Raw genomic sequence first — 112965 nt, forward strand, 5'->3', positions numbered from 1 at the left:
CCCGTCAATCGGCCGGCACACCCACGCCTGGCGCCGCTGCCAAGCGGCATGCCTCACAGGTTAGTGAGCCGGGCCGGCGGTGTCGAATACCGCCGTTGCCTGCCGGGAGCGCCCCATCCCACGCAAGTTGCACTGGACGCCTACCGTCCCACGCGCCACGCTATCGGGGCGACGGTTCCGAAAGCACGAACCGGAGGCGACCCTCGGGCTCGCCAAATGCCGCCAATGGCGTTAGCATTCGCACAGTCAGAAAACCTTTTTCTTATAGGAAAAACATCATGAGCTCGATCCCTGCCAACCTGCGCTACAACGACAGCCACGAGTGGGTGCTGGACAATGGCGACGGCACCGTCACCATCGGCATCACCGACCACGCCCAGGAAGCCCTGGGAGACGTCGTGTTCGTCGAACTTCCCGAAGTGGGACGTACCCTGCAGAAAGGTGAGGAGTTCGGCGTGATCGAATCGGTCAAGGCCGCCTCCGACCTCTACGCCCCGCTGGCCGGCGAGATCGTCGAGGTCAACGAAGCCCTCGAGGAAGCGCCCGAGACCGTCAACGAAGCGCCTTACGAAGGTGGCTGGATCATGAAGGTTCGCGTCGAGGATGCGGCCGCGGTGGAAGCGCTGCTGGATGCCGAGGCGTACCAGGCCGTGGTCGACAGCGACGCCTGAGGTCGCACCCGACCGCGACACAGCGATGCCCCCGGCCCGGCGACCGGGCACCTCCAATCGCCGGGCATTCACCACTATGTACAGGGTTCTCCATGGCTTACTACAACCGCCGCCTGGCCGAACTGGCCGATCATGACGCCTTCATCCGCCGCCACAACGGCCCCGGAGCCGAAGATGTAGCCGCCATGCTGGCGGCGCTGGACATGGACAGCCTCGAGACGCTGGTCGAGCGCACGGTACCGGCGGACATCCGCCTGGGCCGCGAACTCGATCTCGACCCGCCGCGCAGCGAAGCCGAGGCGCTCGACTACCTCAGGCGCCTGGCGCGCCAGAACAAGGTCTTCAAGACCTACATCGGCCAGGGCTACTACAACACGCATGTACCCGCCGTGATCCAGCGCAACGTGCTGGAGAACCCGGGCTGGTACACCGCCTACACCCCCTACCAGCCGGAAATCGCCCAGGGCCGCCTCGAGGGGCTGCTCAACTTCCAGCAGATGGTGATGGACCTCACCGGCATGGAGCTGGCCAACGCCTCGCTGCTCGACGAGGCCACCGCCGCCGCCGAGGCCATGGCGCTGTGCCAGCGCGCCAACAAGAAGTCGAAGAGCAACGCCTTCTTCGTCGCCGACGACGTGCTGCCGCAGACGCTGGACGTGGTGCGCACCCGCGCCCACTACTTCGGTTTCGAGCTGATCGTCGGCCCCGCCGAGAGCCTGGCCGAGCACGACGTGTTCGGCGCCCTGCTGCAGTATCCCGGCGAGAGCGGCCGCGTCCACGACCTCGCCCCGCTGCTCGCCGCCGCGCGCGAAAAGAACGTGATGACCTGCGTGGCCGCCGACATCATGAGCCTGGTGCTGCTCAAGGAGCCGGGCGCGCTCGGCGCCGACATCGTGGTCGGCAACTCCCAGCGCTTCGGCGTACCGATGGGCTACGGCGGCCCCCACGCCGCCTACTTCGCCACCACCGACAAGCTCAAGCGCTCGATCCCGGGCCGCATCATCGGCGTGTCCAAGGACAGCCGCGGCAACACCGCCCTGCGCATGGCCATGCAGACCCGCGAGCAGCATATCCGCCGCGAGAAGGCCACCTCCAACATCTGCACCGCCCAGGCGCTGCTGGCCAACATCGCCGGCTTCTATGCCGTCTACCACGGCGCCGAAGGCCTCACCACCATCGCCACGCGCATCCACCGCCTCACCACCATCCTGGCCGAAGGCCTGAAGGCCAAGGGCGTGGCGCTGGTGCACGACAGCTGGTTCGACACCCTGCGCCTGACCGGCGTCGATGCCGGCAAGATCCACGGCCGCGCGCTGACCCACGAGATCAACCTGCGCTATTTCGACAACGGCGACATCGGCGTCAGCCTGGACGAGACCACCACCGCCCACGATCTCGACGCGCTGTTCGACGTGTTGCTCGACGAGGAGCACGGCCTCTCCGTCACTGCCCTGGACGAACAGGTGGCCAGCCGGGGCATCAGCGGCATTCCCGCCGCCAGCCGTCGCCAGAGCGAGTTCCTGACGCACCCGACCTTCCAGCGCTACCGCAGCGAGACCGAGATGCTGCGCTATCTCAAGCGCCTGGAGAACAAGGATCTCTCGCTCACCCATGCGATGATCCCGCTGGGCTCGTGCACCATGAAGCTCAACGCCACCAGCGAGATGATTCCCATCACCTGGCCCGAGTTCGGCCAGCTGCACCCCTTCGTACCGCAGGATCAGGCGGTCGGCTACAAGCAGATGATCGACGAGCTGGCGGCCTTCCTGGTCGAGATCACCGGCTACGACCACATCTCGATGCAGCCCAACTCCGGCGCCCAGGGCGAGTACGCCGGCCTGGTGGCCATCCGCCGCTACCAGGCCGCCCAGGGCCAGGGGCACCGCGACGTGTGCCTGATCCCGAGCTCGGCCCACGGCACCAACCCCGCCTCCGCCGCCATGGCGCAGATGAAGGTGGTGGTAGTGGAGTGCGACGAGATCGGCAACATCGACCTCGACGACCTGCGCGCCAAGGCCGAGCAGCACAGCGACGCGCTCTCCGCGATCATGCTCACCTACCCCTCGACCCACGGCGTGTTCGAGGAGGGCGTTCGCGAGGCGTGCGCCCTCGTCCATCGCCACGGCGGCCAGGTCTACATCGATGGCGCCAACATGAACGCCCAGGTGGGCCTGTCCCGCCCCGGCGACTTCGGCGGCGACGTCAGCCACCTCAACCTGCACAAGACGTTCTGCATCCCTCACGGCGGCGGCGGTCCGGGCATGGGCCCCATCGGCGTCAAGGCGCACCTGGCGCCCTACGTCTCCAACCACGTGGTCACGCCGATCCCCGGCGTGAAGGAGCACTGCGGCGCGGTCTCGGCGGCGGCCTACGGCAGCGCCTCGATCCTGCCGATCTCCTGGGCCTACATCAAGATGATGGGCGCGCGCGGCCTGCGCCAGGCGACCGAACTGGCCATCCTCAACGCCAACTACGTCGCCAGGCGCCTCGAGCAGCACTACCCGGTGCTCTATCGCGGCGTCAACGGCACCGTGGCCCACGAGTGCATCATCGACATCCGCCCGCTCAAGGCGGCCTCGGGCATCAGCGAGGAAGACATCGCCAAGCGCCTCATGGACTACGGCTTCCACGCCCCCACCATGTCCTTCCCGGTGCCCGGCACGCTGATGGTGGAGCCCACCGAATCGGAGTCGCGCTACGAGATCGACCGCTTCTGCGACGCCATGATCGCCATCCGCGAGGAGATCGCCCGGGTCGAGCGCGGCGAGTGGCCGGTCGACGACAACCCGCTGGTGAACGCCCCGCATACCATGGCCGACCTGATGGACCCGGCCTGGGAACGCCCCTACTCGCGCGAGGTTGGCGCCTTCCCCGCGGAAGCGGTCAAGGCAGCCAAGTACTGGCCGGCGGTCAATCGCGTCGACAACGTCTTCGGCGACCGCCAGCTGATCTGCTCATGCCCGAGCATCGACGAGTACCGCGACTGACGCGCCGCTGACGGTAGCAGCAAAGCGAAACGGCCCGCCGAGCGATCGGCGGGCCGTTTGCCATGCGGATCGAAGCCGGTCAAGCCGCTACAGCGGCGAGGCGACTTCGCCGTAGCCGAAGCGCTCGCGCATGCGCTGTTCGCGAAAGCCCTCCAGCAGCCGCGCATAGCGGCGCGGCATCTTGGTGCCGGTGCGCGTGACCAGGTGCAGCGTCTCGTACTCCGTGACCGGCAGGTCGAGCTCCTTGACCTGGCGCTGCCAGGGCGAGGTCTCCAGCACCAGTCGCGACACCACGGTGAAGCCGAGGCCGCGGGCCACCGCGTCCATCACCATGCTCACCTCGTTGGTGAAGCCCTGGCGCCGGAACTGGCTCATGGAGCGAAACTCCTCGGCAAAGTTGCTGCGCAGCAGCGCCCCGGCGTGGTTGATGCCGTCGGAGTAGTTGAGAAAGCCGATGCCCATCAGCTCGGCCAGCGAGGTGCCGGCGAAGTCGGCCGGCACCACCAGGCACAGCGGCTCCTGATGCCACAGTTTGCAGTCCAGCTCCGGGTGGCGAATCGGTTCGGTGACGATCCCCAGGTCGTGGCGGCCGGCCAGCACGTCCGAGACGATCTCATGGCTGAAGGCGAAGCTGTAGTTGACCGTCAGCCCCGGTGACATCTGCTGCTGGCCGAGGATGTAGGGGTAGAACATCAGGCCGACGCTGCCGGGCGACGCGATCCGGCACTCGCCGGTATCGAGCGCATCGTCATCCAGCGAATGGCGGAACTGCTCGTGCTCGGCGAACAGGCGCAGGCCGTAGTCGTAGGCGCGGCGCCCGGCTTCGGTAAGGGTGAAGCGCCGCCCCTGACGCTCGAGCAGCGGCTTGTCGAGGTACTGCTCGAGCTTGCGCACATGCTGGCTGACGCCCGGCTGGGTCATGTCGAGATGGCGCGCGGTTCGCGTGAAGCTGCCGGTTTCGACCAGGGTGATGAAGGTACGGAAATACTGGGCGTTGAACATGGCGCATCGCATCGCTTGCATGGGCGGTCAGGGGCCGAGACCGGATGCCGTCATCCTACCATCGCGAGCCCCGCGGCGCAGCGCTGCGCCATTCCCGCCGGCGTGATAGCATCGGATCACGACTCGATGAACACGACTCGATGACCATTGCATGAACCCTGTCCACCCCGCACGCGACAGGGCGCAAGCCCACCACAAGGATCGTTTCATGCCCGATACCATCTCCGCCACCATCTCGCCGTTGCGAAGCCTGGAAGTGCTCTCGCAGCACGAGGTCAATCGCCTGCGCGACACCTCCAAGGCCGGCCTGCACGACCTGCTGCGGCGCTGTTCGCTCGCCGTGCTCAGCTCCGGCAGCATGACCGACGACAGCCTGGTGCTGATGGAGACCTACCACGATTTCGACATCGAGGTGATCCAGCAGGACCGCGGCATCCGGCTCAAGGTGACCAACGCGCCGGCCGAGGCCTTCGTCGACGGCAAGATGATCCGCGGGATCCGCGAGCACCTCTCCTCGGTGCTGCGCGACATCATCTACGTCTACAACGAGATCCAGCACCACCAGCGGTTCGACCTGACCACGGGCGAAGGCACCACCAACGCGGTGTTTCACATCCTGCGCAAGGCCGGCACGATGAAGCCCGGCCGCGACCCCGGCATCGTGGTGTGCTGGGGCGGCCATTCGATCACTCGCGAGGAGTACGAGTACACCAAGGACGTCGGCTACCACCTCGGCCTGCGCGAGCTGGACATCTGCACCGGCTGCGGCCCCGGCGCCATGAAGGGACCGATGAAGGGGGCCAACCTGGCGCACGCCAAGCAGCGCATCGGCGACGGCCGCTACCTGGGCATTTCCGAGCCCGGCATCATCGCCGCCGAAGCGCCCAACCCGCTGGTCAACGAGCTGGTGGTCATGCCCGACATCGAAAAGCGCCTCGAGGCCTTCGTGCGCCTGGGCCACGGCATCGTGGTCTTCCCCGGCGGCGTCGGCACGGCCGAGGAGATCCTCTACCTGCTGGGTATCCTGCTCCACCCCGACAACCACGACATGGAGCTGCCGGTCATCTTCACCGGCCCGGCCAATTCCGCCGACTACTTCCAGCGCATCGACGAGTTCCTGGTCTATACCCTCGGCGAAGCGGTGCGCAGCAAGTACCGGATCATCGTCGACGACCCTGTCGAAGTCGCCCGCACCATGCGCCAGGGCATCGACAGCGTCACCGAGTTCCGCCGCGCCCACCAGGACGCCTTCCACTTCAACTGGCGGTTGACCGTCGCGCGCAACTTCCAGGAAACCTTCGAACCGACCCATGGCGCAATGGCCGGCCTCGCACTGCACCGCAACCAGCCGGTGCACGAGCTGGCGGCCAACCTGCGGCGCGCGTTCTCGGGCATCGTGGCCGGCAACGTGAAGGAGCACGGCTTGCGCGCGATCGAAGCGCACGGCCCCTTCCAACTGCACGCCGAGTCAGAGCTGATGCGGCGCCTGGACGAGCTGCTCGGCTCCTTCGTCGCCCAGGGCCGCATGAAGCTGCCCGGACAGGAGTACGAACCCTGCTACCGGCTGGTGTAAGCGAAAAGCAAGGCCCAGGCGCCGGCCGCGCCCGGCGCCTGGGCCTCAGCCCTGGGCGCCGAGAGGGCGCCACCAGAGCCACAAGGCATGCAACAGCAACCCGAGGGTGGCGCCATGGGCAATCAGCAGCTGCCAGCTCACCCAGTCGGTGAACAGCGCATGCCAGAGCCCCATCGCGGCCAGACCGGCGACCAGCGACAGAGCCAGTCGCTTGCCCAGCAGCGGCAGCCGGGCGCGCTCGCCGGCGCCCAGCATGCGCCAGTTCCCCACCGCCACCACCGCCACCACGGCAATGACGATCGCGATCAGGGCAAGGCGGTTGTCGTGGCCGCCGGCGAGGTAGCGTGGCACGGTGGCCAACATCAGGATCAGCAGGCCCGCCAGCAGGCTCAGCCGTTCCGCGGTGGGAGCGGTCATCTCAGGCCACCGTGAGCTGCTGGGTTTCGATCCACTCCTCGGCCCAGGGCAGCGCGGCATCGTCGGCCATGAACGTTTCCATGGCGTCGACCTCCAGCCGCTCCCCCAGGCGAGTGGCACCCAGCCCCTCCAGCATCTCGTCGAGGCGACGACCGGCGCCGCAGAAGGTATCGCCATAGGAGCTGTCGCCCAGGGCGATCACGCCGTAGCGCAGCCCCACCAGCGACGGGCTCTGCTCATCCAACCCGCGGGCGAAGGGCACGAAGTTGCCGGGAAAGTCGCCGCTGCCGGTGGTGGACACGCAGAAAAGCGCCAGATCGGGCGGCGCCTCGGTCAGGTCGGCAAGGGCAGGCTGCTCGAGGATGGCGGTGTCATAGCCGGCCGCCTCGAACAGCGGAGCGACCTGTTCGGCGACATCGAGGGCACCGCCATACATGGTTCCTACGAAGATCTTCAGCATTGGCATGTCGGGGATAAACCTGAATCATTCAACGACATGATACCACGACGCAGGCGGATGCCGCAGTTCGGCCGACGCCTCGCCCCCGGGCGACGAGGTGCCGCATGCAGGCCGCGCCATGCCCGAGTATAATGGTCGGCCTTTCGTGCGAGGAGGCGACATGCTGCAGACGCAGACGTTCGAAGCCTGGATCACCCCCCTGCTCATCGGTGGGCTGATCCTGTTCATGTGCTTCATCATCTGGGACCTGGCCAAGAAATCCCAGGCCGGCCGCTTTGGCACCCTCATGCTCTTCGTGGTGCTCGGCGCGGGCATGATGGGCTACATCCTCAAGGTGGTGGTCACCTGGGTGATGGAGAACGGCGGGGGCGTGTAGCGAGCGGGATGCCACCCGGCAGGTGGCATCCCGCTGCATCGTCAGCTTGGCGGCGAGCCTTCGTAGCGCTCCACCTGGCTCTTGAGCTTCTGCCCCGGGCGGAATGTCACCACGCGACGCGCCGAGATGGGGATCTCCTCGCCGGTCTTCGGGTTGCGCCCGGGACGCTCACGCTTGTCGCGCAGGTCGAAGTTGCCGAACCCCGACAGCTTCACCTGTTCGTTCTCGCGCAGGCACGCCCGGATCTCCTCGAAGAAAGCCTCTACCATGGCCTTGGCTTCGCGCTTGGTCAGCCCCAGCTCGGCGTGAAGGTGTTCGGCCAGCTCCGCCTTGGTCAACGCTCCCATGTCACCTCCTCAGAATGGCGGTCCAGCCCGCCGCCTTGACGACACCCATCGATCCCCTACGCTCATCCGCGCAGCTCGGCCCCCAGATGCTGATGCGACTCGGCGACGATGGCATCGACCAACTGATTGATTTCATCGTCATTCAGCGTGCGCGAAGGATGCTGCCAGGTCAAGCCCAGGGCAACACTCTTGCTGCCTTCGGGTACGCCCTTGCCCTGGTAGACGTCGAACAGGCGCAGCTCCTGCAGCCACTCCCCCGCCTGATCGCGAACGCAGTCCAGCAGCGCCTGCACCGGCCGCTCCTCGCCCAGCAGGAAGGCCAGGTCGCGGCGCACTTCCGGATAGCGCGACAGCGGCTCGAACCTGGGCAGGACCCCATGGGTCAGCGCGTCCTGGCGCACCTCGAACAGGAACGCCTCGGTCTTGAGCCCCAACTCGGCCTTGACCCCCGGGTGCAGCGCCCCGATCCAGCCGACCGCCTCGCCGCGGTAGACGATCCGCGCGCTCTGCCCCGGATGCAGCGCCGGATGCTCGCCGGGCTCGAAGCGCCAGGCGCCCTCCTCGCCGCCCAACGCGATCAGGCTCTCCAGGTCGCCCTTGAGGTCGAAGAAGTCGACCTTGTCGCGGCCGCCGCTCCAGCCTTCGGGGAAGCGCTCGCCGCAGACCAGCGCCCCGACCATCGGGGTCTGATCGAGCTGATCCAGGTCGCCGCGGAACACCAGGCCGGTCTCGAACAGGCGCACCCGAGTCTGCTGGCGGTTGAGGTTGTACTCCAGCGCTCGCACCAGCCCCGGAAACAGGCTCGCCCGCATCACCGCGAGATCGCTGGAGATGGGGTTGGCCAGTCGCGGCGACACCGCATCGGGCAGCAGCAGCTGCTGCAGCTCGGGGGCGACGAAGCTATAGGTGACGGCCTCCTGGTAGCCACGCGCCACCATCTGGCGGCGCAGGCGCGCCAGGGGCGTACGCGCCTCGTGATCGGGGCGCAGCGCCAGCCGCGCCGCCGGGCGACGCACCGGCAGGCGGTTGTAGCCGTGGATGCGCGCCACCTCCTCGATCAGGTCCTCCTCGATGGCGATGTCGAAACGCCAGCTCGGCACCCGCGCCTGCCAGCCCGCCTCGGTGGCGCTCACCTGCAAGCCCAGCCGCTCGAGGATCTCCTGCACCTCTGCGGACGGCAGCGCCTTGCACAGCGCCTGCTCCAATCGCGCGGCACGCAGCGTCACCTCGCGCTCGGCGGGCAGGTGCGCTGCGCTGGCCACCTCCACCAGCGGCCCCGGCTCGCCGCCGGTGATGGCGAGCAGCAGCGCCGTGGCGCGCTCGACCGCTTCACGCGTGAGCTGCGGGTCGACGCCGCGTTCGAAGCGATGCGACGCATCGGTGTGCAGCCCGTAGGAGCGCGCCTGCCCCGCCACCGCCAGCGGCGAGAAGAAGGCCGATTCGAGGAAGATGTCGCGCGTCGCCGGTCCGACACCGGAATGCTCGCCGCCCATCACTCCAGCGATCGCCAGCGGGCCACGCTCGTCGGCAATCACCAGCGTCGACGCCTCCAGGGTGATCTCCTGGCCATCGAGCAGGATCAGCCGTTCGCCCTGCCGCGCCAGCCGCACCACCACCGCACCGTGCAGGTTGTCGCGATCGAAGGCATGCAGCGGCTGGCCGAGCTCGAGCATCACGTAGTTGGTCACGTCGACCACCGGGTCGATCGAGCGGATGCCGCTGCGCCGCAGGCGCTCGACCATCCACAGCGGCGTGGCCGCAGTGACGTCGACCCCCTTGATCAGCCGGCCGATGTAGCGCGGGCAGCGTTCGGGGTCCTCGACACGAACCGGGAAGGTCTCGTCATGGCCGGCGGCCACCGGCTCGATGGCGGGCGGCGTGACCGGCAGCCGGTTGAGCACGCCGACCTCCCGCGCCAGCCCCTTGAGGCTCAGGCAGTCGCCACGGTTCGGGGTCAGGTCGACCTCGACGGTATGGTCGTCGAGCCCCATCCAGGCGCGGAAATCCTCACCGGCCGGCGCATCGGCGGGCAGCACCAGGATGCCCCCGGAGGTTTCCTCGGCCAGCCCCAGCTCGGAAGCCGAGCAGATCATTCCACGCGACTCGACGCCGCGCAGCTTGGCCTGCTTGATCTTGAAGTCGCCGGGCAGCACCGCTCCCACCCGGGCAAAGGGCACCTTCTGCCCTATTGCCACGTTGGTCGCACCGCATACCACCTGCACCGGCTCGCCATCGCCATCGACCACCTGGCAGACATTGAGCTTGTCGGCATCGGGATGCGGCTGCTTGTCGACCACCTCGGCGACGACGACGCCGCTGAAGGCCGAGGCCACGGGCTCGACGGCATCCACCTCCAGGCCGGCCATGGTGATCTGGTCGGCCAGCCCCTGTACGCCCAGCTGCGGGGACACCCACTCACGCAGCCACTGTTCGGAAAATTTCATGGCAAATCCTGTGTTCTGCAGCGGTCGGTCAAGCGAACTGGCGCAGGAAGCGCAGGTCGTTGTCGAAGAACATGCGCAGGTCGTTGACGCCGTAGCGCAGCATGGCCAGGCGCTCGGCGCCCATGCCGAAGGCGAAGCCCTTGTAGCGCTCCGCATCGATGCCGGAGTGACGGAACACCTCCGGATGCACCATGCCGCAGCCCATCACCTCGAGCCAGCCGCTGTGCGAGCAGACCCGGCAGCCCTCGCCCGAGCACATCACGCACTGGATGTCGACCTCGGCGGAGGGCTCGGTGAAGGGGAAATAGGAGGGCCGGAAGCGCACCGACAGGTCGTCACGCTCGAAGAAGGCGTGGAGGAAATCCTCGATGGTGCCCTTGAGGTCGGCGAAGCTCACGTCCTCGTCCACCAGCAGGCCCTCGACCTGGTGGAACATCGGCGTGTGGGTCAGGTCGGAGTCGCTGCGGTAGACCCGCCCCGGGCAGACGATGCGGATCGGCGGCGCCTGCTCCTTCATCGTGCGTACCTGTACCGGCGAGGTGTGGGTACGCAGCAGGCGCGTGGCGTCGAAGTAGAAGGTATCGGCCATGCCCCGCGCCGGATGGTGCGCCGGGATGTTGAGGGCCTCGAAGTTGTGGTAGTCGTCCTCCACTTCCGGCCCCACGGCGACGTCGTAGCCGATGCGGCTGAACAGCCCCTCGATACGCTCCAGGGTCAGGGTGACCGGATGCAGCCCGCCGCTGGCCTGGCCGCGCCCCGGCAGGGTCACGTCGATGCGCTCCGCGGCCAGCTGCGCCTCGAGCGCTGCCTTCGACAGCGCCTTGCGCCGGGCGTCGAGCTCCTCGGCCAGGGCCTGCTTGGCCTGGTTGATGCGCTCGCCCGCCGCCGGGCGCTCGTCCGCCGGCAGCTTGCCCAGCCCCTTGAGCTGGGCGGTGATCTCGCCTTTCTTGCCGAGGTAGCGCACGCGCAGCTCATCGAGCGCCGCGATGCTCTCGGCGGCCTGGATGGCCTGACGGGCCTCGGTGACCAATGTCGGTAGATGGTCCATCCGCTGAGCTCCGAAATCGTTGATTCTACTGTTCACGCGTCAATGTTGCGTGGCGAAGGATGCCATGGGCGATCCTCGACGCCGCGCCAGCGACGGTCCGTAGCGTGACCCATGAGGGGGGCCACAAAAAACAGGGGAAGAGCGGCTGCTCTTCCCCTGCGACGGTCTGGCATCGTGGCGGACCGGCCTGGGCCGGCCCGACGCCATCGGCCGATGTCACTTACTGGGCAGCCTTGGCCTTCTCGACGATGGCGGCAAAGGCAGCCTTCTCGTGAACGGCCAGGTCGGCCAGCACCTTGCGGTCGATCTCGATACCGGCCTTCTTCAGCCCACCGACGAAGCGGCTGTAGGACAGGCCGTGCTGACGGGCGCCGGCGTTGATACGCTGGATCCACAGGGCACGGAACTGGCGCTTGCGCTGACGGCGGTCGCGGTAGGCATACTGACCGGCCTTGATGACAGCCTGCTTGGCCACGCGGAAGACGCGCGAACGGGCACCGTAGTAGCCCTTGGCCAGCTTGAGAACTTTCTTGTGACGACGACGAGCGACGACACCACGCTTGACACGAGTCATGGCTTTCTCCTGACGTTAAAGTGGGGCAACCAGAGGCTTACAGATTCGGCAGCATGCGCTGAATCAGGGCCTTGTCGGCGTCGTGGATCTGCTTCATACCGCGCAGCTGACGCTTCCGCTTGGTCGACTTCTTGGTCAGGATGTGGCTACGGAACGACTGCTTGTGCTTGAAGCCGTTGGCCGTCTTCTTGAAGCGCTTGGCAGCGCCGCTGTTGCTCTTGATTTTCGGCATGAGACTAACTCCGCTCGAGATTTTTCAGAAAATCCGGGGCCGCCGGCCGGCATAAGCCGACCCGCCGTTTGACTGGCCTTCGGATCACTTCTTCTTGGGGGCAATGATCATGGTCATCTGGCGCCCTTCCATCTTGGGGAAGGACTCCACGGTCCCGATCTCCTCGAGATCCGCGGCGATCCGCTCCATCAGCTTGCGGCCGATGTCCTGGTGCGCCATTTCACGGCCGCGAAAACGCAGCGTGACCTTGCCCTTGTCGCCACCTTCGAGGAAGCGAATCAGGTTACGAAGCTTGACCTGATAGTCGCCCTCGTCGGTGCCAGGCCGGAATTTGACTTCCTTGACCTGAATCTGCTTCGTCTTCTTCTTCTGGGCAGCCTTCTGCTTCTTCTGCTCGAAGACGAATTTACCGTAATCCATGATCTTGCAGACGATCGGATCGGCGTTGGAAATCTGGACGAGGTCTAGACCGGCCGCTTCGGCGCGCTCGAGCGCTTCGCTGGTCGGCACAATGCCCAGCTGCTCGCCGTCGCTATCGATCAGGCGTACCTGATCCTCGGTTATCCGCTCGTTCATTGGGGGGCGCTTGTCCTGAGGACGTCCGCGCTGGCTGCTTCGCTTGATCGTTCCGTCTCCGTTCCGGTAATTGACGATGTCGTTACCAACCTGTCTTTACCAACCTGTGCTCACCAACCTTCTTCCCGCGCCCGCCCGATGAAGGCGTCGACGGTCATGGTGCCCAGGTCTTCGCCGGTGCGGGTACGCACGGCAACCGAGTCGGCTTCGACTTCCTTATCTCCTACCACCAGGAGATAGGGAACCTTCTGCAACGTATGTTCGCGGATTTTAAAGCCGATCTTCTCGTTCCTCAAGTCCGCCTTGACTCGCAGGCCAATTTTCTGCAAGCGCCGCTCCAGCGCGACGGCATAATCGCGCTGGGCGTCGGTGATGTTCATCACCACCGCCTGCTCCGGCGCCAGCCACAGCGGCATGGCCCCGGCGTAGTGCTCGATCAGGATGCCGATGAAACGCTCCATCGAGCCCACAATGGCGCGATGCAGCATCACCGGGGGCTTGCGATCCCCCTCTTCGGTCACGTACTGGGCGCCAAGGCGGGTCGGCATCATGAAGTCGACCTGCATGGTACCGACCTGCCACTCGCGGCCGAGACAATCCTTCATGTGGTACTCGATCTTGGGGCCGTAGAAGGCCCCCTCGCCGGGCAGCTCCTCCCACTCCACCTCGCAGGCCGAGAGCGCCCCGCGCAGCGCGGCTTCGGCGCGGTCCCAGACGTCGTCGCCGCCCAGCCGCTTGTCGGGCCGCAGGGCGATCTTGACCGCGATGTCCTCGAAGCCGAAGTCACGATACACCTTCAGCGCCTGGCGATGAAACGCCGTCACCTCGGGCTCGATCTGCGCCTCGGTGCAGAACACGTGCCCGTCGTCCTGGGTGAAGGCGCGCACGCGCATGATGCCGTGCAGCGCCCCCGACGGCTCGTTGCGATGGCAACCGCCGAACTCGCCGTAGCGCACTGGCAGCTCGCGGTAGCTGCGCAGGCCCGAATTGAAGACCTGGACGTGCCCCGGGCAGTTCATCGGCTTGAGCGCATACTCACGCTTCTCGGACTCGGTGAAGAACATGTTCTCGGCGTAGTTGTCCCAGTGGCCGGACTTCTTCCACAGCGAGACGTCCATGATCTGCGGGCAACGAATCTCCTGGTAGCCCCCCTCGCGGTAGACGTTGCGCATGTACTGCTCGACGATCTGCCACAGCGTCCACCCCTTGGGGTGCCAGAACACCATGCCCGGCGCCTCTTCCTGCATGTGGAAGTAGTCGAGCTTGCGCGCCAGCTTGCGGTGGTCGCGCTTCTCGGCCTCCTCGAGACGCTGCAGGTAGGCCTTGAGCTGCTTTTTGTCGCCCCAGGCGGTGCCGTAGATGCGGGTCAGCATAGGCTTGCTGGCATCGCCGCGCCAGTAGGCACCGGCCAGCTTGGTCAGCTTGAACGCCTTCAGGTGCCGGGTGTTGGGCACGTGGGGGCCCCGGCACATGTCGGTGTATTCCTTGTGGTAATAGAGGCGGATGGTCTCGCCTTCGGGGATCTCGCGGATGATCTCCTGCTTGTAGGGCTCGTCACGGTGCAGGAAGGTCACCATCGCCTTGTCGCGATCGACGTATTCACGCACCACGTCGTACTCGCTGTCGATCAGCGCCTTCATGCGCTCCTCGATGGCGGCCAGATCGTCCGGCGTCACCGAGCGGCCGAAGTCGATGTCGTAGTAGAAACCGTCCTCGATCACCGGGCCGATGGCCATCTTGGCCTCGGGATAGAGCTGCTTGACGGCGTGCCCGATCAGGTGGGCGCAAGAATGGCGGATGACCTCCAGCCCCTCGGGGTCACGAGCGGTGATGATCGCCACCTCGGCGTCGTGCTCGATGAGGTCGGCGGCATCGACCAGCACGCCGTCGATCTTGCCGGCCACGCAGGCCTTGGCCAGACCGGGGCCGATGGACTCGGCAAGCTGCATCACGCTAATGGGTTCGTCGAAGGTTCTCTGGCTGCCGTCCGGCAGGGTCACGATGGGCATGAAGCGTCCTTTGCGCAGTGGTGATCCATACCAGGGATCACATGTCGCGGTTGATAGCAGTACGAAAATTGATGGCGAAGCAAAAACGTCGTCGGCCGACGAAGCGTGCAGCCCACCCACTACCCTGGGCGATACGGGTGCCGTACCAGCCGGCCCCGCCACACGTCGCGGCAGCCGACAAGACTAACAGAATCGGGCCCGACTGCGCCATGGCACATGTCGACCCGCCGGCGCAAACGCAACAGGGGCACCCGGAGGTGCCCCTGTTGCTGCGCCGTTCACCGGGCGCTGGGCCCGGTGGAAGCCGCGATCAATCCCAGTTCAGGATCTCGACGCGACGGTTCTGAGCGCGACCTTCGTCGGTCTCGTTGGTCGCGATCGGCTGCTCTTCGCCAAAGCCGCGAGTCGTCATGCGATTCTCGGCGATGCCGCGAGACACCAGGAAGTCGCGAACGGAATCGGCGCGACGCTGGGACAGGTCCTGGTTGTACTGGGCCGAACCAATGTGGTCGGTATGGCCTTCGATGCGTACGCGCAGGTTGGGGTTGTCACGCAGAGTGCGAGCCACCTGATCCAGGGTCTGATGCGCACCGGGGCGGATCTCGGCGGAGTCGAAGGCGAAGGTGACTTCGCTATCCAGCGTCACGGGCTCGAACTCGGTTACCGGCGCGGGCTCGGGTTCGGGCTCGGGCATCGGCTCAGCCACCGGCTCGGGCTCGGGTGAGCGGTCGGCACACAGCAGGCCGCCAATCGCGGCACCGGCCACCGCACCGGTCGCAGCGCCTTGTTCCTCGTCGGATTCACCGCTGGTCGCATAGCCGATGCTGCCGCCGACCAAGCCACCCGCGATACCGCAGACCACGGGCTGCTGGTACCAGGCGTTTCCGCTCGAGGCAGTGGACGTGCCACCCGCCCGGTCACCACCGCGCTGGAAATCGGTGGCACAGCCGGAGAGGCCGATCACCAGTGCAGAACCCAACAGCAAGCCAGTCGTTGATTTTTTCATTGCAAGACTCCTTCTTGATTTCATCTCGGGGCTATGCAGAAGCGAACTCCCCGAAGGTCAGGACACTCATTGACCCAACGGCTTCAAGTGTAGGCCTTTATTGGCCTTGCTCAAAGCGCCGCCACACTCCATTCGTTGACCATTGTGGCGAATTTTGCCAGAAAAAACCCGTCCAATGGCCAATAAGTAGCTTGGTGAAGTGCGCCGGACGCCGCCAACATACCTTGGTGTAAAGTGTTTGTATAGCTTCAATGCAGGCCGTCCGGCCAGGCACGGCGAAACCTCAGGATCTCTTCCGCCGCCGCCAGTACCGGCTGACGCCACTCCGCCTCGACCTCGAGGCGCTCGCGGTCCTCACGCATCCGCTCGCGCGGCGCAAGCTGTTTGCGCGCGGAGTGAGTATGCAGGTGCCGGGTGCGGGCGTAAACCTCACCGAAGGCCTGGAAACCGGGCCTCTCGATCAGGCTGGGGTCGAGGATGTCGAGCAGCAGCTTGCAGCGCCAGGCCCCCTCGGTGACGTCCACCTGCTCCTGTAGCAGTGACGAGGCGACGATCTCGAGGTTGGCCAGGCAGTTCTCGTGGGCGCGGCGAAGCTCCTCCTCGTGAAAGACCTGCCGTCGCCTCACCTCCTGCCACAGGGTGAAGGCATAGGCGGCCAGGCCGGCCACGATGGCCAAGCCCAGGCCGAGCAGGATCCATGCCGTTGTCGTCGTCATCGAATCTCCCGGCTGACGAAATGATCCGCGCAATTGTAACGCAAGCGGAACGCGGACACAGGCCCCGACCACGCTTCCGATGGTAAGGAATTGTCGCGCTGGCTTGAGTCAGGCCGACAGTCCCCCCCTGAACGCGAAGAGGGCCCGACGGGGCCCTCCTCATGCTTCGGCAAGCGACCGCTACATGACCCAGAAGCCGGTGTAGTGATCCAGCAACAGCACGCCGAACACGCCCAGGATATAGCGGATCGAGAACCAGAAGGCCGCCAGCGGGGCTTGGGGGTCCGCGCCGCGCCAGACCTTCCAGTTCCAGTACATGAAGCGCAGGTTCAGCGCCATGACGCCGACCAGGTAGACGGCACCGCTCATGCCGATGGCGAACGGCAGCAGCGTCACGGCCACGGTCAGCCAGCCGTAGAGCCATACCTGCAGCCGCGTGAACGCCTCGCCGTGGGTCACCGGCAGCATCGGCACCCCGGCCCGGGCGTACTCGTCGCGCTTGTGGATCGCCAGCGCCCAGAAGTGCGGCGGCGTCCAGGCGAACACGATCAGCACCAGCAACAGCGGCTCCGGCCCCAGGTGCCCGGTGACTGCCGTCCAGCCGAGCATGGGGGGCGCCGCACCGGCCACGCCGCCGATCACGATGTTCTGCGGCGTCGCGCGCTTGAGGAACGCCGTATAGATGAGCGCGTAGCCGATCAACGAGCCCAGCGTCAGCCAGGCCGTCAGCGCATTGACCTGCCACAGCAGCAGGCTGATGCCGGCCACCGAGAGCAGCGACGCCCAGGCCAGCGCCAGGGCCGTCGGCATGCGCCGGCTCGCCAGGGGGCGCTGCGAGGTGCGCAGCATCATCGCATCGAGCCGGCGATCGACCACGTGATTGAACGCCGCGGCCCCGCCGGCGGCCATGCCGATTCCGGCCAGCCCATACACGACCGTGGCCAGTGCCGGCAACGTCGGTGTCGCCAGCGCCATGCCCACCAGCGCGCACACCAGCATCACCACCACCACCCTGGGCTTGCATAGTGTGAGCAGGTCCTGCCAGCTCCAGTCGGACGCCTCCCACTGGGCCAGCAATACGCGCTTCACACCCGCCCGCTTCATCAGCGCGTTAGCCATTCACCCACTCCTTGTCTCGTCGTGTCGAACCCACGGCCTCGATGGCCGTCTCCCGCCAGCGCCATACCGTGATCGTCAGCAGCATGACCAGTGCCACGGCCCCGGCCGTGTGCAGCAGCGCCAACCACAGCGGCAACCACAGCAGAACGTTGGCAATGCCCAACCCCAGTTGCACAACATAGGCGACGACCAGGCCCGCCAGCCAGGGTCGCATGCGCGCGTTCGCCCAATGGCGTAGCGCCAGCGTCAGCAGCGCCAGCCCCAGCAGCAGCGCGCCGATGCGGTGCCCCTGGTGGATGGCGGTGCGGGCATCGGCGTGGAGCTGGCCATACAGGTAGTTCGGCCCTACCGTCTGGGTCAGGTGGAAGCCTTCGCTCCAGTCCATCGCCGGCCACCACTGGCCGTTGCAGGTCGGGAACCCCTGGCAGGCGATGCCGGCATAGTTGCTGGAGACCCAGCCCCCCAGCGCCAGCTGCAGCACCAGCAGCACAATGGCTACCCCCCACAGCGGCGTGAGGCGACGCCTCGGCGCTCCTGGCGCATGCCCCTTGGCAAACCGGCGCAGGCCCAGGTGCAGCCACAGGAACAGCAGCAACACCGTGAGTCCACCCAGCAGGTGCAGCGTCACCACCTGCGGCCACAGCTTGAGCGTCACGGTGAAGGCGCCGAAGGCACCCTGCAGCAGGATCACCGCGAGCAGCGCCAGATGGATGACCCACGGGTAGCCGGCGCGGCGCCGCAGGCCGGCCCCCAGGGCCAGCAGCGCGATCACCAGCAGGCCGAGCGTCGAGGCCAGGTAGCGATGGATCATCTCGACCCAGGCCTTGAACGCCTCCAGCGGTGCATCCGGCGAATGGGCCATGGCGCGCTCGGCGTCCGGTACCACCAGGCCGCCGTAGCATCCCGGCCAGTCGGGACAGCCGAGCCCCGCATCGACCAGCCGCGTCCAGGCGCCGATCAGCACGACGACCGTGGTGAAGACGACGCCGAGCAGGCTGAGATTCAGCAGCCAGCGCAGGCGGCGCGAATGCGAGGCCTCGAGCATCATTGGGATGGGGGCATCCTGCATGTCCGACGTCCTGGTTCCTGTCATGTACCGGTACCTTGTCATAGGGACTTTCTGGCCGCCAGGCGGGAGGGCCGCTCAGTGTCGCTCGCCGTCCAGTTGGGTCACCGCACGCCGGTCCGGATTGCGTTTCAACAGGTGGCCGAGATCGTCGAACACGTCGCGCTGCGACACCCCCTTCGCGTAACTCAGGACCGCCCGCCCTTCGGGGTCGAGCAGCCAGATGTCGCCCGGCTCCTGCCACTCGGGACGCTCCCGCCACTGGGTCACCGTTTCACCCGGCAGGGCCTCCGGCGTCCCGCCGATCCGCAGCCGGCTGACGCGCGGCGCTTCCCGCCCCAGCGCACGGTGCATGCGCCACCAGCGGTCCGCTTCGGCGCTGCAGTCGCGGCTACAGTCGAACGCCAGGATCCAGTCGCCGCCGTCCAGCGTCGCATGGCGCTCCTCCAGCGGCCACTCCGCCAGCACCGGCACGGCGGGCGCCAGCTCGCCGTGCGCCGTGCGCTGCTCGGGAATGCCGATGCGCCACTGCACCATGACCCAGGCCGTCACCATCGGCAGGGCGAAGACCGCGATCAGGGCGAACAGCTTGAGGCGCTGGCGTTGTACGTTCATTGCGTGCTGCACGAAGATCTCCCGCTAGTTGTCGCTGCCCGGGGCATCGCGACCGGCCCGCCGTTCGCTGGCCAGTCGGCGCCCCCCGATGAGCATCACCGCCAGCGCTGCCAGCGCCAGCCCCCACCACTGCACCGCATAGCCGACGTGCCGCCCGGGCGGCACCACGCTGGGCTGCCACCAGGGCGCCAGCCGCCCCGGCCCCTCCTCGAGATGCAGCCAACCCGGGTGAGCGAAGCCCCCCGGCAGGTCCCACTCTGCGAGGTCGATGCGCTGCAGGCGCTGGCCTTCACGGTTCGGTCCGAACAGCGGCGGCCCGTCCCCGGCGGCCTGCCAACGCCCGTGCACGCGCACCTCGCCCGCGGGAGTCGCGGCGGTCGGCGTCTCGCGGCTCGGGCCCGTGGGCAGGAAGCCGCGCTGCACCAGCCACAGGCGCCCCGCCTCGTCGCGCAGCGGCGTGAGCACGGCCACGCCGAGCTGCCCTTCGTGGGTGCGGTTGTCGAGAAACAGGGTCTCCTGGGCCAGGTATTCGCCGCGCAGGGTCAGGCGGGCGCCCTCCGGCGGCATCTCGCTGGGTGACTCCAGCGTTGGCGCCGCGTCGAGCCGGGCCAGGTAGCGGCGCTTGTCGTCGGCCCGTTCCCACTGCCATAGTCCGAGGCACAGCCCCACAGTCACCAACAACGACCAGAGCAGGTACCACAGGCCCAGCCGCCCCCCGAGCAGACGCGGCGTCGGCCTCCCGCCTGCCTTGGCTCCCTGACCTTCGATGGAGTGCCCCATGTTTCTCAAGACCCTGATCGCCGTTCTGTTCCTGGCCATGCTGGCCAGCCTGGCAGCCGGCGTCGGTTTCCTGCTGCGCGACGACAGCCAGTCCCGCCGCCTGCTGATCTCGCTGAAGGTTCGCGTCACCCTCGCGGCGCTGCTGATCGCCCTGCTCTTCTACGGCTTCTTCTTCGGCGGCCTGGGCGAGGCATGAACCCGGGCCGCCGCCATCAGAAGACGTAGACGAAGATGAACAGCCCCACCCAGACCACGTCGACGAAGTGCCAGTACCAGCTCGACGCCTCGAAGCCGAAGTGCTCCTCCGGGGTGAAGTGGCGCCGCATGATCCGCACCAGCATGACCATCAGTATGATCGTGCCGATGATGACGTGCAGCCCGTGGAAACCGGTGAGGATGAAGAAGGTCGCGCCGTAGATGCCGGCCTGCAGGGTGATGCCGTAGTGGGCATAGGCTTCGTAGTACTCGACGGCCTGGATGGTGATGAAGCACAGCCCCAGCAGCACGGTTCCGGCCAGCCAGTTGCGGCACACCTTGCGGTGGCCCTCCTTCAACGCCTCATGAGCCACGGTCAGGGTGATGCTCGACGACACCAGGATCAGGGTATTGACCAGCGGCAGCTGCCACGGGCTGAAGACCTGGGCGGGCCCGGCCACCGAGGAGTCGGGCGGGCTGAGCAGCGGCCAGTGCGCGGTGAATTCCGGCCACAGTAGCGCCGTGGCGCCCTTGGTGCCCTCGCCGCCCAGCCACGGCAGGGCAAAGGTCCGCACGTAGAAGAGCGCGCCGAAGAAGGCGGCGAAGAACATCACTTCGGAGAAGATGAACCAGCCCATCCCCCAGCGGAAGGAGCGATCCATCTGGGCATCGTAGAGGCCGCTGCGAGATTCGTTCACCACATCGCGGAACCACAGCGCCATGACCGCCAGCACGCCGACCAGGCCGATCGCCACGACCACCGTGCCACGCCCATGGACCAGCAGCATGCCGATGCCGACCATCATCACGCCGAGAGCCAGGGAACCCAGCGCCGGCCACTTGCTCGTTGCGGGTACGTAGTAACTGCCACTCATGCCTCTTCTCCTTGTTTGGTCTGCACGGCCACCTGCAGCGGCTCCTGCTTGCCCTCGACGGGATAGAGGGTATAGACCAGGGTGACGGTATGAACTTCGGGGGGAAGATCGCGCGCCAGCTGGAACACCAGCGGCAGCTCGATTCGTTCGCCCGCCTGCAGTTGCTGCTCCTCGAAGCAGAAGCAGCTCGTCTTGCGTACGTGACGCGTGGCGCTGGATGGCGAGACGCTGGGTACCGCGCGCCCCCAGCTCTCGGCATCGCTCTGGTTGCGGAAGATGAAGTTGACCTCGGAGGTCTGCCCCGGGTGGAGCCGCACCTGGCGCGTTTCCGCCTCCATGCGCCAGGGCAGCCCGGTGCCGTTGCGGGTGATGAACTGCACGGTCACCATGCGCGATTCATCGACCTCCTCGTTGACGATGGCCCGGGCAGTGGTGTCCACCTTGCCGTTGATGCCCGTCAGCCGGCAGAAGGCGTCGTACATCGGCACCAGCGCAAAGGCGAAGGCAAACATGCCGACCAGCGCCGCCACGGTGCGCCACACCGTACGCCGCACCCCTGCCTGGCGCGCTTCAGTCTCGTTGCGGCTCATGCGTCACTCCTCCTCGCCCGGCGCCGACCGGCCGGCCTCAGTGGGCCGGGCGCTCGAAGGTCGGCGGCGTCTCGAACGTGTGCAGCGGTGCCGGGCTGGGCACGCTCCACTCGAGGTCGGTCGCGTACTCGCCCCAGGCCTGGGCCGGCGCCTTCCTGCCACCGCGCACGCAGAGCACGATCACGGCGACGAACAGCAGCTGGGAGAAGCCGAAGATGAAGGCCCCGAGCGACGACGCCAGGTTGAAGTCGGCGAACTGCAGCGCGTAGTCGGGAATACGCCGCGGCATCCCGGCCAGCCCCGAGAAGTGCATGGGGAAGAAGGTCAGGTTGACGCCGATCACCGAGAGCCAGAAGTGCCACTGCGACAGACGTTCATTGGGGTAGTGCCCGGTCCACTTCGGCAGCCAGTAGTAGGCCCCGGCCAGGATCGCGAAGATCGCGCCCGGCACCAGCACGTAGTGGAAGTGCGCCACCACGAAGTAGGTGTCGTGGTACTGGAAATCGGCCGGTGCAATGGCCAGCATCAGCCCCGAGAAGCCGCCGATGGTGAACTGCACGACGAACGCCAGGGCGAACAGCATCGGCGGCTCGAAGCTGATCGAACCGCGGAACATGGTCGCCACCCAGTTGAACACCTTCACCCCGGTGGGCACCGCGATCAGCATGGTCGCGTACATGAAGAACAGCTGGCCGACCAGCGGCATCCCCACGGCGAACATGTGGTGGCCCCACACCACGAACGAGAGGATGGCGATCGCCGCGACGGCGTACACCATTGAGGCATAGCCGAACAGGCGCTTGCGCGAGAAGGTCGGGATGATCGCCGAGACGATGCCGAACGCCGGCAGGATCATGATGTAGACCTCGGGATGGCCGAAGAACCAGAACAGGTGCTGGAACAGCACCGGGTCGCCACCGCCCGCGGCATTGAAGAAGCTGGTGCCGAAGTTGATGTCCATCAGCATCATGGTGATCACACCGGCCAGCACCGGCATCACCGCGATCAGCAGGAACGCCGTGATCAGCCAGGTCCAGACGAACAGCGGCATGTCCATCAGGCGCATGCCGGGGGCGCGCATGTTGAGGATGGTGGCGATGATGTTGATCGCGCCCAGGATCGAGCTGATGCCCGCGATGTGCAGGGAGAGAATGAAGAAGGTCGTCGACGGCGGTGCGTAGGTGGTCGACAGCGGCGCGTAGAAGGTCCAGCCGAAGTTCGGCCCGCCGCCCGGCATCAGCAGCGTCGAAAGCAGCAGGCAGAAGGCCACCGGCAGCAGCCAGAAGCTGAAGTTGTTGAGTCGCGGCAGGGCCATGTCGGGCGCACCGATCTGCAGCGGGATCATCCAGTTGGCCAACCCGGTGAAGGCCGGCATGACCGCCGCGAAGACCATGATCAGGCCGTGCATGGTGGTCATCTGGTTGAAGAACTCGGGCCTGACGAACTGCAGGCCGGGTTGGAACAGCTCGAGTCGCACCACCAGCGCGAAGATGCCGCCGATGAAGAACATCGTCAGCGAGAAGATCAGGTAGAGCGTACCGATCTCCTTGTGGTTGGTGGTCAGCAACCAGCGCAGGATGCCCTTCGGCGGGGCATGGTGGGCATGTCCATGCCCGGCTTCCGCGGCGGTGCTGCTCTGCTCTAGCGTCGGTTGAGGAGGTACCTTCGGGGCCATCGGACTACTCCATGAACATTGTCTTGTTATAGCGCGGCAAGTCGGGGTGGCACGGCGCCAACGCCGTGCCTGCCGTCACTCCTCCAGCCGTTCGGCGATCTCCGCGGGCTGAACCACTTCACCGGTATCGTTGCCCCAGGCGTTGCGCGTGAAGGTGAGCACCGAGGCCAGTTCGACAGGGTTGAGCGTGTTGCGGAACGCCGGCATGGCGGAGCCGGACACGCCGTTCATCACGGTGGTGATGTGCCAGTCCTTGTCCGAGATGAGCTGCTCGTTGCCGGCCAGGGCCGGGAAGGCGGGCGGTGACCCCTGACCCTCGGGCTGGTGGCAGGAGGCGCAGATGCTGCCGTAGATGCCCTCGCCGCGCTCCATCAATTCGTCCATCTCCCACTCGCGGTCGATGCCCATGGCTTCCTCGGCCGCGGCCTCCTTGCGCTCGGCCAGCCAGGTGTCGAACTCCTCCTCCTCGACCGCCTGGACGACGACCGGCATGAAGCCGTGGTCGACGCCACACAGCTCGGCACACTGCCCGCGGTAGATACCGGGCTCCTGGATCTCCACCCAGTTCTCGTTGACGAAGCCGGGGATGGCATCCTGCTTGACGGCGAGTTCGGGCACCCACCAGGCATGCATGACGTCGTCGGAGGTAAAGAGGAAACGGACCTTGCGGTTGATCGGCAGCACGAGCGGCTCGTCGACTTCGAGCAGGTAGTGCTCGCCGCGCTGCTCCTCGCCGCGAATCTGCGCCCTGGGGGTGGCCAGGTTGGAATTGAAGGAGACGTCCTCGCCGAGATACTCGTAGCGCCAGCGCCACTGCTGGCCGGTGACCATCACGTCCAGCTCGGCTTCGGAGGGGTCGTAGATCTTCTGCAGCGTCGCCGTGGCGGGCACCGCCATGCCGATCAGGATCAACAGCGGCACGATGGTCCAGATGACCTCGACGGTGGTGTTCTCGTGGAAGTTGGCGGCCTTGGCCCCCCTGGAGTGGCGAAACTTGAACAGGGAATAGAACATCACCCCGAACACGACCACGCCAATGACCACGCAGATCCAGAAGATGGTCATGTGCAGGCCGTAGATTTCGCCGCTGAGGCTCGAGACCCCAACGGGCATGTTCCAGCCGTTAGCCAGAGCCACCTGGCTCGAGCCGACAAGGGCCAAGCCCCCTGCCAACCAGACGAGCAGAGTGCGCATCGACGCCTCCCGAAGTTGTAGTTGTGTCGGAACGGCAACCCCGAAGGTCAGGGAACGGGGGTTCTCCTCCTGAGAACATTAGCCGCTTCTTCATCGAGTATAGAGATCTCATCTCGAAAGTCACTGCCTTGGCCTAAGCCTTCTGGCTAACGCGCCAATCAACGCAACGCCGGCGTCGTCAGCCTGCGGCAAGCGTGGCCACCAGGGCAATCAACCCCACCAGCACGGCCCCCAGCACGATGCCGGTGACGATGAAGGCGATCGGGTTGCCCTTTTCGAAGTCCTTCAGCCGCTGCTGCTCACGCTGTACGCCAAGAAAGGCGGCCAGGACGGATTTGACGACTTCCCACATGACCAAGCTCCCTCTGCCGCTCGCCTTGTTGCAGCATGCCATGAATGGAGGGCAAACAGACAAGCCCTCGAAAGATGAAAATTTCATGACGCAGCGCAGCAAAAAACCTGTAGACCGTGCCGGCCGTGGACTACACTCAAAACCACTATCGCACACCCCCGGTTACCCTTCGATTGGAGCTTTCACCCCATGGCCAGCACGACCCCTTCCCACCCTCACAGTCATACCCCTGCGTTCGGCGCTTCACAACCCATGATCGAATGGTGGTCGCAACAGTGCATGCAGGGCTTTGCCCCGGTGACACGCTTCCAGCTTGCCTGGATGGAGTGCACTTGCGAGATGCTGCAGCAGGAGGCGCGCTTTTTTGCCGCCCTTTCGGCTGCCGGCGAGCAACTCAACCATTGCTACGAGACCCACGGCGCCGATCCGGAAAAGATGCAGGAGTGCTATAAGGAAATCGCCCGCGAGGTTGCCGACCATCATATGGAGCGGCTCAAGCAGGTAGCGATTCTTCCCCAGGAATTCCGGCGTCGTATCTGGGAAGAGATCTGAGCGGGCCAGCCCGTATGGCACATGACAACAGGCTGGCCGAAACGAAAAACCGCCACCCGGAATGATCCGTCAGTGGCGGTTTTTCTCGAATCGAGTGGTCGGAGCGACAGGATTCGAACCTGCGACCTCTGCAACCCCATTGCAGCGCGCTACCAAGCTGCGCCACGCTCCGACATTTGCTGACCGAATCGCCGCCAGGCGGCCTGGCGATATTCGATCATTCCCGCGCTGACCGGCCCTGCCGGCGCCCCGAGAACGAGGCGTATACTAGCGCGTTCAGGGACAAATGGAAAGTCCCTTTTGTACTTTCCTTTCAGTTGGTTGGCTGGACACCGGGCCGGCCGGCGGCGCTCGCCGCCGCCGCCGGGGAGGGAGCCGGCCGTCGACGGCCTCGCCCCTCGGGCGGGATCGGCGCTATCTTCTCCCCTGCACCCATCACTACGCAGAGGGAGGAGCCGCATGACACGCTTTTCACTGGAAGGACGGGTCGCCATGGTCACCGGCTGCAACAAGGGCCTCGGCCAGGGCATTGCCGTGGCCCTGGCCGAGGCCGGCGCCGACATCGTCGGCGTCAATCGCCGCGCCGCCGAGGAGACCCGCGAGCGCATCGCATCCCTCGGGCGCCGCTACGTCAATCTCGAGGCCCGGCTGGGCCACGACCCGGCGGAGGAGATCGTCGACCGGGCCATCGCCGACCTGGGCCGCGTCGACATTCTCGTCAACAATGCGGGCACGATCCGGCGCGCCCCGGCCCTGGCGTTCACCGAAGCGGACTGGGACGAGGTGATGAACGTCAACCTCAAGGCCGCCTTCTTCCTCAGCCAGCAGGTCGCCCGCCGCCTGGTCGAGCGCAAGGCGCCGGGGCGTATCGTCAACGTCGCCTCGGTGCTCTCCTTCCAGGGCGGCATCCGCGTGCCCTCCTACACCGCCAGCAAGAGCGGCCTACTCGGGCTGACCCGCCTGCTGGCCAACGAGTGGGCCGCCCACGGCATCACCGTCAACGCCATCGCCCCGGGCTACATGGCCACCGACAACACCCAGGCGCTGCGTGAGGACGAGGAACGCAGCGCCGAGATCCTCGGCCGCATTCCCGCCGGCCGCTGGGGCACCCCGGACGATCTCGCCGGGGCCGTGATCTTCCTCTGCTCCGATGCCGCCGGCTACGTCAACGGGCATGCCCTTGCGGTCGATGGCGGCTGGCTCGCCCGCTGATCGCTGCGCCTCGGCGCCAAGTTGCATTTCGCCGGGGCTGGGCCATAATCGGGATGAACGTCAGGCTAGTATCCTGTCATACCACATGCCTCGATGCTGGCCCCATGCCGTCAACGCAACGACAGCGAGACGGCGGTCAACGACCACGAGGAACCGCTATGCGACTGCGCGGCAAGACGGCGCTGATCACCGCTGCCGGGCAAGGGATCGGGCGGGCGACGGCCGAGCGCTTCGCCGCCGAGGGGGCCCGCGTCATCGCCACCGACATCGATGCCGGCAAGCTCACCGACCTGGCGGGCATCGACGGTATCGAACCCCGCCGCCTGGACGTGCTGGATGCGTCCGCCATCGACTCCCTTGCCGGTGAACTGCCTCCAGTGGACGTGCTGTTCAACTGCGCCGGCTTCGTCGCCAACGGCTCGCTGCTCGACGGCAGCGACAGCGACTGGGAGCTGTCTCTGGCGCTCAACGTCACCGCCATGATGCGCCTGACCCGCGCCCTGCTGCCGGCCATGATCGGCAACGGCGGCGGCAGCATCATCAACATGGCCTCGGTGGCCTCGAGCCTCAAGGGCGTGCCCAACCGCTGCGCCTATGGCACCACCAAGGCCGCGGTGATCGGCTTGACGAAATCGATCGCCGCCGATTACATCGACCAGGGTATCCGCTGCAACGCCATCTGCCCCGGCACCGTGGACTCCCCTTCGCTGCGCCAGCGTATCCGCGACCAGGCCAGCCGGCAGGGTCGACCCGAGGCCGACGTACAGGCGGAATTCCTCGCCCGCCAGCCGCTCGGGCGGCTCGGCACGGCGCAGGAGATCGCCGCCCTGGCCACCTATCTCGCCGCGGACGAGTCTGCCTATACCACCGGCACCGCCCAGATCATCGACGGCGGCTGGCTGATCTGAATCCGAGCCGAACTCGGGCTGAACTTCATAGAGAGGAGACGACATGAAACTGCTGCGCTTCGGCCCCAGGGGCCACGAAAAACCCGGCCTGCTCGACGCCGATGGCGTGATCCGCGACCTCTCGGCCCATATCGACGACCTCCACGGCCACCGCCTCGGGCGCAGCAGCCTGGCGGAGCTGGCCGCGATCGATCCCGCGCGCCTGCCGGAAGTTGCCGCCGACACCCGGCTCGGCCCCTGCGTGGGTCGCGTGGGCAAGTTCATCTGCATCGGCCTCAACTACTCCGACCACGCCGCCGAGACCGGCGCCGAGGTTCCCCCCGAGCCGGTGGTCTTCGCCAAGTGGACCAGCGCCATCTGCGGCCCCAACGACGATGTCATCATCCCCCGCGGTTCGCAGAAGACGGACTGGGAGGTCGAGCTCGGCGTGGTCATCGGCAAGCAGGCGCGCTACGTCGACGAGGCCGATGCCATGGAGCACGTGGCCGGCTACTGCGTGGTCAACGACGTCTCCGAGCGCGAGTTCCAGCTCGAGCGCAGCGGCACCTGGGACAAGGGCAAGGGCTGCGACACCTTCGGCCCGCTCGGCCCGTGGTTGGTCACCCCGGACGAAGTGGCCGACCCCCACGAGCTGGCGATGTGGCTGGAGGTGGACGGCCGGCGCTACCAGGACGGCTCCACCCGCACCATGGTCTATCGCATTCCGTACCTGATCAGCTACCTGAGCCGCTTCATGAGCCTGCAGCCGGGCGACGTCATCTCCACCGGCACCCCGCCGGGCGTGGGCATGGGCCAGAAGCCGCCGGTCTACCTGCAGCCCGGTCAGCAGATGCGCCTCGGCGTCGAGGGGCTCGGCACCCAGACCCAACGAGTGATCGCCGAGTCGGACATCACCCCGGCATGAGCCCTGCCCCCGGAGCCCAGAGATGAGCGACACCATTGCCAGCAGCAACGGCTCACTGGACAGCCTGCGCGTTCATGCCGCCGACAACGTGCGCGTGGCGCTCAAGGACCTGGCACCCGGCACCCTGGTCGACGATGAGGGTCGGCAGCTGCGGTTGGCGGAGCCGGTGCGCCACAAGCACAAGTTCAGCCTCACCGACCTCGACGCCGGCGATGCCGTGATCATGTACGGCGTCACGGTGGGGCGGGCCACGCGCCCCATCCCGGCCGGCACCGCCATCAGCGTCGACAATACCGAGCACAGCACCGCCACCAGCGTGCCGCAGGCCAGGCGCGGCGAATGGCATGCCCCCGACGTGTCGGCCTTCGCCGGCATCACCTTCGAGGGCTACCACCGCCCCGACGGCAAGGTCGGCACGGCCAACGTCTGGCTGGTGGTGCCGCTGGTGTTCTGCGAGAACCGCAACATCGAGGTGCTGCGCCAGTGCGTCGCCGATGCGCTGGGCGAAGACCCCTATCGCGACTACAAGCGCATGGCCCGCGCACTGCTGCACGGCGAGCGCGCCGGCGAGCAGGCCGCGCCCGCCCGCGAGCGGCCGTTTCCCAACGTCGACGGGGTCCGCTTCCTTACCCACACCCTCGGCTGCGGCGGCACCGACGACGACGCCCAGGCGCTGTGCCAGCTGCTGGCGGGCTACATCTGCCACCCCAACGTGGCCGGTGCCACGGTGCTCAGCCTGGGCTGCCAGAAGGCGCAGATCGAGATGCTCAGGGCCGCCGTCGCCGAGCGCGACCCGCGCGGGCTGCGCCCCGTCCACTACCTGGAACAGCAGGCGAGTGCGAGCGAGGAAGCCCTGATCCGCGACGCCCTGACCACCATCTTCGACGGTCTGGCCATGGCCAACGGCGTAACGCGTGCGCCCGCCCCGCTCTCGGCGCTCACGCTGGGGGTGGAGTGCGGTGGCTCCGACGGCTTCTCGGGACTCTCGGCCAACCCGCTGGTGGGCGCGGTGGTCGACCGCCTGGTAGCGCTGGGCGGCAGCGGCATTCTCAGCGAATTTCCCGAGCTGTGCGGCGTCGAGCACGAGCTGATGGCGCGCTGCCGCGACGACGGCGTGGCCGAACGCTTCCAGGCACTGATGGAAGCCTACCAGCGCCACGCCGCCCGGGTCGGCGCCGATTTCTCGATGAACCCCTCTCCCGGCAACATCCGCGACGGCCTGATCACCGACGCCATGAAATCCGCCGGCGCGGCCAAGAAAGGCGGGGACAGCCCGGTGGTGGACGTGCTCGACTACACCGAACCGCAGACGCGAGCCGGTCTCAACCTGCTCTGCACCCCGGGCAACGACGTCGAATCGACCACCGCGCTGGCCGGTTCCGGGGCCAACCTGATCCTGTTCACCACGGGGCTCGGCACGCCCACCGGCAACCCGGTCGCCCCGGTGCTGAAGATCGCCAGCAACAGCGAGCTGGCGGCCCGCATGGCCGACGTCATCGACTTCGATGCCGGGTCGATCATCCGCGGCGAAGCGAGCATCGGGGAGTTGGCCGACGCCCTCCTGCGGCTCTGCATCGACACCGCCTCGGGGCGCTACATGCCCAAGGCAGTGGGCTTGGCGCAGTATGATTTTATTCCCTGGAAGCGCGGCGTCTCTTTATAACCCCCAGCCGACGCGCAGCAGATCATCACTCGGATAGACGTTTCTTGAGCTTCATATAGGTCCCATAATGCCGGTCGAGGTGTCGGCGCATCGCCGTCTCGGCGGCGTCGGGATCGCCCGACTCGATGGCCGCGACGATCTCCTCGTGGGCCGCCAGCGCCGCCTTGTCCTCGTCCTTCTGCTGCAGCACCTGGGCGCGGCGATCGTCGAGCCACTCGGAGAGCGCCACGTGAATGGCATCGAAGATGGGGTTCTTGCCGATGCTCGCCAGTACGCCGTGGAAGTCGTTGTCGGAGCGCTTGAAGCGCGCCTCGTCGCCGATGGCGGCGCGGTTGTCGGCCAGGGCGTCGCGCAGGCGCTGGAGATCCTCCGCGCCGGCATGGCGGGCGGCGTAGCGCGCCAGCGAGATCTCGAACATCGCCCGCGCCTCCTGGAAGTACTGCTGGCCATCGGGCTTGGAGAGCAACTGGCGGGTGACCCCCGAAAGCCGCGCCATGACCGCCTCGGCGGTGGGCCGGATCACCCGCGCGCGGGTACCGCTGTTGATCGCGATCAGCCCCAGCTGCTGCAGATGGAAGAGCGCCTCGCGTACCGCGGGCCGGCCGACGCCGAACTGCTCCATCAGCTCGCGCTCCGAGGGTAGCTGGTCGTTCTCCTTCAGCCGGCCTTCGAGGATCTCCGCCTCGAGCTGCTCGGCCACCTGCTCGGACAGCGTCTTGCGCTCCACCTTGTATCGACTCATGCAATGCAACTCCTGGCCAGCCAATCCGGGCCCAGTGCGGGCCTGGCCGTTATGTTACTGCATCCTCGGCAACCGCCGGAGACCTAAATCAACGGCGCGATCGAGAGCCGCTCGGCCAGCTCGGCATAGGCCGCCACGTTGGCCGAATCGAGCGGAATGCCCTCGGCATCGCGATTTGCCTGGCAGCGCCACTCGCGGTCACCGGGCGCCAGCACCTCTTCGCCCGCCAGGGCGGCCTGCGCGCGCAGGTCCGCCAGGTAAGCCAGCATGCCGCGATCGAAGACCTCGCGCTCGACGAAGGCATCGGGGCGCATGACCAGGAAGAAGTGGCCCACGCCGCGCGGCGTACTCATGTCCTCGCCGCCCATCGGCAGCATGCGGAAGCCATGCACCATGCCCGTCAGGGTCGCGCTGAGCACTTCCACCATGCCGGCGAGCCCCGCCCCCTTGAAGCCGAAGTCGGCGCCGCCCAGCGGCAGCAGCGAAGCGGCAAGGGCGGCATCGGTGGTGAGCCGCCCCGCCGCATCGACCACCACGTTGGGCGGCAGTTCGCGTCCGATGGCGGCATACTGCTGGACCCGGTTCCAGGGAATCGAGCTGGTCGCCATGTCGAGCAGATAGGGCGATTGTCCGGGCACCGGCGCGGAGAAGGCGATGGGGTTGGTGCCGTGGAACGGGCCCTGGCCGTGGTGCAGGCTGACCAGGGCATCGGCGTTGCACACCGCGAGCCCCACGTAGCCGCGCTCGGCCGCCTCCAGGGCGTAGCAGCCCGCCGCGCCGAAGTGCGAGGAGCGGCCCACCGCCACCGCCCCGATGCCGACTTCGTCGGCCATGGCGATGGCGTGATCGATGGCGGTATAGCCGGCCAGGTGGCCGAAGCCGTCCTCGGCATCGAGGTAGCCGGTTCCTGCCAGGCGCCGGGTGAAGCGCATGGCCGGGCGTGGGTGGATGCGCCCCCCCTGCACGGCGCGCACGTAGTGCGGCAGCAGGCGCAGGCCATGGCTGTCGGTGCCCATGCGCGATGCGGTCACCAGGGCCCGGGCTACCGCCAGGCACGACGCCTCGTCGACCTCGCAGCGGGCCAGTGCGCTCTGCATGAAGGTCTCCAGGGCCGCAGCGGCAACCCGTGCGGCGGGCTCGAAAGTGCGGGACATCGACACTCCTCAACAACCGGATCAGCGATACACGAGCGTGGGCAGCCACATCGAGATGGCCGGGATGAAGGTCACCAGCAGCAGCGCGATCACCAGCGGCACCAGGAACGGCAGCGTGCCGCGCATGCACTTCTCGAAGGAGATGTTCGAGACCCGCGAGAGCACGTAGAGCACCATGCCCACCGGCGGGGTCAGCAGGCCAATCATCAGGTTGAGCACCATGATCACGCCGAAGTGCACCGGGTCGACGCCGGCGTTCACGGCCAGCGGCAGCAGCACCGGCACCAGGATGGTGATGGCGGCGATGGTCTCCATGAAGCAGCCGACCACGATCAGCACCAGGTTGATCAGCAGCAGGATGGCGATGGGGTTGTCGGAAAACGGCCCCAGCAGCTCCATCACATGGCGGGTGACCTGGTTGCTGGTCAGGATCCAGGCGAAGATCGAGGCTGCGGCGACGATCAGCAGGATCACGGCGGTAGTCTCGATGGTCTCCATGCTGACCTTGAGCAGCCGCCGCCAGGTCAGGATGCGGTAGACCACGGTGCCGAGGATCAGCGCATAGACCACCGCGGCGATGGCCGATTCGGTCGGCGTGAAGGCCCCCGAGATGATGCCGCCGACGATGATCACCGGCGTCAGCAGCGACAGGAAGGCACGCTTGAAGGTCTGCCACACCAGCCTCGGGGAGAACGAGGCATCGCGGGGGTAGCCGCGCCGCCGGGCGAGGATGGCGATCATGATCATCAGGCTCGCGCCCATCAGCAGCCCCGGGATGAGGCCGGCGGCGAACAGCTGCCCCACCGAGGCACCGGCCATCACACCGTAGATCACCATCGGCAGGCTGGGCGGGATAATCGGGCCGATGGTCGACGAGGCCGCGGTGATGCCGACCGCGAACTCCTGGTCGTAGCCGGCGTCGCGCATGGCCTTGATCTCGATGGTGCCGAGCCCACCGGCATCGGCCACCGCCGCTCCCGACATGCCCGAGAACACGATGCTGGCACCGACGTTGACGTGCCCCAGCCCACCGCGCATCCAGCCCATCAGCGCACGGGCGAAGTCGAAGATCCGGGTGGTGATGCCACCATGGTTCATCAGGTTGCCGGCCAGGATGAAGAACGGGATCGCCAGCAGCGGGAAACTGTCGATACCGTTGATCATGCGATGCGCGACCACGATGTCGGGCACCCGGCCGGTGAGGTACACATAGAGCAGGCACGAGCCCGCCAGGCTGACGGCAATGGGGAAGCCCATCACCAGCATGGTGAACATGGCGGCGAACAGGAACGTCAGGTAGTAGCCCATGACCGCCATGAGCACGCAGAAGGCGACCGCCAAGGCGATGATCAGCGGCGGCACGACCGCCCCCTTGCGCTGCGCGCTCGATAGCTCAGGCATGGCGCACTCTCCGGTAGCTTGTCGTCGTCATCATCGGTCCTTCGCCGTGGTCAGCTCGCTCTCGCCCTCGCGCCAGTGGCGGACCGTCACCTGCAGCGAACGCACCAGCATCAGCATGAAGCCGACCATCACGATGTAGTAGATGACGTCCTTGGGCACGTCGATCGACACCATCATCGCGTTGGTCTTGGCCGCCAGGCCGTAGCTGATCCACACGCCCGCGGCATAGAAGACGCTGCGGCCGACATCCACCAGCATCGACATCGCCCGGCCGACGTCACCCGGCATGTAGCGATAGAAGAACTCCACGGCGATGTGGGAGTTCTTGCGCGCGGCCATGGCGCTGCCCAGGAAGCCCACCACGATCAGCAGGTAGCGGGCGATCTCCTCGGTCCAGCCCACCGAGCTGCCGATCACGTAGCGGCTGAAGAATTGCAGGAACACCACGCAGGCCAGCACCCAGAAGATCACCAGCGTCGGCCAGTCCTCCCAGCCGTACGCCTTGTAGTCGAAGTCGTCCGCCTCGACGGGGTCGATGCTGCCCGCCTCGGGTGGCAGGGTATCGTCAGACATGGCGCGCTCCCGGCGCACCGCCCCGCTGGCGGCGGGACGGCGCGCCTCGACGGTTACTGGCCGATTTCCTGCAGCCGGTCGTAGGTTTCCTGGTCCCAGGTGGCATCATCGCCGTTGTGCTCGGGAATGACGGCCTCGCGGAACGGCTCGCGATCGACCTCGTTGACCGTCACGCCCTGCTCCTCGAACCAGGCCACCAGCTCCTGCTCCTGCTGCTGGATGTCGGCGGTGATCTTCTTGCCCGCCTCCTGGTACACCTCGCGGAAGATCTCGCGATCCTCCTCGGAGAGGCGATCCCACAGCGGCCCGCCGATGATGGTCAGCAGCGAATCGGTGATGTGGCCGGTCAGGTTGATGTGATCCTGCACCTCGTAGAACGCCTTGGCACGAATGGTCGGAAGCGGGTTCTCCTGGGCGTCGACCACCCCCTGCTGCAGCGCCAGGTACACCTCGTCGAAGGCGATGGGCGACGGATTGGCCCCCACTGCCTCGGGGAACATCATGTACATCGGCGCATTGGGCGTGCGGATCTTGAGGTTGCGCATGTCCTCGGGCGTCATGATCGGCTTGTTGGAGGTGACGTGGCGCTCGCCGTAGTAGTTGAGCGCCACCGGCACGTTGCCGGTCTGGTCCTGGTAGCCCTGGGCGATCTCCTGGAACAGGTCGCTCTCGGCATAGGCCTGCCAGTGGTCGAAATCGCGGAACATGTAGGGGGCGCCGGCGATGCCGATCGGCCCGTAGGCGCGGCCGGCGAACTGGCTGCCGGTATAGATGATGTCGACGGTGCCCAGGGTCAGGCCTTCATTGATGTCCTCCTCCTTGCCCAGCGACGAAGCGGGGTGGACCTCGATGGTGTAGCGACCGTCGGTGCGCTGCTCGATCTCGTCGGCCGCCCAGAGTGCCCACTCGTGGTAGGGCTCTGAGGTCTCGTAGACGTGAGCGAAGTTGAGCGACTCGGCGCTGGCCGCCCCCGCGGCGCTCAGCCCCGTTATCAGCAGCGAGGTCGACAGCCAACGACTCCACTGGCGGTTGCTCTGCTTGACCATTTGTTGTTCTCCCTCGTGAGCGTTGCCGGCAACGGCGCTTGGCCGTCTACGGCGGATGGGTTCTTGTATACGTGTCATACCATCATAAGGAAACCTAGTCCCTCGCCTCGCTCGCTGCAAATGGATCACTCCACCCGCGACGAATGTCTAACCTGCTCGACCAGCCGGACCAGCAGCGCTTCCGCACCGAAGCCGCCCGCCTTGGTCATCACCGGCCGCCCGGCGTCGCCGTTCACGAGCCCCAACGGCACCCCCGGGCACCACTCGCCGAACAGCTCGACGTACTCGCCGCGGAGCCGCGCCAGCACGGCCAGGGCGACATCGCCGCCGGAGAGGAACAGCAGGACCCCACGTTCATCCCCGCCCGCGGCAACGACCGCCTCGGCCATGGCCGTTGCCACCGCCTCGGCACTCGGCGCCAGCCCCGCGGGCACGCCAGGCACGATGACGCGAACGCCGCGCTCGCCATCGGCGCCTCCCGGGCCGAACGCCGGCTGACACGGAACCTCGGGGAACGCCTCACGCAGCAGGTCGAGCTGCCGCCGGGCACGTGGCGACCGCGAGCCCACCGCAAGCAGCGCACGCGCCGGCTCGGGCAGCGACGGTGGCCACGACGCCCAGGGCGGCCACGCCCGGCACTGGGCCGGCGCCAGGCACTGGGCCAGCGCATGGGCCAGGCCGGCGGCGCAGACCGGCAGCCATTCGCCAGGAGCGTCGAGCAGCCGCGTGGCGAGCCGGGCCAGTGTTGCGTCGTCCGCCGCATCGGCGACGCAATCCCCCGCCGGCAGCGGCAGGCCCGCCTCGGCAACGTAGCGCAGCAGCGGGACGCCACCCGCCGCGAAGGCGCGGTCGAGCGGTCCGGCCAGCGGCGGCGACAGGGCATCGCGGGAAAACGCGGTGGCCGCGAGCGGCTCGCCATCGACCCACACCTCGCCGCCGACCACGCTGCGGCCCTGGCTCGGCACCGCCGGGCACACCAGCAGGCGCCGCCCGCCGCTACGCCGCAGCGCCACGGCCTCGGCCACCACCTGGCCGCGCAGGGTCGAATCCACCTTCTTCAGCAACAGCCGCGGCTGGCAGGCATGCAGGCGCTCGGCGGCCTCCCGCGTTCGCCGGGCGGCGGTGTCAGCATCCAGATGCCGCGAACCGGTATTGACCGCCACCACCCGCGGAGCGCTCCCGCCATCGGCTAGCGCGGCCTCGAGCCCCTCCAGCGATACCGCGACTCGGGTGGCCATGCCGCGCTCGGCGAAGGGTGCCGCGGCGTCGAGTGCGCCGGTCAGGTCGTCGGCGACGATGGCCACCTCGCAGCGCGTGTTCACACCGCCGTCCGCGGTGAGGCCAGACGCCGCGCGTAGGCGATGGCCGCGCCCATGTTGGTGGCATCGGCGCGCCCCTGCCAGGCGATGTCGAAGGCGGTGCCGTGATCCACCGAGGTGCGCATCACCGGCAGCCCCAGGCTGACGTTGACCGTGGTATCGAAGGCGATCAGCTTCACCGGGATGTGGCCCTGGTCGTGGTACTGCGCCACCACCAGGTCGAACTCGCCGCGGCAGGCGCGGTAGAAGACGGTATCGGCCGGGATCGGCCCGCTGACCTCGAAGCCCTCGTCGCACAGTGCCCGCACCGCCGGGGCGATGATGCGGTCGTCCTCGTCGCCGAAGATGCCGCCCTCGCCGCAGTGGGGGTTGAGCCCCGCCACCGCGATGCGCGGCCGCGGCGTGCCGAGCTCGACCAGATGCGCGTGCCCGGCCTTCACCGTGGCGGCGATGCGCTCCGGGGTGACCCGTTCGATCGCCTCGCGCAGCGAGACATGGGTGGAGACGTGCAGCGTCGACAGCCGTTCGGAGGCGAGCAGCATGAAGGAGGATGGCGCCCCGGTGAGTGCGGCCAGCATGCCGGTATGGCCATCGTAATGGTGGCCGGCGGCATGCAGCGCCGCCTTGTTCAGCGGCGCGGTGACGATCACCCTCGCCCGCCCGGCCTGCACCAGTGCCACCGCGCGCTCGACGCAGCGAAAGGCCAGGTCGCCGGCGGCGGCACCGATCCGGCCATCGGCAATCGCCTCGCCCTCGGCTACCCGCACCTCGGCCACGGCCACCCGCGCGTCATCGGCCCGGGCCTGCCCCAGCGGGACGAAGTCGAGCGCCGCCCCGACCAGGCCGGCGGCGCGGCGGTAGATGGCAGGGTCGCCGACCAGCACCACCGTGCGGCGCTCCTCGGGCGACATGGCAGCCACGGCGCGGCAGATGATCTCCGGGCCGACGCCCGCGGGGTCGCCCATGGTGATGGCAAGCGCATAGCCGGGGCGCTGGGCGACAGAGGACGGTGACGTCTCGCTCATGGCATCAACTGGCCTCCGTTGACTTCGAGGATCTGCCCGGTCACGTAGCCGCTCATGCGGTCGGTGCCCAGGAACACGTAGGCGCCCACGCACTCCTCGGCGGCTCCCGTGCGCCCCATGGGGATGGAGGCGGATACCGCCGCCAGCTGCTCTTCGGTGGAGTGGCGTGCGTGGAAATCGGTGAGGATGACGCCCGGCGCCACGGCGTTGACGCGAATCCGGTCCTCCATCAGCTCCTTGGCCATGTTGCGGGTCAGGGTGCTGACGAAGCCTTTTGCCGAGGCGTAGAGCCCCGCCCCCGGCCCGCCGCCGTTACGCGCCGCGATCGACGAGGTATGGATGATGTTGCCGGCGCCGGCACGCTTGAAGTGCGGCAGCGCCGCCTGGGAGACCATCACCACCGAGCGCGCGTTGAGATCCATCACGCGGTCGTAGTGCGCATCGTCGATCTCCGCCAGGGTGACGCGCCCCAGCATGTCGCCGGCGTTGTTGATCAGCAGGTCCAGTCCGCCCAGCTGCTCGGCGGCCTCGTCGACCACCCGCCGGGCCTCGGCGGAACGGCTGACGTCGCCCTTGACGACCACGGCCTCGCCGCCGGAAGAGCGAATGTCGGCCGCCACCGCCTCGGCGGCGTCGGCGCTGGCATGGTAATGCACGGCGACGCTGGCCCCCAGCGTCCCGAGCTGGCGTGCCACGGCGGCACCGATGCCGCGACTGGCTCCGGTGATCAGAACGCGCTTGCCTTTCCACTCGTCGAGCATCGAAATCTCCCTCGCTGGTTGGTTGGGCCGTTCCCAGCGCCCAGGCAGTCGACCCGGCCCGGCATGGTGCGCTAGAGTGACCCAGACATGGCATACCTGTCATACAAGGCGACACCAATAACATGATAGGCGAGGCTTGGCCAAACGCCAGGCGCCTTGCAAGGAGGCCGCATGACCGTCATCACCCGAGTCGACGTCCAGGACATCCGCTTTCCCACCTCGCGCAACCTCGACGGTTCGGACGCCATGAACGCCGCGCCGGACTACTCCGCCACCTACGTGATCCTGCGGGTCGACGACGGCGGCACCGAGGGCCACGGCCTCACCTTCACCATCGGCCGCGGCAACGAGATCGTGGTCGCCGCGGTCAACGCCCTGGCCCATCTGGTCGAGGGCCGCACGCTGGGGTCGATCACCGCCGACATGGGCGGCTTCTGGCGCGAGATCACCGGCGACAGCCAGCTGCGCTGGATCGGCCCCGACAAGGGCGCGATCCACCTGGCCACCGCCGCCCTGGTCAACGCGGTGTGGGACCTGTGGGCCAAGCGCGAAGGCAAGCCCGTGTGGAAGCTGCTGGTCGACATGACGCCCGAACAGCTGGTGCGCTGCCTGGACTTCCGCTTCGTCACCGATGCCCTCACCCCCGAGGAGGCCATCGCGCTACTGCGCAAGCGGGAGGCAGGCAAGGCCGAGCGCGAGGCCGAGATGAAGCGCGATGGCTTTCCCGCCTACACCACCTCGGCCGGCTGGCTCGGCTACCCCGACGACAAGGTGCGTCGCCTGGCCCGCGAGGCGCTCGCCGAGGGCTGGACCCACTTCAAGCAGAAGATCGGCGGCGACCTCGACGAGGACATCCGCCGTGCCGCCCTGCTGCGCGAGGAGATCGGCTGGGACAACGTGCTGATGATGGACGCCAACCAGGTCTGGGAAGTCGACGAGACGATCGCCAAGATGCGCCGCCTGGCCGAGTTCGATCCGCTGTGGATCGAGGAGCCCACCAGCCCCGACGACATCCTCGGCCACGCCGAGATCCGCCATCGCCTCGCCCCCATCGGCGTGGCCACCGGCGAGCACTGCCACAACAAGGTGATGTTCAAGCAGTTCTTCCAGGCCGAAGCACTCGACTACTGCCAGCTCGACGCCGCGCGCCTGGGCGGGCTCAACGAAGTGATCCTGGTGGCGCTGATGGCCGCCAAGTTCGGCGTGCCGGTCTGCCCCCACGCCGGCGGCGTGGGGCTGTGCGAGTATGTCCAGCACGTCTCGCTGTTCGACTACATCGCCGTCTCCGGCAGCCTGGAGGGGCGCGTGCTGGAGTACGTCGACCACCTGCACGAGCACTTCGTCGACCCCGTGGTGATCGAACGCGGGCGCTATCGCGTGCCCGAGGCCCCCGGCTACGGCATCACCATGCACGCCGAATCGCTGGCCCGCCACCGCTTCCCGGACGGCGCCGCCTGGCAGGAGGAGAGCTGAATGGAACGTGACGCCTTTCTCGTCGCCCTCGCCGAGCGCCTGGGTGAACGAGGCCTGCTGCGTGACCACGACGGCATGGCGCGCTATGTCAGCGACTGGGCAGGCGACCGCCTGGGCATGCCGCTGGCGGTGGCCCGCCCCGCCACCACCGAGGAGGTCGCCGCCACGGTGCGCCTGTGTCGTGAGCACGACGTGGCCATGGTGCCCCAGGGCGGCCATAGCGGCCTGGTGGCGGGTGCCCTGCCCGCCGCCGAGGGCAACGAGCTGGTAATCAGCCTGGAGCGCATGGACCGCGTTCGCGCCGTCGACCCGATCAACTTCACCATGGCCGTGGACGCTGGCTGCATCCTGGAAAACGTCAAGCAGGCCGCGGCCGAGCACGAATGCGAATTCCCGCTCGCCCTCGGCGCCCAGGGCAGCTGCCAGATCGGCGGCAACATCGCCACCAACGCCGGCGGGCTCAACGTGCTGCGCCACGGCATGATGCGCCAGCTGGTGCTGGGGCTCGAGGTCGTGCTGCCGGACGGTCGCCTGTGGGATGGCATGAGCGCCTTGCACAAGGACAACCGCGGCTACGCCCTGAAGCAGCTGTTCCTCGGCAGCGAAGGCACGCTCGGCATCGTCACCGGCGCCGTGCTCAAGCTCACGCCCCGGGCCAACCAGGCCCGCACCGCCCTGCTCGGCCTGCCCTCGCTGGAGGCAGTGATCGAACTCTACGGCCTCGCCCGGCGCGACTGCAGCGACCTGCTCAGCGCCTTCGAACTGATCCCGCGCCGCTGCCTCGAGCTCGCCATGGAAGCGACACCCGAGCTGCGCGATCCGCTGGATGACGCCTATCCCTGGTACGTGCTGCTGGAGGTGAGCGCCAGCGGCCCGCTGGACCTCGGCGCCATGCTCGAATACCTGCTGGAACAGGGCATGGCCCGTGAGCTGGTGCTCGACGGCGCACTGGCCTCAAGCGAAGCCCAGTCACTCCAGCTGTGGCAGTTCCGTGAAAGCATGCTGGAAGGCCAGCGCCGACGCGGCGAACACCTGCGTACCGACATCTCGGTGCCCATCTCGGCGATCCCCGCCTTCGTCGACGAGGCCAGCCGAATCGTGATGGCGGCCTCGCCCGAGTGCGAGATCATCGCCTACGGCCACGTCGGCGACGGCAACCTGCATTTCAACATCCTGCCGCCGCCGGCCATGCCGGAGGCCGATAAGCGCCGCCACCTGCACGACCTTGAAGCCCACTTGTTCGAGGTGCTCGACGGCGTCGGCGGCAGCATCAGCGCCGAGCACGGCATCGGCCGCACCAAGCAGGCCGCCTACCTGGCCCGGCTATCGCCGGTGGAACGCGAGCTGGCCGAAGGCATCAAGGCCCTGTTCGACCCCGACGGGCTGATGAACCCCGGACGCATCCTGCCGCCGCGGCACTGAGCGCCTGCACGAGGCCTGCCCCCGCGACGACAGTGCGATAGGAACTATCCTGACGGAGCAAGCCCAAGACCAGAGGAAGGTCGATGAAACTGTCCATGACATCGCTGCCGGCGGCATTCCTGACACTCGGCGTTGCCTTCCACTCCGTTCCGTCACTGGCCGAGTGCGAGCCGAACGAAGCGCAGCGGGAAATGCTCGAACGCGTCAACCAGGCGCGCAGCGAGGCACGCCAGTGCGGCGACGAGGAACATGAAGCGGCCGAGCCGCTGGAGTGGAACTGTCGCCTGGCCGAGGCGGCCCAGGCCCATTCACGAGCCATGGCCGAAGAGGAGTTCTTCGGCCATACCGGTGAGGACGACGAAGGGGTTGCCGCGCGGGTGAGCGAAGCGGGCTACGAATGGATGGCCGTGGGCGAGAACATCGCCGCCGGTCAAGCCGATGTCGAGGCCGTCATGGCCGGATGGCTGGATAGCCCGGGGCACTGCGCCAACATCATGAGCGACGAATTCACCGAAATGGGCGCCGCCTCCGTCGAGGCCGAAGAGTCGCGCTATTCACCCTTCTGGACGCAGGTGTTCGCGCGCCCGAGGTGAGGTCGGCTCTTGCTGAAACACGAGTGGGGGTTAGGACAGCGAGGAGCAGAAACCGGACCCTCCCTGGTCCCTGGCGGCGCGTGCCGTCTCAGCGGATATAGGCAGCGATGGCGTCGCAAGCCGCCAATTGAGCCTGGGCTTGAGAGACCCAGTGTTCCAGCACTTCGCGCAGCACAGCAGTCGATTGTGTAGGCATGAGGTTTCTCCTTTGTGACATCCAGAAACATCATGCCCCAGCTTTATCGACATTTCATTAGGGTGACGAAACTTTGCTCTTGAAGCCTAAAGATACGCCGTCGTATGTCATGGATTGCTCGCCTGCACCGTTCAGGCGCATGGAAAATGCTTCCACAACCGTTTTGGTGCGCGTATGTCCCAATTCGGTGCGAGAGGACCTGGATGCTGGTTTGGCTGGAGATTTCCCCAATGGAACGAGCGGCGGGCGTGACGGCAAGGGAAGCGCACTGGACTTTAACTAATTTCCATCCATAATCTATCTAATGTTAGTTAAAACCATCCAGAGCCTACCTCGATGTCCTATCAGCGCCTTCAAGCGGAACAGACCCGGGTTGCCGTCAACGCGACGCAACTCTTCGAAGCGCTCGAGCAGCATCGCGCCCAGGCGCGCCAGGTCAAGGGCTCGATGCACTGGAAGCGAATCCATGGACGCGAGTACCTGTATCGTGCCTACACGGGCGGCAAGAACCATTCGCTAGGCCCCCGCTCCGCCGAGACAGAAGCCATTATAAAAGCCTTTGACGCTCGCAAGGCGGAGTACCAGGCGCGAGAGCAGTCGCTGAAGGAGCAGCTCCAGGTGCACTCCGCCTACATCCGAGCCAACCGGCTAAACCGGTTCCCCATCGACGGCGCCAGGGCGATACGGGCACTGCAACGCAAGCAGATCCCTTTCCGGGTCATCGGTACCAATGCCCTGTACGCCTATGAAGCTCGTGCCGGCGTGCTGATCGAGCCCGAACATCTGGCGACCGCCGATATCGATGTGCTCATGGATGCCCGGCAGGGCTTGAGAATCGTCACGGCCCTCGAGGGGGAAACACTCCTCTCTGTCCTGCAATCCAGCGATCGTACCTTCGAGCCGCTCACCGAGTCTCCTTTCGAGTTTCGGGCCGCGAACGCCAAGGGTTACATGATCGACCTGATCACGCAGGCCGCTGATCCCATGGCAATGAGCGATTTCGAGCACCATCTGGAGGTGGGCGACTTGAAGCCGGTAGGCATCGACTCCCTGAAATGGGCCATCGCATCGCCACGCTTCGAAGCCGTCGTCTTTGATGAGCGAGGCATGCCGCTGCGCTTGTCTACCGTCGACCCCCGCGCCTTCGTGCTACACAAGTGGCACGTCAGCCAACTGCCCGACCGGGAACCGATGAAACGCCACCGTGACGAGGCCCAGGCTCGCCTGGTCGCCACCCTGCTACGCGACGAGCTGCGTGAGCTGTCGACGACGCAGGCTGTCGAGCGTGCCTTTCCCCACCTCGTCAGACAACGTGCCAGCCACCAGATCGACGAGTTCGACGTGTAGCAAAGTTGGCAGATCATCACGATCTGAACGATTTGTACAAATAGGCACTATCATGCTCACTTTTACCCGCATTTCGTGGTGTGGGGGCACCAGCCCTGACGCAGCGGCACATGGCAGCGACGGCTACCGGCCAGGCAGTGGATTGGCCAGGAGCGCCGCATGACTGCTACACCTACCAGTACAGGACAGATGCAAAGGCAAAGCGAATGTCACGAGGCCTCAGGCCAGGGAGGACACGATGCAGCGCCTGTACTTTCTGATTCCCGACAGGGAGACCACCACCGACATCGTCAATGAACTGAACGCGATGGGGCTGACCAAGGACCACCTGCACGTCTTGGGCAAGGATTGGCAGCCTTTGGAGAAGGAGGGGGTTCCGGTCGCCACGCTGATACAGACTTCCGATGTCGTCAACGCTGCGAAGCGCGGCGCCATCGTCGGGGCACTGATCGGCCTGGTGCTAGGTTTTATCGCGCACTATGTGTTGATCGATACGAACATCGTCTGGATGGCCCTCGGCATGACGCTCTTCGGGGCACTGTTCGGGGTATGGGCGAGCACGATGGTTGGCGTCTCGGTGAAGGACATCAAGGTCGGCAAGTACGACAAGGCGATCAAGCGCGGCGCCATGCTGCTGATCATCGACGTACCGGACGAACAAGAAGACGCCTACCGGAAGGCGATCAAGCGCCACCACCCGGAAGTGGTGATCGAAAAAGTGAGCGCGCAGGAGCGGAAACAGCATGTGGGTGAAGGCCACTGACTCAACCGGCCTGGCCACGCCTGCACTGGCGAACCTTTCAATCGGTGCCTTCCCCTACGCATCGATTCGCGCTAGGGCCATCAACGGGAAAATGCCGACCGGACCCGCCACCGACTGAACATGAAGAGCGCCATGCTGACGCTGATGGACGCCAGCAGCGCCAAGACGAAAGTGGCCATGGGGGGCGCCGAACCGACCAGAAGCGCCGTGACGACAGCGAAGGCAACCAGGCTCAACATGCCATGCTGGGCCAAGGATATCGTGCAGCGGGCGACCTCGGCCCCGTAGCGCTGATGCAGCGTCCAGCCGATAGTGAACAACCCCACGGGAAAGCCCACCAGCACACCGGACAGCACTGGCCCCGAACGTGCAGCAAGCGTGGTCGCCACGCCCACCACGAGCCCCGCCAGCAGGCCGCGCAACAGCAGATCGAACCAACCTGAACGGGCCACCACGACAGGCTGCTTCAGGTCGAGCGCGCGCCGAATTCCCTCGGCCATTGCCAATACGATGATGTACAGCAGCACCGCGGCCCAGATATCTCCCGGCAGCAGCGAGAACAGGAAGGCCGCCGGAATCCAGCAGAGCGTCGCCAAGCCAAGGCTGCCTAGCGGACCCAACCTGGCGGCGGCAATGACGTAGCAGCTACTGAACAGCAGGGTCGCCACCAGCGCATGCAGGGTCGAGAGCACCGCCGAGCGGACGAACTCCGCACTCTGCTCCTGCAGCATGAAGAAATAGCCAGGCCCCAGGACGATGGGCGTCCCGGCAAGAATTCCACCCAGGCGGGGGCCAAGTCTGGCCACCGTCACGGAAACGCCTATCACAACCAGGGCGGTGGCAACCAGCTTGGTCAGCAGCATGCTCAGCATGGGTGGCGCAGTGCGTCCTCCATGGCCTGCGCCTGGCGCAGCAGCGTATCGTCCAGGCCGTTGCGGCCCACCAGCATGATGCCGCTGGGCAGCTCGCCCTCGGCATGGCTGGGCAGGGTGATGGCACAAAGATCCAGCAGGTTGGCGACCGTCGGGTTGCGCAGCACACGCAAGTTGAGCCGCGTGTAGCCCTCGTCGCTCTCCAGCTCCTGCATGCGAGGCGGCACGATCGGCACCGTGGGCGCAAGCAGGCCATCGTAGCCTTGCAGCCACGCATCCATCTCGCACATCCGTGCCTGCCTGCGCCTGCAAAGCTCGAGGTAGTCGGCGGCCGAGATATTGGCCCCCTTCTCGATCCGCGTGCGTACCCGAGGGTCGTAGCTTCCCGCATGCTCTGCCAACCACTCACGATGCAGGAAATAGCTCTCGGCCGCCGTGAACCCGCCGCCCTCCATCAGCTCCGGCAGTGCGCCAAGCACCGGCACGGGCGCTTCGACGATCACCGCCCCGGCCGCACGCAGCTGGCGCAGGTTGCGGTCGAAGGCCTGCGCCACCGTGTCATCCAAGTCCTCGAGCATGTAGGTGTCGGGCACCACGAAGCGGCGCCCGCGCAGATCGTAGGCCGCCAGGGAGCGATAGGTACGCCCCGACAGCACGGCGTCCAGGCGGGCACAGCAGGCCACGCTGCGGGCGATGGGGCCGATCGAGTCCAGGCTGTCCGAGAGTGCAAAGGTGCCGTCGCGGGTAATGCGCCGCTGCGAAGGCTTGAACCCCACCAGGCCGCAGAAGGCCGCGGGAATGCGCACCGAGCCGCCGGTATCGGTGCCGATGGCCGCCGCCGCCATCCCCTGGGCCACGGCCACCGCGGAACCCGACGAGGAGCCGCCGGGGATACGCCCCGGCGCCAGCGGGTTGTCCGGCGTACCGAAGTGCGGGTTCAGCCCCAGGCCGGAATAGGCGAACTCGGTCATGTTGGTATGCCCCGTGATCACCGCCCCGGCCCGACGCAGCCGTGTGACGATGCAGGCATCCCCAACGGCCGGCTCGCGCCACCATCGCGAGCCGGCATGGGACACTTCGCCGGCCACATCGAACAGCGCCTTGAGCGCTATCGGCAGGCCGGCGAGTTCGCCCACCGGCACGCCGGCCCGACGCAAGGTATCCGCCGCTTCGGCCTCGGCGCTCGCGGCCTGTTCGAAGCGTGCCGTATACACCTGGGCCTGGGGATCGTCCTTCTCGTCGCTGTTCGCCCAGCACGCCTCGAGCAGCGTTCTGGCTCGAAGGTTGCCCTGGTCCAGGTCGTCGAGAAGCTGACGAAGGGTGAGCCCGCTGGAGAGATCTGCAGCAAGTGTCAAGGTATCCTGCGTCTTCATGCGACCACCGGTAGCGTCTTGATACGGTACTGGTGCTCGAGCTCCCGCCCGCTGACCGGATCCGTCAGCACCACGCGAAACGCCTCGGCGGCGCGTACCTCGCCCTTGACCGGCAGGGTACCGCAGAGCATCGCCTGCCCCGGCGCCAGCCGCACCTCGTCGAGCCCAAAGCGGCGCAGCAGCTCCGCAGGATGGAGCAAGCCCGTTACCCCACCCTGCTGATAGACCACCTCCTGCCCTTCGATCGTAGCGTAAGACACCATCTGCAAATCGTCCCAATGGTCGAGCACGCTCTCCAGGCGCCATACGCAGCGGCTGACCGGCTTGGCACAGACCTGCTTGGAATGCGCCACCGACCAGGCTTCCGCCTCGCGGTCGGTATGATCGGAGCCGATACCGACAAGCGTGCCCTGTTGCGTGCCGATCAGCACGACCTCCACCTCGCCGCTCGAGGCCTCGCCGAGCACCTGGATCGTCGGCTCGGTGGTCAACTGATTGGCAGCGACGCGATAGAACAGCGGCGTTGCCGAAGGCGGCTTTACGCCGATCGCCTCGAGCTCTTCGATATGCTCATCGATGGCGGACTGCTCGCGCCCGGCCCACCCGGCGATGATCAGCTCCTGAATATCGACCTTCAGGGCCTTGTCGGTCTCCGATACATGGAAAATCAACATTCGCTGGCTCCATTGAACTTGTTGCTGGGGCGCTCAATTCAGCACGCCGGGAAGATAGAGGGCGACGGCCGGGAACAGCACGAGCACCACGGCCATCAACAGCATGATGCCGACATAGGGAATGGCACCGACCATCACGTCGTTGAACGATCCCCCCTGTCGCACACCCTGCACCACGTAGAGGTTGAGGCCGACGGGCGGGGTGATCAGCGCCATCTCGATCAGCAGAATCAGCAGGATGCCGAACCACACCGGGTCGAACCCCAGCCCGATCATGATCGGCGCCACGATGGGAATCGTGATCACCATCAGCGAGAGCGTCTCGATGAAAAAGCCGAGCACGATGTACAGGGCGATCACCATCAGCAGCGTGGCATAGGGCCCCAGACCAGCGGTCTCGAGGAAGGTCCTCAACTCCCGTGTGATGCCGGCCGACGCCAGCACGAAGTTGAGGAAGTACGACGCGATGATGATCAGCATGATCATGCCCGTGGTCCGCATCGTGCCATCCAGGGCTTCGACGATGATCGCCAGCGACAGCTTGCGCATGGCCACGGCGATCAGCAGCGCCCCGATGACCCCGAGCGAAGCGGCCTCGGTGGGTGTCGCCCAGCCGGCATAGATCGACCCCACCACGACGCCGAACAACAGCAGCACGGGCACCAGATGGCGCAAGCCCGAGAAACGCTCCCGCCAGCTGTGGCGGCGGCTGGGCCCGCCCAGGCTGGGCCGCCACAGGCAGATCAGCGCCGTGCCCAGGATGAACAGCAGGGCCAGCAGCAAGCCCGGCAGCAACCCCGCGGCAAACAGCCGGGGTATGGAGGTTTCCGTCAGGAACCCATAGACGATCAGGTTGATCGAAGGCGGGATCATGATGCCCAGGGTGCCACCGGCAGCGATCGAACCGGTGAACAGGCGCTGGTCGTATTTCATCTCCTTGCCCTGGGGAATCGCCACGGTACCGATGGTCGCCGCGGTGGCCACGCTGGAACCGGAAGTCGCCGAAAACAGCGTGGCAGTACCGATATTGGCATGCAGCAGGCCGCCCGGCAGCCACGACAGCCAGCTCTCCAGCGCCCGGTAGGTCCCCTTGGCGATACCGGTACGCACCAGGATCTCCCCCAGCAGGATGAAGAGCGGAATCGCGATCAGCAGGAAGCTGTCCGACGCCGACCACAGGACATCGCCCAGGGCCCTGACCAGAGGGAATGGAGAAAAGAATTCGTCGAGAAACAGGCCAAGCGCAATGAGCGTGGCAGCCACCGGCACGCTCAGCACCAATAGCAGCAGCAGAACCAGCAAAGCCATCAGAATCATGAGGCGTATTCCTTGTTCTCTTCCAGCTGCTCATCCAGCGTGGGACTCCCGGCCAGTTGTTGAACGCGCCCGGTGTCGCCATTCAGCAGCGCGAAAAGCACACGCAGCAACACCAAGCCGACCGCCAGGGCGAACCAGGCCAGCCCAAGCAACCACAGCGCCTGCGGTATCCAGACCGGCGTTCCCAGGGGAGTATTGGCGCGCGCCCCGCCAGCGTAAGAGCTTGCGGCGATGTCGAATGCCGCTCCGACCACCAGGATGCAGAAGAGCGCCATCGCCAGCAGCGCCACCAGGTCCAGCACGCCGCGAAGGCGAATCGGCAGGTTCACGTAGAGGGCATCGATACGAATGTGCGCCTTTTGCATCAGGGTGTAGGCGAACGCCCAACTGGAGCTGATCGCCATGATGTATCCGGTGAGTTCCGTGGCATGCACCGCCGACCGCCCCGTCAGGCGGCGAGACAGCACCTCCACCGTTACCATGGCCACCGTCAGAAGAATCAGTACGCCGCCGGCACGCGCCAGCCATAGCGACCCCACCCGCACGACACCCAGCGCCCGGTCGAGCCCATCATTTACCCGCTGAAACATAACGTTCTCCGAGGCGGGCCGGGTCATGCCCAGCCCGCCGGTAACGGTCAAGTCCAGTTAGTTAGCGAGACGCGCTCAAGCCAGTGACTTCACCCACGGTCTCGTTCCAGCGGTCCACCCATTCCTGGTCGACACGGTTGGCCCAGTTGGGCAGCAGGGTTTCTTCGAGGTGACGCGAGACCTCCTGGAAGTCCTCATCGGTCGCTTCCACCAGCATCATGTCGCCCGGCTCCCCACGCGAGCAGTCGCCATCGCCGGTCAGGCAGGCGATGCCTTCGCGGGTCTCTTCCACGGCCGACTCCCATACGGGCGCCTCGTAGTTCTCGCGAATCTCCTCCAGCAGCCACTCCTGGGTATCGCTGGAGAGCGACTCCCACTTGTTGCCGTTCATGGCCGTGACCACGTGGTCCCAGCCGCCGACGGGTAGCGGATAGAGGTGCGTCGACACCTCATGCCAGCCAGAGCTGTAGCCGGAAAGCGAACCGGTTACGGCACAGTCGATCACGCCCCGCTGCAGGGCGCCGGGCACCTCACTGAAGCTGAGGGTGATACCCTCGGCACCGAGGGCCTCGAGAAACTCGGCCGTGGTGCGTCCACTGGCGCGAACCTTCTTGCCGGCAAGATCGCCCAACCCGTCGATTTCGGCGTTACAGAACACCATCTGGGACGGATAGGGCACCACCGCGAGGAGTTGCGCCCCAGAAAAGCGCTTGGCAAAGGCGTCCGCCAATACCGGACGGTAGGCCTCGGCCACTTCGCGCGCCGTTTCCACATCCGGCGCAATCATCGGCATGTCGAGCCCTTCGAGCTCCGGGGCGTCCTGAACGGCATAATCGGCCACGGTGGAACCCACCTCCACCACGTCGCGGGCCATCAGGCGGTAGACCTCGCCCCCGTCGAGCCCCATCTGGTCGAAGGTCGTCACCTCCGTGCTGATCCGCCCTTCGGAGGCTTCCGGCAGGTGTTCCTCCCAGAAGGGGCGCTCGAAGTTCTGGAACAGCGAAAGGCTGCTCCAGCTGCCCACGTAGGAGAGGCTGGTCTGATCCAGCTCCTGGGCAGCCGCCTGCCCTGCCGAAACGCATAGACCAGTCGCAATGGCTGAGACGAGACTTGTTCTTGTAGTCAGCATGGTTTCCTCACTTATCTGCGTCGTGATGGTTGGTCGTGATGGTTATAGTAGGGCCAGCTCGCTGTCGGGAATGTCGGTCACCAGCATGTGGCCCGGGCTGTGGGTAATGGCGAATTCGACACCGGCATCCATCAGCACCTGCTGAGGCGTTACCCCACAGGCCCAGAAAACCGGCAACTCGCCCTCGCCCACCGATACCGCGTCCCCGTAGTCCGGGGAGCGCATGTCCGCAATGCCAATCCGAGAAGGGTCGCCCAGGTGCACCGGGGCACCATGAGCCTGGGGAAAGCGTGTCGTGACCTGGATGGCACGAATGGCGTCGGCCGCCTTCATCGGGCGCATCGATACCACCAGGTGGCCTGCGAAGCCCCCCGCCGGCACCAGGGGAATCGAGGTCCGATACATCGGCACGTTGCGCCCCTCCTCGATGTGCCGAACCGGCAACCCGGCCTGCTGCAGGGCATGCTCGAAGGTAAACGAACACCCCAGCGCGAAGGTCACGAGATCGTCGCGCCACTCGGCCTCGACATCGCTGACGGTCGCCTGCAGCCGGCCTTCACGGAAGACTCGATAAGCGGGAACGTCGCGGGCGAGATCGAGATCGCTACCGAGCGTGGCGCAGCTGCGGGCACCCGGCTCGCTGACGGCAAGCAAGGGGCAAGGTTTCGGATTCGCCTGGCAGAATCGCAAGAAGCCATTGGCCTGCGGCTCGGGAAGGATGACGAGATTGGCTTGTACAAAGCCATAGGCCAGCCCAGCAGTGGGCGCCTGCAAGCGGCCCTCACGCGCCGCCCTGCGAACCTCGGCAGGAGAGGAGTGGGCGGTAGGAAGAATGGAGTCGTCCGGGCGGGGAGTCGTCATCGATCGTCCTCACTGACGTTTCCCTTCAGTTAAGGCAGAAGCGATGATTAATACAAATCGAAATTAAGTATCACAATTGATCAGCTTTTTGGATCAATCGTCGGCTTCGGTCTCAACGAGAGGATCGAAACCCTCGAGGCGGGCGGTATGCAGCGAAAGCTCGGCCACCGCCCTCACCACGTTGGCGCCGGGAGCCGTGCTGTAGGCCGCACTGAAAGCCAGGTCGGGCAGTGCCGCCTCGACATTGAACTGGCGGAGCGTGCCGCTCTCTAGCTCCCGAGAGACGATCTCACGCGGCAGCGCACTCACCCCGATCCCATCCAACGCCATGCGGATGATGGTCGAGAGCGACGAGCTGGAATGAATTCGCGTGGAGTGGTTCATCGGATCGACGAGCGAGCGAATCACGGCATACGGTTCGCTGCGGCGCGGGTAGGTGATGATCGGCCACTGGGCCAGTTCGGAGAGCGTGACCGGCCCGGCGGGTAACGCCAGCCTCGGGCTTGCCACCCAGACCAACGAATAGCGGCACAGGTCATCGCTGGTGAAGCCGGGCTGGTTCACCTTCCCCATCAGAAAGGCAATGTCGATATCATGGCTGGTCAGTTTGTCGGCCAGGTTGACCGAAATATCGATGTCCAGCTCCAGGTTGATCGCCGGATAAGCCTCGCTGACACGCTCGATCAAGCGTGGCAGCCAGGTATAGGCGATGGTTTCCGCCACGCCGAGGCGAATGCTGCCCTGCAGGCACTCCGACTTGGCGACGACCTGCAGCATCTCTCCGTGCAGGTGCAGCAGCTTCTCAGCGTAGGCGAGCAGCTCACGCCCCTTCGCCGTCAGCACCACCCGGCGGCCGGTACGCTCGAACAGCTCGACCCCCAGCTCATCCTCCAGCCCCGATATGCGGGCAGAAACGGAGGGCTGCGAGGTATAGAGACGCTGCGCCGCGGCCCGAAAGCTGCCCAGGCGCGCAATCCAGATGAACGTCTCCAGGCTGCGAAAATTCATGTCCTACCCCGATTCAGGCCGCTTTGTTGGAGTGTGCCTTGGCAAACCGGCCTTCGCCCTATCGCCCTATCGCCCTACCGCATAACCTTGCATGTGCCTTGCCGAGGCGCCAGCGTGAAGCATACCGTCTCTCTGAGCCACGGCACACACCCGCCCCAGCGCCCAGTCGTCCTGCACTGCCAGCTCGTGGCCACGCTCGCGCAGTTCTGCCAGCACCCCGGCGTCGAAGCGTCCTTCTATCAGTAGCCGCCCCAGCACGCAGTCCCGGGGATGAAAGGAGGTCGGGAAGTGGCGAATCTGGAAGAGCGGCGCATCGATCGCCCGCTGCAGGTCGTAGCCATAATGCACGATACGCAGGAACGTCGTGAGGCTCCACTGGTCCTGCTGGTCACCGCCCGGGGAGCCTAACGCCAGGTACGGCTTGCCTTCTCGGGTCACCAGTGTCGGGGTCAACGTCGTGCGTGGCCGCGTGCCGGGGCGCAACGAACTGGCCAACCCCGGGGTTAACCAGGTCATCTGCGCACGTGTCGAAATCGAGAAGCCCAGACCTGGCACACTGGGTGAGCTCTGCAGCCAGCCACCGCTCGGCGTGGCAGATACCATGTTGCCGAACCGATCCACGATGTCCAGGTGCACGGTATCGCCTTCCACGCTGGGCAACGGGGCAAAGGTTGGCTCGCCACCCCCGGGGCCAATGGTCGGCTCGCTGCCGGCCAGGGCCATGATCGCAGCGATATTCGCCTCGCCCCCCACCAGGCCCGGACGCATGACCTGGGAAGCCCGATCCCCCAACAGCACGCGCCGCTCGTCGTTGTACTCGACGCTCAACAGTCTTGCCAGCGGCACATCTGCCGCCGCCGGATCGCCATACCACGCTTCACGATCGGCGAAGGCCAGTTTCGCCGCTTCGGCGACATGATGGACGAACGCGGCACTCTCGGCGCCGAAGGCCGAAAAGTCGACCTTCTCCAGCAACGCCAGTTGCTGCAGGAAAACCGGCCCCTGGCTCCAAGGGCCAGCCTTGTGCACCCGGTGGCCCGCATAGTCGTAGCTCACGGTCGGCTCTACGGTGGCCGACCAGTTCGTCAGGTCGTCTCCGGTCAGGACCCCGGCATGGCGCTTGCCACTGCTATCCATCAGCGGATGGCGGTAGAACTCATCAATGGCTTCCGCCACGAAGCCCTCATAAAAGGTGCGTCGGGCTCGCTCGATCTGCGCCTCGCGATCCGGCCCGGCGATCTTGGCCTCCGCCAGGATCCGGCGATAGGTTGCCGCAATGGCGGGCGAACGAAACAGCGCACCCGCCGAGGGCGCACGGCCATCGACGAGCCATTGCTCCGCGGAGCTGGGCCACTCCTGCTTGAAGAAATCCACAACCGGCACGATCGAGGAAACCGCCCGGGCAAGCAGCGGGTAGCCACGCTCGGCATAGTCGATGGCCGGCGCCAGCACGGTCTCCAGGGGCAAACTGCCGTAATCGCGCAGAAGTCGCATCCACGCCCCGAAAGCGCCCGGCACCACCGCCGGCAACAACCCGGTACCCGGCACCGTCTTCAACCCCAGGCCGGCGAAATGCGCCTGCGTGGCTCCAGCCGGGGTCACCCCCTGGCCACAGATCACCCGCGGGGCCTCATCGTCATGGCGCATGGCGATGATAGGCACCTCGCCCCCCGGCCCGTTGAGATGCGGCTCCACGATCTGTAGCACGAAGCCCGCCGCCACCGCGGCATCGAAGGCGTTTCCCCCTTTCTCCAGCATCGCCATGCCAACGCTCGAGGCCAACCAGTGGGTCGTGGAGACGGCCCCGAAGGTTCCCTTGATCTCGGGGCGTGTCGTAAAAGGCGGCAAGCTCGGCATGGGGGCAAATCCTCTTGTAGATGGGAAGCGTCAGACTGCGCTTGAAACTACCATGTTTTACAGGCAGGATCACTAGAGCTATATAGCTTTATGAAAACGGCACACCACAGGATGCCCGCATGACGATGGAAAAGATCGTAGACGCCTGCCTACCGCACTTCGAGAACGCGCATATCGGCGTGCCCAAGTACGCGCGCTTCTACAACGCCATCAAGGAAGCGGTACAGACCGGCAAGCTCGTGGCGGGCGACAAACTGCCCTCGGAGCAGGAACTCTCCGCGCGCCTTCCGGCCAGTCTGGGCACCCTGCAAAAGGCGCTCAAGGCGCTCTCGGACGACGGTATCGTGGTACGCGAGCATGGCCGCGGCACTTTCATCCGCGATCAGGAAATCAAGTTCGAAGACATTCGCGTTTTCCGCTTCCTCGACAACGGGCAACCGCTGCCGCTCTCCTTGCAGGGGCTGAACATTCGTGCGGTGGAACTCGACACCGAGCTGGCGACATTCTTCGGCCGGCCCCGGGCCGCCGTGGTGCAGCGGCTGGTGCAGGTCAAGGGCGAACCCTGGACGTTCAATGAGTTCTTCCTGCCACTGGAGTGGGCCGGCGATCTCATGGACAAGCCGGCGAGTGAGTTCGACGGCCTCTCGCTGCATGAGCACCTGTTCCAGACCCAGCGCATCCTCACCAGCCACTTCGTGCACCGCCTAGGGGTTGGCCCCTTTTCGGAGGACGCCAGGCGCTGTCTCGGGCTGGCCGAGGAGATCCGCCACGGCCTGCAGTGGCAGGTACGCGGCTACTCCCGCGACGGCAGCCCCACCACCTTCCAGCGCTTCGAAGTGCAGCCGGGGCACCGGGACATCGAGCTTAGCACCCAAGCAGGTCAGGCACGCGGCAACTGACCAGGCTCCTCAATGCCGCCAACGTCACCACTCACCCAATCAACAAAAAGGTAGCGACATGACTCAGGACACCAGCCACAAGAACCTTTCCACTCTCGGCGCCCGGCGTCGGTTCCTGCTCAAAGCCGGCGTGGCCGGTGTCGGCATCGCCATGTTCCCAGGGATCCTGCATGCCTCTACCGGTCACAACCGTGAGCTGCGCTGGGGCTCAGCCAGTCTGGGCTCGACCGGTTACATCATCATCGAAGCCTTGGCCCAGGCCGTGCAGCGCAACAGCGATATGCGCAGCACCACGCTGGCCACGTCAGGCGGCGCCGAGAACATGGTGATGGCCAGCCGCGGCGAGATCGAATTCGGCCAGACCACCTCGACCGACTGGCCGCCGGCCACCCAGGGCGAACGCCCCTTCCCTGCGCCCATCGATGCCCGCCAGATGTTCGCTTACACGGTATGGAACATTCCGCTGATCGTGCGTGCCGACTCCGACATCCACAGCCTCGCCGACCTGGCGGGCAAGCGCGTCATGCCCTCCACCGCCGGCGGCGCTACGGCGATCATGCACCAGACGATCCTCGAAGCCGCCGGCGTAGCCGATCAGGTCAACTGGACCTACGGCTCCTGGAATGACACCTTCAGTGCCTTCCAATCCGGCTCCGTAGATGCCATTCCCTCTACGCTCACCAACGGCCGTGCCTCGCCCGCCCTGGCCGAGATCGACAGTACGGTAGAGTTCCGCGTGCTACCCATCGAGCCCGAGGTACTCCAGCGCGCCCAGCAGATCAACTCCGGCCTGCTCGCCAGCACCGTCAGCCAGGCACAGTGGGACAAGGCCGAAGGCGAAATGCTGATGCCGGCGATCTCCGGGGTCTTGGCGGCGCGTCCCGGCGTCACCGACGAAGAAGCCTATGCCGTGTGCCAGGCGATCTTCGACAACCCCGAGGACGTGCGCCGGGTCGGCTCGCAGCTGCAGGACATCGACGTGGAATTCGCCGTGCAGTACCTGCTCGAGGGTTACCCCGTCAACGCCGGCGCCGCGCGCTATTTCCAGGAACGGGGCGTATGGCGAGACGAGCTGATCATCGCCGATCCCGTGACTGCCTAAACCAGGCCTCCACGATGCCATGCACGGCGTGCATGGCATTTTCATCCCCCGTTGGCGACGCTCCCGATCATGACTCCCAAGCTCCTTGACGGCAGGCGCGGCTATCTCAATGCCGCCAACCTCGTACTGCTCCTCACCCTGGTGATGGTGGCCACTCATCTGCTCCAGGTATTCCAGTACTTCCTGCCTTCCGGTCAGTTCAAGACCTTGCACCTCGGCCTTGCTCTGCTCGTCATCTTCGCCAGCGCCGCCGGGCATGCCGGCCACCTGGCGAGCAGACTCGCCTATGTCGCCTGTTTCGCTCTCTCGGCCTACGCGGCCGGCTACATCCTGATGGAGTATCAGGGCCTGATCTCCGACCGGGTCTTCGGACCGGAGCCCAAGGACGTGGTGGTCGGCTCACTGCTCGTCGGCATCTGTCTGATCGCCGCCTGGCAGCAATGGGGGCTGACCATCCCGTTGATCGGCGTGCTCGGGCTACTGTACGGCTACTACGGCAACTCCCTGCCTACCGGCCTGCTCCACCACTCGGGCATGGGGCTGGAGCGACTGGTCTCCTACGCCTCGATTCCCAACTTTCAAGGTGTCCTGGGATCCCTCACGGAGCTATCCGCCGGCACCATCTTCATCTTCATGGTCTTCGCCGGCCTACTCAAATCGACCGGCGGCATCGACTTCATCATGGGCTTTGCCACCAAGCTGGCCGGCAACTCGCGTGGCGGGCAAGCCAAGATCGCGGTCCTGGCCAGCGCCTTCATGGGCATGATCTCCGGCAGCACCGTGGCCAACATCGCCAGCACCGGCACCATGACCATCCCCACCATGAAGCGTACCGGCTTCAAGGCGCCATTCGCAGGCGCCGTCGAGGCGGTTTCGTCAACCGGCGGCCAAATGACGCCTCCGGTGATGGGGCTTACCGCATTCCTCATGGTTGGCGTCACGGGGCTCGGCTACGATCAGGTCATCCTGGCCGCAGCCATTCCCGCGGGCCTTTACTACTTCTACCTGATTCTTGCCGTCCATCTGCAAGCCGTTCGCGATGGCGTCGGACTCCAGGCCGGCAATACCGCCACTCAGGCCCAGCCGCTCCCGGCCAAGGTGCTGATGGCCCGCTACGGCCATCTTCTGATCGCCATCGGCGTCCTGGTCTTCCTGCTAATCAGTCGCATGCCGCCCTCCTACGCCGCCGCCTACGGCTGCCTGGCGATCATCGTGCTGGAACTTTTCAGCAGTGCCGCCCGCCAGTATCGCCAGCCCCTGCAAGGCCTTGTCGCCGCGGGCAAGCGCCTGATCGACGGCCTGAGGGAAGGCGGGTTCAGCGGAGCCACCATTGCCGTGATCGTCGCCGTGATCGGCATCTTCGTGGAAGTGCTCACCGCGACCGGCTTCGCCCAGAAGCTCTCCTACCTGATGCTCGGCATAGCAGACGGAAGCCTCGGCGTGTTATTGCTCATTGCCGCCCTTGCCTGCCTGATCTTCGGCCTGGGTCTACCCACCTCGGCCGCCTACATCCTGGTCGCGCTGCTTACCGCCCCGGCGCTGATCGACATGGGGCTGAGCATGATGGCCGCGCACATGTTCGTGCTCTATTTCGCCATCTTCTCGGCGCTCACCCCGCCGGTGGCCGTGGCTTCGCTGATCGCCGCCCGCATTGCCGAGGCGCCGTATTTCGCCACCGCCATGCAGGCCGTGAAGATCGGCCTGCCGGGCTTCTTCCTGCCCTTCCTGTTCGTGGCGAGGCCCGAGCTCCTGCTGCTGGAGGGCACCCTGCTCGACCAGATCAGCGTAGTCGCCATCAGCCTGCTGGCACTCGCCGCACTCAACGTCGCCATGGTTGGACAAGGCTTCGTACGCACCACCTGGCCCGTTCGCCTGATCCTGCTGTTTGCCGCCACGCTCACGCTGATGCCTGGAGTATTGGGCACCCTGGTCGGCTGCAGCGCCATCGTAGTGATCTTCGCCATGCAGCGCGGCCTGAAAAACCGGCACGTGCTAGCCAGTTGAGGCCAGCCAATTCGACGATTACGGCAAGCCGGCTTGAGGCCAGAAGCAACTTAACTGGCGGGTCCACCTTTCTCGGCCCCGCACACTAATTTTCCATCGTCGTTCGTTCAATGTGAATTAAGCCCTCACGGGAGATTCATCACGCAATATTTATCGATATGCGATATAAAATAACTCTTGCCGATAACTTTAACTTCGCCTAGGCTCGGGGAGGTGTAGTCGTAGAGCTACCTGACCATAACAACCTCAATAGCCATGCAAGGTGCTTTCATGACCCTTACTCCCCTCGAGCCCAAACGCTCCGCTAGCACAACAAAAGCCTCCAGCCTGCGCCGCTACCTGCTGCCCGGCTTGTTCGGAACGGCACTGCTGCTGACCGGCGCCACCCTTCAGGCGCAGGAGACACTGCGCGCAGGCGGCACCCCCAGCGGCATTCCCTTCACCTTCCTCGACGTACAGACCAACGAGATCACCGGCGCCATGGTGGACCTCGTGCAAGCGTTGGGCGAAGACATGGGCTATGACGTCACCGTGCAGGAGTCCCAGTTCAACGCACTGATTCCCTCGCTCACCTCCGGCAAGATCGACATCATCTCCGCCGCCATGCTCAAGACACCGGAGCGGGCGCAAGTGGTCGCCTTCAGCGACGATGTCTATCCCTATGGCGAGGGGGTGGTCATCAAGACCGACTACGAAGGCGAGATCCACTCGCTGGACGACCTGGCGGGAGAGACGATCGGCGCCCAGGTGGGAACCACCTACGTCGAACAGCTCAACGCCATGGGCATCTTCCCCGAGATACGCAACTACGACACCCTGGCGGACATGATGCGTGACGTCTCCCTCGGCAGGATCGTGGCCGGCGTGGGCGATGCGCCCATCATGGGCTACCAACTGAGCCAAGGGCGCTTTCCCGATCTACAGCTGGCCGAAGGCTATGAGCAGCAGATGGTCGGCCACATTGGCCTGGCCGTGGCGCAGGAAAACACGGAACTGCTCGAGCAGCTCAATGCCTCGCTGGCGAAGCTGAAAGAGGATGGAACCGTGGAAGCCATCTTTGAGGAGTGGGGACTCTGAGCTTCGCCTGAAGCACCTTCTCCACGTCCGCGCGCCGGCGGCAACTCCCGGCCGGCGCCTTCGACGATTCCATGAACAGCGCAACGCAGGCAGTGCCTTTCGGCATCGCCGGCATGCGCCTGGAAAAAAGGTTCTCCCATGGAGTTCTCCGACGTAGCAGCCTTCCTGCCCATCTTGCTGAAAGGTGCGGTGGTCACCGTGCAAATCACCATCGGCGCCCTGCTGCTGAGCTCGTTTCTTGGCTTGATCCTGGCACTGATGAAGCTCTCGCCCTTCCGGGCCCTATCGCTGACTGCGAGCACCATCGTGAACGTGATTCGCGGCCTGCCCATCATCGTGCAGCTGTTTTACATCTACTTCGTCATACCCGAACTCGGCATTCAGCTCAGCGCGTTCCAGGCCAGCATCATCGGCCTGGGCATCGCCTACAGCGCCTACCAGGCCGAGAACTTCCGTGCCGGTATCGAGGCCATCGACAGCGGACAGATCGAAGCAGCCAAATCGATCGGCATGAAGAGTCGCCTGATCATGCGGCGCGTGGTGCTGCCCCAGGCCATTCGCATCGCCCTGCCGCCCTACGGCAACACGGCGGTCATGATCCTCAAGGACTCCTCGCTGGCATCCACCATCACGGTGGCGGAAATGACGCGGGCCGGCCAACTGATTGCCGCCTCCACCTTCCAGAACACCACCGTGTACACCATGGTCGCGCTTCTCTACCTCGCGCTGAGCCTGCCGCTGATCTTCGGCGTCAACCGGCTGGAGCGTTACTTCGGCAAATCCGCGAAGGGGGCAGGCAAATGATCACGATCGACAGCATCCACAAATCCTTCGGCGCCACCGAAGTGCTGAAGGGCGTCAGCCTCGAAGTGAACGCAGGCGAAGTCGTTTGCCTGATCGGCCCGTCCGGCTCCGGCAAGTCCACGGTCCTGCGCTGCATCAATGGCCTGGAGCGATACGACGGCGGCGCAATCACCATCAACGGCCGGCAGGTCAATGCCGACAGCCGGGACATCCACGACCTGCGCACCCGCGTCGGTATGGTCTTCCAGCGCTTCAACCTGTTTCCGCATCGCTCGGTGGTGGAAAACGTGATGGAGGGCCCGGTTTACGTCAAGCACGAACCGCGCAGCGAAGCGCGCAAGCAAGCCATCGAACTGCTCGAAAAAGTCGGGCTGGGCGACAAGGTCGACGCTTACCCACAGCAGCTCTCGGGGGGGCAACAGCAAAGGGTCGCCATTGCGCGAGCCCTGGCCATGCGCCCCGATGCCATTCTCTTCGACGAACCCACCTCGGCCCTCGACCCGGAACTGGTCGGCGACGTGCTCACCGTAATGCGCGACCTGGCAAGAGAAGGCATGACCATGGTGGTGGTGACGCACGAAATGAGCTTCGCCAAGGAAGTCGCCGACCGCGTCTGCTTTCTCTACGGCGGCCAGATCGTGGAAGAAGGCAACGCCCAGGCCCTGCTCACCGAACCACGGCATGAGCGAACCCAGGACTTCCTTCGCCGAGTCCTCAATCACTGAACCGCCCACAGGGAACCGAGCCAATGGAAGAACTGCAACATATGCCCCCTTCGCTGTGGGCGGATACGGCGCCAGCGGCACCCGCCAGGCCCGCCCTGACGGAAAGCCGTCGCGCCGATGTTTTGGTGATAGGAGGCGGCTTTACCGGGCTCAGCGCGGCACTGGCGCTGGCCGAGCGCGGTATCGATACCGTACTGCTCGAGGCCAACGCCATTGGCTGGGGCGCCTCGGGCCGTAATGGCGGCCAGGTCATACCGGGGCTGAAGTACGATCCCGAGACCTTGCGCCAGCGCTATGGCCAGGAGCGCGGGCAGAAGATGGTCGAACTCACCGGACGCAATGCCGATGTGGTGTTCGAGCTGATTCAGCGCCACGGCATCAACTGCGAGGCCAGCCGTAACGGCTGGATCCAGCCGGCCGCCACGCATGCCAGTTTGAAGGTGATCGAGACACGCGCCCGCCAGTGGGCCGACCACGGCGTCGACGTGAGTTGGCTCGACAAGGCGGCCTGCGCCGAGCGCCTGGGCAGCGAGGCCTATCTCGGCGCCTGGCTGGACCCGCGTGCCGGCGGCCTCAACCCACTGGCCTACGCACGCGGCCTGGCAACGGCCGCCGAGTCAGCCGGCGCACGGCTCTTCGAACGCTCTCCGGTACAGGGACTGAACGCCCAGTCAGGCCGCTGGGTGGCCGAGGTGCAGGGCGGCGCCACAATCGACGCCGGCCAGGTGCTGTTATGCACCAATGGCTATTCGGGAGGATTGCAGCCCGGACTGGCAAGAAGCGTGATAGCCGCCAACAGCTACCAGATCGCCACGCGACCGCTCACCGACGCGGAAGCGCAAGGCATACTGCCGGGGGGCGAAGTCGTCTCGGATGCCCGCAAGCTTCTGCTCTACTTTCGGCGGGACGCCAGCGGCCGGTTCCTGATGGGAGGGCGCGGCCCGTTCCACGAGCCCCAGGGCGAGCCCGACTTCCGCCACCTGCAGCGAGCCATCGGTAAACTCTACCCAGCTCTGAAGAATGTGGAGATCGGCTACCGCTGGGCGGGCCGGGTCGCCCTGACACGCGACGCCCTGCCTCACGTGCATCAGCCCGCAGCGGGGCTGACCGTAGCGCTCGGCTACAACGGACGGGGCGTGGCCATGGGCACGCACCTGGGCAAGCTGATCGGTGAACACCTGGGCAACGCCTCGCTCCACGAAGCCTTGCCCTTCCCGATCACGCCCATACAACCCATTCCCCTGCATGGGTTGCAGCGGCTCTATGTGGGTGCCGTGGTCAATTACTATAGAGCCCGGGATTGGCTGGAACGCTAGGCCACGCAGCCCCCTCTCTCCCTGGAGAGTCCGTGCATGGTAGGCTGGGCGCCTAATAACTATTTCAGTAACGGTATCTCAGCAACGATACCTCAGGAGCCAAGCGAATGGGCATCGGTGAAGAACAGAGTTCGCGCTCTTCCCTGTTCAACCAATCCATCGAGAAGGCATTCGCCATCCTGGAGTTGTTCGGCGCCCAGCATAGCCAGCTGAGCCTTTCCGAGATCGCCCGACTCAGCGGCATGAGCATGGGCTCGGTGCAGCGCATTACCCATACGCTGGAGCAGCTGGGCTACCTTACCAAGGTGCCCGCTTCACGCAAGTACCGTATCGGCATCAAGATCCTGACCGTGGCCTCGCAGTACCTGGAAGCGGACCTGCTGGTGGACTGCGCCAACCCCTACCTCTCGGACCTCAGCAACCGCTGCCTCGAAACGGTCTCGTTGACCGAGCCCAGCGGGCTCGAGATGGTCTACGTGGCCCGTTTCACCAGCCGCCATTACATTCCCATCCACATGCCCATCGGCAGCCGGGTGCCCATGTACTGCACGGCTTCCGGGCGGGCCTACCTCTCAGCACATGATGAAACGACGATTCGTCGCTACCTGGAGGCCTCGGAGCTAATCCGCCATACCCCCGACACCGTGACGGATATCGATACCCTGCTGGAGATGATTCTGGCGTGTCGCAAGCGCGGCGTGGCCTGGAACAACGCTGAATACTTCCTGGGCGACATCAACGTCGCCGCCCCGGTACTCAATGGCTCAGGCGAGCCGGTAGCCGCGGTTCATGTCACCGCCCCCGGCAGCCGATGGACGCTCGATACCGCGCTCGAACGGCTGGCCCCGCCGCTGATCGAGTGCGCGCGGGCGATCACCAAGGCGGCTCGCACGCGGATTTGACCCCCCAAGCCTACTCCACCGCTTCGCGCTTGCGCACCACGTCGATCTGCTGCTGTTGCCGGGTCCACTTGCCCTGGGGCTTGTCGATGTACTGGAAGTACTCGTTGGTGAAATTGCCCTGGTTGCAGGTGGTGCGATAGCAGGCCGTGGGAACCTCATCGCGCGGCAGCACCTGGTTGAACACCCCCGGCCCGGTCAGCTCGAAGATGTTCTTGTCGGCCTCGTTCTCGATATTGGCGAGAATGGCTTTGCCGATGCGCTCGATGTGTGGGTTCTCCGGCCTGCTGGCGATGAAGTAGTTGCTGATGTCGCCACGCCGGGTCGTGACGTAAAGCTCATCCAGCTCGGGCCTGACGATCCGCGCCAGGGGCCACACCGCATGGGCGTCGATGTCCAGGTAGACCCCGCCGTGCTTCTGCAGCACCAGCACGCGCCAGAAATCGGCCTGGGCGGCCCCCACCTGCAGACGGGAGTAGGCCTCGTAGATGGCCGGCGAGAAATTCTCGCGGATGAAGGCCGCCCTGGCCTCGGTGACCATGAAGCGGTACTCGAACCCCGGCGCCATCAGGCGGTTGAACAGGTAGTTCAGGTAAACCGGCAGCGTCGCCTTGTCGGTGAAGTTGGTCTGCCAGATGATCCGTGGCACCTTGGCCTGTCGGCTCGGTTTCCACCACGGCGCGGCGCGCTCGGGGATGATGAAACGCTTGTCTGGGAAGACGTAATGGAAGCCATACGAAGCCACCTTGGTGATGTTGGCCAGCAGCTTGACCAGCCTGGCGAAGGCCAGAATGCCTGTGTTCTTCACTCTGCATCCTCTGATGGTGTCACGCTCGGCTGAAGCTTCGAGCGACCACTGCGATGAACCCCTCCATGGTGATTCGCCTCTGCTTGCCTCGAAACCGCACCGGCCTTCGCCTGGAACGGCTGCGATGGGCAGGCAGTGGCACCCCTACGACAGGGCCTCGGCCTGGCAGTTCCCCACGGCCTCACGACGAGAGAGACCTACCGCGCGCCAACGAGCGCACTCTAGCATGCCGATACGATCCACAAGCGAGAAAAAACAGAGGACGACTCAACGGACAACGGTCAGGCAAACGCGCCGGTTCATGCCGCGCCGGGCGGGTCGCCTAGGCGTGTCGGCGGCGATCCGGTAAACTGGCCGGTCAAATACCAAAATCGTGGAGCAGGGATGCAATGCAAAAGCGTTTCGCCTTTGTCATTTCCGATCTTTATGGCGGTGGCGCGCAAAAATCACTGCTTTATACTGCAGAAGGGCTGCGCCAGCGCGGCCATGCGGTGAAGGTGTTCACGCTTCGTGAGCGAATCGAGCACCGCATCCCCGAAGGCCTCGAAATCGTCAACCTGGCCGTCATCAATCGCTTTACCAAGGCTTTCAATACGAGCTGGGTAGAGAAATGGCAGGCGAGGAACATCGCCAAGGCCGTCAGCGATTTTCGCGCCGATACCGTGCTCTCCTGCTCCTGCGACAGGATCACCCGGCACATGCAGCACCCCAACCTGTACTTCTGGGTAAAAGGCGATTCCTCCGCGCAGCTGCGCCACTCTCCCAAGCGTGAAAAGGAGTTTGCCAAGCAGCGCCGTTATTACAGTGGACGTAAGATCATTGCCGTTTCCCACGGGGTGGAGAAAAACCTGCAGGAAGTGATCGGCATACGGCCCTCTCACATCCAGACCATCTACAACCCCTACGAGCGCCACCCCTTCCTGGAGATGGCCAAGGAGGAGGTCTCGGCTCCCTTTGCCGACTACTTCATCCATGTCGGCGCCTTTACCCACGTCAAGCGGCAGGACCGCCTGCTTCGCGCCTACGCGCGCAGCGGCATCGCAACACCGCTGGTGCTGCTCGGCAAGGGCGAAACCGAAGGGGAAATCAAGCAGCTGATCGCCGAACTGGGGCTCGAGGACAGGGTCACCATGCTCGGCTACCGCACCAACCCCTACCCCCTCATCCAGAAGGCCAAGGCGTTGGTCCTCACTTCCGACGCCGAAGGGCTGCCCCGCGTTCTCATCGAGGCGCTGCTGCTGCATACGCCGGTGATCAGCGTGGATTGCCCAAGCGGGCCCAGGGAGATTCTCACGGGGGAACTGACCGACTTTCTCGTCGGGCAAGAGGACGAAGCAGGCCTGGCGGATGCCATGGCCCGGATGGATGCCGCACCGGTCAAGATCGATGAGCGCTATTACCGGCAGTTCCTGACCGAAAACGTGCTTCCCCGGTTCGAGGCGCTATGAGCGGCGACATGACATGAAGCTACTCGACATACCCTTCAACGACCGCCACCGCCGCTACCTGATCTTCCAGGCCAGGGACCTTCCCGATCGACTCGTGCTTGCCAGCACCTCCACCACGGCGCAGTTTGAATCCATCGGCAGCAGTCGTTTCTTTACCTCGAGCGACGGTAACCTGGTCGCCAAGGTAGTGCCCGACAAGTACAGCAGGTGGCAGAGCCCGCTGAAGTGGTTAATGCGCGACTACCTCGAAAAGCGCTGGCTGGGGCAATGTGACGCGCGCGAGGAGTACGAAAGCCTGCAGATACTGAAGCAAGCGGGGCTGACCACCCCCCGCTGCCACGGCTGGGGCATCTCGCTCAATCCCGGCAACAGCAATGCCTCGCTACTGCTGACCGAACTCATTCACGACGCCCGCCCCGGCGGGGAAGTATTCGACGAGATAGACGAGGCGGATCGCCTGGCCTTCCTGGAGCGCTTCTGCACCGAAGTGGCCCAGCTCGCCAAGCTTGGCTACGTGCACCGCGACCTGCACTACAACAACCTGCTGATTCGGCATGACCAGACCATCGTGTGGATCGACGCCAATGTCAGGAAAATACGGGACAAACGGAACGATACATGGAGCGCGGTGAGAGCGGGCTTATCCGAAAGCAAGCTTCGCGGGGCCGACCATCTCGAAACCGTGAAAAGGATCTTGCAGGCGAAGCTGGGCCAGAGTACCGGCAACTCCTGAGGTGTTTTTAAGGAAAATCGCACAGTCAGCGAGACAAGGACTTCAAGAGGGCAACATGGCACGCTTCCTGTTTATCATCGACCAGCTCGCCAGCGGCGGCGCGCCTCGCTCCGTCATCAAGCTGACGCGCGCCCTGCTGGAACGGCAGCACCAGGTTACCCTCGTTTCGCTCCGTGATCCGGTGACGCTGCCGGTTCCAGAGGGGGCCAGCGTGCATGTCGTGCCGTTCACACCCAAGAGATTCTGGCAAAAGCAGCAGCGTTACAGACTGCACGCCGAGCGGCTCGATTCGTATCTCGACGAGCTGGGTGAAGCATTCGATCTGGTAGTCGCCAACCTCAACCATGCCCACCAGGTCTTGGCGCGCTCCAAGCTTTCATCCAAGGCCTGGCTGTGTATTCGCTCGGACCCTTGGCAGAGATTGATCTCACACAAGCAGGGCTGGCGGCGTGCCATCAAGCGGCACAAGGTGAAGGCGCTGTACAGAGACAAGCGAATCCTCACCCTGACCCAGGATAATTTACGCTCGCTGGACCGCATCGGCATCGAGCCTGCCAGAACCGAGGTCATACCGAACCTGGTGGAACTCGAGCACATACAGGAGAGAATGCTTGACGCCCTGCCAGAACCCGAACTGGAGCAGCGCGACTTCTGCCTCTTCGTCGGCCGGCTCAACATGCGCCAGAAACGGCTCGACAGGCTGCTGGAAGGCTACAAGGCGAGTGGCACCGAGATGCCATTGGTCATGGTAGGCGACGGAGACACCGGCGCCGTGGAGGAAGTGAAGAAGCGTGCCGCAGCACTCGGTATCGAAGAGCAGGTCATGCTGTTGGGAAGCCGCGACAACCCCTACCCCTACATGCGCCGGGCCCGCTTGTTGTTACTGGCTTCCGACTACGAAGGGCTACCCAACGTGATCATCGAAGCGCTGGCCTGCGGCACACCAGTGGTGAGCACCGATTGCCTCTCGGGCCCTCGCGACATCCTGCAGGGTGACCTGGCGAGAGGGCTGGTGACTCCCAAGGAAGACATCAAGAAGTTCGGGCAGGCGATAAGCGACCTGCTAGGCAACCCGCCCATCATCCGCCCGGAAGTGCTCGCACAGTATTCGCCTGGCTCAGTGGCTGACCGTTATCTCGAGCTTATCGAGGAGGAGAAGGCCGCCTCGCGATGAACCCGGCTCGAGAACACGCCCCAAAGCACCGCGAGCCAGAAGGCAAACATCATCACGCCGCTGTTGTGTTCCATGAAGGTCTGGGTCAAGCCAAAGTCAAGGTAGGTAACACTAAGCAGCGCCCCGGCAATTGCCACGGAGCGGGTTTCCAGGCTCTGATGACCGAATTGCTTCAGGAACTGGCGCATAGGGACCAGATAAAGCATCAATAACACTGCAAGCCCGATCACGCCACGCTTGGCCATGGCATCGAGGTACTCGTTGTGGGCATGGCCAAACCGAGTGACCCCTTCTCGGATCTCCCCGGCCTCCCCTAGCTCAATCAAGGCGGCGTGGTAGCCGTTGCTTCCCCAGCCGGTCAAGGGGCGTTCTTGTATCAGGGTAACGGCGCCCTTCCACATCTCGAAGCGATCACCCACCGAACTGCCCTTCTGGACACCCGCCCGGTATTCCGCCACGTCCTCGAATCCCTGATGGATACGCGACTGAACGCCCGTCTGGGGAATGCTGTAGACCGCCGCCGCTGCCAACACCACCGAGACCAGGATGGAAACTTTTACCCGCCTGGGCAGCAGGCGACCGTAGCCCCGGTAGAGCACCAGCAGCACGATGGGAAAGCCGATCCAGCCCCCGCGACTGCCCGAGAAGAGCGAGCCGAGAATGCCCCCCAGGGCGCCGACCAACAACAGTGCCACCCAGCCGGATCGCTGCCGCTGCTGCCATGCCCAGCCAAGCCCCGCCAGGCAGAACACCGCCAGCACCATGCACAGGTTGCCGAACTGGATCACGTGGGTGAAGCTGTCGGCGCGCTCCACGCCTTGCCATTTCTGCCACGAGGCCCAGCTTCCCGCCCCGATAGCGCCGATGGCAATGCCGCTCCACATCCATGCGAGGCGCGGCGGGTAGGCCATCACCAGCAGCATGGCGGGAACGGCCAGCAGAAAACGTAGCGGCTTGTCGAAGCCGCTCGAGCCCTGCCCGTCCAGCCAGGCTTCCACCATGCCCACGGCGGCATAGCCAACCAGCGCGGCAATTACCAGCCAATCCTGGCGCGTAAGGCCAAGCGACGGACGTGCCACCAGCAGCCAGCCACTGCCCAGCAGCAGCAATGCCGCCCCGGCCGAATAGCCGCTGGGCACCACCAAGGCAATGGCACCCAGCAGAAAAACAGCCAAGCTCGTGTAAGTGGTCAGGAAAACGGTTCTATCCGAGGTGCGGGGCAAGTGAGGCGTCACGCTATGGGCTTTCACGAGTCGGGAACTTGGCTGCTACAGGGCCCATTACCTTACCACATCCCGGCCCGCTCAATGGACCAGTAAACACGCGACTTATATGAGTTATCACGCATTCAAGAGACGCCAACTCCCGCTAGACCGCTGCCACACGGGTGGTTGGCGCCCCGCTCAATAGGCGTTAGGGTTGATGAACCCCTTGAAAATCGTCAGCCAGATAATTCGCAGGTCCAGCCACAACGACCAGTTGTCGATGTACCACAGATCGCATTCCACCCGGCGCTGCATCTTCTCCAGGGTGTCGGTCTCGCCTCGCAGCCCGTTGACCTGGGCCCAGCCGGTAATGCCCGGTTTCACCTTGTGGCGGCGCATGTAGGACTCGACAAGCTCCTTGTAGTGCTCGTTGTGTGCCAGCGCGTGCGGCCGCGGACCCACGATCGACATGCGCCCCTGCAGCACGTTGTAGAACTGAGGCAGCTCGTCCAGCGAGGTGCGGCGCAGGAAAGCCCCGATAGGGGTCAGCCGTGAATCGCCCTTGGTGGCCTGGGTCACCTGCCCGTTCGGCTCCTGGTGCACCCTCATCGAGCGAAACTTGTACACCTTGAACCGCTTGCCGTTCACTCCGGTACGGTACTGCTTGAAGAGCACCGGCCCACGGGAGGTGAGTTTGATCAAGACAGCGATGACAACGACGGCCGGCAGGGCGATCAGCGAGAACAGGGTGCCAAGGAGAATATCCTCCAGTCGCTTGACGACACGCGACACACCATCGATAGGCGTGACGCTGAGGTCAACAGCCAGGTGCCCTGCTACCTCGCTCATACGGTGGTTGAGCAGCTGCATGTCGGGAAAGTCGGGTATGAAGCGCACCTCCGCCGTATGGTTGCGAAGGGCAAAGAAGATCGAGCGCACCACCCCGCCCATCTCCAAAGGCACACAAATCCACACCTCCCGAGCGCCGGAATCCACTACCCGTTTGACCAGTCGTTCCAGGTAGATCTCATCGGGCATGCAGCTCATGCGCTCGATACCGGCGATCGAATAGCCTTCGGCGGGTGAAGCGCGCATGCCCTGGGCCACACTCACCAACTGCGGGCCGGGGCCAACGAGAAACACCGAGCGACGCGCCCCACCGCGCCGACGCACATGCCGCAGCAGCAACTGCACGGCGACACGCAACCCGGCGCACCCAATGAAGGAAAAGAGCAGCGTCATGCCCACCCACAGCCGCGAGTAACGCTCCGCGGTATGGGCGAAGTAGATCAACGACGTCACCACCGCCGCCACTACCATCCAGACGAACAGCAGCCGCATCAGCAGCGTGGTGATACGGGTGATCCGCCAGCGCGAGTAGCCGCCCTGGGCCATGTTCAGCACGATCACCAGCAGCCCCATGACCGCCATCGCCAGCCAGTAGCGGTCGTGATCGGGCGTTACTCCGAAGCGAACCCAATGGGCGAGAATGCCGGCACCGATCAAGGCGAAGAAATCGACGACCGGTACGATGAGCTGAGCGGGATACCGCTCGGCAAAGCTGACTGCCGTGTGCTTCATCGAAACGACTCCTTGTCACATCCATGGATGTGACAACGAACCGAAGCAAACGGCACTCGCAAAACCCTGGCGCAGCCATCACGAGACGACGCCGGCCGGCTCCCCCACCTTCCCTCTTGCATGTCACGCGTCCCCTACAATTCACTGAGCAACGCATTGAGCTGCCGTGCAAATGCGCTGCGCTTGCGGTGAATACGCTCTGCGGCGCTTGATCCACCCTGCGGCCAACGGCTGGTGTCGAGAATGGCCGACACCAGCTGCGGCACGCGCTCAAAAGCGGACACATTGTACATGCGTAGGAAGGCTTCGGCGGTATCCAATTGATGGTCGTTGCGATGTTCGCCCAGGCTCGCCTGGCGCGGCAGCAGAATCAGCGGCTTGCCCGCCTCCAGACAGGCGATGATGTTACCCATGCCGGCATGGGTCACCACCAGGTCCGCCGCCTCGAACCGCGCCAGGAACTCCTCGCTCGGGAAGAGTGGCCGGGCATGCACGTTGGGCCACTCGGCAAGCGCCTCCAGCCTGGCTCCGGGACCCGCCTGCAAGGTGAGCTGCCATTGCGGCCGTTGACGGGCCACCTGCTCCACTGCCTGCTGCAGGCGGGGAAATGCCAGTTGGGTACCGGCAGTGAACAGCAGCTTCATAGCAGGCTGCCCAAGTGGCGTACGCGCTTTGTGGCAAGCTCGGGCCACTGGGTGAGTACCTGGGTGGCGAACAGGCACGCGGCTCGGCCGGAAAGAGACAACTGCCGGCTATTGGCAATGCTATCCACCCAGATTGTCTTGCGCCCCATCAGAAAACCGGCGAACAGGATCAGCAGGCCAGGGGCCGCGCCGGTGCTGACGATCAGGTCGGGCCGGCTTTTCCGCACGATGCTCATGGCACGGGGCAATTGGCGAGCCCCACACCACAGCTCGCGAACGTTGAAATCATCCAGGTAGAAATTGGCCGACGAGTTCTGCTCCCTGGATGTGGAAACGAACAGGCGCTCGTCGCATTCGATCAACTCGGCCAATCGCTTCAGCTGAGCCCAATGCCCGCCGAAGGAAGCGGCAAACAACACCCTCATCGCGGCAGCTCTGCCCTGCCGTGTCGGGTCGTCACCAGCCGGAATCGCTGTCCCACCTTCACTGCCTTGAGATAAGCGAGCACCAGCAGCGCCCAGGCACGCTCACGCCAGGTCATGTCCCGCCGGGTAACCAGCGAGGCCATATCGCCAACGAGATTACCCAGCACACGCCGCAAGCCACCGAATACGCCGCGCTCCTGGTACAGCGCCTGGCTGCCGGAGGCTACGCGGCGGGCCTTGCCGGCAAGCGCGGCAATAGAGGAACGCGCGGGATGGCGCACCACGGCAATTTCACAGAACAACAGCCGATGACCACGCGAAGTGGCACGCCGGGTCCACTCGAAATCGCCACCAGACATCAAGCCGGAATCGAACACTCCCACCTCATCGAACACCTCACGGCGCACGAACAGGTTCGCCGTGACCGACACCCCGTTGGCCACGTTCTGCCGCTGCCGAAAGGCGAAGGCCTTCTCGAAGCATTCAGCGGGCGTCAAGCGAGATGCGGCGTAGCTCAGCTCGATATTCCCCGCCACCAGCCCAACGTCGGGGTTGGCTTGCAAGCACTCAATCCCAGCTTGTAGCCAGCCGGGAGCGGCCATGCAATCCGCATCGAGAAACACGAGTACATCACCACGAGCCTCGGCAATACCGCGATTGCGCGCCGCGTAGGAGCCTGGGGCCGGCTCATGAAGTAGTCGAGCATTGCCGGGCAGCGTCAAATCACACGGCTGGGTCTCGCCAGCATTCTCCACAATGAGGATTTCAAACTCTTGCGCCGGCAGGGTCTGATCTACCATAGCATCGAGGCAGGAGCGCAAGGCGTGCCAATCACGGTAGGTAGGTACGATGATAGAGACGACAACTTCTGGCATATCGACCTTCATGCGTGCCCTTCGCCCGCCGCAGGGCACGTCGAACTCTTGCTCTCTCCTTCACGCGCCATGTCAATTGCAGAGAGGCAGGCAAGGATATCAGGCAGCAGCGCTATGGCATCGGCATATCGCTGCTTGTTGAAGTTCTGTTCAAAAGCACTGCAACAAGCACAAAGGCGGATGCGTGCCGTGGGTGTATTCTGCAAGGATTCACGTATTTCCGACGCTTCGGCCAATAGTTCATCAAGCTTCGGTAGCCATGACTCAGCATGTGGTACCCCCACACCGATCGGTTCCAGTGCCCAGTTGCCGAAGTGAGCCTGAATTAGCTCTCCTGTTTCCGACACAAAGCTGAGGTCCCTTGGTACACCAGGATTGAGCAACACTAAAGGAAGAAGATTCAAGTTTTCAAGAAGATCCTCGAAACGTCCCTTGATCCGTTCTAGGGCGGGCAGATGATCATCATCAGCTACGACTATCAATCGCTCAAACATCGGCAAACCCAAACGATGCTGCAGGAGAGGATGTGAACGCTGGTAGCGATTCACCAGTGTTTTATCAGGCTCTACCTTCCAATACTTAGCCAACCACTCTACTTCTATTTTCGATGCAACGGAGCTGCTAGGGTCGTACCAGTCCGGCAAGCGGAACAAGTGAACATCGAAACCATCCATCTCCCCAATGTACACAAGCTCAGGAGCCGGCAGCCGATGACCGGACGCAGACGATAATATATCCGCCTCGCTCATCGCCGCTTTGCGATACCGCTTGCCGAATATTTTCAGCAGGTACCGTTCAGTCTCTTCCTCCTCTGTCTTTACCTCGACATCGAAAGTCAACAGATCCGCCAGGCCGCTCTGCTTCCAACGACATTCTACTTGAATACCATCGTACAGCTCATGACCTTTAACCTCTGCAAGGATCGGTAGAAGCAGATCACAATTTTCACTCAAGGAAAGAAAGTTCCAGAATTTCCTGTTACGGGTGTGTTCCGGCATCTTTTCCAGGCGATGACCAGTAAAAAAGATGGCATTGATCTGGAGACGCTTGTCATTGAGCCATATCGCATCCTTTAGCACACCATCGAGCCGGTTCAAGAGCTGCCTTGACAGCAGCAAGCTGATGAGCGCCACCATGAAACTGACGCCTTCCCATAACAGAAAATCCACCACCATAAAGGCGAACAACATCATGAAGCCAATGCCAGAAAGCAGCCCTATCAGGGTTCCCGCCTTCTGTTGCAGTTCGCTGCGCGCTTCGACGCGATGACCCAGCAATGCCACGAAAGTTGAAGCGGCCACAACATAACTCACAATGGCAAGGAGAAAGCCCGGATAAACAAGGGCAAAAAGTAAAATTAGCACTACCGACAGAGCTCCGGTAGCCAAGCCAGCCGCCAGTTTCTGATAGGCTTGGCTCGCGACTTCGTCCTGGTTGGTGAACAGGACCAGCTTGTGAGTGCCTGCCACCACGCCGGCCGCTCCTTTTTCCGCCATGTAGCTCAACAACCTTTCTGATGAGAGCGAAACGGCATAGAAAAACACAGTTGCAAGACTAAGGGCAATGACCAGAAAATCTCGGTCTAAAGCAGCCCATGAGTCTGGAAAGTAGCGCGGGGTGCCCGTCGAACCTATCAAAATAATGACTTTCAGCGGCAAGAAGAAAGCCAACATACGGGAAAATTGGCTTACCAGGGTCAGCGCAACGAGTGTCAGCGTGGGCAGAGGCACAAGCTTGAAAAACTTCTTGAGAACTGCTGCCGACCAGTACAGGTGGCGTAGCGCAACGCGATAAAACCACATCAGGTATCACACCTAAAAAACATATGCCTTACCCTTCAACTCAGCTGCCAAAATGGCCGAATACCATCGTGAGGGAAGAACAACGGTTTCACCTCTTCCTGGCGGGGAATTTCCAACTGCTCAAGCTCACCCATTTTCCCATATCGGAAAAGATAGGCGTAATAGATAGGGTAGAAGCGCTCGGTATCGAATGCATCGATCTGTTGAAAGGGCCATTCCTTCTCCATATACGAAAGCAACCACTCCATTGCCTTGCGTAAGCCCTGCCCTTGTGGCCCTTCGAATGTCCAGAGATCCTCACCGCATGAGTCGGCCAACTGCGCCAAGTGGATCCACCCCTGCAGGTTGAAGCAACAGTAGTGAGCGGTGGTGGTACGCTTCAGCTCCTCGGGCTGGCTACCGTCGGCAGCGAACTGGTGCACGATGCGAAAACGGCAGTCTCTCAGCGTATGGCGCAGCAACGTATCCTCTCCGAGAAACGCGGCAATGGCACCAACCTGTAGGTCGTAGTAGGTGCCATGGTTGTTCTGCGCTGCGCGCTCCTTCAAGCCCTGCGGGCTGGTACACAGCCAGTGCAGGTATTTTGATAGCCACTCCCTTAGCGTATTCGATTCGCTCTGATTCAACTTACCACGCTGCTCCAGTAGTCTCACGGCATCCAGGAAGTAGTAAAAATCCTTAGCCTCGATGATGCCGGAACTGCTGCCCCGGTTCTTGTTCCACCCCTTCCTCACCTGGGCATAATCGAGATGAGGCGCCATCGCTGTTTCTGGGTCTAGGAACCAGGTACGAACGAGGCTTGCCGCATGAGCGTCGTACCGCTCATTCTGGCCGACGCCCCCAGCCAAGGTTAGAACGAAGGTGTCATCGAAAAGCCGCTGCAAGCGCGTGCGGTCGTAATTATCGCTTAGCGGTTCATAGAGCCGCGTGCCGGGAACGCGCTTGCCATCCCTGCGTATATAAGGCAGCCCCGGAATGGGAAGCGGAATGGGCCAGAAATACGGTGCGGGGTGCCAGTAGTCGTGAGGATTCTTGCTCGGAGGAAGCGTCTTTTTATCGACGACCGAAAAGGGCCCGCGAGCTAGCGCTTCATCCGCCGCGCTTATCAGGCTTCGCCTTAGAGTCTCGCTTGCAATGCCATTCGATGCCACTTCGGCCACATAGCACGGACGACTCGGGTCGTAGCGAGATTGGTGTCCTTCTCCATCGAGTCTATCGAGCAGATTCGCGATGGCTTCGTTACGCGCCAAGCCACGGTCGACAAGACCACTTTTTCCTTTTTCCAGATGGCCTTGACCCGAGAAAAGCCGCGCTACCCATCCTGCCGTAGCGAATGCGCCAGCGTCCTCTGAATAGTCAGGACATGGGATATCCCATGGCTCGATATGCCAATGGTCCCATTTGCCGGGTATGCCGAGCCGCCAGAACAGCTCTACCTTGGGGCGGCGGCCATAGTAGCACGCTTCATCGAACTCCTCGGTGCTATCACACCTGAAGATCATTTGCGGTTCTTCATCAGCATGTGGGCGATAACCTTTCTCCAGCAAGCTCTCGTTGCTGGAAATTCGTGCCATCGGAACGATAAAATAGCGGCACTCTGGTTGCGATTCAATACTCGCTACAAGTTCATTCCAGGCCACATCCGTAAGGAAGCAATTGCCATCCCAAGGCAACACCCATCTGGCTTGATCCTTCCCTGCTCTGAGCGCCACGTTCCGCGCTCCGTTATTATTCATCACATAGTTATTCTTATGGCGGTACAGCCGCATCCATATGCGGCTCTGTTGAGGAGCGGTCAACTGAGAGAATAGTTTTCCAGTTGGTAAAAAACCGCTTGGCACCCCCTCGACATCCAGTGGCAGAGCCTGGTATACATCAAGGTGAAACGGTATATGTATATATTCGACATTGGCAGCTTCCAGCATACCAATTATCTTCTTTTCTTCATCGGGATCGACAATACGGTTGACAATAAAGCGCTTAACGCAACCTTCTAACTTCGGCTCATTCTTGAGGATAAATTCCAAATTTTTCCGTGACTGCCCTTTCTCGTGCCGAGGAACAAGATCGTTACCAACTATGCGATAAAGAACAAACTCGCTTTCAAAATTATTTAGGCAAAATTGTCTTTCTTGAACCTCATCACGAGATATGGTTTTTTTCCTTTTTACCTGCCTTTCTGCCGGAGTAGTGACCTTAATGTTATGAAACAGTCTAAACTGAAAATCTCGCTTAATTTTTTTAAAATAATTCAACACAACTGGCATCCTGAACCAAAGTCAATAAACCTACGATTCCATCAGCATCATCGAGACTTCACTTCTCAACCTGCCAAGGTCCTCTGTCCAATGATCGGAAATACTCGGGTCATAAGTCTCAAATCTCTCAAGCCAATCCTCATTGTAAAAATTGTTCTTCCAGAAGCCATCCTTCAATTCAGAGATAGCAACTCTTAGTGTGACCGAGTTTTTTACAAAGCCGTAGTAATCTTCTCGAATATTGTCGAGCTCAAATAGTTGATAGACTTTCACCCCATCATGAAGAAGATCAATTACCACGGAAGAATTTGGAACCAAAGCGATATGATCATACTCAGGTACAACATCATGCACATGAACACGACCATTTAGAAAGGAAAAATCATTTTCTTGCGAGCGAGGATGTTTCTTGATAGCGACACTTTCCACATCGGCATTGTATTGGCATAAATTTACCACCTCCTCCACTTTTTCCTTAAGAAAAGTAGAGCTCAGATAAATTACCACCCTCACCTTATCCGGCGAAGCATCCGTTATTTCCTTAAAAGAGGCGGATCCCTCCTCCCTTGGTATGATGTATGTCGCCCCCTCGATCTTACCTATTTCCGCATAAGTGTCTAATGACTTTTTATTGCGCAATATGGAAATCTCGAAATCCAAAGCAGGAAAGTCTTTGGTCACTTCGGCATGCTGCACATATATCCTGGGAACGCCTTGTAGCTTCATTACCATCGAGAGCGCTACGGATATATCGGTATGATCGTTGGCAAAAATGGACACCTTCGGCTTCTCATTCGCTCGACTGAAATATACCAGCAGCCGGTAATACGCACTCGCGAATCGAATAAGAAACCTAAGCGAGGTAGGGTTAACTTTTATGCGCCATAGATATACGAGGCAGCAACAAAGCAGCACGAATCTGACAAAAATATGGTAAAGATCGTTCTTTCCCTTTTTTGCTGGATAAAACGACACGTTTTTTTCTTTAGCGTAAGTCAACAAGTCAGCAGCTTCAGTGCCAGCCATCAACTTTTGCAAAAATAAAAACTCTCTTTCATTATTTCTTGTGCTGCCGCAGTATAAAGCCTCTGGAACAGGCCCAACATAGCGCTTGTGGCGTGATAGAAAAAATTCTCTGAATAAATAACCCGCCGCTACCAATCGAGGCAGACGTGAGGAGTTGAGTCGCTTGTATTTTTCTTCCGCCTCGATTCGCACATGATATACCGGCACATCACCGAATCGAATAATCTTGAAGTTTTTCTCAAGCCCATAAAAAAACAAACGTACGGCATAGTACAATTTATGCATCGATGTTATTCGCCACTATATTCATTAATGATTGCCCTACATCCAAGGCAACACCACCTTTTTTTGCGACTTCTGCAGCGAAAATTTTTCCTATGAACCCGGCAGAAATAAAGAAGACGACACCTGGACCCGCCAGACTTCTGATCTGATCAAGGTAGTTTTCATAAACATAAGGCAGAGGCTGCGTGGCTTCCGAACAACTGAACTTCTCTGCCTTCAGGAGGCGGTGTGTTGGCAATTCTATATATGTAGCATGAGGCAAGTCTTCAAAGACCGATTGTAGATACTCTCTCTTTGCACCCGAAATAAAAACGACACGCCGAGCGAGCTTAGCAAGTTTTGTAATGTATTCCCTGTCAAACAGATACAAGTTTATCTGTCCTTCTGTGACATGGGCACGGCCATTATATATCTTCAGATAACCATGGCAGAGCGTGAACAGCCTACAAAGCAGAGCATTGTTGAAAATACTATAGTCGCGATTGATGCTCAGCTCATCGATAAATCTGAATACACTAGGAATTCCGACCAAGTCATGTTCAGGCAAGCTTCGCCTGAAATTTTCTTGGATTGTATTCCTCAGCTCAGGAGACAGTACTTCTCCCCACCAATGGAGCTCCTGCCGCTCCACATCGAAGGGGCAAGGTAAGACATCAGGAAACCCATAGCCTTCACCATCATTAAGGCGCACGAAGGAAAAAGGTTGTTGTAGTTGAATTTTCTCTTCGATACTTCGCTTTATCTTAACAAACTTACCACTCTTAATTTGGCAATCAAGAGAGTTCTTTTCGTTGGGTATGGCTTCCAACAAGCCCAGCAAGTATAGTTTATATTCTTTAGACAAAGTTTTATCTAGTTGACAGAAATCACTTTCAATCTCTTTATAAACCACCGAACCATCTTGAACAAGCCTACCTTCCCAGTACTTGGCCTTCACTAAAGCGGGTGGCGACATCTGATGCAAGTACTTTTTTTTCAAATCAAAAAAAACATTACTTTCACCTTCAGCCGAAGCCTTACGCAAGACCTTTAGGACATCATGGATAGTAATTTTATCTATCAAGCCAGCGCTAGAAAATGCCTCGCAAGCTTGGGATGGCGGTAATTTTTTAACTATGAGAGAAATCAATAAACGTCTATATTCACTTTTATTCTTGACACTATTTTTTTGTTTTTTATAGAAGCTTACGAACTGATCCATCTCCTCAGACACAATAGGAGATGGCGAAGACAAAGCCTTATGAAGCCCTATTAAATTATTCAGTTCATCATGTAATGCTTTATTATTAGCGATAACATCATAGGCAGGGCTTCGCAAATTGCGTAAATGTGAAAGTGCTTCCCACAATACTCTCAAGGAGACATTTTTTTTCCTTTGGAAAGTTATAAAAAGAGCTCCTGGATCGTTGCTTTTGTCTATTTTTTTCGCAATTCGCGCCCCCTCTTTAGCTATGATGGCTTTAGCAAACCTGACAACATGGCGATATAGATTTGATGGTGTGATATTCATACACCCAAACCTTCTAGAAAATAACAGTGTACTGAGAATATAAACATGATAGATGAGAAAAAATTAACAAAGAGTCGGAACACGACAAATAATTACTCCTTAAATTGTTATAACACGATATAGAGTAACCACAGGACTCCTTGCCGCCATCATTAATTATTACTTAACTCCTTCTTTGACCCCTTCTATAATTCTGCATGCCGCAAGTTCCATATACGAATCCCCTGAAATTAAGTAGTCGTTGATTTTATCCATGTACCAAGTAGGCACACCGATACTATCGTTCGTTATCGGCCGCCGACTATATGTATTTGGTAGGGCAACCTCTTTTGTTCCCATATAATGAAGAAGACCCATGGCTTTCTTACGAAGCTCAGGGGCTGGAGCTCTTAATATTGCCTTTGCCAACAGATTCTCATAGCCTGTTCTATCTTTGGGATAGTTCAATGCAAGTGGGTAATCATAGCGACCAAAATGGCTGCACATAACAACCGGCACTCCAAGCCCCGTGAGCTCAAGACATGCCGTACCATTCCAAAGCACCGCGAGGTCCAAATATTGGGCTAAGTCACCAGCATTGAATTCAGCATGGTTTAGAACGACGACATTCTTTGGGAGATTCTCTGGCAACACATCTTCAAGTTTTTCGGTAAGTTCTAGAGCAATTTCTGGACGAAGCTCATGTGGATGAGGCTTGATCAATAAAAGAAGATCAGGGTTTGCTCGGGCAATTTCTACAGAGTGATGAAGCCAGTCAATCATATCTTCGTGTGCTGGTCCGCCGTCGTATGGAACAGCCAAGTCGCATAAAATTTTACCAAAACAACATACAATCCGACGCCCTTCCCTGCGAGCATGATTGAGTGCGGCAGCTGCAGGAGATGAATGCACACCTTCGTCGCGACCTGTTCTATTCTTTGCCACAAGTTCTTCGAAGCGCTTATGGACTTCTTGGCTGCCTTTGTTGTCCTGATACCAACGCTCAAAGCGTTCTGGGATTGCTAGGAATGGAGCGCGGCAGTTTCTATGCAGCGTCATATCCACCACAGCCATCGAGCCAGATGTCTTACTGCCTAGGTTAGTGTAGTAGTTTTCATAGGCGACGCTGGCGGCGACGTACCTAAGATTAGGAAGGGGGCGAGCTAACGCAAAGTCTCGGAATACTGAATATGGAGCAACATGGGAATTACTACCGAGGAGCACAATCGGCTGTTCACTCTGTTCGGCAGCCCGCTCTATATTTTTGCAGTGCCTTAAAATATAGTCGCAGCGTCGGAGAATACTAGCGAAAGCAGACGCTACAGGCTCATCATCGATGGCTATGGTAGCGCGACGATAGATGGTGCTAAGACGTTCATAAACTCCTTGGTAGAAATTTATACCTTCGGCTGAAACCACCCGGTTAGACCAATCGACCTTCCAATCCAATACTAGTTCCCCATCCTCTCTTGCTCGGTCGATACTGTTAAAGAGGTCTGCGATAGAGGCATGAGCTGCGCTTGGTGGCTGTTGGTTTAGAACACCTTTCATGAGTGAGCCGACAGCGAACCCCTGTCGCTTAAGTTCGATTAATGCAGGCGTTACCATTGCTAAAGTGTTGAAGCAATTTAGTGAAGCAAGAAGCACGTACCCCGTAGGCTGCTCAGGCTGCTCTATGCGATGCACAATCTCAGACGTTTGCTCTAGAAAATGCAGTCTATCGACAGTACTTTTTCTAGAAATTTGCCGTCGAAGAGGTGCATTCGTAGAAAGCGGCTGTTCCGCAAGAATTCTGGCAGTTTGAAAGTCGTTACGATCCCAAGCAGCTGCCAGCAATAGATTTCTTGCGGTTTGTGAGTGCTGAGCATTATTCCTCAGATAAGTGTATGCCGCTGCTTCACTCAGTTCATTAACCGCGAGTCGCGTCTCTATGTCGTCGACTATAGACTCGGAAAGTGTTGCCTTACACTGCTGTAATATAATTCTTGCAAGCTCAATATGACCGAGCGATATTAGCTGGCGTAATACATGCTTGAAAATAGGTGCGAGACGAGCCACCCATTCTTCGGTCTGGTTATTCTTTCGAAGCGTCTGACGCACGTTCTGCACAGCTGTCAAGAAGCTCTCGAGTTCGTTAGCCTTAACACTCGCATCAATCATCCTTGTGAAGCTGTCTGGTACTCCTAGCTCTAGAAGGTTTTCTTCCAGCATCACAAGCACCGTATCCCTAAGTGTCAAGCGCGATGTGGCGTCAAGTTCAACGCGGGCGGGCTTCCTCTGCAATACTATTGCCGCCTGAAATAGGAGATTGTGATCCTCGACCGTTACTGTTCGAAGGAGTTGTTCTGCGCGTTTGAATTCAAGGTTATCAACAAGCACCGTGAAATATACAAGATATGCACGCCGTACAACCTTAGCATTTTGCAAGTGGCCCAGTTGAATTTTCGGCACTTTAGTAACGGTACGTCCATTGAGGCTTCGAAGGGCAAATTCAAAAGTTTCAACATACTCCACTAGTTGCCGGCCAGGGAGTTTTTGGAAGTTATCTTCAAGCCATTCACAGAAAAAGTTAATAGCAATCTTAAGATCATCGTATCGCACGGCCTCTCGATAAAAAAGGACAACGTCCTCAAAAACAACCGGCATTACCTTAATAGGTGTTTTTGCGATCAGAGAGGGGACGGCTCCAGCCACATGCTGATTCTGCAGTGCCCTCTCGACACTCCCTGTTATTTGCCAACCACTTTCCCTATGACTCTTTCCGTCTATTGCAGCATCGCGCAATCGTTTAAGCGCCGGGATGTGTAGGGCAAAATCTTTGATCGGATATAGCCAACGTTTGTGACGCTGATAAAAGGGGTGTATTTCTTGAATAACAGTAAAAACTTGGCTACGAATTGACGTCATTTCTGCACTCTAAGCTATTCAATAAAGCAATAATAAGTAAAACCATCCAGTCCATATGGACGCTTCGAATTATTTACGAAATACGCTTTTTTGGAGAACCATCAAACGCTGGTTTTTACTTCGGTCGCACCATGCGGACGTGCGAGATGTCATAACCAGCTGTAGAACTTCTGACAACCTATACCAAACTAATTCTTTAAACCTAATCGTGCTTACTCTATATCACCCTGTGCTACTGGCGTATTAGCTTTTATATTTTTCCCAGCTTTCCGCCCTAGCACACTTGATAAATATTTTGGTGGCATTCCGTACCCTGGTCTTACGCTACGTACCGCATCTTCAGTGATTATTTCCCCCGCTTTTAGGGCTTTTACAAAGTATAACGAACGTCGAAACTGCACATTACCCTGCTCGCTCGATTTTCTACCGTAGTCTACCTTACCTAATGCACTCCACGCCGTTCGGCTATCTCGGCATAGCTCGGCGAGTTCCTTAGGTTCCAAGGAAAAACTGTCGTCGGGGCCACCGCCGTTGCGATCAAGGGTGAAGTGCTTTTCGATTAGGCTCGCGCCTAGGGCAACGCTCGTAATGGCGGTAGTGTTATCCAAAGTATGATCGGACAATCCTGTTACCAGGCCAAAGCGCTCGATCATGTCTGGTATCGTACGCAGGTTGTAATCTTCTGCGGGTGCCGGGTAACCACTTACGCAGTGGAGAATAGCTAGCTGTTTGCAACCCGCACCACGGGCAGCATCAATAGCCTCTTGGATTTCTTCTGCGTCAGCCATGCCTGTCGAGATGATCATCGGCTTGCCAGTCTTGGCAACGTACTCTATCAAGGGCAGGTCCACGGCTTCGAACGAAGCGATTTTATAGGCAGGGGCCCCTAAGCTTTCGAGCAAATCGACGGCTGTGGTATCGAAGGGCGAACTGAAGATAGTGATACCGAGTTCGCGTGCGCGAGCAAAAAGAGGCTCATGCCATTCCCATGGCATATGAGCTTCCTCATAGAGTTCATATAGTGTACGACCGTCCCATAGTCCGCCTTTGATTTTAAAATCATCGCTGTCGCAATCAAGAGTAATCGTATCGGGACGGTAGGTTTGCAGCTTTACAGCATCCGCGCCTGCCTTCTTCGCTTCTTCGATGATGCGCAAGGCTGTTTCGAGCTTCCCATTATGGTTGGCAGAAAGTTCAGCGATGATATACGGGGGCTGGTCTTCAGCAATCCGACGACCGTCGATTTCAATATACAGCAGAGTCATGATGATGTTGCTCCTTGTCCTGCAGTTCTGTCGCTGGCGAGCAGCCCGAATCCGATGACGTCGTGAAATGTTTGCCCATCGAAATGATGGTCGCGTAGCGTAGCTTCTCGTGTGAACCCCAAACGCTCATGAAAGCGTATCGAGCGCGTATTGAAGGCCAAGGCTTCACCGCATAATTTGTGCAAGCCCAACGTGTCGAATGCATAGGTTAATGTGACCCCCCCAAGGCGTTGGCCACTCCCTCGTGGAGCATCGGGCGCCAGGTAAAAGCCCCACTCGGCTCGTCTCGCCGATGTACTGACTAGCGTGATGTTGGCAAAGCCCATCGGCACGCCTTGCTGAAGGTAGAGCAACAGATGCCGGTTCGGGTCCTGTCGAGCTCTTTCGAACCAGCTGCGATGCTCCTTCGCTTCGATTTCATGCTGTGTGTACATGAAGCGACGCACGTCTGGGTGGTTACGCCATTCACGAACGATTTCCAGCTCCGCTTCCTGGAGAGGGCGGAGCCGATCCTCTTCCTCAGCCATTGCCTATTTCCTCTGGGCGACTCTCAGCCGTCATCCATTCGACCAGTCGTGCGACGCCGTTGCCGTCCACGAGACGAGAGGCAACAAGGCTCATCTGGGCCAAGGTTGGCGGGCGAATGTGCTCTTCCCAGATAGCGGGCAAGCGATTCACTGCTTCAGGTTCGCCTACGTTATAAGCCGCGCCAGTCTGATGGAGCGCCCGGCGATGCCTTTCTGATTCTCTGCCAGCTCCAGCATCAAGGTCGGCACACCGAGGCAACAACGCTCCCAAGAGGTACTCCCGGCCGCGCCAATGGCCAGATCCGCCTGGGTCATGCGCTCGGCCATGTCCGTCACGTTGACCACAACGTCACAATGCCAGGGCAGCTCGTCGGCTTTGGCCCTGACGTTATCCAACCAAGGTGCCGAGGCCCCCATGACGACGGTGATATGGCAACTCTCAGGCAAGCCGCAGGATTTGAGCGCTTCGAGCACTGCCCCTGTGGCATTGTCCTTGTCGACACCGCCTAGACTGATCAGTAGCCGCTTGAGTTCAAGCGGATCGCGGCGGCGAGCCAGGCTTTTCTCGCGTAGCTCGGCGAACTCGGGGCGCAGCAGTGCATACCGAGGCCCAATCAAGCGGTGGCAGCCCTCGGGTACCATGTTGTCGTAGTCCGCTTCACGACGGCCCAGGTTCTGATCGAGCAGTATGTTCGCGATATGGGCTCTATCCGCAAGGTCATCAATGACCATGAGCCGGGTACTTGCAGGAAGCACTGCCTTTTCCCAGCAAGCGTCCAGCGCATAGTGGTCCACTATCAGCCAGTCCGGTATCAGGCCTTTCAGGATAGTCCGGCATGCTTCCGCATCGGTTCTCCAGTCCGCGCCCAGCCAATGGGAGTGCTCCGAAACCCCATTCGGCACGTTAGGCTGGGCCTCTTGATCGTCTTTGAGCCGGCCATGCTCAGCTTGAGGTTGGCTCGTCTCATCATGTGCCGCCATAGGTAGCCGATGCACGACGAATCCTTCGGCTTCGATCATCTCAGTCAGGTTGCCGGGGTGCTCACGGCAAAGGAAGTGACACTCGGCTCCCGCTCCGCGTAGCGCGCGAGCCAGAGTGAGGCAACGCATTACGTGGCCGGTGCCAATCTCGAGCGAGGCGTCGACGCGAATGGCAACGACCTTCCCCCCCCTTGCATCAGGCCGATAGCTCACTGTAGCCCGTTCCCCTGTTCCGCCTGCCAAGCTCTGAACAACCACTCCGCCCGCTGCCAATCCTCCAGGGTATCGATATCCTGTACACGGTGACGCGGCAAGATCACCGGCACGGCACGCTCGGAGAATATCGGCAAGCCCTTGAGCCACGCGTCGGCTCGCCCCCAGTAAAACTGGCCGGCATCGTGCCAGGCTTCTTCCAGATCCTGGGAACGGGTATGGAAATGTTCGGGCTGGAGCATGGCCACGCGCCCTTGCGGCGTCAGGCGCAGCGCCCTCTGTATGGGAAAAGCATAACTGGTTACAGAAAAGGCATAGTCAATTTCATCACCGCTCTGCAGGTACCGGTAGCCAGTCTTGAGGTCTTCGGACTGTACGAAAGGCGCGGTGGCATAGAGGCAGCAGACTGCATCCGGGACTTCACCCTGCTCGCGGAGCCACTCGATGACATGGGCAATGACGGGAATGGTGCTGGTGTGGTCATCGGACAGTTCGGCGGGGCGACGAAATGGCACCTCGGCGCCCCACTCCCTCGCTACCGTGGCGATTTCTTCGTCATCGGTTGAGACAATGACACGATCGAAGCAGCCACTGGCCAGGGCAGCCTCGATCGACCAGGCAATCATCGGTTTACCGGCAAATGGCTTGATGTTCTTGCGGGGTATCCGCTTGCTACCGCCACGGGCGGGAATCACCGCCACGCTGCCCGAACGAGCGTTATCGCTCATGCAACCTCCAAAGCCTGCTGCAGGGCACTTAAGACTTCGTCTTGCTGGGCGGTTGTCATGGTGGGATATAGCGGCAGGCTGATGGCCTCGGCGTAGTAGCGCTGGGCCTCAGGAAAATCATTCGGCTGGAATCCCATCGCCTGGTAGTAGGGCTGAGTATGCACCGGTATATAGTGCAGGTTTACGCCTATGCCCTGCTCACGCAATGACTCGAAAGCCTGGCGATGGCTGACACCGATCTCGTCCAGCTTGAGGCGAATCACATAGAGGTGGCGGCCGGAGTAGCTGTCGGGGTGCTGCCAAGGGGTGACCACGGGTAGCTTTGCCAGCTCGCTATCGTAGCGCTCGGCCAGAGAATTCCGCTGTGCAACGTAGTCGTCGAGCCGCTCCAGTTGTGAGACGCCCAGTGCGGCCTGTAGCTCCGTCATTCGATAATTGAAGCCAAGGTCGACTTGCTGGTAATACCAGGGCCCGTCCGCTTCATGCGTCATCAGCTCGGGGGCACGAGTCACGCCGTGGCTACGCAGCAGGTTCATTCTCTGGGCCAGCGGGTCGTCATTCGTCAGCGCCATCCCGCCTTCCGCCGTAGTGATGATCTTCACTGGATGAAAGCTGAAGATCGTGATGTCGCTGTAACGACAGTTCCCGATGTACTCACCCTTGTACTTGCCGCCGATCGCATGGGAAGCATCTTCGATGATCCGGAAGTCATAACGCTGGCCAAGTACGTGGATAGCCTGCATGTCACAGGGCTGCCCGCAGAGGTGAACTGCCACCACGACCTTGGGCAAGCGCCCTTCCCGCTCGGCCTGTTCCAGCTTGGCCTCAAGCGCTTCAGGGCAGAGGTTATACGTCTGGGGGTCGATATCGACGAAATCGACCTTGGCACCGCAATAGAGGCCACAGTTCGCCGAGGCAACGAAGGTCACGGGCGAGGTCCACAGCCAATCCCCTTCGCCTAGCCCGAGTGCGAGGCATGCAATGTGCAATGCCGACGTCGCGCTGTTCACTGCCAAGGCATGGCGGGCGCCGGTTTTCTCGGCCACGGCTTTCTCGAACCGTGGCACTACCGGCCCCTGGGTGAGGAAGTCGGAGCGCAATACTTCTAATACAGAGTCGACGTCCTGCTGCTGTATGTCCTGACGGCCGTATGGAATCATTAAATGCTCCCGATCTTTTCCCAATTGGCATCGATCCAGGACTTGAGTTCTTCGTCAGTCATCCACTCGGCGTTGTTATCGCTGGCGTATACGAAACCTTCCGGCACCTTTTTACCATCCTTGATACGGTTGGCATCCTGGTCCCAGCTGTTGATGGCGGGAAGAATCTTGAAATGCTCCGGGTATTCGTAGGTGTAGTAGGCATCCTCGGCGCCGATCATCTGCTCGTGCAGCTTCTCGCCAGGACGTATGCCAACGACTTCCTGCTTGGCTTCCGGTGCTACCACACGGGCAAGGTCCGTCACCTTCATGGAAGGGATTTTCTTGACGTAGATCTCGCCACCCTCCATATCCTCGAAGGCGTGCCAAACCAGTTCGACCCCCTGCTCCAGACTGATCATGAAGCGCGTCATGCGCTCATCCGTAATCGGCAGTACGCCTTTGTCCCGGATGGACATGAAAAACGGGATGACCGAGCCGCGAGAGCCCATTACGTTGCCATAGCGCACGACGGCGAAGCGAGTATCATGCCCACCTGCATAGGAATTACCCGCCACGAACAGCTTGTCGGAAGTCAGCTTGGTGGCCCCATACAGGTTGATCGGGCTGCTTGCCTTGTCCGTGGAAAGCGCCACGACCTTCTTGACCCCCTTGTCGATACAGGCATCGATAAGGTTCATGGCGCCGTGGACGTTTGTCTTCACACACTCGAACGGGTTGTACTCGGCGGTGGGTACAATCTTGGTGGCCGCTGCATGAACTACGTAATCAACACCGTCCAGGGCACGATAGACCCGCTCACGGTCGCGAACGTCGCCGATAAAAAAACGCACACGGGGATCGTTATGGAACTTCTTGGCCATTTCCCACTGCTTCATCTCGTCCCGCGAGAAGATGATAACCCGCTTGGGGTTATATTTCTCCAGCAGCATGGGGATAAAAGTATGGCCAAATGAGCCGGTTCCACCTGTAACCAGCACGGAAGAGTCATTAAATATCATTTTTCCTTCAGCTTATCAATCCAATTTACTTACAATATTTCTTTAACTACTAAATTCTCTCAGCGCATGCATTCCCACTCTGTTTTCAAGCAAAATCGCACAGGCTCAAATCTACCAGAGCTGCTTGAGAAGCAGCCCGACGATCTCCTGCTGGCTCAGTTCTGCAGTATTGACCGTCAGTTCTGCTGATTTAGGCACTTCATAGGGGCTGCTGATCCCCGTGAAGTCCTTGATCTTGCCTTCCCGTGCCTTTTGGTAGAGCCCTTTGGGGTCGCGCTGCTCGCAGATATCCAGTGGGGTATCGACGTGCACCTCGATGAAGTCACCGTTCTGGAACAGGGCCCGTGCGGCGTCGCGGTCGCTGCGGAACGGTGAGATGAAGGCGGTAATGATGATAATGCCGGCCTCGGCGAATAGCCTTGCCACTTCGCCCACGCGGCGGATGTTCTCGGCGCGATCTTCCTCGCTCATGCCAAGATCCTTGCACAGGCCGTGGCGTACGTTGTCGCCGTCCAGCAGCATGGTGTGGTAACCACGGCGGTTCAGCTCCACTTCCAAGGCATTGGCTAGGGAGGATTTGCCTGCACCAGAGAGCCCTGTGAACCAGATGCACTTGCCCTGATGGCCGGTGAGCTGCTCGCGCATGGCTTGGGTCACGCTGGTGCGGTTCCACACCACGTTGGCCTTGCTCTCGTGCTCGCGGAATTCGTAGGGCAGTTCGCTATCCAGCGGCTGGTGGATCATCCCCGCTCCGACCGTCACGTTGCTGAGGCGGTCAATGACGATGAAGCAGCCAGTACCGGGGCTGGTGCGATAGTCGTCGATGGGCACAGGCGCCGTCAGTTCGATATGGCAGCGCGCGATGGCGTTGAGATCGAGATTCTCGGCGTGGCGGTGCTCGAGCGTGTTGACATCGACCTGATAGTCAATCGCCGTGACCTTGCCGGCCACGGCCCGGGTGGCAAGCTTTAAGTCGTAGAGCTTGCCTGGCTCCAGCGGCGCTTCATGCATCCACACGATATCTGCATCGAAGCCATTGGCAAGCGGCACCTTGGCTTCCTCGGCGACGAGCCAGTCGCCACGGGAAATATCAATCTCGTCTTCCAGGGTGAGGGTGATCGCCTGGCCCGGGTAGGCGGCTTCGAGGTCGCCATTGAAGGTGACGATTCTTTCCACCTTGGAGACCTTGCCGGAAGGCAACGCCCTCACGGCCTGGCCACGATATACGATGCCGCTAGCGAGCGTGCCGGAGTAGCCGCGGAAGTCGAGATTGGGGCGGTTGACGTACTGCACCGGAAACCGCAGGTCGCGCAGGTTCTGGTCGTGGCTGATCTCGACGCTTTCCAGCAGCTCCAGCAAGGCCGGCATATCGTACCAGCCCATGGTCTCGCTCTTGTTGACGACGTTATCACCCTTGAGGGCCGACATCGGCACGAAGCGAATGTCGCGGGCATGGAGCTTCTCGGCAACGGCCTGGTACTCCTCGACGATCTCGTCGAAGCGTGCCTGCGAGTAATCGACCAGATCCATCTTGTTCACCGCCACGATCAGGTGCTGGATACCCAGCAGATCGCAGATGAAGCTGTGGCGTCGGGTCTGGGTCTGCACGCCGTAGCGGGCATCGATCAGGATGATCGCCAGGTTGGCGGTCGAGGCCCCGGTGGCCATGTTGCGGGTGTACTGCTCGTGCCCCGGCGTATCGGCGATGATGAACTTGCGCTTGTCGGTGGAGAAGAAGCGGTAGGCCACGTCGATGGTGATGCCCTGCTCGCGCTCCGACTGCAGGCCGTCGACCAGCAGCGCCAGATCCACCTCTTCCCCGGTAGTGCCAACTTTTTTCGAGTCCCTGGCGATGGCGGCCAGCTGGTCCTCGTAGATCATCTTGGAGTCGTGCAGCAGCCGGCCGATCAGGGTTGACTTGCCGTCGTCGACGCTGCCGCAGGTGATGAAGCGCAGCAGGTCCTTGTTCTCGTGCTCGCGGAGATAGGCTTCGATATCCTCGGCGATCAGTGTCGATTGGTGTGCCATCAGAAGTACCCCTCGCGCTTCTTCTTCTCCATCGAGCCCGCCTGGTCGTGGTCGATGGCCCGGCCGCTGCGCTCGCTGGTGCGGGTCAGCAGCATCTCCTGGATGATCTCGGGCAGGGTGTCGGCCCTGGACTCCACCGCGCCGGTCAGCGGGTAGCAGCCCAGGGTGCGGAAGCGCACCCACTTCTCCTCGGGCACCTCGCCGGGGGCGAGCGGCATCCGCTCGTCGTCGACCATGACCAGCATGCCGTCGCGCTCCACCACCGGGCGCGGGGCGGCGTAGTAGAGCGGCACGATGGGAATCTGCTCCAGGTAGATGTACTGCCAGATGTCCAGCTCGGTCCAGTTGGAGAGCGGGAAGGCGCGGATCGACTCGCCCTTGTTGACCCGGGCGTTGTAGAGGTTCCACAGCTCGGGACGCTGGTTCTTGGGGTCCCAGCGGTGGAACTTGTCGCGGAAGGAGAACACCCGCTCCTTGGCGCGGCTGGCCTCCTCGTCGCGACGCGCGCCGCCGAAGGCGGCATCGAAGCCGTACTTGTCCAGCGCCTGCTTGAGCGCCTGGGTCTTCATCACGTCGGTATAGCCGCTGGAGCCGTGATCGAAGGGGTTGATGCCCGCGGCGCGCCCCTCTTCGTTGATGTGCTCGATCAGCTCCATGCCCACCTCGCCGGCCATGCGGTCGCGGAAGGCGATCATCTCGCGGAACTTCCAGGTGGTGTTGATGTGCATCAGCGGGAACGGCGGCGGCCCGGGGTAGAAGGCCTTGCGCGCCAAATGCAGCATCACCGAGGAGTCCTTGCCGATGGAGTAGAGCATCACCGGGTTGCGGAACTCGGCGGCCACCTCGCGGATGATATGAATCGACTCGGCTTCGAGTTGTTTGAGGTGGGTCTGCCGTTCGGTAGAAATTTCAGGCATCGAAAAAACCTTGGGTTCTTTCTTAACTCTTCAGACTAGCCCGCAGGGCCGATTCCCAGCGCGAATCCCGCTCGCCGGCCACGATGAAGAACGGATTGAGCACACTCTCCTGCTGGTTGCAGCGCAGCGGCTCTAGGGTATGGGCGTTCAGCACCTGGCCGCCCGCTGCAGTGACCACGGCCTGGGCCGCCGCCGTGTCCCATTCGCTGGTCGGTGCCAGGCGCGGATAAAGATCGGCCTTGCCCTCGGCAACGAGGCAAAGCTTGAGCGAGCTGCCCATGGTTGCACATTCATGATTGGGCAGAATGCGACAGAAGGCTTCGAATTCCTCCGAGCCATGAAGACGGCTGCCCACTACCTGCCAGGCCTCTTGCTCAGGCTCTGGCAGCGCGCGCACGGTGATGGTATGGCACGGCCCCTCGTCCACCTGTTTCCATGCGCCCTGCCCCTGTTGCCCGATCCAGGTGGTGCGCAGTACAGGCGCATGGACGATGCCGAACACCGGCACGCCATCCTCGATCAACGCCACGTTGAGAGTGAATTCGCCGTTCTTCTTGATGAACTCCTTGGTGCCGTCGAGCGGGTCGATCAACCAGTAGCGCTGCCAGGCCGAGCGAGTGGCGAAAGGAATCTCCGCGGATTCCTCGGAAAGAATCGGCACCTGTGGGGCAAGGTTTTCCAGCAGATCCACCAGGGCGTGGTGGGAGGCCATATCCGCTTCGGTCAGTGGGCTCTTGTCATCCTTGATCTCGACGTTGAAATCACGCTCATAGATCGAGATGACTTCACGGCCCGCGGCATGAACGCCTTCGATAAGGCGGGCACGCATATCGGCTGTCACAAAATCGGTCAAAACTCATTCCTTGGGGTTTCGGGGCTAGCTGCGAGCTCGCGTAGCTGAGCGGCAACAGCTGCTTGGAGGGCGGTAGCCGCAGGCGCCCCGCCCACTCCTGGATGGCCGGAATGAACATGGCCACCACGATGGTGTTGTTCATGAAGGCGCTCAGCCCGATGCCGGTAGCAAGACACGGAGCTGTGCTTGCCGCAGACGCTGCGGCTGGCCCAGCAGGCGGTGCGCCAGCCACTGGATGGCGCCGGTCTCCTTCAATCCTGCTGCCACGACGTAGAGCACGGCGATGGTCATGACGCCAGGGTTGCCAAACCCGGCCAGGGCCTCGCCTGGCGTCAGGATTCCCGAGATGATAAGGGCGGCCAGGGCCGCCATCAGGATCGTATCCGGGGCGACCCGGCTCAAAGCCAGGGCAATCAGTACCGATACGACGATGGCTAACGTGAACAGCGCTTCAAATGGCATCAAGGATGCTGCTTACCGCCCGATGGATAGGTAGCTGATGCCCTTGATCGCCATCCGCTTCGGCTCGAACATGTTGCGCCCATCGAAGATCAGCGGCTCGCTGAGCTGCTGCTTGATCAGTTCGAAATCCGGCGCGCGGAAGCTCTGCCATTCAGTGACGATCACCAGGGCATCGGCGCCGCGCAGGGTGGCTTCCTTGGTACCGCACAGGGAGAGGTCATCGCGGTTGCCGTAGATTCGCTGGGCCTCTTCCATGGCTTCCGGGTCAAAGGCCTGCACCTTGGCACCCGCCTCCCACAACGCTTCCATCAGCACGCGGCTGGGGGCTTCGCGCATGTCGTCGGTGTTGGGCTTGAAGGCCAGGCCCCAGATGGCGAAGGTCTTGTCTTTCAGGTTGCCCTGGTAGTGCTTGTGGATCTTCTGGAACAGGGTGGTCTTCTGTTCCTCGTTGCGCGCTTCCACCGCCTTGAGCACCTTGGCATCAAAGTCGATGGCGTCGGAAGTGCGAATCAGTGCCTGCACGTCCTTGGGGAAACAGGAGCCGCCGTAACCCACGCCGGGATAAATGAAGTGGTAGCCGATGCGCGGGTCGGAACCGATGCCCTGGCGCACCATTTCGATGTCCGCCCCGAGGCGCTCGGCCAGGTTGGCCATTTCGTTCATGAAGCTGATCTTGGTGGCCAGCATGCAGTTAGCGGCGTACTTGGTCAGCTCGGCGCTACGCACGTCCATGACGATCATCTTGTCCTGCTGGCGGCTGAACGGCGCGTAGAGTTCGCGCAGCATGTCTTCCGCCACCCGGCTGGAGGTGCCGATGATGATGCGGTCGGGCCGCTGGCAGTCGCTGACCGCGCTGCCCTCTTTCAGGAATTCCGGGTTGGAGACCACGTCGAAGCGCAGGTCCTTGCGCCCGCGGGCTTCCAGCACGTGATCCACCTTGTCGCGCACCTTGTCGGCGGTGCCCACCGGCACGGTGGACTTGTTGATGATGACCTGGTCGCGCTCCATGTGCTGGGCGATGGTCTCGGCCACGGCCAGCACGTACTTGAGGTCGGCGCTGCCGTCTTCGTCCGGCGGGGTGCCCACGGCAATGAACTGCACCTGGCCGTGCTTGACGCCTTCGGCGGCATCGGTGGTGAACTTGAGCCTGCCGGCGGCATGGTTCTCCTTCACCAGCGGCTCCAGGCCCGGCTCGTAGATGGGAATCTCGCCCTTGCTCAGGCGCTCCACCTTGGCGGCATCCACGTCCACGCAAACCACGTGATGGCCCACGTCGGCCAGCACGGCCCCTTGCACCAGACCCACATAGCCGGTTCCGAATACGGTAACGTTCATTGCCGTTCCTTTATGTACGCTCTTCTCTAAGAGATATAGCGGGCAATGATGTTCCCGCTACCTTGAATCTGTGCGCGGCTCTGCTCACGCCGTGGCCGGTGCGAGTGTACCCTTCGCAGCGCCTGTTTCATCAGGGGTGAGATAATCGCCACCCAAGGTGACTCTCATCTCATGCCCTGCCCCTTCGGCCCACTCCTGCAGCTTGGCCTTGAGCGCGGCCTGGGCGTGGGGGTCGCCGTGCACCAGGCGCACTTCCCGCGGCGGGTGGCGCATGCGGCGCACGAAGTTGAGCAGGTCATGCTGGTCGGCGTGGGCCGAGTAGCCGCTCACGGCTTCCACCCGGGCGCGAATGTCGATGCGCTGGCCGTCGAGCATGACCCAGCCGCCCTTCGGGCCGTAGCGCTGAATGTCGCGGCCGGGGGTGCCGTGGGCCTGGTAGCCGGTGAACAGCACGCAGTGGCGTTCGTCGCCGAGCATGCGCTGGAGGTAGTTCACCACCCTGCCGCCGCTGGCCATGCCGCTGGCGGCGATGACCACGGCCGGCCGGCCGCTCTCGGCCAGGTAGGCGACGGTCTGCTCGTGTTCCTGGTGGCTGTCCACGGTGTAGAGATTTTCGAAGCTGAGCGGATGGCGGCCACTGCGCAGTGTCTTGTGCGCTTCGGCGTCCCACCACGGCTTGAGTTCGCGGTATACCTCGGTGAAGCGGGCGGCCAGGGGGGAGTCGACGATGATTTCGAGCTCGCGCCAGCGCTCGTTGCGGGCGTTATGGATCAGCCCTTCCAGCTCGTAGAGCAGTTCCTGGGTGCGGCCCACGCTGAAGGCGGGGATCACTACCGTGCCGCCGTTGGCAAGCGCCCTGTCGATGGCGGCTTTCAATCGCTCGCGGCGGTGGCGCCGGTCCTCGTGCAGGCGGTCGCCGTAGGTGCTCTCGAGCACCAGCACGTCGGCACGGTACGGCGGCTTGGGTGCCGGCAGCAGCGGCGCGTAGGGCGCGCCCAGGTCGCCGGAAAAGACGGTGCGCTGAGCTTGACCGCTTGCTTTCTCCAGCGTATCCACTTCCACGTAGGCGGAGCCGAGGATGTGCCCGGCGCGCTGTAGCTTGAGCCGCACGTGGTGGCGCTCGTCGTCGAGCACGGTGTGCCAGGTCTGGTAATCCAGCGCTACCAGCCGTCCCTGCACTTCGGTCAGGAAACGCTCGATCAAGTGCCGGTCACGGGTGAAGCCAATCTTGAGCGCGTCTTCGATCACCAAGGGCAGCAGCCGAGCCGAGGGCACCGAACAGAGGATCGGCCCCTGGTAGCCTGCCGCCAGCAGGTAGGGCAGCCGGCCGATGTGGTCGATGTGCACGTGGGTGACCACCAGCGCCAGCACGTCGTCCACCGGGAAGCGCACGGCGTGCTGCTCGAGGCTGTCGACGCGCTCGGCATCCTGCCCCTGGAAGATGCCGCAGTCGACGAGCAGGGCCCGATCCGCCGCGATCTGCAGGCGGTGGCAGCTGCCGGTCACGCCCGCCCCGCCGCCGTGATGAACGATGTTCAAGAAGTCATCCCTTACTTATTATTTTGAGCTTTAAAAATTAAACGCCATAAAACCCGCGGTACCACTCGACGAAGCGCTTCACGCCCTCTTCCACGCTCACCTTGGGGCGGTAGCCGGTGGCCTTGAGCAGCGCTTCGGTGTCGGCCCAGGTGCGCGGCACGTCGCCGGGCTGCATGGGCAGGTACTCGCAGATGGCCTCGCGCCCGGTGGCGGCTTCCAGCGCGCGGATGAAGCTCATCAGCGAGACCGGCGCGCCGTAGCCGATGTTGTAGAGCGCAAAGGGCGCCGTGCTCTGGTCCGGCCGGGCAGTGGCGGCGGCGCGGTCGGGGTTGGGCTGCGGGATGACATCCAGGATGCGCACGATGCCTTCGACGATGTCATCGACGTAGGTGAAGTCCCGCGACATGTCGCCGTGGTTGTAGACCTGGATCGGCTTGCCTTCGAACATCGCCTTGACGAACTTGAAGATGGCCATGTCGGGCCGGCCCCAGGGGCCATAGACGGTGAAGAAACGCAGCCCGGTCATCGGCACGCCGTAGAGGTGCGCGTAGGTGTGGCTCATCAGCTCGTTGGCCTTCTTGGTGGCCGCGTAGAGGCTGACGGGGTGATCCACGCTGTCGCTGGTGGCGAACGGGGTCTTGGCGTTCATGCCGTAGACCGAGCTCGAGGAGGCGTAGACCAGGTGCCCCACCTTGTGCTGCCGGCACCCTTCCAGCACGTTGAGGTGGCCGATCAGGTTGGAGTCGGCGTAGACATGGGGGTTGTCCAGCGAATAGCGCACCCCGGCCTGGGCGGCCAGATGGATCACCCGGTCGAACTCGTTCTCGCGGAACAGCGCGGCCATGGCCTCGCGGTCGCCCAGGTCCATGTGGATGAAGCGAACGTCGTGGCGGTCGGCCAGGTCGTGCAGGCGCGCCTGCTTGAGCGAGACGTCGTAGTAGGTGTTGAGGTTGTCGATACCGACGATCTCGTGGCCAAGCCCGCTCAGGCGCTTGGCCACGGCGTGGCCGACGAAGCCGGCGATGCCGGTGATCAGCAGTTTCACTCGGTTCGTTCCCTTGCGTGGGGTAGAGAATGGGCCGCCACCGTTCAGGCACGCTACCGCCCGGGGATTGTTCCGGGCGGTTCCCTGGCCCTGCTGCGTAGCGATACCGGATCGGGAACGGAAGCGTAGCGTCAATGACTACGGCGAGCCCCAGGGCATGGTCCAGCCCTGGTCGCGGCTGCTCACGGTCCGCCGCCGAGCCATCGCTCGGCTTCCTGAAGCTCGACATGAAAGCCGCGCTTTCAGGCCCCTGCCGGGTATCGTTATTGGAATGACGCAATTCTACGGCACTCGGAGGCGATGCTCTACCGCGGAATAAGGGCTAAATAGTGCTGAATCGTCAGATGCTTGTTTGCTTCTTACGAAAATATGACGGCCCGTAGCACTGTTTACCGAGAAGAGCTCTCAGCAACGTTTCATCAACGACAGCGCCAGACGGCCAGCCGATGGAGAAGTGCGAGCAGAATCAGGCCCGCGGCCAGCCAGCCAAGGACGATCACCAGCGTGGTAAAGCCGCTGGGCACGTTATGCGGCGGACGAAAACTCATGCCGTGTTCGACAAGACGGGCGACGAGATACGTGGGCGCCGCCACCAGCGCCATGGCGATGCTGGAGCGCCACTCGGCCAGGCGTCGGGTGAGGGCCCAGGGCTCGCTGGGCGGCTTGGCGCCAGCCTTGGCCTTGGCCTTGCGCCTGCTGCCGGCGTTGGCACTGCGAGAGGCCTTGGCCGCACCGGCTTGACGCGTCGCGCCACTGCGCTTGGCGGGCTTGCGCCCGGCCTTGCCGCCACCCAACGGCAGGCCGGCGGCCAGCCAGCGCAGCAGGCGTGAAAACGCCCAACCGAGCGTGAACAACACGGACAGCGCCACGCTGCCCATCACCAGCAGATAGGTCATCGGCGCAGATAGGTCGGTCATGGGTGAATCAGGCGATATGGCCGAGCGTGTGCAGAGTGCGCAGCAGGTCGGCCACGCTCTCCCTGGGCTGGGCGTACTCCTTCATCAGAGACTGGAGCCGCGTTTCGAACGCCTGCTGGCGTTGCTGCTGCTCTTCCGCTTCCAGCTCCGCCAAGCTGCGCACCGGCGGCCCGGTGGGAATATCGAGACGGGAACTGGGTTTTTCCAGCTCGCGCAGTGCCTGGGCGAAGGCATCGTCAAGTTCACGAAACTTGCGCAGCTTCTCGCGCTCATCCATCGATCGGTTGGGCTTCTGGTTTCTCATCGTTATCCGTGATTGCTCAAGTACCTGGTTGGAGCAGCGCAATTGGCTGTCCTCACACGTGGGCGGCACCCGATGGTTGTGGGGCCGAGTATACCGCCAACGCACCGAGTAGCGAAGGTCGGCCAGTACGCTAAACTGATAAGACACATGGGCTCACGCAAAGGAGCACCGTATCGCACCTTGCTACTATTATGCACAAACGGTCAAATCCGTTAACCAAACTTGCCTTTGCCTCCCGCGAAAGCGCATAAAGAGACGCACAAAAACCATAAAAATCGATGGCGTTATGCCTGCCTGGCATTTCCAGGCGCCATCGGTAGCATCAGCGTTTGTTAATGGATGCAGCAACCTTCATTTTGCTGCGCTTCGAGCAAGGGACAGTTATGTTTAACGAGATGATGCGGGCAGAGATCTGGCTGCAGGACCATTTGGATAGCCAGCAGGGAATAGAAGACCTCGCCAGCCGACTCGGTTACTCGACCTCACAGGTCCGGCGCAGGTTCAAGCAATGCTTTGGTCTGTCCCCTAGCGCTTATCGCGATAGTCTGCGGCTGGAGAAGGCGGCGCGCCTGCTGGCGTTTACCCCTTTCTCTATTCAGTCTATTGCAACCCGGTGTGGCTATCGAAATCATTCCGCTTTCAGCCGTGCCTTCCAACGATACCACAATCAAACTCCACGCCAATACCGCCAGGCGTTGCGATTGAAACTTCACCACAACCCCTTTTGCCAGGGGCATGGCGGTGACCCACCCCATCATGAAATCCGCTGGGCGCCGGCGCGCCAGGCCCTGGTGACGCGTCTATACCGAAAGGAGCGCGGCCACCCGCTCGGGGTGCTGCGGAAGTGGACCCAATACGCCAAGGGCGTTGAGAGCCTTCCGGATCGCTTGCGCCAAGGGCAAACCATCGCCCTGCTGCACAACATTCCGCTCCCGAGCGACATGGAACGCATTGACGTCGGGCCACTCGTCGATCGCAACGAAGCCCCGGGAATTGCGATACCCGCTTCCTTTCGCCTGCTGAACCTGCCGGCCCAGCAGCAGGCTAGCGTGGAACTGGGGTCGCTGGAGGAAATTCCGGACGTGGTTCAGTATCTGGTCTGCGAATGCCTTCCCGAACAGGGGCTTCACGCCAGCGGCGATGCCGTTCAGGTGGAATGGAACGAGAAAGGCGTGCTGGTCAGGCTTCCCGTTCAGCAGGCCTGAACCGAAACGAGGGGCCGCGCAGCTGGCGGCGCCCTCTTCCGCTCGAACCTGCCTGGGAATCAGGACTCGACTCGAACCAGCCAGCCTTCGACGGTGTCGGAGCCGAACTCGTCCTTCCACGCCTTGAGTGTCTTCTGGTTGCCGCCGCGGGTTTCCACCACTTCGCCGGTCTTCGGGTTCTTGTAGATCTTCAGTTTGCGCTTGCGCCGCCCGGTGCTGGAAGTTGCCGCTGCCTTGGCCGCCGGTGCAGACTTGCCGCCCTTTGGCTCGAGCAGGCCGATTACATCGGCGGAGCTCTTGTTGAACTCACGCATCAACGCTTCAAGCTTGTCCTTGAATTCCAGCTCAGCTTTCAGTCGCTCATCGTTCTGCAGCCGCTCCATTTCAGCCTGAAGCTGCTTGAGCTGCTGTTCTTTCTGCATGAATTCGCTGAGAAGAGACATATACACGGTCCTTGCAATGGGAGGATGTTTTGGAATGCCGCCTATGAATACAACAACTCGAACAAAATGACAATACTTGAGGTTATTTTTAGCCGACTCTCATCGGCTGCGTCAAATAGAAAAACGATTAGCACTGCAGGCAAGCAATCCCTCGTTACCACAGCGTTCTCGAACTGAAACAGCTCTCTTGAAGTCAGCAAGATAATACGAGCATAGATTCCAGCCGGTGCGCCTCTCGCCGAGAGTTGTAAATTGGCCCGAGGGTGATGTGACCATGAGCACACAGAATGAATAAGCATAACCTAATTTAGAAATTTGTACACCTCACTCCCTTTGTTACACTCACTAGGCACGTTGAAGCAGGTTCGATCGCGGATACGACGAAAGGGATGTCATGTACTTGTTCCATAATTTCAAGGCACGCAACGACTTATGCTCCGAAGACAAGCGAATTTTCGATAGCTACGTCGGCCCGGCCCAGGAGGTGAAGAAAGGCAGCCACCTGGCCCGCGAGGGCGAGACGCTGAAGTGCCTGCACCTGATCGAGAAGGGTTGGGCCTGCCGCTACAGGATGCTGCGCGACGGCAGCGAACCCATAACCTCGTTGTTGCTGCCCGGCGATATCAGTGACAATGGCCAGGGCCTGCACGCCCGCCTGGAGTTTTCCATCAAGGCCATAACGCCGCTGCGCTTCACTACCATAGATCCGGCGGGTGCAGAGCGATTGTTCGAGCGCCCCAGAATACTTCGCCTGTTTAGGGCCTCGGGCCATATCAGCCACAGTACGGCGCTGAACTGGATCATCAATGTCTCGGCACGCAGCGCCGAGGGGCGCATCGCCAATTTATTGTGCGAATGCTATGCCCGCTCTCATGCCGCCGGACTCACCTACCGGGGCCGCTACTTCTTTCCACTGACGCAAACCGAGATATCCGACGTTCTGGGCCTTTCCAGCGTTCACGTCAGCCGCTCGATCAGCAAGATCAAGCGCAAGGGGCTGATAGAGAATTGCGACCACAAGCAGATCCGGATCAAGAACTGGCGCGGCCTGGCCACACTGGGCGATTTCAGGCAAGACGATCTTGAACTGTCCTCTTGAGCAAGCCCCCCCTAACCCGCCAACCGTCGTTTCAGCCTTTACCAGTAACTTGGGTAACGCCGATGGCGGGCCAGGTTATTGACCAGAATCGCCACTACCAGCATGACGCCACAGCCAATGCCGATCGGCATCAGGGGATACCACCAACCCAAGGTGGCAATGGTCTCGCCGCCGATCACGGCACCCAGTGCCGCGGCGGCACCCGGCGGATGCACGGTGTGGGTGAGCTGCATGGCAAGCACCGAGAGCGATACGGCAAGCGTTACCGCCAGTGCCGTACTGCCCAGCAGCTTGAAGCAAGCCACCCCCACCAAGGCAGAGAGCATGCTACCGAACAGGACGTTGCGCGGCTGGGCGAAAGGGCTCTCGGGCGCGGCGTAGAGCAACACCGAGGTGGCGCCGAAGGAGGCCACGATCAAGAGATGGTGAGAGAGCCAGTGCGCATTCAGCCAGCAGATGGCCCCCATGCCGAGGAAGGCGCCGAACCACGACCACAGAGCATCCTGCCAATCGGGGCTGGGGGCTCGGGTTCGTTCGGCGCGCATCTTGCTGAGGTAAGTCTTCATCTGCCTTCGGTTTGCACAAAATAGGTGCAGGAGTCTCTCAGAGCGCACCACAAATGTGAAGGCAAGTTTTTTTATAAGAACATGCCAATCCGTTGACCGGGGTCAGTTTTTACCGCTCGACAGGAAGGGAACCGGCTCGAGGCTGAGCTGCCGCCCACCGGCCTGTGCAGCAATGCACATCGCCCTGGCGCGGCATGCCAGGGCGATGGCTTGCATAACGCCAAGACGAGCACGGCCAGGCATGCATGTACGAGAATCAGTAAAAGATGTCGCGCAGGATCTCGTAGACGATAGCGTTGGCGGCGTCCACCAGGACGACGTCGGGGCCGACCCGGCGCCATTCGTAGCCGTCGTAGTGCGGCAGGTCGCGCAGCAGGCGCTCGTCCAGCTGCATGGCGATGCCGGGAGGCAGCGGCTTGCCACGCTCCAGGTTCATGCGCACGCCGGGTGGCAGGCTCTCGGCACCGCGGTCGATCTCGATCCAGTCGCGACGCTCGATCAGCAGGCGGCGGATTTCGCGCTCGTCGAAGCGCGGGCCGTCGGCAACAGCGCGGCTCTCATCCCGCCCCTCGCCGCGCCAGTCGTTACCTTCGCTCGCCCCCCGCCCTGGCTCGCCCTGGCCCCGCCCCGGCTGGGCCGGCGCTTCCCGCTGCTCCTGCCCTTTTCCCTGGCCCTGCCCCTGGCCGCGGTTATCGCCCGGCTGCGCCTGGGCCTGCGTCGAGGCCAGAACCAGCACCGCCACGCTCGTCAGGAGAATTCGCTTGGCATGCGACATGGTGACACTCCTTGGCAGATTGGCTCACCTTTCCAGCCTAGGAGAGGAATGCGCAATCAACGTGCAACGAAATGTCATGTTTCGGCGCGGAGATTTACGAATCTAAAGGATGGGCTGGGCAGGCCGGCGTCCGTTTCCTGCTGAACCAGGATGGCAGCCGGATGCAGGAGAGCGCCCTCAAGGTGCAAGACATCTCTTATCTGCTGCTCTATGCCAAGGCACTGTGCACCTGGCACGTCATGGCGTGGGAAGAAGCCTTACCGCCGCAATGGCGGCTGGGCTCTATCGTTCACTGAGTGATCTGGTTGGTATGTTGCGCCAAAAGCCTTCGGATTCTTTGTCCAGTATGGGCGTTAGCGTCACGCTTTGGTTAGTACCGCAGGTAAAGGATAAAGCTGATCCGACACCCCAACGCCACCAACAGCAACCGTGGGTCCGGAAGTATGCGCTCTGATTGAAGACTTCAACAAAAAGGCCGGCAAATGCCGGCCCGACAAATTACTGCCAACCACCGCCAGTTTCACCATTTGGATCAGCTGAACTCAACGTAATAGACTCAGTAGACCCATCTGGTAGTGTAACCTCTGCCACTACAGAGCCAGCCGTGGTGGCAAGATCAATATCACTACATGCACTTTCACGAACAGTGACATCACCCGCATTCGCTTCGCCAATCAAGATCAGCTCTGCTTCAGTAAGGTATCCTCGCGCCTCTGCCAAACAAGCCCCACGAGCAGCCCGCTCCTGATAAGCTGAATACTGCGGTATCGCAATAGCTGCTAGCACACCTATGATCGCCACGACGATCAGCAGTTCGATCAAGGTGAAACCGCCCTGTCCCTGTTTGGCGGCTGCTCGTTTTTTCATCAATTCTTTCACGTTCATCGCAGTCGTCCCCTGCTCTGTGGTGCCCGGTGGCTGCGTTCAGCCCTGGGCGATTGCACCTGCGGCTCGATCACCGCCATGTCGTGGCTCGGCCCGTGGGCCTTGCCTGTCCCCTTGCAGGGCCTTCTCAAGCTTTTTGCGTAACTGCCTGAGTTCGCGCCCTTCTTCGCGGCTATCGAGAGCCTTGCGCTAACATTAGATGACTCAGCCTCAGTACCGCAAGCGCTACCTACGTAGGTAGGAAGTTTACTTCAGCATAAGCCATGACGAAGTTAATACCAGTTGGCGTGGCGTTTGTCAGCTTGCTGTGACGAAGCATACCAACGGTCTAGAATGCGGGGTACCCTATCGCTCACCGCCCTTGCGGGCCTGTGCCTGAGGCGCCATGAACGACTATCGAACGGCACCGGTCGGTGCTCATGAGACAGCCAGCCAGCAGCGTGCGGCCGATACCGAGGGGCTGCGCGGTTTCACTCGCCGGCTGGTGGAGTACGAGCTGCTGTCCCGTGCGGCCGCCGAGCGGGCCGAGCACGAGGCGCGCGAGGCGGAAACCAGCCTGCTGCAGCATGTGATCGACACCGGCCTGGTCACGGCCCGCCAGGGCACGCTGTGCGCGGCATGGGAGTACGGCCTGCCGCTGGTGGACCTGGACGCGCTGCGCCTGGCGAGCCTGCCTCCGGCCAGTGAGTACCCCGAGAAGCTGCTGCGCAAGCTGTGTGTCGTGCCGCTCAGCCGCCGCAGCCACCGTCTGACCGTGGCGGTGCCCTTCCCCTCCACCCTGGCCCTGCTCGATGAGCTACAGTTCGCCACCGGGCTGAGCATCGAGGCCGTGCTCTGCCCGGTGGATCAACTGATGCCGGTGCTCGAGGCCTACCTGGCCCAGCACGACTCGAGCATGATGAACGAGCTGGCCGGCGTGGACGATGCGGTCAGCGAGCTGGAATTCGAGGATGGCGTCGACATCAGCGACGAGCGCGCCATCGACGCCGCCCAGAGCGGTGCCGACGATGCGCCGATCGTCAAGTTCGTCAACAAGATCCTGCTGGATGCCATACGCCGCGGCGCTTCGGACATCCATTTCGAGCCCTACGAGACCAGTTACCGGGTGCGCATGCGCGTGGATGGCATGTTGATGGAGGCGGCTCGCCCGCCCTTCGCCATGCGATCGCGAATTGCCGCGCGCCTGAAGGTGATGGCGCGGCTGGACATTTCCGAGCGCCGCCTGCCGCAGGACGGCGCGATCAAGCTGAAGGTTTCGAAGACCCGCTCGATCGACTTCCGCGTGAACTCGCTGCCGACCGTGTACGGCGAAAAGATCGTGCTGCGTATCCTCGACCCCACCTCGGCGCAGATCGGCATCGATGCGCTGGGCTTCACGCCGGAGCAGCGCGCACTCTACGAAGGCGTGCTGGACCACCCCCAGGGCATGATTCTGGTCACCGGCCCTACCGGCAGCGGCAAGACGGTGACGCTCTATACCGGCCTGAACATCCTCAACGAGGTGCAGCGTAACATCTGTACCGCCGAGGACCCGGTCGAGATCAAGGTGCCCGGGGTCAACCAGGTCAACGTGCTGCCCAAGATCGGGCTCGACTTCGCCAGCGCGCTGCGCGCCTTCCTGCGCCAGGACCCGGACGTGGTGATGGTGGGTGAGATCCGCGACCTCGAGACCGCCGAGATCGCCGTCAAGGCATCGCAGACCGGCCACCTGGTGCTCTCCACGGTGCACACCAACTCCGCCGCGGAGACCCTGACCCGGCTGGCCAACATGGGCGTGCCGCCGTTCAACATCGCCAGCTCCGTGAGCCTGATCATCGCCCAGCGCCTGGCCCGGCGGCTGTGCAAGCACTGCCGCCAGGAGGCCGAGCTGCCCCGCGAGGCGCTGCTGCAGGAGGGCTTCACCGAACAGGAGGTGAATAGTGCCACGGTGTACGAAGCCGTAGGCTGCAAGCACTGCACCCACGGCTACAAGGGGCGTGTGGGCATCTATGAAGTGGTACCGATCAGCAACGCCATGAGCCAGTTGATCATGCGCAACGGCAATTCGATGGATTTCGACAGCCTGGCGCGCCAGGAGGGCCACCCGGACCTGCGCCGCAGCGGGCTGTTGAAGGTGATGCAGGGCATCACTAGCCTGACCGAGGTCAATCGGGTCACGAAGGATTAACAAATTGCTGCATCTTATTGCTTTGTAACTCAATGAAGAACGCTTAAGTCAGGCACACTTGATCCGATAATAAGGGAAAGAAAAACCTACCATCGAAACTGCAGCAGGGAATCTATGGCAACCAAAACGGCGAGAGCGCCAAGGAAGCTCAAGCTTTACCGCTGGCGCTGGACGGGCAAGGGTCCCGGCGGGCGCCTGGTCAGCGGCGAGATAGTGGCCGCCGAGAAGTTCGAGGTGGAGCGCGAGCTGGCCAACCAGAACATCATCGTCAAGAACGTCCGCCGCAAGAGCGGGCTCACCGGCGGCATGGGCACCATCAAGCCCAGGGACACCATGCTCTTTGCCCGCCAGATGGCCACGATGATCCGCGCCGGGGTGCCGGTACTGCAGGCCTTTCAGGTGGTCGCCGAGAGTATCCGCAAGCCGGCCATGAGCGCGGTGGTGCAACAGATGATGAATGAGGTGGCGGCCGGCTCGAGCTTTTCCCAGGCGCTGCGCAACCACCCCGAGCACTTCGACAGCCTGTTCTGCAACCTGGTGGAGGCCGGCGAGAGCTCCGGCTCACTGGACCGCATGCTCGACCGGATCGCCACCTACAAGGAGAAGGTGGAATCGCTCAAGGGCCGGGTGAAGAAGGCGCTGTGGTATCCGATCGCGGTGATCCTGGTGGGGATCGGGGTCACCGCGCTGCTGCTGATCAAGGTGGTACCCCAGTTCGAGAGCCTGTTCCACGGCTTCGGCGCCGAACTGCCGGCCATGACCCGCATGACCATCGCCCTTTCCGAGTTCGCCCAGCAGTACTGGCTGTGGGGGCTTGGCGGCCTGATCGCCTTCGTCTACCTGATGCGCCAGGGCATCAAGCGCTCGCCGACCTTTGCCTACCGCGTGCATGCGTTCCTGCTCAAGGTGCCGGTGCTAGGCGACATCTTCGACAAGTCGGCCGTGGCGCGCTACTCCCGCACCCTGGCCACCACCTACGGCGCCGGCGTGCCCATGGTGGAAGCGCTGGACATCGCCGCCGGGGCGACCGGCAACCTGGTCTACGAGCGTGCCACCCGGCAGATCCGCGAGGACGTCTCCACCGGCCAGCAGCTCCACTTCGCGATGCGCCTGACCGAGCGCTTCCCCGCGCTGGCGGTGCAGATGGTCGGTATCGGCGAGGAGTCCGGCGCGCTGGACGCCATGCTCAACCGGGTGGCCGACTACTACGAGGAGGAGGTCGACAACAAGGTCGACGCCCTCACCTCGCTGCTCGAGCCGCTGATCATCGTGGTACTGGGGATCCTGGTCGGCGGCCTGGTGGTCTCCATGTACCTGCCGATCTTCGAACTGGGCACGGTGCTGTGAGTGTGCTTTGGCCGCTAGCGGCCGTGCTGGGCCTGTGCCTGGGCAGCTTCCTCAACGTGGTGATCGTGCGCCTCCCGGTCATGCTGATGCTGGGCTGGCGGGCCGAGGCCCGCGAAGCGCTGGAACTGCCCGAGGAGGAGACGCCCCGGTTCAACCTGCTGGTGCCGCGCTCGCTCTGCCCGCGCTGTGAAACGCCCATCGCCTGGCACGACAACCTGCCGCTGATCGGCTGGTTCAAGCGCCGCGGTCGCTGTGCCTCGTGCCAGGCCCGGATCAGCCCGCAATATCCGCTGGTGGAGCTGGCCGGCGCCGCCCTGGCGCTGGCCGTGCTGACGCTCTACGGGGCCACCTGGCAGGGCCTGTTCGTGTTCGGCGCCTGCCTGGCGCTACTGGCCCTGGCCGTGATCGATCTGCGCACCCAGCTGCTGCCGGACATGATGACCCTGCCGCTGCTGTGGGCCGGGCTGCTTTACCAGTTGCTGTTCCAGCCGCTGATGCTCACCAGTGCGGTGATCGGGGCCATGGCAGGCTATCTTGCCCTGTGGAGCGTCTACTGGCTGTTCAAGCTGGTGACCGGCAAGGAGGGCATGGGCTACGGCGACTTCAAGCTACTGGCGGCCCTGGGTGCCTGGCTCGGCTGGCAGTACCTGCCGATGGTACTGATCCTTTCCGCCGGCGTGGGCGCCATCGTCGGCATCCTGGTGCAGCTCGCCCTGCCCCGGCTGCGCGGCGCCCCGATGCCGTTCGGCCCCTACCTGGCCGCTTCGGGCTGGATCGCGCTGCTGGTGGGCGAACCATTGATGGCTACCTATATCAGCTTCATTTGATAAGCGTGGGAGAGCGTCTTTGATCGTTGGCGTAACGGGCGGCATCGCCTCCGGCAAGAGCACCGTGGCACGGGCCTTCGCGGCGCTGGGCATTCCCTGGGTGGACGCCGACGACGTGGCCCGCGAGGTAGTCGAGCCCGGCGAACCGGCGCTGGCCGAGATCGCTGCGCGCTTCGGCGGACAGGTCTTGCAGGCGGACGGCAGCCTGAACCGCCGCGCGCTGCGCGAGATCGTGTTTGCCGACCCGAACCAGCGGCTGTGGCTCGAATCGGTCACTCATCCGCGTATCCGTCAGCGGATCCTGGCCCACCTGGAACGCCTCCAGCGCACAGGCGCACCTTATGTGCTGCTGGTCTCGCCGCTGCTATTCGAGTCGGGCCAGAGCGAGATGGTCGATCGCTGCCTGGTGATCGACGTGCCGGAAAGCGTGCAGCTCGCCCGCACCGCCGCCCGCGACGACGTCGACGAGAAGCAGGCCCGCGCCATCCTGGCCGCCCAGATGCCGCGCAGCGAACGCCTGGCCCGCGCCGACGACGTAATCGACAACAGCGGCAGCGAGGCGGCGCTCGCCGCTCAGGTAGCCGAGCTCGATCGACGCTATCGAGAGTTGGCCGAGAACCGCTAGAATGATCGGAAAGCCACCAACCGCTTGGGTTTCATGAGCCAACACGACCAACGCCCCCTGACCGTCGCCTGCCCACAATGCCAGAAGAAGGTGGCGTGGAGCGAGACCAACCCCTACCGCCCCTTCTGCAGCGAGCGCTGCAAACTGATCGACCTGGGCGCCTGGGCCGATGAGTCGCACCGGATCGCCGGCGAGCCGGCACTCGACGAGACCAATATCGACGAGTGGCTCGCCCGCGCCGATCGAGGCGACGATCGGTGAGCCTGGCCCCGGCGCCGTCCTATCGGCTGCTGGCCGAACTTGAGGTCGCCTTCGACAGGTTGATCGAATGCAGCGAGGCGCTGATGGAGGCGTACGCCGCGTCTCCCGCCGAGGCCTGGGCCTTCCAGGCCGAGGCCAGCACCGAGTGGCTGCGCCGCGCGCTGCTCGACTTCTGGTACACCGATGGCCAGGACGGCCGCGCCACCCGCAGCCACGTCGGCCTGGTGGCCGCCGACGACGCCCTGATGGCCAGGGTGGCCGAAGTGAACGCGACCAAGGCCGAATTCGCCGCCCAACTGGCACACATACGCGACAACCATCCGCCGCTTCTGGCCGAGGCCAAGGCGGTGCTGCCGTTCCGTCACCCCCAGTTGCACGACCACCTGCGCGGCAGCGGCCTGGCCCGGCTGCACCTCAAGCAGTGCTGGCGTGCCATTCCCGTGGCCGAGGCGCCGGTGGCCCGGGTGCGTCTGGCCTGGTACTCGAGCGGCCGCTCGATCAAGCGGCTCACGGTGCGCGAGGTGGAGAAGAAGCTGCTGGCGCTGGACAGCGACGCCCCCCACGTGCGCATTCAGCTGCGCAAGCTGGCCGCCCTGCCTTCGAGCGAGCCGCTGGCCCAGGTGCAGAGCCAGGCGCCGCTGATGCGCGCCAACCTGTTCTACTGCGAGCCGCTGGAAGACGGGCGCAGCCGGCGTGCCATGAACGTGGCGTTGCCGCTGTTCCTGCCGGCGCCGCGCGGGCGCCTGCCCGACCACAACCTGCCGCCGGCCGCGCCGCCGCCAAGCCGTACCCGAGCCCGCCGCAGCGACGAGAAGCTGGAAGAACACCCCTACCTGCCGTCGCTGCGGATCTATCGCTACCGCTGAGGCGAGCCGTATCGCCCGCCTGGGCTGTCAGCCCGCCTGCTGCGCCTGATGTTCCAGCTCGCCGGCCAGCTCCGGCGTGAGTTCGAGCGCCTTGGCCAGCTGGTCGAGCCAGGCCCGCTCCATGGGGTTCTGCTCGTCGATCACCGCCACGCTGATCAGGTACATCTCGCGCGCCGCCTGGGGCGAGTCGGCCTGACGCGCCAGCGCGTCGGCATCCAGCGGGGCGCTGAGCTGCCGCTCGACCCAGCGATGCAGCTCGTCGTCGGCGCCCAGCGCGTCGATCTGCTGGGCGATCAGCTCGCGCTCCTGCGCGTCGATATGCCCGTCGGCGCGGGCGGCCATGATCATCGCCTGCAGCAGTTCGAGGCTGCGGCGCTCCTGCAGCTCGCCTTCCAGCACCTCGACCCGCTCGCCCTCGGCATCGCCGGCCGCCTGCACACCCCCGGCCTTGGCGGCCTGCGAGTTCTGCCAGGCCTTCCAGGCCAGCACGCCGACCGCGGCGACCGCACCGTACTTGAGCGCCTTGCCGCCGAGCTTGCGGCCGCGCTTGGAGCCGACCAGCAGCCCCATGGCGCCGCCGCCCAGCAGGCTCTTGACGTCCAGGCCGCTGCCGCCGGCAGGTGCCTGGCCCGAAGCCCCGCCACCCAACTGGCGAGTCAGGCCTTCGAGCATGCCCTTCACGTCCACGCCGCCGCGCCCCTGGCCGCCAGGCTTCTGGCCACCGGCTTGCTGCATTAGCTGTTGCAGGATCTTGCTGGCGTTCATCGACTGCTCTCCTATGAATGAATCGATGTCAGGCAACGCCTGACGATGCATACCACTCCAGTGCCTGTTCCATGCGGTCGTAGCCCCAGAACGGCTCGTCGCCGGCCATGAAGAACGGCGCGCCGAAGATGCCCAACGCCTCGGCCCGGGCCGTGGCGTCACGCAGCGCCTGCTTGGCTTCGGGGCGCTGGCCCTCCTCCAGCAGCGCCGCGGCGTCGAGCTTGAGTTCCGCCAGGCAGTTGGCAATGACCTGGGGGTCGGCGATCTCCTCGTCGTGCTCGAAGTTGGCGCGGTAGACGCTGCGCACGAATGCCGGCACCCAAGGCTCGCCGGCATGCCAGTTGGCAATGCGTGCCGCCAGCAGGCCGCTGCGAGGGAACTGCGAGGGGCGGCGGAAGCGGATGCCGTCGCGATCGCACACGCGCTCGATGTCGCGCCACATGTAGCGCCCCTTGGCCGGAAACAGCTTGAAGGGCGTGTCGTTCCAGCCCTGGGCCTGGAAGATCGGCCCCAGCAGGAACGGCTGCCAGCGCACCTCGATGCCCCGCTCGGCGGCCTTGTGCTCGAGCTGCATGGCGGCGGGATAGGAGTAGGTGCTGGCGAATTCAAACCAGAAGGTGAAGGTCATGGTGGCTCCTCTCTGGTAAGCCGATGGTGACAACCCCAGCGCCGCTACTCCTTCGGGCCTCGAGCGGAGTGCAAGCCGATGCCGAGCGCTACGCCGATACCAATGCCCAGGGGTAGGTTATCCAGCATACTGCCAATGGCACTCCCGAGGGCAATGCCTATGGCGATCCACATTAGCATTCCGTCTCCTTGTTCACCGCCGTGTGCCCCCGCCCGTCATATTGACCTGCATCATGCAGACTTGTCGCCTCTCCCCCATACTGAGCTGTATTAGCATTGAGGAGAATGCCTGGTGAAAGCTCTGGACGTGACGCAGGTCTACCGCGCCTGCCCCGAGGATGCCTTCGACTTCGAAGTGACCAGCGAGCTCGAGTCGCTGGACATGCTGAGCGGCCATGCCCGCGCCCGCGATGCACTGGACTTCGGCACCTCGATGCGCAGCGACGGCTTCAACCTCTTCGTGCTGGGCCACCCCGGGCACGGCAAGCATCAGCTAGTGGGGCGCTTCCTCGCCGAGCGTTCGCGGGGCGAGGCCACCCCGCCGGACATCGCCTACCGCTATAACTTCGACGATCCCACGCAGCCGCTTCACCTGCTGCTGCCCACCGGCATGGGCCGGGTGCTGCGGGCCGATCTCGAGCAGCTGGCCGAGGAGCTGCGCTCGGCCATTCCCGCCGTGTTCGAGGGCGACGAGTACCAGAACCGCCTGCATGAGTTGAAGCAGGCCATGGGCGAACGCCAGCGCGATGCCATCGAGGCGGTGCGCCGCGAGGCGCGCGAGCACGACATCCTGCTGCTCTCGACGCCCAACGGATTCACCTTCGCCCCGGCGGGCGACGATGAGCGGATGATGCCCCCCGAGGAATACGAGCAACTCGACAGGGACGACCGCGAGCGCATCGAAGGCACGGTGCAGGTGCTGCAGAAGAAACTGGCCCTGGCCATTCGCCACATGCCGCGCCTGGCGAAGCAGCTGCGCGAGCAGATCTCGGCGCTGAACGGGGAGATGCTGCAGAGCGCCATCGACGCACCGCTGGCCGAACTGGAGGAGCGCTACGCCGACTACGACGGTGTTCTGGATCACCTGCGCGCGATTCGTGAGGCGATGGCTCTGCACGTCGATTCGTTCATCGCCGACGAACCCGAAATGCCGCCGGAGGCGATCTTCAACCGCTTCGCGATCAACCTGCTGGTCGACCATACCGGCTGCGAAGGCGCACCGGTGGTCTATCTCGACCTGCCGACCCATCAGCACCTGGTAGGACGCATCGAGCACCACGTACACAACGGCACCCTGCTGACCGACTACTCGCTGATTCGCGCCGGCGGCCTGCACCGTGCCAACGGCGGCTACCTGGTGGTGGACGTGCGCGCCATACTGATGCATGCCGGCGCCTGGGAGACACTCAAGCGGGTATTGCGCGCCGGCGAGATCCGCACCGAATCGCTGGAGCAGGCCTATGGCCTGATCAGCACCACCACGCTGGAGCCCGAGCCGATACCGCTGGACCTCAAGGTGGTGCTGCTCGGCGAGCGCCTGTTCTACTACCTGCTGTGCGAACACGACCCCGACTTCCTCGAGCTGTTCAAGGTGCAGGCCGACCTGGAGGACGAGCTCGAGCGCAACCACGGCAACCAGCCACTCTATGCCCGCATGGTGGCCACCCTGGCACGGGAGTCGGCGCTGCGCCCGCTGGACCGCAGCGGCGTGGCGGCGGTAATCGAGCGCGCCAGCCGCCTGGCCGACGATCAGGGCAAGCTCACCGCCCGCCATCGGGCCCTGAGCGACCTGCTGGAGGAAGCTGACCACTGGGCCGAGCGCGATGACGCCAAGGTGGTATCGCGACGCCACGTGGAGAAGGCGGTGGCCCAGCAACTGTGGCGCGCCAGCCGCATCCATGAGCGCAGCCACGAAGCGATTGCCCGCGGCACCGTCGCCATCCAGCTCGAAGGGGCGGTGGTCGGCCAGGTCAATGGCCTCTCGGTCATGAGCCTGGGCGACTACGCTTTCGGCCAGCCGACCCGCATCACGGCTACCGCCCGCCCCGGGCCCGGCCATGTGGTCGACATCGAGCGCGAAGCGCGCCTGGGCGGGCGCATTCATTCCAAGGCGGTGATGATCCTGTCGCGCTGCCTGGCCAGCCGCTATGCTCCGGATACGCCGCTGTCGCTCTCCGCCAGCCTGGCCTTCGAGCAGTCCTACGGCGGCATCGAGGGCGACAGCGCCTCGGTGGCCGAGGCCTGCGTGCTGATCTCGGCCATCGCCCGGGTGGGCATCGACCAGCGCCTGGCGGTAACCGGCTCCATCGACCAGCACGGTCGCGTGCAGGCCGTGGGCGGGGTCAACGAGAAGATCGAGGGTTTCTTCGACATCTGCCAGGCACGCGGCGGCGTGAAGGGCCACGGGGTGCTGCTGCCCGCCACCAACGTCGAGCACCTGATGCTCAAGCGCGAGGTGCGCGATGCCATCGCCGCCGGCGATTTCAGCGTCTATGCGATCGAACACCTGGACCAGGCGCTGGCGTTGCTGACCGGATTGACGCCCGGCGAGCGCGATAGCGAAGGCCACTACCCCGCCGGGAGCCTGAACGCCCGTGTAGCTGAACGCCTGGGGGCCTTTCACCAGGCGGTCAAGCAGAGCAGGATCAAGGAAAACGGCAAGGAGAGCGACAAGGCGAACGGCAAGGATGGCGACGCCGACAGCGTCGACGAGGAGCACAGCGATGACCACTGACGATGCCCCGCAGGGCGCCGCCGTCCAGGCGCCGAGCCGGGACGTGGCGCGGGTACTGGCACTGCTTGACGCCTCCCGCCACAGTCTGGCGGCGCTTGCCGCGGCGGTAGAGCTGGCCAGCCAGCGCCACGTCGAGCTGGTCGCGCTCTACGTCGAGGACCTTGATCTGCTGCGCTGCGCCGCCTTTCCCTTCTCCTGCGAGATCGGCGCCCAGTCGGGGCTGGCACGCCCGCTCACGCCCGAGGCCCTGGAAGCCAGCATCGCCCACCAGCTGCGGCGTGTGCGGCAGGCCTTGGCCACGGCGGTGGCCGGGCGCGAACTGCGCCACCGGCTCGAGGTCAGCCGCGGGCGGATTGCCGCCGAGGCCTTGGCCAGGTCGGGACCAGAGGATGTGTTGGTGCTCGGCAAGGCCGGCAGCACCGAGTGCTGGGGGAAGCGGCTCGGCACCACCAGCCGGCGCCTTATCATGGAAGCGCCCTGCAGCGTGCTGCTGTGGGACGAGGCGCACCCCTTCCGGCGCGGCCCGCTGCGCTGGCTGGCAGCGCACGAGGACGACCCGGCCCGAAAAGGCGCCGTACCCTCGCAACCGGCCTGGCTGGCATCGCTGTTCGACGGCATCTCCCCGCTGGCCCTCCGGCACGCCGCGGAGCTGGAACGGGGGCTCGACCGCGCCAGTGCCGGCGGGCTGCTGCTGCGCCGCTGCGAGCTGGAAGCGCTACTCAGGGAGGATGAACAGCTGGTGGCACGGGTGCCGCTGCCAATCCTGATCATCCCGTAGGCAGACTGTCCGATGCCTCTCAGGCGTCAAGCTGTCCTTCCCGGCGGGATGTCGTCAAGGGCGGTGGTGGAGCCGGACCATCCGGCGTTTCCAGAGGCGGCTCTTTCAGCCGCGGCATGGCGGCGACACGCCGATCGATATAATGGAGGAGGACCAGCTGAGCCACCAGCACCGCAAGGCACCACATCAGCCCTTCAAACACGACGGCATTCCTCAATGAGACCGAAGCGGCCTCGTCGAGTCGAGTGTAGTCCTTGCCCTCGAGGACTAGTAGAGGGTTCGACGATCAAATTTTGCTATAGACGAGCTTCCACCCGCTCGAGAATCTGACGGCTGACCTTGTTCACCAGCGGCTTGGCAGCCCTGGTGACGGCCTTCTCGACCAGGCGGTTGCGGATGGCATAGGTCAGCGTGAAGGAGACCTCGGTGCCCTCTTCCACCGGGCTGAGCCGGTAGCAGCCCTGATTGTGCACGCCATCCACCGACTCCCAGGCCAACACTTCGGGTGGCCGGTTCTCGGTGATGGCCACGTCGAAGGTCCAGTCCATGCCCACGGCGTGTACATGCCAGCGGTAGCGCTCGTCGCCGAGCGGCTCGATC

General features: G+C 63.1%; 108 protein-coding genes and 1 tRNA gene (1 of these 109 running past the window's edge). 37 read left to right on the forward strand and 72 right to left on the reverse strand.

The annotated features are described in order from the left end of the window. The first annotated feature begins 278 nt into the window (after positions 1-278). Positions 279-671: a glycine cleavage system protein GcvH gene (gene gcvH / locus I4484_RS11390; RefSeq protein ID WP_197447427.1), complete on the forward strand. Its 393-nt coding sequence runs from the start codon at positions 279-281 to the stop codon at positions 669-671. 92 nt (positions 672-763) lie between these two features. Then, the gene (gene gcvP, locus I4484_RS11395; protein WP_197447428.1) at positions 764-3658 is read left to right on the forward strand and encodes an aminomethyl-transferring glycine dehydrogenase; all 2895 of its coding nucleotides are present in this window, start codon (positions 764-766) and stop codon (positions 3656-3658) included. An 87-nt stretch (positions 3659-3745) separates the two neighbouring features. On the opposite strand, the gene I4484_RS11400 is transcribed toward gcvP, so the two are convergent. Continuing rightward, positions 3746-4660: a LysR family transcriptional regulator gene (locus I4484_RS11400; protein ID WP_197451007.1), complete on the reverse strand. Its 915-nt coding sequence runs from the start codon at positions 4658-4660 to the stop codon at positions 3746-3748. A gap of 208 nt (positions 4661-4868) precedes the next feature. Here I4484_RS11400 and ppnN point away from each other — a divergent pair, with 208 nt between their 5' ends. After that, positions 4869-6233, forward strand: a complete 1365-nt coding sequence (gene ppnN, locus I4484_RS11405) for a nucleotide 5'-monophosphate nucleosidase PpnN (RefSeq protein ID WP_267956286.1) — start codon at positions 4869-4871, stop codon at positions 6231-6233. A 45-nt stretch (positions 6234-6278) separates the two neighbouring features. Here ppnN and I4484_RS11410 read toward each other — a convergent pair whose 3' ends face one another. Together I4484_RS11410 and I4484_RS11415 are read right to left on the reverse strand one after the other, a co-directional pair. Continuing rightward, entirely contained in the window at positions 6279-6650 is a 372-nt protein-coding gene (locus tag I4484_RS11410; RefSeq protein WP_197447429.1) for a hypothetical protein, read from the reverse strand. Position 6651: 1 nt separating this feature from the next. After that, positions 6652-7116: a flavodoxin domain-containing protein gene (locus tag I4484_RS11415; RefSeq protein ID WP_197447430.1), complete on the reverse strand. Its 465-nt coding sequence runs from the start codon at positions 7114-7116 to the stop codon at positions 6652-6654. Positions 7117-7270: 154 nt separating this feature from the next. Here I4484_RS11415 and I4484_RS11420 point away from each other — a divergent pair, with 154 nt between their 5' ends. After that, complete coding sequence (locus tag I4484_RS11420; protein ID WP_197447431.1) at positions 7271-7486, forward strand: DUF2788 domain-containing protein; 216 nt, start codon at positions 7271-7273, stop codon at positions 7484-7486. Positions 7487-7527: 41 nt separating this feature from the next. Here the strand turns inward: I4484_RS11420 and ihfA are convergent, their stop codons facing one another. From ihfA to I4484_RS11485, 13 genes are all read right to left on the reverse strand, one after another. Continuing rightward, positions 7528-7833 carry an integration host factor subunit alpha gene (ihfA, locus tag I4484_RS11425; protein ID WP_111411771.1) on the reverse strand — a complete coding sequence of 102 codons (306 nt, stop codon included), beginning with the start codon at positions 7831-7833 and terminating at the stop codon, positions 7528-7530. A gap of 62 nt (positions 7834-7895) precedes the next feature. Beyond that, entirely contained in the window at positions 7896-10277 is a 2382-nt protein-coding gene (gene pheT / locus I4484_RS11430) for a phenylalanine--tRNA ligase subunit beta (protein ID WP_197447432.1), read from the reverse strand. Between the two features lie 28 nt (positions 10278-10305). After that, positions 10306-11325, reverse strand: coding sequence for a phenylalanine--tRNA ligase subunit alpha (gene pheS / locus I4484_RS11435; protein ID WP_197447433.1), 1020 nt, complete (start codon positions 11323-11325; stop codon positions 10306-10308). Positions 11326-11545: 220 nt separating this feature from the next. Next, positions 11546-11899 carry a 50S ribosomal protein L20 gene (gene rplT, locus I4484_RS11440; protein ID WP_104203667.1) on the reverse strand — a complete coding sequence of 118 codons (354 nt, stop codon included), beginning with the start codon at positions 11897-11899 and terminating at the stop codon, positions 11546-11548. A 37-nt stretch (positions 11900-11936) separates the two neighbouring features. After that, positions 11937-12131 (reverse strand): 50S ribosomal protein L35, encoded by a 195-nt coding sequence (gene rpmI / locus I4484_RS11445; RefSeq protein WP_089725334.1) that lies wholly within the window; start codon positions 12129-12131, stop codon positions 11937-11939. A gap of 84 nt (positions 12132-12215) precedes the next feature. Then, complete coding sequence (gene infC / locus I4484_RS11450) at positions 12216-12755, reverse strand: translation initiation factor IF-3 (protein WP_276571228.1); 540 nt, start codon at positions 12753-12755, stop codon at positions 12216-12218. A gap of 62 nt (positions 12756-12817) precedes the next feature. Next, a complete protein-coding gene (gene thrS, locus I4484_RS11455) occupies positions 12818-14716 on the reverse strand; it encodes a threonine--tRNA ligase (RefSeq protein ID WP_197447435.1) in 1899 nt (632 codons plus the stop codon). A gap of 310 nt (positions 14717-15026) precedes the next feature. Further along, positions 15027-15722 (reverse strand): OmpA family protein, encoded by a 696-nt coding sequence (locus I4484_RS11460; RefSeq protein ID WP_197447436.1) that lies wholly within the window; start codon positions 15720-15722, stop codon positions 15027-15029. Positions 15723-15970: 248 nt separating this feature from the next. Continuing rightward, positions 15971-16438: a DUF2489 domain-containing protein gene (locus I4484_RS11465; protein WP_197447437.1), complete on the reverse strand. Its 468-nt coding sequence runs from the start codon at positions 16436-16438 to the stop codon at positions 15971-15973. 180 nt (positions 16439-16618) lie between these two features. Continuing rightward, on the reverse strand, positions 16619-17542 hold the full coding sequence (cyoE, locus tag I4484_RS11470) for a heme o synthase (RefSeq protein ID WP_197451009.1): 924 nt from the start codon (positions 17540-17542) through the stop codon (positions 16619-16621). A 7-nt stretch (positions 17543-17549) separates the two neighbouring features. Further along, the gene (locus tag I4484_RS11475) at positions 17550-18626 is read right to left on the reverse strand and encodes a heme A synthase (protein ID WP_234283486.1); all 1077 of its coding nucleotides are present in this window, start codon (positions 18624-18626) and stop codon (positions 17550-17552) included. A gap of 75 nt (positions 18627-18701) precedes the next feature. Further along, on the reverse strand, positions 18702-19250 hold the full coding sequence (locus I4484_RS11480) for a hypothetical protein (protein ID WP_234283485.1): 549 nt from the start codon (positions 19248-19250) through the stop codon (positions 18702-18704). Positions 19251-19262: 12 nt separating this feature from the next. Further along, positions 19263-20018 carry an SURF1 family protein gene (locus I4484_RS11485; RefSeq protein WP_197447438.1) on the reverse strand — a complete coding sequence of 252 codons (756 nt, stop codon included), beginning with the start codon at positions 20016-20018 and terminating at the stop codon, positions 19263-19265. Between I4484_RS11485 and I4484_RS11490 the strand changes: the two genes are divergently transcribed. Continuing rightward, a complete protein-coding gene (locus I4484_RS11490; protein WP_197447439.1) occupies positions 20017-20214 on the forward strand; it encodes a DUF2909 family protein in 198 nt (65 codons plus the stop codon). The two genes, I4484_RS11485 and I4484_RS11490, sit on opposite strands and share 2 nt — an antisense overlap. 16 nt (positions 20215-20230) lie before the next feature. Here I4484_RS11490 and I4484_RS11495 read toward each other — a convergent pair whose 3' ends face one another. The 5 genes from I4484_RS11495 to I4484_RS11515 form a co-directional block, all read right to left on the reverse strand. Next, positions 20231-21088 (reverse strand): cytochrome c oxidase subunit 3, encoded by an 858-nt coding sequence (locus I4484_RS11495; RefSeq protein WP_197447440.1) that lies wholly within the window; start codon positions 21086-21088, stop codon positions 20231-20233. After that, positions 21085-21678: a cytochrome c oxidase assembly protein gene (locus tag I4484_RS11500; protein WP_197447441.1), complete on the reverse strand. Its 594-nt coding sequence runs from the start codon at positions 21676-21678 to the stop codon at positions 21085-21087. The genes I4484_RS11495 and I4484_RS11500 overlap by 4 nt, the downstream gene beginning before the upstream one ends. Before the next feature lie 37 nt (positions 21679-21715). Then, the gene (ctaD, locus tag I4484_RS11505) at positions 21716-23353 is read right to left on the reverse strand and encodes a cytochrome c oxidase subunit I (protein WP_197447442.1); all 1638 of its coding nucleotides are present in this window, start codon (positions 23351-23353) and stop codon (positions 21716-21718) included. 75 nt (positions 23354-23428) lie between these two features. Next, positions 23429-24547, reverse strand: coding sequence for a cytochrome c oxidase subunit II (coxB, locus tag I4484_RS11510; protein ID WP_197447443.1), 1119 nt, complete (start codon positions 24545-24547; stop codon positions 23429-23431). Positions 24548-24725: 178 nt separating this feature from the next. Further along, on the reverse strand, positions 24726-24899 hold the full coding sequence (locus I4484_RS11515) for a DUF2970 domain-containing protein (protein WP_197447444.1): 174 nt from the start codon (positions 24897-24899) through the stop codon (positions 24726-24728). Positions 24900-25088: 189 nt separating this feature from the next. On the opposite strand from I4484_RS11515, the gene I4484_RS11520 reads away from it, so the two are divergent. After that, on the forward strand, positions 25089-25451 hold the full coding sequence (locus tag I4484_RS11520; protein WP_197447445.1) for a hypothetical protein: 363 nt from the start codon (positions 25089-25091) through the stop codon (positions 25449-25451). A 95-nt stretch (positions 25452-25546) separates the two neighbouring features. On the opposite strand, the gene I4484_RS11525 is transcribed toward I4484_RS11520, so the two are convergent. Beyond that, positions 25547-25623, reverse strand: a tRNA-Pro gene (locus I4484_RS11525). Positions 25624-25910: 287 nt separating this feature from the next. On the opposite strand from I4484_RS11525, the gene kduD reads away from it, so the two are divergent. The 4 genes from kduD (at position 25911) to I4484_RS11545 (ending at position 30138) form a co-directional block, all read left to right on the forward strand. After that, positions 25911-26663: a 2-dehydro-3-deoxy-D-gluconate 5-dehydrogenase KduD gene (gene kduD, locus I4484_RS11530; RefSeq protein WP_197447446.1), complete on the forward strand. Its 753-nt coding sequence runs from the start codon at positions 25911-25913 to the stop codon at positions 26661-26663. A 158-nt stretch (positions 26664-26821) separates the two neighbouring features. Further along, positions 26822-27571, forward strand: coding sequence for an SDR family oxidoreductase (locus I4484_RS11535; RefSeq protein WP_197447447.1), 750 nt, complete (start codon positions 26822-26824; stop codon positions 27569-27571). 43 nt (positions 27572-27614) lie between these two features. Further along, a complete protein-coding gene (locus I4484_RS11540) occupies positions 27615-28475 on the forward strand; it encodes an ureidoglycolate lyase (protein WP_197447448.1) in 861 nt (286 codons plus the stop codon). Between the two features lie 22 nt (positions 28476-28497). After that, positions 28498-30138 (forward strand): UxaA family hydrolase, encoded by a 1641-nt coding sequence (locus I4484_RS11545; protein WP_197447449.1) that lies wholly within the window; start codon positions 28498-28500, stop codon positions 30136-30138. Between the two features lie 25 nt (positions 30139-30163). Here the strand turns inward: I4484_RS11545 and nanR are convergent, their stop codons facing one another. The 8 genes from nanR to I4484_RS11585 all read right to left on the reverse strand — a co-directional run bounded on the left by nanR (position 30164) and on the right by I4484_RS11585 (position 38159). Beyond that, positions 30164-30880, reverse strand: coding sequence for a transcriptional regulator NanR (gene nanR, locus I4484_RS11550; protein ID WP_197447450.1), 717 nt, complete (start codon positions 30878-30880; stop codon positions 30164-30166). Between the two features lie 83 nt (positions 30881-30963). Then, the gene (locus tag I4484_RS11555; protein ID WP_197447451.1) at positions 30964-32034 is read right to left on the reverse strand and encodes an Ldh family oxidoreductase; all 1071 of its coding nucleotides are present in this window, start codon (positions 32032-32034) and stop codon (positions 30964-30966) included. Positions 32035-32055: 21 nt separating this feature from the next. Then, positions 32056-33435, reverse strand: coding sequence for a TRAP transporter large permease (locus I4484_RS11560; RefSeq protein WP_197447452.1), 1380 nt, complete (start codon positions 33433-33435; stop codon positions 32056-32058). Positions 33436-33465: 30 nt separating this feature from the next. Then, positions 33466-34008 carry a TRAP transporter small permease gene (locus tag I4484_RS11565; protein ID WP_197447453.1) on the reverse strand — a complete coding sequence of 181 codons (543 nt, stop codon included), beginning with the start codon at positions 34006-34008 and terminating at the stop codon, positions 33466-33468. Positions 34009-34061: 53 nt separating this feature from the next. Then, positions 34062-35054: a sialic acid TRAP transporter substrate-binding protein SiaP gene (locus I4484_RS11570; protein WP_197447454.1), complete on the reverse strand. Its 993-nt coding sequence runs from the start codon at positions 35052-35054 to the stop codon at positions 34062-34064. 125 nt (positions 35055-35179) lie between these two features. Further along, a complete protein-coding gene (locus I4484_RS11575) occupies positions 35180-36376 on the reverse strand; it encodes a four-carbon acid sugar kinase family protein (RefSeq protein WP_234283484.1) in 1197 nt (398 codons plus the stop codon). Further along, a complete protein-coding gene (pdxA, locus tag I4484_RS11580) occupies positions 36373-37398 on the reverse strand; it encodes a 4-hydroxythreonine-4-phosphate dehydrogenase PdxA (protein ID WP_234283483.1) in 1026 nt (341 codons plus the stop codon). Before pdxA ends, I4484_RS11575 begins: the two co-directional genes overlap by 4 nt. Further along, positions 37395-38159: an SDR family NAD(P)-dependent oxidoreductase gene (locus I4484_RS11585; RefSeq protein ID WP_197447455.1), complete on the reverse strand. Its 765-nt coding sequence runs from the start codon at positions 38157-38159 to the stop codon at positions 37395-37397. The genes pdxA and I4484_RS11585 overlap by 4 nt, the downstream gene beginning before the upstream one ends. Positions 38160-38330: 171 nt before the next feature. Here I4484_RS11585 and I4484_RS11590 point away from each other — a divergent pair, with 171 nt between their 5' ends. From I4484_RS11590 to I4484_RS11610, 5 genes are all read left to right on the forward strand, one after another. Then, positions 38331-39632 (forward strand): L-fuconate dehydratase, encoded by a 1302-nt coding sequence (locus tag I4484_RS11590; protein WP_197447456.1) that lies wholly within the window; start codon positions 38331-38333, stop codon positions 39630-39632. Continuing rightward, positions 39633-41054, forward strand: a complete 1422-nt coding sequence (locus tag I4484_RS11595; RefSeq protein WP_197447457.1) for an FAD-binding oxidoreductase — start codon at positions 39633-39635, stop codon at positions 41052-41054. Between the two features lie 83 nt (positions 41055-41137). Continuing rightward, positions 41138-41647, forward strand: coding sequence for a CAP domain-containing protein (locus I4484_RS11600; RefSeq protein ID WP_234283482.1), 510 nt, complete (start codon positions 41138-41140; stop codon positions 41645-41647). Between the two features lie 532 nt (positions 41648-42179). After that, positions 42180-43190, forward strand: coding sequence for a GSU2403 family nucleotidyltransferase fold protein (locus I4484_RS11605; protein WP_197447458.1), 1011 nt, complete (start codon positions 42180-42182; stop codon positions 43188-43190). Positions 43191-43428: 238 nt separating this feature from the next. Further along, positions 43429-43953 carry a DUF1269 domain-containing protein gene (locus tag I4484_RS11610; RefSeq protein WP_197447459.1) on the forward strand — a complete coding sequence of 175 codons (525 nt, stop codon included), beginning with the start codon at positions 43429-43431 and terminating at the stop codon, positions 43951-43953. Positions 43954-44033: 80 nt separating this feature from the next. Here I4484_RS11610 and I4484_RS11615 read toward each other — a convergent pair whose 3' ends face one another. The 9 genes from I4484_RS11615 to I4484_RS11655 all read right to left on the reverse strand — a co-directional run bounded on the left by I4484_RS11615 (position 44034) and on the right by I4484_RS11655 (position 53634). Then, a complete protein-coding gene (locus I4484_RS11615) occupies positions 44034-44825 on the reverse strand; it encodes a hypothetical protein (RefSeq protein ID WP_197447460.1) in 792 nt (263 codons plus the stop codon). After that, positions 44819-46198: an amidase gene (locus I4484_RS11620; protein ID WP_197447461.1), complete on the reverse strand. Its 1380-nt coding sequence runs from the start codon at positions 46196-46198 to the stop codon at positions 44819-44821. Before I4484_RS11620 ends, I4484_RS11615 begins: the two co-directional genes overlap by 7 nt. Then, positions 46195-46872 carry a DUF2848 domain-containing protein gene (locus I4484_RS11625; RefSeq protein WP_197447462.1) on the reverse strand — a complete coding sequence of 226 codons (678 nt, stop codon included), beginning with the start codon at positions 46870-46872 and terminating at the stop codon, positions 46195-46197. The genes I4484_RS11620 and I4484_RS11625 overlap by 4 nt, the downstream gene beginning before the upstream one ends. Before the next feature lie 33 nt (positions 46873-46905). Beyond that, positions 46906-48189, reverse strand: a complete 1284-nt coding sequence (locus I4484_RS11630; RefSeq protein ID WP_197447463.1) for a TRAP transporter large permease — start codon at positions 48187-48189, stop codon at positions 46906-46908. After that, positions 48186-48779: a TRAP transporter small permease subunit gene (locus tag I4484_RS11635; RefSeq protein ID WP_197447464.1), complete on the reverse strand. Its 594-nt coding sequence runs from the start codon at positions 48777-48779 to the stop codon at positions 48186-48188. The genes I4484_RS11630 and I4484_RS11635 overlap by 4 nt, the downstream gene beginning before the upstream one ends. 61 nt (positions 48780-48840) lie before the next feature. After that, positions 48841-49908, reverse strand: a complete 1068-nt coding sequence (locus tag I4484_RS11640) for a TRAP transporter substrate-binding protein (RefSeq protein WP_197447465.1) — start codon at positions 49906-49908, stop codon at positions 48841-48843. Positions 49909-49950: 42 nt separating this feature from the next. Next, positions 49951-50769 (reverse strand): putative hydro-lyase, encoded by an 819-nt coding sequence (locus I4484_RS11645; RefSeq protein ID WP_197447466.1) that lies wholly within the window; start codon positions 50767-50769, stop codon positions 49951-49953. 93 nt (positions 50770-50862) lie between these two features. Next, positions 50863-51777, reverse strand: coding sequence for a LysR family transcriptional regulator (locus I4484_RS11650; RefSeq protein ID WP_197447467.1), 915 nt, complete (start codon positions 51775-51777; stop codon positions 50863-50865). 66 nt (positions 51778-51843) lie between these two features. Next, positions 51844-53634 (reverse strand): gamma-glutamyltransferase family protein, encoded by a 1791-nt coding sequence (locus I4484_RS11655; protein ID WP_197447468.1) that lies wholly within the window; start codon positions 53632-53634, stop codon positions 51844-51846. A 119-nt stretch (positions 53635-53753) separates the two neighbouring features. Between I4484_RS11655 and I4484_RS11660 the strand changes: the two genes are divergently transcribed. The 8 genes from I4484_RS11660 (at position 53754) to I4484_RS11695 (ending at position 62463) form a co-directional block, all read left to right on the forward strand. Beyond that, the gene (locus tag I4484_RS11660) at positions 53754-54533 is read left to right on the forward strand and encodes a GntR family transcriptional regulator (RefSeq protein ID WP_197447469.1); all 780 of its coding nucleotides are present in this window, start codon (positions 53754-53756) and stop codon (positions 54531-54533) included. A 58-nt stretch (positions 54534-54591) separates the two neighbouring features. After that, a complete protein-coding gene (locus I4484_RS11665) occupies positions 54592-55635 on the forward strand; it encodes a TAXI family TRAP transporter solute-binding subunit (protein ID WP_197447470.1) in 1044 nt (347 codons plus the stop codon). Positions 55636-55704: 69 nt separating this feature from the next. Then, complete coding sequence (locus I4484_RS11670) at positions 55705-57639, forward strand: TRAP transporter fused permease subunit (protein ID WP_197447471.1); 1935 nt, start codon at positions 55705-55707, stop codon at positions 57637-57639. A 270-nt stretch (positions 57640-57909) separates the two neighbouring features. Then, on the forward strand, positions 57910-58716 hold the full coding sequence (locus tag I4484_RS11675) for an ABC transporter substrate-binding protein (protein WP_197447472.1): 807 nt from the start codon (positions 57910-57912) through the stop codon (positions 58714-58716). A gap of 138 nt (positions 58717-58854) precedes the next feature. Then, positions 58855-59520: an amino acid ABC transporter permease gene (locus I4484_RS11680; RefSeq protein WP_197447473.1), complete on the forward strand. Its 666-nt coding sequence runs from the start codon at positions 58855-58857 to the stop codon at positions 59518-59520. Further along, entirely contained in the window at positions 59517-60245 is a 729-nt protein-coding gene (locus I4484_RS11685) for an amino acid ABC transporter ATP-binding protein (protein WP_197447474.1), read from the forward strand. Before I4484_RS11680 ends, I4484_RS11685 begins: the two co-directional genes overlap by 4 nt. Positions 60246-60268: 23 nt before the next feature. Beyond that, positions 60269-61561 (forward strand): FAD-binding oxidoreductase, encoded by a 1293-nt coding sequence (locus tag I4484_RS11690; RefSeq protein WP_197447475.1) that lies wholly within the window; start codon positions 60269-60271, stop codon positions 61559-61561. A 107-nt stretch (positions 61562-61668) separates the two neighbouring features. After that, on the forward strand, positions 61669-62463 hold the full coding sequence (locus tag I4484_RS11695) for an IclR family transcriptional regulator (RefSeq protein WP_197447476.1): 795 nt from the start codon (positions 61669-61671) through the stop codon (positions 62461-62463). A 10-nt stretch (positions 62464-62473) separates the two neighbouring features. Here I4484_RS11695 and I4484_RS11700 read toward each other — a convergent pair whose 3' ends face one another. Then, positions 62474-63268 carry a glycosyltransferase family 32 protein gene (locus tag I4484_RS11700; RefSeq protein WP_197447477.1) on the reverse strand — a complete coding sequence of 265 codons (795 nt, stop codon included), beginning with the start codon at positions 63266-63268 and terminating at the stop codon, positions 62474-62476. A gap of 389 nt (positions 63269-63657) precedes the next feature. Between I4484_RS11700 and I4484_RS11705 the strand changes: the two genes are divergently transcribed. Genes I4484_RS11705 through I4484_RS11715 form a run of 3 tightly spaced genes read left to right on the forward strand, consistent with a single transcriptional unit; the run spans position 63658 to position 66623 of the window. Beyond that, entirely contained in the window at positions 63658-64716 is a 1059-nt protein-coding gene (locus I4484_RS11705) for a glycosyltransferase (protein ID WP_197447478.1), read from the forward strand. Between the two features lie 13 nt (positions 64717-64729). Continuing rightward, a complete protein-coding gene (locus I4484_RS11710; protein ID WP_197447479.1) occupies positions 64730-65449 on the forward strand; it encodes a lipopolysaccharide kinase InaA family protein in 720 nt (239 codons plus the stop codon). A gap of 55 nt (positions 65450-65504) precedes the next feature. Then, complete coding sequence (locus I4484_RS11715; RefSeq protein WP_197447480.1) at positions 65505-66623, forward strand: glycosyltransferase; 1119 nt, start codon at positions 65505-65507, stop codon at positions 66621-66623. Here the strand turns inward: I4484_RS11715 and I4484_RS11720 are convergent. The 25 genes from I4484_RS11720 to I4484_RS11840 all read right to left on the reverse strand — a co-directional run bounded on the left by I4484_RS11720 (position 66581) and on the right by I4484_RS11840 (position 96395). Then, positions 66581-67798: an O-antigen ligase gene (locus tag I4484_RS11720; protein WP_234283480.1), complete on the reverse strand. Its 1218-nt coding sequence runs from the start codon at positions 67796-67798 to the stop codon at positions 66581-66583. The genes I4484_RS11715 and I4484_RS11720 overlap by 43 nt on opposite strands. A gap of 228 nt (positions 67799-68026) precedes the next feature. Continuing rightward, complete coding sequence (locus I4484_RS11725; protein ID WP_197447481.1) at positions 68027-69409, reverse strand: undecaprenyl-phosphate glucose phosphotransferase; 1383 nt, start codon at positions 69407-69409, stop codon at positions 68027-68029. A gap of 134 nt (positions 69410-69543) precedes the next feature. Continuing rightward, positions 69544-70053 (reverse strand): glycosyltransferase, encoded by a 510-nt coding sequence (locus tag I4484_RS11730; protein ID WP_197447482.1) that lies wholly within the window; start codon positions 70051-70053, stop codon positions 69544-69546. After that, positions 70050-70478, reverse strand: coding sequence for an oligosaccharide biosynthesis protein Alg14 (locus I4484_RS11735; protein ID WP_234283479.1), 429 nt, complete (start codon positions 70476-70478; stop codon positions 70050-70052). The genes I4484_RS11730 and I4484_RS11735 overlap by 4 nt, the downstream gene beginning before the upstream one ends. Continuing rightward, positions 70475-71365 carry a glycosyltransferase family 2 protein gene (locus tag I4484_RS11740; RefSeq protein ID WP_197447483.1) on the reverse strand — a complete coding sequence of 297 codons (891 nt, stop codon included), beginning with the start codon at positions 71363-71365 and terminating at the stop codon, positions 70475-70477. The genes I4484_RS11735 and I4484_RS11740 overlap by 4 nt, the downstream gene beginning before the upstream one ends. Continuing rightward, positions 71362-73155: a hypothetical protein gene (locus tag I4484_RS11745; protein WP_197447484.1), complete on the reverse strand. Its 1794-nt coding sequence runs from the start codon at positions 73153-73155 to the stop codon at positions 71362-71364. Before I4484_RS11745 ends, I4484_RS11740 begins: the two co-directional genes overlap by 4 nt. Before the next feature lie 35 nt (positions 73156-73190). Continuing rightward, positions 73191-75413: an alginate lyase family protein gene (locus I4484_RS11750; protein WP_197447485.1), complete on the reverse strand. Its 2223-nt coding sequence runs from the start codon at positions 75411-75413 to the stop codon at positions 73191-73193. A gap of 30 nt (positions 75414-75443) precedes the next feature. Further along, the gene (locus I4484_RS11755) at positions 75444-76724 is read right to left on the reverse strand and encodes a hypothetical protein (protein ID WP_197447486.1); all 1281 of its coding nucleotides are present in this window, start codon (positions 76722-76724) and stop codon (positions 75444-75446) included. Then, positions 76717-78234, reverse strand: a complete 1518-nt coding sequence (locus tag I4484_RS11760; RefSeq protein ID WP_197447487.1) for a hypothetical protein — start codon at positions 78232-78234, stop codon at positions 76717-76719. Before I4484_RS11760 ends, I4484_RS11755 begins: the two co-directional genes overlap by 8 nt. Positions 78235-78393: 159 nt before the next feature. After that, a complete protein-coding gene (locus tag I4484_RS11765; protein WP_197447488.1) occupies positions 78394-81120 on the reverse strand; it encodes a hypothetical protein in 2727 nt (908 codons plus the stop codon). Positions 81121-81332: 212 nt separating this feature from the next. Continuing rightward, positions 81333-82385, reverse strand: coding sequence for a pseudaminic acid synthase (gene pseI / locus I4484_RS11770; protein ID WP_197447489.1), 1053 nt, complete (start codon positions 82383-82385; stop codon positions 81333-81335). Then, positions 82382-82912, reverse strand: a complete 531-nt coding sequence (gene pseH / locus I4484_RS11775; protein WP_197447490.1) for a UDP-4-amino-4,6-dideoxy-N-acetyl-beta-L-altrosamine N-acetyltransferase — start codon at positions 82910-82912, stop codon at positions 82382-82384. The genes pseI and pseH overlap by 4 nt, the downstream gene beginning before the upstream one ends. Positions 82913-83077: 165 nt before the next feature. After that, the gene (gene pseG / locus I4484_RS11780) at positions 83078-84151 is read right to left on the reverse strand and encodes a UDP-2,4-diacetamido-2,4,6-trideoxy-beta-L-altropyranose hydrolase (protein WP_368408017.1); all 1074 of its coding nucleotides are present in this window, start codon (positions 84149-84151) and stop codon (positions 83078-83080) included. Further along, positions 84103-84834 (reverse strand): pseudaminic acid cytidylyltransferase, encoded by a 732-nt coding sequence (gene pseF, locus I4484_RS11785; RefSeq protein WP_197447492.1) that lies wholly within the window; start codon positions 84832-84834, stop codon positions 84103-84105. The genes pseG and pseF overlap by 49 nt, the downstream gene beginning before the upstream one ends. Beyond that, positions 84831-85994 (reverse strand): UDP-4-amino-4,6-dideoxy-N-acetyl-beta-L-altrosamine transaminase, encoded by a 1164-nt coding sequence (gene pseC, locus I4484_RS11790; protein WP_197447493.1) that lies wholly within the window; start codon positions 85992-85994, stop codon positions 84831-84833. Before pseC ends, pseF begins: the two co-directional genes overlap by 4 nt. Further along, on the reverse strand, positions 85994-86992 hold the full coding sequence (gene pseB, locus I4484_RS11795) for a UDP-N-acetylglucosamine 4,6-dehydratase (inverting) (RefSeq protein WP_197451016.1): 999 nt from the start codon (positions 86990-86992) through the stop codon (positions 85994-85996). Before pseB ends, pseC begins: the two co-directional genes overlap by 1 nt. Before the next feature lie 114 nt (positions 86993-87106). After that, positions 87107-89023 carry a sulfate adenylyltransferase subunit CysN gene (gene cysN, locus I4484_RS11800; protein ID WP_197447494.1) on the reverse strand — a complete coding sequence of 639 codons (1917 nt, stop codon included), beginning with the start codon at positions 89021-89023 and terminating at the stop codon, positions 87107-87109. Beyond that, positions 89023-89940, reverse strand: a complete 918-nt coding sequence (cysD, locus tag I4484_RS11805) for a sulfate adenylyltransferase subunit CysD (protein ID WP_197447495.1) — start codon at positions 89938-89940, stop codon at positions 89023-89025. The genes cysN and cysD overlap by 1 nt, the downstream gene beginning before the upstream one ends. 22 nt (positions 89941-89962) lie before the next feature. Beyond that, entirely contained in the window at positions 89963-90769 is an 807-nt protein-coding gene (gene cysQ / locus I4484_RS11810) for a 3'(2'),5'-bisphosphate nucleotidase CysQ (RefSeq protein ID WP_197451017.1), read from the reverse strand. A 174-nt stretch (positions 90770-90943) separates the two neighbouring features. Beyond that, positions 90944-91255, reverse strand: a complete 312-nt coding sequence (locus I4484_RS11815; RefSeq protein WP_234283476.1) for an SLC13 family permease — start codon at positions 91253-91255, stop codon at positions 90944-90946. A 12-nt stretch (positions 91256-91267) separates the two neighbouring features. Next, positions 91268-92590: a UDP-glucose/GDP-mannose dehydrogenase family protein gene (locus tag I4484_RS11820; RefSeq protein WP_197447496.1), complete on the reverse strand. Its 1323-nt coding sequence runs from the start codon at positions 92588-92590 to the stop codon at positions 91268-91270. 84 nt (positions 92591-92674) lie between these two features. Further along, positions 92675-94129: an MBL fold metallo-hydrolase RNA specificity domain-containing protein gene (locus I4484_RS11825; RefSeq protein ID WP_234283475.1), complete on the reverse strand. Its 1455-nt coding sequence runs from the start codon at positions 94127-94129 to the stop codon at positions 92675-92677. 37 nt (positions 94130-94166) lie between these two features. Then, positions 94167-95174 carry an NAD-dependent epimerase gene (locus tag I4484_RS11830; RefSeq protein WP_197447497.1) on the reverse strand — a complete coding sequence of 336 codons (1008 nt, stop codon included), beginning with the start codon at positions 95172-95174 and terminating at the stop codon, positions 94167-94169. 419 nt (positions 95175-95593) lie between these two features. Then, on the reverse strand, positions 95594-96091 hold the full coding sequence (locus tag I4484_RS11835) for a hypothetical protein (protein WP_197447498.1): 498 nt from the start codon (positions 96089-96091) through the stop codon (positions 95594-95596). Positions 96092-96098: 7 nt separating this feature from the next. Beyond that, the gene (locus I4484_RS11840; protein ID WP_234283474.1) at positions 96099-96395 is read right to left on the reverse strand and encodes a hypothetical protein; all 297 of its coding nucleotides are present in this window, start codon (positions 96393-96395) and stop codon (positions 96099-96101) included. Positions 96396-96730: 335 nt separating this feature from the next. On the opposite strand from I4484_RS11840, the gene I4484_RS11845 reads away from it, so the two are divergent. After that, positions 96731-97600: an AraC family transcriptional regulator gene (locus tag I4484_RS11845; RefSeq protein ID WP_197447499.1), complete on the forward strand. Its 870-nt coding sequence runs from the start codon at positions 96731-96733 to the stop codon at positions 97598-97600. Between the two features lie 59 nt (positions 97601-97659). Here the strand turns inward: I4484_RS11845 and I4484_RS11850 are convergent, their stop codons facing one another. Continuing rightward, on the reverse strand, positions 97660-98043 hold the full coding sequence (locus I4484_RS11850) for a histone-like nucleoid-structuring protein, MvaT/MvaU family (protein WP_197447500.1): 384 nt from the start codon (positions 98041-98043) through the stop codon (positions 97660-97662). 394 nt (positions 98044-98437) lie between these two features. On the opposite strand from I4484_RS11850, the gene I4484_RS11855 reads away from it, so the two are divergent. Beyond that, on the forward strand, positions 98438-99142 hold the full coding sequence (locus tag I4484_RS11855; protein WP_197447501.1) for a Crp/Fnr family transcriptional regulator: 705 nt from the start codon (positions 98438-98440) through the stop codon (positions 99140-99142). Positions 99143-99180: 38 nt separating this feature from the next. Here the strand turns inward: I4484_RS11855 and I4484_RS11860 are convergent, their stop codons facing one another. Both I4484_RS11860 and I4484_RS11865 read right to left on the reverse strand, forming a co-directional pair. Next, positions 99181-99708: an HPP family protein gene (locus I4484_RS11860; RefSeq protein WP_197447502.1), complete on the reverse strand. Its 528-nt coding sequence runs from the start codon at positions 99706-99708 to the stop codon at positions 99181-99183. 256 nt (positions 99709-99964) lie between these two features. Further along, positions 99965-100483: an anti-virulence regulator CigR family protein gene (locus I4484_RS11865; protein ID WP_197447503.1), complete on the reverse strand. Its 519-nt coding sequence runs from the start codon at positions 100481-100483 to the stop codon at positions 99965-99967. Positions 100484-100554: 71 nt separating this feature from the next. Between I4484_RS11865 and I4484_RS11870 the strand changes: the two genes are divergently transcribed. Then, entirely contained in the window at positions 100555-100779 is a 225-nt protein-coding gene (locus I4484_RS11870) for a hypothetical protein (protein WP_197447504.1), read from the forward strand. Positions 100780-100981: 202 nt separating this feature from the next. Here the strand turns inward: I4484_RS11870 and I4484_RS20980 are convergent, their stop codons facing one another. Then, a complete protein-coding gene (locus I4484_RS20980) occupies positions 100982-101368 on the reverse strand; it encodes a pilin (protein WP_276574188.1) in 387 nt (128 codons plus the stop codon). 385 nt (positions 101369-101753) lie between these two features. Between I4484_RS20980 and pilB the strand changes: the two genes are divergently transcribed. The 6 genes from pilB (at position 101754) to I4484_RS11905 (ending at position 107461) form a co-directional block, all read left to right on the forward strand. Next, positions 101754-103535: a type IV-A pilus assembly ATPase PilB gene (gene pilB, locus I4484_RS11880; RefSeq protein ID WP_197447505.1), complete on the forward strand. Its 1782-nt coding sequence runs from the start codon at positions 101754-101756 to the stop codon at positions 103533-103535. A gap of 114 nt (positions 103536-103649) precedes the next feature. Next, complete coding sequence (locus I4484_RS11885) at positions 103650-104882, forward strand: type II secretion system F family protein (RefSeq protein ID WP_197447506.1); 1233 nt, start codon at positions 103650-103652, stop codon at positions 104880-104882. Next, a complete protein-coding gene (locus I4484_RS11890) occupies positions 104879-105709 on the forward strand; it encodes an A24 family peptidase (protein WP_234283473.1) in 831 nt (276 codons plus the stop codon). Before I4484_RS11885 ends, I4484_RS11890 begins: the two co-directional genes overlap by 4 nt. 19 nt (positions 105710-105728) lie before the next feature. Continuing rightward, positions 105729-106334, forward strand: coding sequence for a dephospho-CoA kinase (gene coaE / locus I4484_RS11895; RefSeq protein WP_197447507.1), 606 nt, complete (start codon positions 105729-105731; stop codon positions 106332-106334). A gap of 33 nt (positions 106335-106367) precedes the next feature. Further along, positions 106368-106595 carry a DNA gyrase inhibitor YacG gene (gene yacG, locus I4484_RS11900; RefSeq protein WP_197447508.1) on the forward strand — a complete coding sequence of 76 codons (228 nt, stop codon included), beginning with the start codon at positions 106368-106370 and terminating at the stop codon, positions 106593-106595. Positions 106596-106597: 2 nt separating this feature from the next. Beyond that, entirely contained in the window at positions 106598-107461 is an 864-nt protein-coding gene (locus I4484_RS11905; RefSeq protein WP_197451020.1) for a DNA replication terminus site-binding protein, read from the forward strand. Positions 107462-107488: 27 nt separating this feature from the next. Here the strand turns inward: I4484_RS11905 and I4484_RS11910 are convergent, their stop codons facing one another. Beyond that, positions 107489-108226, reverse strand: a complete 738-nt coding sequence (locus tag I4484_RS11910; RefSeq protein WP_197447509.1) for a tellurite resistance TerB family protein — start codon at positions 108224-108226, stop codon at positions 107489-107491. Positions 108227-108254: 28 nt separating this feature from the next. After that, positions 108255-108854 carry a 2-hydroxychromene-2-carboxylate isomerase gene (locus I4484_RS11915; protein ID WP_197447510.1) on the reverse strand — a complete coding sequence of 200 codons (600 nt, stop codon included), beginning with the start codon at positions 108852-108854 and terminating at the stop codon, positions 108255-108257. 291 nt (positions 108855-109145) lie between these two features. Between I4484_RS11915 and I4484_RS11920 the strand changes: the two genes are divergently transcribed. Together I4484_RS11920 and I4484_RS11925 are read left to right on the forward strand one after the other, a co-directional pair. After that, positions 109146-111587, forward strand: a complete 2442-nt coding sequence (locus tag I4484_RS11920) for a Lon protease family protein (RefSeq protein WP_234283472.1) — start codon at positions 109146-109148, stop codon at positions 111585-111587. Then, positions 111577-112365: a universal stress protein gene (locus I4484_RS11925; RefSeq protein WP_197447511.1), complete on the forward strand. Its 789-nt coding sequence runs from the start codon at positions 111577-111579 to the stop codon at positions 112363-112365. Before I4484_RS11920 ends, I4484_RS11925 begins: the two co-directional genes overlap by 11 nt. Before the next feature lie 296 nt (positions 112366-112661). Here I4484_RS11925 and I4484_RS11930 read toward each other — a convergent pair whose 3' ends face one another. Beyond that, a protein-coding gene (locus tag I4484_RS11930; protein ID WP_197447512.1) for an SRPBCC family protein crosses the window boundary here: on the reverse strand, positions 112662-112965 show its 3' portion. 107 nt of this gene lie beyond the right edge of the window; only the last 304 of its 411 coding nucleotides appear in the window; the start codon falls outside the window, past its right edge; the stop codon is at positions 112662-112664.

This window comes from Halomonas sp. SS10-MC5 (assembly GCF_015992245.1).
Lineage (GTDB): Bacteria > Pseudomonadota > Gammaproteobacteria > Pseudomonadales > Halomonadaceae > Halomonas > Halomonas sulfidoxydans.

What these genes read in the sequence shown, in the direction of transcription:
- I4484_RS11835 (WP_197447498.1), bottom strand. Translation starts at nt 96,091, where the DNA reads ATGACCGACCTATCTGCGCCGATGACCTATCTGCTGGTGATGGGCAGC.
- I4484_RS11885 (WP_197447506.1), top strand. Translation starts at nt 103,650, where the DNA reads ATGGCAACCAAAACGGCGAGAGCGCCAAGGAAGCTCAAGCTTTACCGC.
- gcvP (WP_197447428.1), top strand. Translation starts at nt 764, where the DNA reads ATGGCTTACTACAACCGCCGCCTGGCCGAACTGGCCGATCATGACGCC.
- I4484_RS11415 (WP_197447430.1), bottom strand. Translation starts at nt 7,116, where the DNA reads ATGCCAATGCTGAAGATCTTCGTAGGAACCATGTATGGCGGTGCCCTC.
- ppnN (WP_267956286.1), top strand. Translation starts at nt 4,869, where the DNA reads ATGCCCGATACCATCTCCGCCACCATCTCGCCGTTGCGAAGCCTGGAA.
- pseF (WP_197447492.1), bottom strand. Translation starts at nt 84,834, where the DNA reads ATGAGCGATAACGCTCGTTCGGGCAGCGTGGCGGTGATTCCCGCCCGT.
- yacG (WP_197447508.1), top strand. Translation starts at nt 106,368, where the DNA reads ATGAGCCAACACGACCAACGCCCCCTGACCGTCGCCTGCCCACAATGC.
- I4484_RS11640 (WP_197447465.1), bottom strand. Translation starts at nt 49,908, where the DNA reads ATGCTGACTACAAGAACAAGTCTCGTCTCAGCCATTGCGACTGGTCTA.
- I4484_RS11665 (WP_197447470.1), top strand. Translation starts at nt 54,592, where the DNA reads ATGACTCAGGACACCAGCCACAAGAACCTTTCCACTCTCGGCGCCCGG.
- I4484_RS11735 (WP_234283479.1), bottom strand. Translation starts at nt 70,478, where the DNA reads ATGAGGGTGTTGTTTGCCGCTTCCTTCGGCGGGCATTGGGCTCAGCTG.
- I4484_RS11620 (WP_197447461.1), bottom strand. Translation starts at nt 46,198, where the DNA reads ATGAAGACGCAGGATACCTTGACACTTGCTGCAGATCTCTCCAGCGGG.
- I4484_RS11475 (WP_234283486.1), bottom strand. Translation starts at nt 18,626, where the DNA reads ATGCAGGATGCCCCCATCCCAATGATGCTCGAGGCCTCGCATTCGCGC.
- I4484_RS11845 (WP_197447499.1), top strand. Translation starts at nt 96,731, where the DNA reads ATGGATGCAGCAACCTTCATTTTGCTGCGCTTCGAGCAAGGGACAGTT.
- I4484_RS11460 (WP_197447436.1), bottom strand. Translation starts at nt 15,722, where the DNA reads ATGAAAAAATCAACGACTGGCTTGCTGTTGGGTTCTGCACTGGTGATC.
- I4484_RS11870 (WP_197447504.1), top strand. Translation starts at nt 100,555, where the DNA reads ATGTCATGTTTCGGCGCGGAGATTTACGAATCTAAAGGATGGGCTGGG.
- I4484_RS11515 (WP_197447444.1), bottom strand. Translation starts at nt 24,899, where the DNA reads ATGTGGGAAGTCGTCAAATCCGTCCTGGCCGCCTTTCTTGGCGTACAG.
- I4484_RS11760 (WP_197447487.1), bottom strand. Translation starts at nt 78,234, where the DNA reads ATGAATATCACACCATCAAATCTATATCGCCATGTTGTCAGGTTTGCT.
- I4484_RS11495 (WP_197447440.1), bottom strand. Translation starts at nt 21,088, where the DNA reads ATGAGTGGCAGTTACTACGTACCCGCAACGAGCAAGTGGCCGGCGCTG.
- I4484_RS20980 (WP_276574188.1), bottom strand. Translation starts at nt 101,368, where the DNA reads ATGAACGTGAAAGAATTGATGAAAAAACGAGCAGCCGCCAAACAGGGA.
- pseI (WP_197447489.1), bottom strand. Translation starts at nt 82,385, where the DNA reads ATGACTCTGCTGTATATTGAAATCGACGGTCGTCGGATTGCTGAAGAC.
- I4484_RS11555 (WP_197447451.1), bottom strand. Translation starts at nt 32,034, where the DNA reads ATGTCCCGCACTTTCGAGCCCGCCGCACGGGTTGCCGCTGCGGCCCTG.
- I4484_RS11690 (WP_197447475.1), top strand. Translation starts at nt 60,269, where the DNA reads ATGGAAGAACTGCAACATATGCCCCCTTCGCTGTGGGCGGATACGGCG.
- rplT (WP_104203667.1), bottom strand. Translation starts at nt 11,899, where the DNA reads ATGACTCGTGTCAAGCGTGGTGTCGTCGCTCGTCGTCGTCACAAGAAA.
- I4484_RS11500 (WP_197447441.1), bottom strand. Translation starts at nt 21,678, where the DNA reads ATGAGCCGCAACGAGACTGAAGCGCGCCAGGCAGGGGTGCGGCGTACG.
- coxB (WP_197447443.1), bottom strand. Translation starts at nt 24,547, where the DNA reads ATGCGCACTCTGCTCGTCTGGTTGGCAGGGGGCTTGGCCCTTGTCGGC.
- I4484_RS11705 (WP_197447478.1), top strand. Translation starts at nt 63,658, where the DNA reads ATGCAAAAGCGTTTCGCCTTTGTCATTTCCGATCTTTATGGCGGTGGC.
- cysN (WP_197447494.1), bottom strand. Translation starts at nt 89,023, where the DNA reads ATGGCACACCAATCGACACTGATCGCCGAGGATATCGAAGCCTATCTC.
- pdxA (WP_234283483.1), bottom strand. Translation starts at nt 37,398, where the DNA reads ATGAGCGAGACGTCACCGTCCTCTGTCGCCCAGCGCCCCGGCTATGCG.
- nanR (WP_197447450.1), bottom strand. Translation starts at nt 30,880, where the DNA reads ATGAGTCGATACAAGGTGGAGCGCAAGACGCTGTCCGAGCAGGTGGCC.
- I4484_RS11560 (WP_197447452.1), bottom strand. Translation starts at nt 33,435, where the DNA reads ATGCCTGAGCTATCGAGCGCGCAGCGCAAGGGGGCGGTCGTGCCGCCG.
- I4484_RS11655 (WP_197447468.1), bottom strand. Translation starts at nt 53,634, where the DNA reads ATGCCGAGCTTGCCGCCTTTTACGACACGCCCCGAGATCAAGGGAACC.
- thrS (WP_197447435.1), bottom strand. Translation starts at nt 14,716, where the DNA reads ATGCCCATCGTGACCCTGCCGGACGGCAGCCAGAGAACCTTCGACGAA.
- I4484_RS11565 (WP_197447453.1), bottom strand. Translation starts at nt 34,008, where the DNA reads ATGTCTGACGATACCCTGCCACCCGAGGCGGGCAGCATCGACCCCGTC.
- I4484_RS11730 (WP_197447482.1), bottom strand. Translation starts at nt 70,053, where the DNA reads ATGAAGCTGCTGTTCACTGCCGGTACCCAACTGGCATTTCCCCGCCTG.
- I4484_RS11670 (WP_197447471.1), top strand. Translation starts at nt 55,705, where the DNA reads ATGACTCCCAAGCTCCTTGACGGCAGGCGCGGCTATCTCAATGCCGCC.
- gcvH (WP_197447427.1), top strand. Translation starts at nt 279, where the DNA reads ATGAGCTCGATCCCTGCCAACCTGCGCTACAACGACAGCCACGAGTGG.
- rpmI (WP_089725334.1), bottom strand. Translation starts at nt 12,131, where the DNA reads ATGCCGAAAATCAAGAGCAACAGCGGCGCTGCCAAGCGCTTCAAGAAG.
- I4484_RS11685 (WP_197447474.1), top strand. Translation starts at nt 59,517, where the DNA reads ATGATCACGATCGACAGCATCCACAAATCCTTCGGCGCCACCGAAGTG.
- I4484_RS11600 (WP_234283482.1), top strand. Translation starts at nt 41,138, where the DNA reads ATGAAACTGTCCATGACATCGCTGCCGGCGGCATTCCTGACACTCGGC.
- I4484_RS11605 (WP_197447458.1), top strand. Translation starts at nt 42,180, where the DNA reads ATGTCCTATCAGCGCCTTCAAGCGGAACAGACCCGGGTTGCCGTCAAC.
- I4484_RS11695 (WP_197447476.1), top strand. Translation starts at nt 61,669, where the DNA reads ATGGGCATCGGTGAAGAACAGAGTTCGCGCTCTTCCCTGTTCAACCAA.
- I4484_RS11910 (WP_197447509.1), bottom strand. Translation starts at nt 108,226, where the DNA reads ATGAACGCCAGCAAGATCCTGCAACAGCTAATGCAGCAAGCCGGTGGC.
- cyoE (WP_197451009.1), bottom strand. Translation starts at nt 17,542, where the DNA reads ATGAAGCGGGCGGGTGTGAAGCGCGTATTGCTGGCCCAGTGGGAGGCG.
- I4484_RS11650 (WP_197447467.1), bottom strand. Translation starts at nt 51,777, where the DNA reads ATGAATTTTCGCAGCCTGGAGACGTTCATCTGGATTGCGCGCCTGGGC.
- I4484_RS11400 (WP_197451007.1), bottom strand. Translation starts at nt 4,660, where the DNA reads ATGTTCAACGCCCAGTATTTCCGTACCTTCATCACCCTGGTCGAAACC.
- I4484_RS11410 (WP_197447429.1), bottom strand. Translation starts at nt 6,650, where the DNA reads ATGACCGCTCCCACCGCGGAACGGCTGAGCCTGCTGGCGGGCCTGCTG.
- I4484_RS11485 (WP_197447438.1), bottom strand. Translation starts at nt 20,018, where the DNA reads ATGGGGCACTCCATCGAAGGTCAGGGAGCCAAGGCAGGCGGGAGGCCG.
- pheT (WP_197447432.1), bottom strand. Translation starts at nt 10,277, where the DNA reads ATGAAATTTTCCGAACAGTGGCTGCGTGAGTGGGTGTCCCCGCAGCTG.
- I4484_RS11610 (WP_197447459.1), top strand. Translation starts at nt 43,429, where the DNA reads ATGCAGCGCCTGTACTTTCTGATTCCCGACAGGGAGACCACCACCGAC.
- I4484_RS11860 (WP_197447502.1), bottom strand. Translation starts at nt 99,708, where the DNA reads ATGAAGACTTACCTCAGCAAGATGCGCGCCGAACGAACCCGAGCCCCC.
- I4484_RS11915 (WP_197447510.1), bottom strand. Translation starts at nt 108,854, where the DNA reads ATGACCTTCACCTTCTGGTTTGAATTCGCCAGCACCTACTCCTATCCC.
- I4484_RS11490 (WP_197447439.1), top strand. Translation starts at nt 20,017, where the DNA reads ATGTTTCTCAAGACCCTGATCGCCGTTCTGTTCCTGGCCATGCTGGCC.
- I4484_RS11535 (WP_197447447.1), top strand. Translation starts at nt 26,822, where the DNA reads ATGCGACTGCGCGGCAAGACGGCGCTGATCACCGCTGCCGGGCAAGGG.
- I4484_RS11420 (WP_197447431.1), top strand. Translation starts at nt 7,271, where the DNA reads ATGCTGCAGACGCAGACGTTCGAAGCCTGGATCACCCCCCTGCTCATC.
- pilB (WP_197447505.1), top strand. Translation starts at nt 101,754, where the DNA reads ATGAACGACTATCGAACGGCACCGGTCGGTGCTCATGAGACAGCCAGC.
- I4484_RS11660 (WP_197447469.1), top strand. Translation starts at nt 53,754, where the DNA reads ATGACGATGGAAAAGATCGTAGACGCCTGCCTACCGCACTTCGAGAAC.
- ihfA (WP_111411771.1), bottom strand. Translation starts at nt 7,833, where the DNA reads ATGGGAGCGTTGACCAAGGCGGAGCTGGCCGAACACCTTCACGCCGAG.
- I4484_RS11815 (WP_234283476.1), bottom strand. Translation starts at nt 91,255, where the DNA reads ATGCCATTTGAAGCGCTGTTCACGTTAGCCATCGTCGTATCGGTACTG.
- I4484_RS11840 (WP_234283474.1), bottom strand. Translation starts at nt 96,395, where the DNA reads ATGAGAAACCAGAAGCCCAACCGATCGATGGATGAGCGCGAGAAGCTG.
- I4484_RS11540 (WP_197447448.1), top strand. Translation starts at nt 27,615, where the DNA reads ATGAAACTGCTGCGCTTCGGCCCCAGGGGCCACGAAAAACCCGGCCTG.
- I4484_RS11820 (WP_197447496.1), bottom strand. Translation starts at nt 92,590, where the DNA reads ATGAACGTTACCGTATTCGGAACCGGCTATGTGGGTCTGGTGCAAGGG.
- ctaD (WP_197447442.1), bottom strand. Translation starts at nt 23,353, where the DNA reads ATGGCCCCGAAGGTACCTCCTCAACCGACGCTAGAGCAGAGCAGCACC.
- I4484_RS11590 (WP_197447456.1), top strand. Translation starts at nt 38,331, where the DNA reads ATGACCGTCATCACCCGAGTCGACGTCCAGGACATCCGCTTTCCCACC.
- pseC (WP_197447493.1), bottom strand. Translation starts at nt 85,994, where the DNA reads ATGATTCCATACGGCCGTCAGGACATACAGCAGCAGGACGTCGACTCT.
- I4484_RS11625 (WP_197447462.1), bottom strand. Translation starts at nt 46,872, where the DNA reads ATGTTGATTTTCCATGTATCGGAGACCGACAAGGCCCTGAAGGTCGAT.
- pheS (WP_197447433.1), bottom strand. Translation starts at nt 11,325, where the DNA reads ATGGACCATCTACCGACATTGGTCACCGAGGCCCGTCAGGCCATCCAG.
- I4484_RS11545 (WP_197447449.1), top strand. Translation starts at nt 28,498, where the DNA reads ATGAGCGACACCATTGCCAGCAGCAACGGCTCACTGGACAGCCTGCGC.
- I4484_RS11585 (WP_197447455.1), bottom strand. Translation starts at nt 38,159, where the DNA reads ATGCTCGACGAGTGGAAAGGCAAGCGCGTTCTGATCACCGGAGCCAGT.
- I4484_RS11635 (WP_197447464.1), bottom strand. Translation starts at nt 48,779, where the DNA reads ATGTTTCAGCGGGTAAATGATGGGCTCGACCGGGCGCTGGGTGTCGTG.
- I4484_RS11710 (WP_197447479.1), top strand. Translation starts at nt 64,730, where the DNA reads ATGAAGCTACTCGACATACCCTTCAACGACCGCCACCGCCGCTACCTG.
- I4484_RS11715 (WP_197447480.1), top strand. Translation starts at nt 65,505, where the DNA reads ATGGCACGCTTCCTGTTTATCATCGACCAGCTCGCCAGCGGCGGCGCG.
- I4484_RS11615 (WP_197447460.1), bottom strand. Translation starts at nt 44,825, where the DNA reads ATGCTGAGCATGCTGCTGACCAAGCTGGTTGCCACCGCCCTGGTTGTG.
- I4484_RS11740 (WP_197447483.1), bottom strand. Translation starts at nt 71,365, where the DNA reads ATGAAGGTCGATATGCCAGAAGTTGTCGTCTCTATCATCGTACCTACC.
- I4484_RS11520 (WP_197447445.1), top strand. Translation starts at nt 25,089, where the DNA reads ATGGCCAGCACGACCCCTTCCCACCCTCACAGTCATACCCCTGCGTTC.
- cysQ (WP_197451017.1), bottom strand. Translation starts at nt 90,769, where the DNA reads ATGCGTGCCCGCCTTATCGAAGGCGTTCATGCCGCGGGCCGTGAAGTC.
- I4484_RS11675 (WP_197447472.1), top strand. Translation starts at nt 57,910, where the DNA reads ATGACCCTTACTCCCCTCGAGCCCAAACGCTCCGCTAGCACAACAAAA.
- cysD (WP_197447495.1), bottom strand. Translation starts at nt 89,940, where the DNA reads ATGCCTGAAATTTCTACCGAACGGCAGACCCACCTCAAACAACTCGAA.
- I4484_RS11465 (WP_197447437.1), bottom strand. Translation starts at nt 16,438, where the DNA reads ATGACGACGACAACGGCATGGATCCTGCTCGGCCTGGGCTTGGCCATC.
- I4484_RS11850 (WP_197447500.1), bottom strand. Translation starts at nt 98,043, where the DNA reads ATGTCTCTTCTCAGCGAATTCATGCAGAAAGAACAGCAGCTCAAGCAG.
- I4484_RS11855 (WP_197447501.1), top strand. Translation starts at nt 98,438, where the DNA reads ATGTACTTGTTCCATAATTTCAAGGCACGCAACGACTTATGCTCCGAA.
- kduD (WP_197447446.1), top strand. Translation starts at nt 25,911, where the DNA reads ATGACACGCTTTTCACTGGAAGGACGGGTCGCCATGGTCACCGGCTGC.
- I4484_RS11765 (WP_197447488.1), bottom strand. Translation starts at nt 81,120, where the DNA reads ATGACGTCAATTCGTAGCCAAGTTTTTACTGTTATTCAAGAAATACAC.
- I4484_RS11570 (WP_197447454.1), bottom strand. Translation starts at nt 35,054, where the DNA reads ATGGTCAAGCAGAGCAACCGCCAGTGGAGTCGTTGGCTGTCGACCTCG.
- I4484_RS11645 (WP_197447466.1), bottom strand. Translation starts at nt 50,769, where the DNA reads ATGACGACTCCCCGCCCGGACGACTCCATTCTTCCTACCGCCCACTCC.
- I4484_RS11630 (WP_197447463.1), bottom strand. Translation starts at nt 48,189, where the DNA reads ATGATTCTGATGGCTTTGCTGGTTCTGCTGCTGCTATTGGTGCTGAGC.
- I4484_RS11755 (WP_197447486.1), bottom strand. Translation starts at nt 76,724, where the DNA reads ATGCATAAATTGTACTATGCCGTACGTTTGTTTTTTTATGGGCTTGAG.
- I4484_RS11925 (WP_197447511.1), top strand. Translation starts at nt 111,577, where the DNA reads ATGACCACTGACGATGCCCCGCAGGGCGCCGCCGTCCAGGCGCCGAGC.
- I4484_RS11865 (WP_197447503.1), bottom strand. Translation starts at nt 100,483, where the DNA reads ATGTCGCATGCCAAGCGAATTCTCCTGACGAGCGTGGCGGTGCTGGTT.
- I4484_RS11745 (WP_197447484.1), bottom strand. Translation starts at nt 73,155, where the DNA reads ATGTGGTTTTATCGCGTTGCGCTACGCCACCTGTACTGGTCGGCAGCA.
- I4484_RS11595 (WP_197447457.1), top strand. Translation starts at nt 39,633, where the DNA reads ATGGAACGTGACGCCTTTCTCGTCGCCCTCGCCGAGCGCCTGGGTGAA.
- I4484_RS11725 (WP_197447481.1), bottom strand. Translation starts at nt 69,409, where the DNA reads ATGAAGCACACGGCAGTCAGCTTTGCCGAGCGGTATCCCGCTCAGCTC.
- I4484_RS11680 (WP_197447473.1), top strand. Translation starts at nt 58,855, where the DNA reads ATGGAGTTCTCCGACGTAGCAGCCTTCCTGCCCATCTTGCTGAAAGGT.
- pseH (WP_197447490.1), bottom strand. Translation starts at nt 82,912, where the DNA reads ATGGCTGAGGAAGAGGATCGGCTCCGCCCTCTCCAGGAAGCGGAGCTG.